This window comes from Frankia sp. AgPm24 (assembly GCF_023243055.1).
GTDB lineage: Bacteria > Actinomycetota > Actinomycetes > Frankiales > Frankiaceae > Frankia > Frankia umida.
On the sequence record NZ_JALKFW010000001.1, the window covers coordinates 1 to 89,069 of the forward strand.

Annotated in this window: 80 protein-coding genes; 31 read left to right on the forward strand and 49 right to left on the reverse strand. The window is 71.5% G+C overall.

The window, feature by feature from the left end; all coding sequences use genetic code 11:
* From MXD61_RS00005 to MXD61_RS28610, 3 genes are all read right to left on the reverse strand, one after another.
* The coding region (locus MXD61_RS00005) for a bifunctional diguanylate cyclase/phosphodiesterase (RefSeq protein ID WP_248810588.1) at window positions 1–2,021 on the reverse strand (2,021 nt) is incomplete at its 3' end.
* A gap of 581 nt (window positions 2,022–2,602) precedes the next feature.
* Entirely contained in the window at window positions 2,603–2,761 is a 159-nt protein-coding gene (locus MXD61_RS00010; protein WP_175087806.1) for a hypothetical protein, read from the reverse strand.
* Window positions 2,762–2,782: 21 nt separating this feature from the next.
* Complete coding sequence (locus MXD61_RS28610; protein WP_374628221.1) at window positions 2,783–3,472, reverse strand: class E sortase; 690 nt, start codon at window positions 3,470–3,472, stop codon at window positions 2,783–2,785.
* 406 nt (window positions 3,473–3,878) lie between these two features.
* Between MXD61_RS28610 and MXD61_RS00020 the strand changes: the two genes are divergently transcribed.
* A complete protein-coding gene (locus MXD61_RS00020; RefSeq protein WP_248810590.1) occupies window positions 3,879–4,757 on the forward strand; it encodes a glycosyltransferase family 2 protein in 879 nt (292 codons plus the stop codon).
* Window positions 4,758–4,812: 55 nt separating this feature from the next.
* On the opposite strand, the gene MXD61_RS00025 is transcribed toward MXD61_RS00020, so the two are convergent.
* Window positions 4,813–5,670 carry a class I SAM-dependent methyltransferase gene (locus tag MXD61_RS00025; RefSeq protein ID WP_248810591.1) on the reverse strand — a complete coding sequence of 286 codons (858 nt, stop codon included), beginning with the start codon at window positions 5,668–5,670 and terminating at the stop codon, window positions 4,813–4,815.
* Window positions 5,671–5,834: 164 nt separating this feature from the next.
* Between MXD61_RS00025 and MXD61_RS00030 the strand changes: the two genes are divergently transcribed.
* Genes MXD61_RS00030 through MXD61_RS00040 form a run of 3 tightly spaced genes read left to right on the forward strand, consistent with a single transcriptional unit; the run spans window position 5,835 to window position 9,619 of the window.
* Entirely contained in the window at window positions 5,835–7,223 is a 1,389-nt protein-coding gene (locus tag MXD61_RS00030) for an acyltransferase (protein WP_248810592.1), read from the forward strand.
* 15 nt (window positions 7,224–7,238) lie between these two features.
* Window positions 7,239–8,534: a glycosyltransferase family 4 protein gene (locus MXD61_RS00035; RefSeq protein WP_248810593.1), complete on the forward strand. Its 1,296-nt coding sequence runs from the start codon at window positions 7,239–7,241 to the stop codon at window positions 8,532–8,534.
* Window positions 8,535–8,539: 5 nt separating this feature from the next.
* Window positions 8,540–9,619 (forward strand): glycosyltransferase, encoded by a 1,080-nt coding sequence (locus tag MXD61_RS00040; protein WP_248810594.1) that lies wholly within the window; start codon window positions 8,540–8,542, stop codon window positions 9,617–9,619.
* Between the two features lie 115 nt (window positions 9,620–9,734).
* Here MXD61_RS00040 and MXD61_RS00045 read toward each other — a convergent pair whose 3' ends face one another.
* The 5 genes from MXD61_RS00045 to MXD61_RS00065 all read right to left on the reverse strand — a co-directional run bounded on the left by MXD61_RS00045 (window position 9,735) and on the right by MXD61_RS00065 (window position 16,048).
* Entirely contained in the window at window positions 9,735–10,796 is a 1,062-nt protein-coding gene (locus MXD61_RS00045; RefSeq protein WP_248810595.1) for a bifunctional 2-polyprenyl-6-hydroxyphenol methylase/3-demethylubiquinol 3-O-methyltransferase UbiG, read from the reverse strand.
* Window positions 10,797–10,989: 193 nt separating this feature from the next.
* Window positions 10,990–12,168, reverse strand: coding sequence for an RNA polymerase sigma factor (locus tag MXD61_RS00050; protein WP_101834813.1), 1,179 nt, complete (start codon window positions 12,166–12,168; stop codon window positions 10,990–10,992).
* 40 nt (window positions 12,169–12,208) lie between these two features.
* Complete coding sequence (dnaG, locus tag MXD61_RS00055; RefSeq protein WP_248810597.1) at window positions 12,209–14,254, reverse strand: DNA primase; 2,046 nt, start codon at window positions 14,252–14,254, stop codon at window positions 12,209–12,211.
* A 203-nt stretch (window positions 14,255–14,457) separates the two neighbouring features.
* Window positions 14,458–14,634, reverse strand: coding sequence for a hypothetical protein (locus MXD61_RS00060; protein ID WP_248810598.1), 177 nt, complete (start codon window positions 14,632–14,634; stop codon window positions 14,458–14,460).
* 151 nt (window positions 14,635–14,785) lie between these two features.
* Complete coding sequence (locus MXD61_RS00065; protein ID WP_248810600.1) at window positions 14,786–16,048, reverse strand: deoxyguanosinetriphosphate triphosphohydrolase; 1,263 nt, start codon at window positions 16,046–16,048, stop codon at window positions 14,786–14,788.
* Window positions 16,049–16,143: 95 nt separating this feature from the next.
* On the opposite strand from MXD61_RS00065, the gene MXD61_RS00070 reads away from it, so the two are divergent.
* Together MXD61_RS00070 and MXD61_RS00075 are read left to right on the forward strand one after the other, a co-directional pair.
* Window positions 16,144–16,299, forward strand: a complete 156-nt coding sequence (locus MXD61_RS00070; protein WP_175084481.1) for a hypothetical protein — start codon at window positions 16,144–16,146, stop codon at window positions 16,297–16,299.
* A gap of 124 nt (window positions 16,300–16,423) precedes the next feature.
* Window positions 16,424–16,963, forward strand: coding sequence for a PH domain-containing protein (locus MXD61_RS00075; protein ID WP_248810601.1), 540 nt, complete (start codon window positions 16,424–16,426; stop codon window positions 16,961–16,963).
* A gap of 320 nt (window positions 16,964–17,283) precedes the next feature.
* On the opposite strand, the gene MXD61_RS00080 is transcribed toward MXD61_RS00075, so the two are convergent.
* From MXD61_RS00080 to recO, 7 genes are all read right to left on the reverse strand, one after another.
* Window positions 17,284–19,158, reverse strand: coding sequence for a transketolase (locus MXD61_RS00080; RefSeq protein WP_248810602.1), 1,875 nt, complete (start codon window positions 19,156–19,158; stop codon window positions 17,284–17,286).
* Window positions 19,159–19,407: 249 nt separating this feature from the next.
* Complete coding sequence (locus MXD61_RS00085; protein ID WP_374628177.1) at window positions 19,408–20,004, reverse strand: YdcF family protein; 597 nt, start codon at window positions 20,002–20,004, stop codon at window positions 19,408–19,410.
* 245 nt (window positions 20,005–20,249) lie between these two features.
* Complete coding sequence (locus tag MXD61_RS00090) at window positions 20,250–23,261, reverse strand: glycine--tRNA ligase (protein WP_248810604.1); 3,012 nt, start codon at window positions 23,259–23,261, stop codon at window positions 20,250–20,252.
* Window positions 23,262–23,304: 43 nt separating this feature from the next.
* Entirely contained in the window at window positions 23,305–23,865 is a 561-nt protein-coding gene (locus tag MXD61_RS00095) for a peptidoglycan-binding protein (RefSeq protein WP_308222646.1), read from the reverse strand.
* Complete coding sequence (locus MXD61_RS00100; protein WP_163547852.1) at window positions 23,858–24,655, reverse strand: isoprenyl transferase; 798 nt, start codon at window positions 24,653–24,655, stop codon at window positions 23,858–23,860. The genes MXD61_RS00095 and MXD61_RS00100 overlap by 8 nt, the downstream gene beginning before the upstream one ends.
* Window positions 24,656–24,658: 3 nt before the next feature.
* Window positions 24,659–24,826: a hypothetical protein gene (locus MXD61_RS00105; protein WP_248810605.1), complete on the reverse strand. Its 168-nt coding sequence runs from the start codon at window positions 24,824–24,826 to the stop codon at window positions 24,659–24,661.
* A 121-nt stretch (window positions 24,827–24,947) separates the two neighbouring features.
* Window positions 24,948–25,679, reverse strand: a complete 732-nt coding sequence (gene recO / locus MXD61_RS00110) for a DNA repair protein RecO (RefSeq protein WP_248810606.1) — start codon at window positions 25,677–25,679, stop codon at window positions 24,948–24,950.
* A 247-nt stretch (window positions 25,680–25,926) separates the two neighbouring features.
* Between recO and MXD61_RS00115 the strand changes: the two genes are divergently transcribed.
* Window positions 25,927–26,619, forward strand: coding sequence for an NUDIX domain-containing protein (locus MXD61_RS00115; protein WP_248810607.1), 693 nt, complete (start codon window positions 25,927–25,929; stop codon window positions 26,617–26,619).
* 11 nt (window positions 26,620–26,630) lie between these two features.
* Here MXD61_RS00115 and era read toward each other — a convergent pair whose 3' ends face one another.
* The 9 genes from era to hemW all read right to left on the reverse strand — a co-directional run bounded on the left by era (window position 26,631) and on the right by hemW (window position 35,737).
* On the reverse strand, window positions 26,631–27,680 hold the full coding sequence (gene era, locus MXD61_RS00120) for a GTPase Era (protein ID WP_248810609.1): 1,050 nt from the start codon (window positions 27,678–27,680) through the stop codon (window positions 26,631–26,633).
* A gap of 1 nt (window position 27,681) precedes the next feature.
* Window positions 27,682–28,110 carry a cytidine deaminase gene (locus tag MXD61_RS00125; RefSeq protein WP_248810610.1) on the reverse strand — a complete coding sequence of 143 codons (429 nt, stop codon included), beginning with the start codon at window positions 28,108–28,110 and terminating at the stop codon, window positions 27,682–27,684.
* Complete coding sequence (locus MXD61_RS00130; protein ID WP_248810612.1) at window positions 28,107–29,504, reverse strand: hemolysin family protein; 1,398 nt, start codon at window positions 29,502–29,504, stop codon at window positions 28,107–28,109. Before MXD61_RS00130 ends, MXD61_RS00125 begins: the two co-directional genes overlap by 4 nt.
* A gap of 16 nt (window positions 29,505–29,520) precedes the next feature.
* Window positions 29,521–30,165, reverse strand: a complete 645-nt coding sequence (gene ybeY, locus MXD61_RS00135) for an rRNA maturation RNase YbeY (protein WP_374628181.1) — start codon at window positions 30,163–30,165, stop codon at window positions 29,521–29,523.
* 28 nt (window positions 30,166–30,193) lie between these two features.
* Window positions 30,194–31,258 (reverse strand): PhoH family protein, encoded by a 1,065-nt coding sequence (locus MXD61_RS00140; protein WP_248810613.1) that lies wholly within the window; start codon window positions 31,256–31,258, stop codon window positions 30,194–30,196.
* Window positions 31,259–31,336: 78 nt separating this feature from the next.
* Window positions 31,337–32,131 carry a 16S rRNA (uracil(1498)-N(3))-methyltransferase gene (locus MXD61_RS00145; RefSeq protein ID WP_374628222.1) on the reverse strand — a complete coding sequence of 265 codons (795 nt, stop codon included), beginning with the start codon at window positions 32,129–32,131 and terminating at the stop codon, window positions 31,337–31,339.
* A 16-nt stretch (window positions 32,132–32,147) separates the two neighbouring features.
* Window positions 32,148–33,287 carry a molecular chaperone DnaJ gene (gene dnaJ / locus MXD61_RS00150; RefSeq protein ID WP_248810614.1) on the reverse strand — a complete coding sequence of 380 codons (1,140 nt, stop codon included), beginning with the start codon at window positions 33,285–33,287 and terminating at the stop codon, window positions 32,148–32,150.
* Window positions 33,287–34,306: a heat-inducible transcriptional repressor HrcA gene (hrcA, locus tag MXD61_RS00155; RefSeq protein WP_248810615.1), complete on the reverse strand. Its 1,020-nt coding sequence runs from the start codon at window positions 34,304–34,306 to the stop codon at window positions 33,287–33,289. The genes dnaJ and hrcA overlap by 1 nt, the downstream gene beginning before the upstream one ends.
* 195 nt (window positions 34,307–34,501) lie before the next feature.
* Window positions 34,502–35,737 carry a radical SAM family heme chaperone HemW gene (gene hemW / locus MXD61_RS00160; protein ID WP_248810616.1) on the reverse strand — a complete coding sequence of 412 codons (1,236 nt, stop codon included), beginning with the start codon at window positions 35,735–35,737 and terminating at the stop codon, window positions 34,502–34,504.
* A gap of 222 nt (window positions 35,738–35,959) precedes the next feature.
* On the opposite strand from hemW, the gene MXD61_RS00165 reads away from it, so the two are divergent.
* Window positions 35,960–36,157 carry a hypothetical protein gene (locus MXD61_RS00165; protein ID WP_248810617.1) on the forward strand — a complete coding sequence of 66 codons (198 nt, stop codon included), beginning with the start codon at window positions 35,960–35,962 and terminating at the stop codon, window positions 36,155–36,157.
* 64 nt (window positions 36,158–36,221) lie between these two features.
* Here MXD61_RS00165 and lepA read toward each other — a convergent pair whose 3' ends face one another.
* Complete coding sequence (gene lepA, locus MXD61_RS00170) at window positions 36,222–38,072, reverse strand: translation elongation factor 4 (protein ID WP_308222647.1); 1,851 nt, start codon at window positions 38,070–38,072, stop codon at window positions 36,222–36,224.
* 257 nt (window positions 38,073–38,329) lie between these two features.
* On the opposite strand from lepA, the gene rpsT reads away from it, so the two are divergent.
* Complete coding sequence (gene rpsT / locus MXD61_RS00175; RefSeq protein WP_163547862.1) at window positions 38,330–38,599, forward strand: 30S ribosomal protein S20; 270 nt, start codon at window positions 38,330–38,332, stop codon at window positions 38,597–38,599.
* Window positions 38,600–38,609: 10 nt separating this feature from the next.
* On the opposite strand, the gene MXD61_RS00180 is transcribed toward rpsT, so the two are convergent.
* From MXD61_RS00180 to MXD61_RS00195, 4 genes are read right to left on the reverse strand one after another with little or no spacing between them, the layout of a single operon-like run.
* Window positions 38,610–38,879: a hypothetical protein gene (locus tag MXD61_RS00180; protein WP_248810618.1), complete on the reverse strand. Its 270-nt coding sequence runs from the start codon at window positions 38,877–38,879 to the stop codon at window positions 38,610–38,612.
* Window positions 38,880–38,881: 2 nt separating this feature from the next.
* Window positions 38,882–39,895, reverse strand: coding sequence for a DNA polymerase III subunit delta (holA, locus tag MXD61_RS00185; protein ID WP_248810620.1), 1,014 nt, complete (start codon window positions 39,893–39,895; stop codon window positions 38,882–38,884).
* A 12-nt stretch (window positions 39,896–39,907) separates the two neighbouring features.
* Window positions 39,908–42,361: a ComEC/Rec2 family competence protein gene (locus tag MXD61_RS00190; protein WP_248810621.1), complete on the reverse strand. Its 2,454-nt coding sequence runs from the start codon at window positions 42,359–42,361 to the stop codon at window positions 39,908–39,910.
* Between the two features lie 4 nt (window positions 42,362–42,365).
* Window positions 42,366–43,514 carry a ComEA family DNA-binding protein gene (locus MXD61_RS00195; protein ID WP_248810622.1) on the reverse strand — a complete coding sequence of 383 codons (1,149 nt, stop codon included), beginning with the start codon at window positions 43,512–43,514 and terminating at the stop codon, window positions 42,366–42,368.
* A 514-nt stretch (window positions 43,515–44,028) separates the two neighbouring features.
* Between MXD61_RS00195 and MXD61_RS00200 the strand changes: the two genes are divergently transcribed.
* Window positions 44,029–44,592, forward strand: a complete 564-nt coding sequence (locus tag MXD61_RS00200) for a YceI family protein (RefSeq protein WP_248810623.1) — start codon at window positions 44,029–44,031, stop codon at window positions 44,590–44,592.
* 125 nt (window positions 44,593–44,717) lie between these two features.
* Window positions 44,718–44,912 carry a ferredoxin gene (locus tag MXD61_RS00205; protein ID WP_248810624.1) on the forward strand — a complete coding sequence of 65 codons (195 nt, stop codon included), beginning with the start codon at window positions 44,718–44,720 and terminating at the stop codon, window positions 44,910–44,912.
* A 169-nt stretch (window positions 44,913–45,081) separates the two neighbouring features.
* Here MXD61_RS00205 and MXD61_RS00210 read toward each other — a convergent pair whose 3' ends face one another.
* On the reverse strand, window positions 45,082–45,903 hold the full coding sequence (locus tag MXD61_RS00210; RefSeq protein WP_248810626.1) for an SOS response-associated peptidase: 822 nt from the start codon (window positions 45,901–45,903) through the stop codon (window positions 45,082–45,084).
* Between the two features lie 60 nt (window positions 45,904–45,963).
* Window positions 45,964–46,665, reverse strand: a complete 702-nt coding sequence (locus tag MXD61_RS00215) for a M50 family metallopeptidase (protein WP_163549849.1) — start codon at window positions 46,663–46,665, stop codon at window positions 45,964–45,966.
* Window positions 46,666–46,891: 226 nt separating this feature from the next.
* Between MXD61_RS00215 and MXD61_RS00220 the strand changes: the two genes are divergently transcribed.
* A complete protein-coding gene (locus tag MXD61_RS00220; RefSeq protein WP_248810627.1) occupies window positions 46,892–47,617 on the forward strand; it encodes a 1-acyl-sn-glycerol-3-phosphate acyltransferase in 726 nt (241 codons plus the stop codon).
* 113 nt (window positions 47,618–47,730) lie between these two features.
* Window positions 47,731–48,345: a hypothetical protein gene (locus tag MXD61_RS00225; protein WP_248810629.1), complete on the forward strand. Its 615-nt coding sequence runs from the start codon at window positions 47,731–47,733 to the stop codon at window positions 48,343–48,345.
* On the opposite strand, the gene MXD61_RS00230 is transcribed toward MXD61_RS00225, so the two are convergent.
* Window positions 48,333–49,496: an alkane 1-monooxygenase gene (locus MXD61_RS00230; RefSeq protein ID WP_248810630.1), complete on the reverse strand. Its 1,164-nt coding sequence runs from the start codon at window positions 49,494–49,496 to the stop codon at window positions 48,333–48,335. The two genes, MXD61_RS00225 and MXD61_RS00230, sit on opposite strands and share 13 nt — an antisense overlap.
* Before the next feature lie 204 nt (window positions 49,497–49,700).
* On the opposite strand from MXD61_RS00230, the gene MXD61_RS00235 reads away from it, so the two are divergent.
* From MXD61_RS00235 to MXD61_RS00250, 4 genes are all read left to right on the forward strand, one after another.
* Window positions 49,701–49,940, forward strand: coding sequence for a hypothetical protein (locus tag MXD61_RS00235; protein WP_248810631.1), 240 nt, complete (start codon window positions 49,701–49,703; stop codon window positions 49,938–49,940).
* An 83-nt stretch (window positions 49,941–50,023) separates the two neighbouring features.
* Entirely contained in the window at window positions 50,024–50,926 is a 903-nt protein-coding gene (locus MXD61_RS00240; protein ID WP_248810632.1) for an AEC family transporter, read from the forward strand.
* 227 nt (window positions 50,927–51,153) lie between these two features.
* Complete coding sequence (locus tag MXD61_RS00245) at window positions 51,154–52,038, forward strand: 3-hydroxybutyryl-CoA dehydrogenase (protein WP_308222653.1); 885 nt, start codon at window positions 51,154–51,156, stop codon at window positions 52,036–52,038.
* An 84-nt stretch (window positions 52,039–52,122) separates the two neighbouring features.
* Window positions 52,123–53,286 carry an acyl-CoA dehydrogenase family protein gene (locus MXD61_RS00250; protein WP_248810633.1) on the forward strand — a complete coding sequence of 388 codons (1,164 nt, stop codon included), beginning with the start codon at window positions 52,123–52,125 and terminating at the stop codon, window positions 53,284–53,286.
* Window positions 53,287–53,711: 425 nt separating this feature from the next.
* Here MXD61_RS00250 and MXD61_RS00255 read toward each other — a convergent pair whose 3' ends face one another.
* Entirely contained in the window at window positions 53,712–54,005 is a 294-nt protein-coding gene (locus tag MXD61_RS00255; protein ID WP_248810634.1) for a hypothetical protein, read from the reverse strand.
* 52 nt (window positions 54,006–54,057) lie between these two features.
* Window positions 54,058–54,303: a hypothetical protein gene (locus MXD61_RS00260; RefSeq protein ID WP_248810635.1), complete on the reverse strand. Its 246-nt coding sequence runs from the start codon at window positions 54,301–54,303 to the stop codon at window positions 54,058–54,060.
* A 409-nt stretch (window positions 54,304–54,712) separates the two neighbouring features.
* Here MXD61_RS00260 and MXD61_RS28265 point away from each other — a divergent pair, with 409 nt between their 5' ends.
* The gene (locus MXD61_RS28265; RefSeq protein WP_248810636.1) at window positions 54,713–57,271 is read left to right on the forward strand and encodes a tetratricopeptide repeat protein; all 2,559 of its coding nucleotides are present in this window, start codon (window positions 54,713–54,715) and stop codon (window positions 57,269–57,271) included.
* On the opposite strand, the gene MXD61_RS00270 is transcribed toward MXD61_RS28265, so the two are convergent.
* The 4 genes from MXD61_RS00270 to MXD61_RS00285 form a co-directional block, all read right to left on the reverse strand.
* On the reverse strand, window positions 57,264–58,967 hold the full coding sequence (locus MXD61_RS00270; RefSeq protein ID WP_248810637.1) for an LCP family protein: 1,704 nt from the start codon (window positions 58,965–58,967) through the stop codon (window positions 57,264–57,266). The genes MXD61_RS28265 and MXD61_RS00270 overlap by 8 nt on opposite strands.
* 414 nt (window positions 58,968–59,381) lie before the next feature.
* Window positions 59,382–59,927: a hypothetical protein gene (locus tag MXD61_RS00275; protein ID WP_248810639.1), complete on the reverse strand. Its 546-nt coding sequence runs from the start codon at window positions 59,925–59,927 to the stop codon at window positions 59,382–59,384.
* 3 nt (window positions 59,928–59,930) lie between these two features.
* Complete coding sequence (locus tag MXD61_RS00280) at window positions 59,931–61,037, reverse strand: ImmA/IrrE family metallo-endopeptidase (protein ID WP_248810640.1); 1,107 nt, start codon at window positions 61,035–61,037, stop codon at window positions 59,931–59,933.
* Between the two features lie 60 nt (window positions 61,038–61,097).
* A complete protein-coding gene (locus MXD61_RS00285) occupies window positions 61,098–62,069 on the reverse strand; it encodes an NAD-dependent epimerase/dehydratase family protein (RefSeq protein WP_248810641.1) in 972 nt (323 codons plus the stop codon).
* 420 nt (window positions 62,070–62,489) lie between these two features.
* On the opposite strand from MXD61_RS00285, the gene MXD61_RS00290 reads away from it, so the two are divergent.
* Both MXD61_RS00290 and MXD61_RS00295 read left to right on the forward strand, forming a co-directional pair.
* Window positions 62,490–63,431, forward strand: a complete 942-nt coding sequence (locus MXD61_RS00290) for a PAC2 family protein (RefSeq protein ID WP_248810642.1) — start codon at window positions 62,490–62,492, stop codon at window positions 63,429–63,431.
* 485 nt (window positions 63,432–63,916) lie between these two features.
* Window positions 63,917–64,729 carry a hypothetical protein gene (locus MXD61_RS00295; RefSeq protein WP_248810643.1) on the forward strand — a complete coding sequence of 271 codons (813 nt, stop codon included), beginning with the start codon at window positions 63,917–63,919 and terminating at the stop codon, window positions 64,727–64,729.
* Window positions 64,730–64,837: 108 nt separating this feature from the next.
* On the opposite strand, the gene MXD61_RS00300 is transcribed toward MXD61_RS00295, so the two are convergent.
* On the reverse strand, window positions 64,838–65,188 hold the full coding sequence (locus MXD61_RS00300; protein WP_248810644.1) for a hypothetical protein: 351 nt from the start codon (window positions 65,186–65,188) through the stop codon (window positions 64,838–64,840).
* Between the two features lie 267 nt (window positions 65,189–65,455).
* Between MXD61_RS00300 and MXD61_RS00305 the strand changes: the two genes are divergently transcribed.
* Entirely contained in the window at window positions 65,456–66,628 is a 1,173-nt protein-coding gene (locus MXD61_RS00305; RefSeq protein ID WP_248810645.1) for a sensor histidine kinase, read from the forward strand.
* A 13-nt stretch (window positions 66,629–66,641) separates the two neighbouring features.
* On the opposite strand, the gene MXD61_RS00310 is transcribed toward MXD61_RS00305, so the two are convergent.
* Entirely contained in the window at window positions 66,642–68,183 is a 1,542-nt protein-coding gene (locus tag MXD61_RS00310; RefSeq protein WP_248810647.1) for an MDR family MFS transporter, read from the reverse strand.
* Between the two features lie 169 nt (window positions 68,184–68,352).
* Here MXD61_RS00310 and MXD61_RS00315 point away from each other — a divergent pair, with 169 nt between their 5' ends.
* The gene (locus MXD61_RS00315; RefSeq protein WP_248810648.1) at window positions 68,353–69,081 is read left to right on the forward strand and encodes a TetR/AcrR family transcriptional regulator; all 729 of its coding nucleotides are present in this window, start codon (window positions 68,353–68,355) and stop codon (window positions 69,079–69,081) included.
* Between the two features lie 66 nt (window positions 69,082–69,147).
* Here the strand turns inward: MXD61_RS00315 and MXD61_RS00320 are convergent, their stop codons facing one another.
* The 4 genes from MXD61_RS00320 to MXD61_RS00335 are packed head-to-tail and all read right to left on the reverse strand — an operon-like array spanning window position 69,148 to window position 72,105.
* A complete protein-coding gene (locus tag MXD61_RS00320; RefSeq protein WP_163548622.1) occupies window positions 69,148–69,567 on the reverse strand; it encodes a pyridoxamine 5'-phosphate oxidase family protein in 420 nt (139 codons plus the stop codon).
* Window positions 69,564–70,379, reverse strand: coding sequence for a carbon-nitrogen family hydrolase (locus MXD61_RS00325; RefSeq protein WP_248810649.1), 816 nt, complete (start codon window positions 70,377–70,379; stop codon window positions 69,564–69,566). The genes MXD61_RS00320 and MXD61_RS00325 overlap by 4 nt, the downstream gene beginning before the upstream one ends.
* Window positions 70,369–71,082, reverse strand: a complete 714-nt coding sequence (locus tag MXD61_RS00330) for an MBL fold metallo-hydrolase (protein WP_248810650.1) — start codon at window positions 71,080–71,082, stop codon at window positions 70,369–70,371. The genes MXD61_RS00325 and MXD61_RS00330 overlap by 11 nt, the downstream gene beginning before the upstream one ends.
* A 9-nt stretch (window positions 71,083–71,091) precedes the next feature.
* The gene (locus MXD61_RS00335) at window positions 71,092–72,105 is read right to left on the reverse strand and encodes a PHB depolymerase family esterase (protein WP_248810652.1); all 1,014 of its coding nucleotides are present in this window, start codon (window positions 72,103–72,105) and stop codon (window positions 71,092–71,094) included.
* Between the two features lie 286 nt (window positions 72,106–72,391).
* Here MXD61_RS00335 and MXD61_RS00340 point away from each other — a divergent pair, with 286 nt between their 5' ends.
* The gene (locus MXD61_RS00340; protein ID WP_248810654.1) at window positions 72,392–74,104 is read left to right on the forward strand and encodes an FAD-dependent oxidoreductase; all 1,713 of its coding nucleotides are present in this window, start codon (window positions 72,392–72,394) and stop codon (window positions 74,102–74,104) included.
* A gap of 60 nt (window positions 74,105–74,164) precedes the next feature.
* Window positions 74,165–75,691, forward strand: a complete 1,527-nt coding sequence (locus tag MXD61_RS00345) for an ATP-binding protein (protein ID WP_248810656.1) — start codon at window positions 74,165–74,167, stop codon at window positions 75,689–75,691.
* Here the strand turns inward: MXD61_RS00345 and MXD61_RS00350 are convergent.
* Window positions 75,675–76,454 carry an SDR family oxidoreductase gene (locus MXD61_RS00350; RefSeq protein WP_248810657.1) on the reverse strand — a complete coding sequence of 260 codons (780 nt, stop codon included), beginning with the start codon at window positions 76,452–76,454 and terminating at the stop codon, window positions 75,675–75,677. The genes MXD61_RS00345 and MXD61_RS00350 overlap by 17 nt on opposite strands.
* 280 nt (window positions 76,455–76,734) lie before the next feature.
* On the opposite strand from MXD61_RS00350, the gene MXD61_RS28270 reads away from it, so the two are divergent.
* The 3 genes from MXD61_RS28270 (at window position 76,735) to MXD61_RS00365 (ending at window position 81,331) form a co-directional block, all read left to right on the forward strand.
* On the forward strand, window positions 76,735–79,203 hold the full coding sequence (locus MXD61_RS28270) for a diguanylate cyclase domain-containing protein (protein ID WP_308222648.1): 2,469 nt from the start codon (window positions 76,735–76,737) through the stop codon (window positions 79,201–79,203).
* 218 nt (window positions 79,204–79,421) lie between these two features.
* Window positions 79,422–79,736, forward strand: a complete 315-nt coding sequence (locus MXD61_RS00360) for a hypothetical protein (RefSeq protein WP_163548611.1) — start codon at window positions 79,422–79,424, stop codon at window positions 79,734–79,736.
* Between the two features lie 95 nt (window positions 79,737–79,831).
* Complete coding sequence (locus tag MXD61_RS00365) at window positions 79,832–81,331, forward strand: class I adenylate-forming enzyme family protein (protein WP_248810660.1); 1,500 nt, start codon at window positions 79,832–79,834, stop codon at window positions 81,329–81,331.
* 299 nt (window positions 81,332–81,630) lie between these two features.
* Here MXD61_RS00365 and MXD61_RS00370 read toward each other — a convergent pair whose 3' ends face one another.
* Entirely contained in the window at window positions 81,631–81,945 is a 315-nt protein-coding gene (locus MXD61_RS00370; RefSeq protein ID WP_248810661.1) for a hypothetical protein, read from the reverse strand.
* Window positions 81,946–82,077: 132 nt separating this feature from the next.
* A complete protein-coding gene (locus MXD61_RS00375; RefSeq protein WP_248810662.1) occupies window positions 82,078–82,518 on the reverse strand; it encodes a hypothetical protein in 441 nt (146 codons plus the stop codon).
* Between the two features lie 210 nt (window positions 82,519–82,728).
* Here MXD61_RS00375 and MXD61_RS00380 point away from each other — a divergent pair, with 210 nt between their 5' ends.
* Complete coding sequence (locus MXD61_RS00380; RefSeq protein WP_248810664.1) at window positions 82,729–84,852, forward strand: MDR family MFS transporter; 2,124 nt, start codon at window positions 82,729–82,731, stop codon at window positions 84,850–84,852.
* 45 nt (window positions 84,853–84,897) lie between these two features.
* Here MXD61_RS00380 and MXD61_RS00385 read toward each other — a convergent pair whose 3' ends face one another.
* Window positions 84,898–85,494, reverse strand: coding sequence for a TetR/AcrR family transcriptional regulator (locus MXD61_RS00385; RefSeq protein ID WP_248810665.1), 597 nt, complete (start codon window positions 85,492–85,494; stop codon window positions 84,898–84,900).
* Between the two features lie 59 nt (window positions 85,495–85,553).
* On the opposite strand from MXD61_RS00385, the gene MXD61_RS00390 reads away from it, so the two are divergent.
* The 3 genes from MXD61_RS00390 to MXD61_RS00400 all read left to right on the forward strand — a co-directional run.
* A complete protein-coding gene (locus MXD61_RS00390; protein WP_248810666.1) occupies window positions 85,554–86,063 on the forward strand; it encodes a nuclear transport factor 2 family protein in 510 nt (169 codons plus the stop codon).
* A gap of 370 nt (window positions 86,064–86,433) precedes the next feature.
* Window positions 86,434–86,730 carry a trypco2 family protein gene (locus MXD61_RS27815; RefSeq protein ID WP_248810667.1) on the forward strand — a complete coding sequence of 99 codons (297 nt, stop codon included), beginning with the start codon at window positions 86,434–86,436 and terminating at the stop codon, window positions 86,728–86,730.
* A 25-nt stretch (window positions 86,731–86,755) separates the two neighbouring features.
* Window positions 86,756–89,069: hypothetical protein (locus tag MXD61_RS00400; RefSeq protein ID WP_374628195.1), on the forward strand; the 2,314-nt coding region annotated here is incomplete at its 3' end.

Consider the following 89,069-nt stretch of genomic DNA (forward strand, 5'->3'; position numbering starts at 1 on the left):
GGGGGCCCCCACCCGGGGGGGGCGCCGGCGGCGGCGGGGGCCCCGGGGGCGCCCGGGAACCGGGCGGCCCCCGGGGGCCCCCGGGGCGTCGCCGGCCCGACGGCCGCACGTCCCGCCGGGCCCGCGGCCGCCACCGACGGCGGTGCGCTCAGCGCGGGCCCGGTGGTGAGCGGCCGGGCGGAGAGCCGGGCGGCCCATTCCCCCAGCCAGATGACGATCCGGTCGCCGGCCATCGGACCGGCGATGAAGAAGCCCTGCACCTCGTCGCACTGCCAGTCTGCGAGGGTCTGCCAGGAGCGCTGCGTCTCGACCCCCTCGACGACGATGCGCATCCGCAGGGCGTGGGCGAGCCGGACGGTGGACCGCACGATCTCCGCGGCCGCCGGATCGGCGTCAAGATCACGCAGGAAGGTGCGGTCGAGCTTCACCTCGTCCGCGGGCAGTTCCCGCAGGTAGGTCAGCGAGCAGAAGCCGGTGCCGTAGTCGTCGAGGCTGACCCGCACCCCGTGGCGGCGCAGCCCCACCAGGGTGCGTCGCGCCGCGTCCCGGGCCTCGACCAGGGTGTCCTCGGTGAGCTCGATGACCAGCACCGAGGACGGCAGCCGGTGTCGGGCCAGCGCGATCCGCACGACATCGACGAACGAGGTCTCGACGATGACGGACGCGGGCACGTTCACCGAGACGGTGAGGAAGACCCCCCCGGCCCGCCACCGCGCGCAGTCGGCCAGCGCCTGGTCGAGCACGAACCGGGTGAGCCGCGGCATCAGCCCGGCCCGGTCGACCTCGGTGAGGAACGCCCCGGGCCCACGCAGGCCGTCGACCGGATGACGCCAACGCACCAGGGCCTCGACCCCGCTGATGCGGCCACTGCGCAGGTCCGCCTTGGGCTGGTAGGTCACCTCGATCTGGCCACGGTCGAACGCCTGGCGCACCTCGGCCCGCAGCAGCAGCCGCGCCCGGTTGACGGGTGCCTCGCCGGGCTGGCCGTCCCGGGTCCGTTTGTGCGCGTGCATCGCCTGCTCGGCGTGCCGCAGCAGTTCGTGCACGGTGCGGCCGTGCTGCGGGGACCGGGCGATGCCGATGCTCGCGTCCGGCCGGACCGGCGTGGCCGCCAGCATGACCGGTGGTTCGAGGGCGGCCCGCAGGTCCGCGGCGACCCGTTCGCAGCGGGCGGCGTCGATCCCGCGGAGCAGGACGGCGAACCCGTCCCCGTCGATCCGCGCCAACAGGGTGGACGCGGGCAGCGCGGCGCGCAGACGGCGACCGACCGTGGCGATCAGGCGATCGCCCTGCTCGTGGCCGAGCGCCAGGTTGACATCCCGCATCCCGTCCAGATCGAGCAGCAGCAGCCCGACCGGGGCGACCCCGCGGGAGCGGTGCCCTCCCCCGCCGAGCCAGCGCCCGGCGACGTCGAGCAGATGCCGCCGGTCAGGCAGCCCGGTCAGTTCGTCGCGCCCGGGTACGCGCCAGCCGGCCCCACCGCCACTCGCCGCCCGGCCACGCAGCCGGGTGAGACCGAAGGCGACCGCGGTCAGCAGAAAGGTGGCCAGGGAGGCCAGCAACGCCGACATCACGCTGGACGCGACCCGCGCCGCATCCGACGTGCCGGCCGGAGACGCCGCCGCGGAACGAAGGCCGACCTCCACCCCGCACACGAGCACGATCACCGCGAACAGGACGCTCGCGAACACGATCGCGCGGATCACCTGGCTGGTGGAGCCGGTCTGGCCCGGACGCCCGACCCGCTCGACCCGCTCGAGCTGCCCGACCCGCTCGACAACGGTCGCTATCCCGACCGCCGCCCACCCGGGTTCACGCGCCTGGGCGGGCAGCCGCCCGGCCCCGACGATCCGGCCCGCCACCCCTGCCGTGCCAGCTCCGCCAGTCTGCCCGGGACCGTCAACCAGGCCCGCACCCCCGGCCGGCCCGGTCACCACCTGCGGCCCGGCGTCCAACGCCGACCTGCAGGTGTCGACCGGCCCGGTGACAGACAGCTGTACCTGTGGTGCCCCCTTGCCCACGACGCACCCGTCGCGAGGAGAACGCCCATCCGGGTCCGGACCTGAACCCGCCGGGTCGCGGTCCGCCGGGTCGCGACCGCTCAGCCCGCCCCTCCCGGTGTGGGCGGCCGCGTGTCGGGAGGTTCGCATCTGGTGCGCCACTCGACGCCTGCCGTCGACGTGGACCGCTGACCAGCGCCCATTCTGATACCGCCATTTCATGGAATTCCCCCGAAGACGATCCCGCCACGGACCCACAACCACACGCGTCGACCACAGGGGCTCTGGCCTGTACACCACCGCCTCCATCAGGCGCGGCTGCCGCGATGCCGCAGGCACCGATGCCCACACTTTGCGAGCGTAACGCCGCCCATGGCGCAGGATATCCGATGACCGACTTTCCGCCGCCCCCAGACCGACCACCACGCCACGGTCCGCGGTGCCGAGATGGGCTCCCTGTCGACCAAAGCACAAAGGAACATCGAGGGCTTTCCCGCTCTGACGACGGGACCACGCCGTGTCCATTCCACCGAATCATCGGAAGCGCGGGCGGCCGTCGCCCCCCGTCCACCTCGGCCCACTGGTTGCGATTTACGACCCACTCAACTACCCATAGTTACCTGACCATTCGGCAGAACCGTCTCCACCGCAGGAAAGACCACAAACATCAGCAGGGCCACCACGCCCAGCAGCAGCAGTGCGGCTACCAACGGCCGCACGCGACCGGAGCCGGGGAGGTGGCGGTACAGCCAGGCGTACATCGTCGGCGCCTCCTCGCGCATTCACCCGACAGCCAGCGCCGGCGGCGGGCCGGCCGACTTCGCGGTGGTGTCCACCAGCTCGCCATACACGATCAGTCGATGACTGGCCGAATATTCAGGATGACAGGTTGTCAAGGTGATGAGGCTCTTCGCCGGAACCTCTCCCGCATGCTTTGGCACGGGATATGTAACATCTACCCGATTTGGGGTCACAACCTCGGAGCCAGAGACTCGGTACGTGTAGTAACGATCCTGAACCTCGACGACGATGGCGTCACCGGGCTTCAATTCATCCAAACGATTAAAAGGTTTTCCATAGGTGGTCCGATGCCCCGAGACCACGAAGTTCCCGATCTGACCGGGCATCGCCGTACCCGGGATATGCCCAGGTCCGCGACGCAGGTCCGCCGCCGAGACGCCCTGCACGACGACGGGTGCGTAATCCCGTCCGAGCCGCGGAACCCGAAGAATCGCGACACCGTCGCCGAGGGGCACCACCGGTGGGGGTGGTGCCACCCGAGGCGCGGACGGCGCCGGCACCCGCGGCGCCGGGCGGCTCCACGACTGCTCGAGCTCATGGTGCAGGCGGTCCTGGGTCCGGGCGGCGAACAGGTCCGTGACCCACAACTGGTAGACGAGGAACAGGACGACCAGCACCCCGGCGGTCATCAGCAGCTCGGACAGACCCCGCCCCAGCCGCCCCACCCACACCGGCCGCCCGCCACCACCGGGACCACCACCGCCGGGACCACCACCACGACCGCGGCGACCGCGACCGCGACGATCTCGCTGACCGCCCTCTGCCGCCAGCCAGCCGTCCGCGGGGGAACCGGCGCGCTGCGTCGGCGGGCCGGCGACCGAGCCGTCCGCCGCCTGCTCATCCGCACCCATGGGGATCGACGACGCATCAGCCACAGCCCGACTATGCCACCTGGTGACTACTCTGCGTGAGCATTGGGGCAAGGGTGTCGTGGCGCGAACCAGGAGACGCCGACACCGCCACCTTGCCTCACGGAGTGAGACGATTCTGTTACTCTCTGTTTCGATCCGGCGCGAGAGCACGAGAGCACGACTGCCGTGCGCTCCGTTCCCACCGCGCACCAGGCCAGGGGGCCCGATGAAGACCGTGGCCATCATCGTCCACTGGGGTCCCAGCGCTCCCACGGTGGACGTCGCCGAACGGCTCGAGGCCTGTCCGTCCATCGCGCAGGTCGTGGTGGTCGCCAACGACCAGAGCGCGCGTCCACCGGACCTGCCCGCGGCGTCCGCGTGGTTGATCCCCCCACGCAATCTCGGCTTCGGTGCGGGCTTCGCGTTCGCCTGCCGCGACCATCCGGGCGCCGAGGCGTTCCTGCTGGTGAACAACGACATCCGGATCGACGAGGCCACGATCACGGCCTGTCTGCACCTGCTGCGCGGCACGAACATCGGTGTCGTCGCCCCGACCCTGGTCAACGGGGACGGCCTGCAGTCCGGTGCCGCCCGGCTGAGTCCCGTCCTGGTGGCGCCGCGAGCCCGGCGTCCGCCGCAGGATCGGCCCTGCGAGGCCGACTGGGTCACCGGCGCGGTGATGTTCATCAAGATGGACGTGCTGCGGCGCATCCCCTTCGACGGCCGGTACTTCCTGGGCTTCGAGGATGTCGACTTCTGCTACCGCGTGCGCGACGCCGGCTGGAGCGTGGTGCTCAGTCCCGCCCGCGCGTGGCACACCGGAAGCACGACCATCTCGCGTGGCGGCTGGAGCTACTACGTCGTGCGCAACCGGTTGTGGTTCACCCGGCTGCGCGGATGGCGGCTGCGCACCACACTGGTCGCCGCGACTGCCGCCGCGGTCGTGCTGCCCCGATCCCTGCTGCTGGATCTGGCCCGCGGACGTGGGTTCGCCACGTCCGCACTGGTCCGCCATGGTCTTCTGGACGGTCTTGGACCGATTCCCCCGCTCGGCGAACCGCATGCCGACGAGCCCCGCGCCGCGCGATGGACCGCCTGGTCATGACCCCGCCATGACCGTCCCGAGCAGGGCGGGGCCACACCGATCCGGCTGGACGGACTCAACCGCCCGCGCGCGCCACCGGAGACCGGGTCGGGGCGGCGGCGGACGCGGCAGCGGTGGGCGCGGCAGCGGTGGGCGCGGCGGGCGCGGGCGCGGTGACAGTGGGCGCGGTGGCAGCCGGCTGTGCGGCATTACGCCGTGGCCGGGGCGCCGTGACGGGCCGGGTGCCGATGTCCGCGGGACGGGCGGCGGGCAACGGGCGCAGCGGCGCGGTCAGAAACAGCGACTGCCAGGCGTACAGGTTCGGCATCTGGCGCAGGACGAACCGGTCGGCGCCCCGCACCCAGCCCTCGGGCAGGAACTCCCGGCTGCGCCACCACGGCAGCCCACCGGTCGAGGCATCGGCCAGAATCCGCAGCCCGCCGGACACCAGCAGGCGCCGGGCCGAGGTCACGGTGAAAAAGCGCAGGTGGGTGGCATCCATCAGGCCGGTCTCGGTGTACTCGAAGTGTCCGAGCAGGAACTTCGCCCGCTGCCGGTAGTGCAGCACGTTCGGCAGCGCGACCAGAATCCGGCCGTCGGGCGCCAGCACCCGCCGGGCCTCGCGCACCAGCGGCGTCGGGTCGGCGAGGTGCTCGAGGATGTGCGAGAGCACGACGAGTTCGTAGGAGCCGTCCGGGGCGAAGGGCAGGCCGTCGGCGAGGTCGGCGAGTTCGATCCGGTCGCACTCACGCCCCGCGGCGGCCCGCTCGGACGGGTCGTTGGTCACGCCGGTCACCTGCCAGCCACGTTCTCGCAGCAGCCGGGCGTTGTCACCGGCGCCGCAGCCACAGTCCAGGGCCCGTCCCGGTCGGATGTCGACGAGGTCGAGCAGGTCGGGATTGCCACCGTTGCGATACCGCAGGTCGAGCTCCATGGACGACTCCTTGTCACCGTCGGTGCGGCACACGGCCGCGAGCCCACGGCCGTACGCGGATGTGCACTTAGAGTAACGCCAGCGTGACGCCGACAGGTTGAAGCAGTCGACACCACGACCGCCGCAACGGCTGCCGGGCTCATGCCAGTCACAAAGGAGCTCCCATGGAACCGGGCATCGAAGCGCCCAGGAATCCCCACGCCGACGGCGAGCCGGCGCGCGCACCATCACCCGACACGCTCACCGCGCCACCGCGCGCCCCGTCGGGCGTGGCGCGGCTCATCCCCCGCCCCCGCCGGGCCGACCAGGCCACGCAACCCGCGTCCACCAGCGTCGCTGGCCATCCCAGCGGCACCGCGCCCGGCGACAGCACCGGCGGCGAGACCCTCGCCCAGGTGTTCACCGGCCCGAACTGCCTGTCCGCGCAACGGCTGATGTTCGCCTGGGTCGTCCTGCTGCTGCACGGACTGGCGCTCAGCGGTCACCACACCCCGGCCCTGGGCAAGCACGAGTACGACGCGGTGGCCCTCGACGGTTTCTTCGCCATCAGCGGCCTGCTGGTGACACACAGCGCCCGGCGGCTACCACTGCGTCGGTTCATCCGGCACCGGGCGCTGCGCATCCTGCCGGGCTTCTGGGTCTGCCTGATCTTCGTCGCGTTCGTGATCGCCCCGCTGGGCTGGCTGCACGTCCATGGCACCCTGCACGGCTATCCGCTGACCGGACCGCACGGCGCGCTGCACTACGTCACCGACAACGCGCTGGTGCGGATGCGCTTCTACGACATCGGCGGCACCCCGACGGGCACCTTCTTCCCCGCGCCCGGCTCCACCGCGCCACTGGCCTGGGACGGCTCGATGTGGTCGCTGTGGTGGGAGGTGCAGTGCTACCTCGGGATCCTCGCGCTCGCCCTGGTCGGACTGCTGCGCCGCCGACCGGTCCTGGTGATCGGCGCGATCACCCTGGGGCTCGCCCTGGTCGAGGCCCTCGGTCCCGCCGGTATCCTGCCGGCCCGGCTGTCCCCGGACATGTTCCGGTTCGCGCTGAACTTCCTCGCCGGTTCGATCGTGTGCCTGTACGCCGACCGCATCCCGGTCTCGGGCCGAATCGCCGCCGTCGCCGGGGTGGTGTTCGTCGGTTCCCACTTCGTCCAGGACATGCCGCTGATCTCGGCGATGCCACTGGCCTACCTGTGCGCCTACCTGGGCATCCGGGTGCCGCTGCACCGCCTGGGCACCCGCCGGGACCTCTCCTACGGTCTGTACATCTACGGCTTTCCCATCCAGCAGCTGGCCACCGTGTACGGGCTGCACCGCCAGGGGATCCTCGTGTACCTGCCGGTGACGGTCGTGGTGACGGTGGTGCTCGCCGCGGCCAGCTGGTACCTCGTCGAAGCGCCGGCGCTTCGCCACAAGTCCCCCCGCCCCAGATCCCGACCCGGCGCCCACAGCACGCGCGCCATCCGCAGAACCATTGGCACTGTCGGCACTGATACGGCCACGTTGAGCTCCACTGACACGGGATGGCGCGCGAGACGACTACCAGAGGAATGATTACCATCACCTTCCGTGCAGCTACTTCGACGGATCTCTCCCCCAGCGCCGGATGCCGACCGCGCCGCCCGCGTCCTGCTCCTGACCCTCTCCAGCGGGCTCGGTGGCGGCATCGAGCGCTACCTCACGACGGTGGAGGAGACCCTGCGCGCGGGCGGCGCCGAACTGACCAGGGTTGACATGCTCGAACCCGGCGTCGAGGCGACCCCGGGCAACCGGGCCCGGTTCGTCCGCCGGGCGCTGAGCACCGCCCGACGCTTCGGCACCGCCGACAGTGTCGTGGTCGGTCACGCCAACCTGATCCCGGTCGGTGCGGCCGCGCTGCGCCTGACCCGGGCCCGGTTCGGCCCCGTGCTGTTCTACGGCACCGACATCTGGAGCATGCGCGCCGCCGACCGCGCCCTGCTGCGCGCCGACCCGCTGCTGCATCCGGTGACGATCAGCTCGTACAGCGCGGGTGCGCTGTCCACCGTCGGGGTGGCGCCGATCCTGCCGCCGGGGATCTCCCCGGCGTGGCGCACGACGCTGCTCGGCGAATCGAGCCGGCGCCGACCGTTGCCACCGGTGCCCACCATGCTCAGCGTGTTCCGGCTGGCCGACTGGTCCGGCAAGGGCGCCGCCGTGCTGCTGGCGGCGCTCGCCACCATCCGCGCCGAACTCGGCCCGGTGCGCCTCGTGCTCGCCGGGCAGGGTCCGGCGCCGGGCGCGCTGCACGAACTGGTGTCCGCGCATCCCGACACCGAGGTCGTCGAATCCCCCGCGGACGAGGAACTCGCCCGCCTCTACGCGACCGCGGACCTGTTCGTGCTCTGCACCCGCACCCACACCCCCACCCGCGGCCGCCCGGCCAGCGGGGAGGGTTACGGCATCGTCCTGCTGGAGGCGCAGCTCGCCGGCTGCGCGGTCGTCGGCCCCGCCTCCGGCGGCAGCCATGACGCCTACCAGGACGGTGTCACCGGCCAGACCCCGGTCGACGAGTCCGCGGCGGCCCTCACCGAGATCCTGCGCGGCATGCTCGCCGACCGGGCCCGCCTCGCCCGCACCGGACGGCGCGCCGCCGAATGGGCCGAGGCCGCCACCCGCCCCGACGACTACGCCCGGCTCGTCTTCACCGCCCTGACCGGACGCCCCGCCGCCCCCACCGAGCCCCCGGACCTGCCCACCCAACCCGCCGGCCGGCCGACTCCCACCCGCTCCACCCCACCGCCCGCCCGCCCCGCCCAGTCGGCCGGCCGCGTTCCCCCCTCCCCCGGCCGCCCCTCGCCGTCGGGACCCGGTTCCGCCTTCCCCCGGTCCAGGTCCACGCCATGAGCGCCATGAGCGCCCCGTCCGCGGCGTCCCTGCTCGTCGACTGCGCCGGTGCGCGGGTCGGGGGCGCGAAACGCCTGCTCAACGAGTTCGACCTCTATCTGCGCGACCGCGAGCTACCCGGCCTCCACACCATCGGACGCGACCGGTCCCTCGGCGCGACCTGGCTGCTGCGACGCGAACGGGAACAGACCCGCGGCATACGGTTCGACCGGTCGCTGGCACTGAACAACGTCTCGTTCGTGACCGCCGGGCGGGAACGGCACGTGCTCGTCCACGGCGCCCAGCACTTCCTGCGCCGCACGGAGATCCGCCAGCTCGGCCGCCGGATCAGCCCCGCGGTGCACGCCCAGGCGCCGATCGTCTGGGCGGCGCTGCACCGGGCCGACCGCATCTTCGTCCCGTCGACCAGCATGGCCGAGCGGGTCGCCACCTACGTCCCGTCCGTGCGCAACCGGCTGATCGTCGCCTTCAACCCGGTGACACCCCCCGACCCGGCGTCCGCGCCCACGTGGAAGGACCCCGCGGGCGCGACCGAGACGACCGGGGCGCGCGGACGCGACGGCGATCCGGTCGACTTCCTGTGCCCGGTCGTGATCCTGCCGCAGAAACTGCTGACCGGACGGCTACGCGCCGGACTCGCCGCACTCGACATCCTCGCCGGCCCACCGCACCGCACCGATGCCACCCTGAGCGTCACCGGTCGCGCCGATCAGCTCGAGGATCCGGCTGTGGCCCACCATCCCCGGCTACGCCTGGTCGGCGAGCATCCCGCCGAGGCCGTCATCGCCATGATGGCCCGCTGCGACGGCATCTTCTTCCCGCTGGAACTGGAGTCGTTCGGCTATCCGATGGCCGAGGGCCGCATGATGGGCGTGCCGGTGATCGCCCGCGACAGCGCCCACAACCGCGAGATCGCCGGCCCCGCCCTGGTCGGCTACCAGCGGGAGTCCGCCGAGGACATCGCCACCGCCCTGCACGCCGCCCAGGCGATGTCACGCTCGGCGACCCTGAAGCCCGACGAGGGCGGCCACTTCGACCGCGGCCGCTACTTCGACCAGCTCCTCGGCCTACCCCCCGCCCACTGACCGCGGATTCCCGACTCGCCGACCACAGCACCCCCGCCGGCCCGCCCACGCTGATCCGTGCCCGCTGATCCGTGCCCGCCGGCCTGCCCCCCGGTCAGCGATCCACGAGAAGCGCCTAGTGACCGAGCGGGTCGAGGTCCAGCCGTTCGAGGGAGTCGAGGTGGCCGGGCGGAGTGGACTGCGCCGGTACCGCCGCGGCGAGGCCCCGGTGCGGCGTGGCACCAGCCGTCGTACCAGCCTCGGCCGGCCCGCCGATCTCGTCGTACGCGCCGATCTCGTCGTACGCGCCGAACTCGTCGTACGCGCCGAACTCGTCGGACCTGTCGGACCCGGCGGACCCGGCGGACGGCCGGGGTGGAGTCAGGTCGAGACGACGGGCGACGACGAGGTGCTGGCCGGTGACGTCGTCGTCGACGTCGACCAGGGTGGACATCGGGATCAGTTCCAGTTCGCCGAAGCCGGCATCGGTGATCAGCCGGCGCACCTGGTCGGCGGACCGTCCGAAGCAGTTGAGTGCGAACCGCAGCCGCACCCGGCCGGCCAGGCCCCGCTCCGCGCGCCACTGCGCCTCGGTGCGCCAGGCCGGATCGTCGATCACCACGTGGAGCAGGAGGCGTCCACCGGGGCGTAGGGCGCCGTGCCAGTCACGCAGCGCCGCGGCGACCACCTCGTCGGTGAGGTGCTGCACGACGGCGATGCAGTAGACGACGTCGACGTCGCGTCCGCTGCGGTGGAAGTCCTCCGCGACGAGGTACTCCAGGTTGGGAGCCGGGTTCAGCACCCGCGCGCAGGCCAGCACACCGCGGGAGACGTCGACCGCGGTCAGGGCGTGGACCCGCGGGGCGACGGCGGCGGCGAGATAGCCCGGGCCGCACCCGACGTCAAGGACGTCGTCGTCCGGGAGCAGGTAGCGGCCGAGCAGATCACGGGCGAGGATGACGCGACTGCGCCGGTTGCGCTCGGCCGCGGCGTCGCGGTCATGCTCGTCCGGCTGGAAGTAGTGCGGGCTGAGCGAGAGCAACCGCAGGGCCATGCTTCGGCGGTACCGGGCTGGCGTCGTTGCCAGCAGTACCGGCACCCACCGGGCGCCCAGAAAGTTCTGCGTGCCGGCTGTGGCGAGGGCATAGCCCGCCAGGGAGCGAAACCGACCACCGAACGTGGCTGGACTGCCGGGCATGCTCGCCGTCCTCTCGGCCACCGGCGGCACCGGACGTGCCACCGCGCACCGGACCGACGAACATCGACGGCGACCACGGCCGTCAAAGATCATCAACCCCGACTATCGCCAAGAGTATTGATGCGAACACTCACGGTCAACAACCGTCGCGGCTCGGCCCGCTGGCCGAGATGCTCCGCTCCGGCGGAAAGGTCTATTCCAGGTAGTCGCGCAGCTTCTGGGAGCGCGACGGATGACGCAGCTTGGACAGCGTCTTGGACTCGATCTGGCGGATCCGCTCCCGGGTGACGCCGAACTCGCGTCCGACCTCCTCCAGCGTGCGCGGGTGACCGTCGGTAAGACCGAACCGCAGCTGGATGACCTTCTTCTCCCGGTCGGACAGGGTGTGCAGCACCGAGTCGAGCTGCTCCTGCAACAGGATGAAGCTGGCCGCGTCGACGGGGACGACCGCGTCGCAGTCCTCGATGAAGTCGCCGAGGTGGGAGTCCTCCTCCTCACCGATGGGCGTCTCCAGCGAGACCGGCTCCTGGGAGACCTTGAGGATCTCGCGGACCTTGTCCGGGGTGAGATCCATCTCCTTGGCGATCTCCTCCGGGCTCGGCTCACGGCCGAGGTCCTGGAGCAGCTGGCGCTGGATGCGGATCAGCTTGTTGATCGTCTCGACCATGTGCACCGGGATGCGGATGGTGCGGGCCTGGTCGGCGATGGCGCGCGTGATCGCCTGCCGAATCCACCAGGTGGCGTAGGTCGAGAACTTGTAGCCCTTGGTGTAGTCGAACTTCTCGACCGCCCGGATCAGACCGAGGTTGCCCTCCTGGATGAGGTCCAGGAACAGCATGCCGCGCCCGACGTAACGCTTGGCGATCGAGACCACCAGGCGCAGGTTCGCCTCGACCAGCTTGCGCTTGGCGATCTGACCGTCGCGCTCGATGGCCTCGAGATCCCGACGCATCTGCGGCGAGGTCTTCTTAGTCGCCACCGCGAGCTTCTCGGAGGCGAACAGACCGGCCTCGATCCGCTTGGCGAGGTCGACCTCCTCCTCCGCGGTGAGCAGCGGGACCTTGCCGATCTCCTTGAGGTACATGCGTACCGGGTCGGAGGTCGGGGCCTTGAGCGCGAGTTCCTCCTCCTCCCGGCGGCGCCGGGCGAGCAGGTCGGCCTCGTCGGGGTTCTCTCCCCCCGCCTCCAGCACCTCGATGCCCTCGTCATTGAGCACCTGCAGGACCGTCTCGGCCTGCTCCGGGGGGAGCTCCGCCGCCTGGATGGCGACCGAGACATCCTCGGTGGTGAGGAAACCGATCTCCTTGCCCCGGGTGATGAGGTCCTTGACCTCGTCCACCTGGGCTTCGCGGGGTAGGACGGTAGGACTCATGGGCGGAATCTCGTCACTTCCTTCTCGGGATCGACCCAGGTTACGCGGCACCTACGCCCCGTTCCCGGAGTTGACGCTTGTGCTGTTCCAAAGCGATCAGCTCACCGTAGGCACGGTTGAAGGCATCCGTGTCGGTCGCCGCGTTGAGCCGCTGCACCCGCGACTTCAGGTCGGCGATCCGACGTGTCACATGTAGCTCCTGTACGCGAGACATCTGCTCGTCGACATAGCGATCATCAACATCGCGGTCCCACAACAACCTCTCCACGGCCAGGGCGGTGACGACCCGCCGTAGTTCCTCCTCGGTCGCCGCCGCCGACAGTTCGGCGACCCAGGCGCCAACGCCGCCGGTTCTCGCCAGCCCCCCGTACACCCCGCCAAGCCGTGCGATGAGCTCACGGACGGCGCGATGCGCGGGAACGGTGAACATCTCCGGAGGCAGCGGGTCGAACATCGCCGCTGCGAACCCCGGGTACTGGATGGCGAGCTTGAGTGCCTCCCGCTCCACGACGGCGGCAGGGTCGGCGGAGTCGACCGTACCCGCCCGACGTGGGCCCACGGTGGAGGCGACCGCGGCGGATCCACCCGGCCCGCCGCGCGCGCCACCCGACGCACCCGCGGCGATCTCGCCCCGCGTGCCCCCGGCCATCGCGCCGACCCGAGCCCCGCCGGCCCCGCTCGCCCCAGCCCCGGCACGATCCGTGGCCGTGGCGCGCCCGCGGTGCTCGGCGACCCGGGAGGCGACGAACCGCTCGTCGAGGAAGCCAAGCCAACGGTCGAGATTGACCGCGTACCGATGTCGCAGGCCGGTGTCCTTGATCCGACCGACCAGCGGGGCGGCGGCGTCCAGCGCCGCGAGGCGACCCTCGGTGGTGTCGAGGTCGTAGCGCCCGATCACGCCGCGCAGCGCGAACTCCACCAGCGGCACCCGCCGGGCGACCAGTTCGCGTACCGCCGCGTCACCGCCGCGCACCCACAGCTCGCACGGATCAAGCCCGCTGGGCTCGACGGCCACGAACGTCTGGGTGGCGAAGCGCTCCTCGTGCTCGAAGGCCCGCATCGCCGCCTTCTGACCGGCGGCATCACCGTCGAAGGTGAAGACGACCTCGCCGCGGCGCTCGTCGGAGTCCATCAGCAGGCGACGGACCACTCCGACATGCTCCGCGCCGAACGCCGTGCCACAGGTCGCCACCGCCGTCGTGACCCCGGCCATATGACAGGCCATGACATCGGTGTAGCCTTCCACCACCACAACCTGATAGCGCCGGGCGATGTCGCGCCGGGCCATCTCCGCGCCGTACAGCAGGCTTCCCTTGCGAAAAAGTGGAGTCTCGGGCGTGTTGAGATACTTCGGGCCGGCATTGGCCGAGCCCTGCTTCGGCGTGGCGGCGTGCGAGATGTTGCCACCTTCGAGCAGCCGCCCGCCAAATCCCACGACATCACCCGCCAGATCGCGGATCGGCCACATCAGCCGGTGGTGGAAACGATCGATCAGGCCACCCCGGGAGCCCGGTTTGGACAGGCCGCCCAGCACCAGATCCTCACTGGTGAACCGGCGGGCCAGCAGGTGGCGGGTCAGCGTGTCCCACCCGGTGGGGGCGTAGCCGACTCCGAAGCGGTGCGCGGCCTGCGCGTCGAACCCACGGGCGGTGAGGAACTCCTGGCCGGCGCGGGCCGCGGGATGCGCGCCGAGCTGCTCCGCGTAGAACTCCGCGGCCACCCGGTGTGCCTCCAGCAGCCGCTGCCGCTGGCTGGACACGGTGCGGTCGGTGACACCGCCGCCCTCGTAGGTCAACGTGACCCCGGCCCGGCGGGCCAGCCGCTCGGCGGCCTCCCGGAAACTCAGCCCGTCGATCTCGCGGACGAAGGAGTACACGTCGCCGCCCTGCTGGCAGCCGAAGCAGTGGAACAGCCCGGTGGCGACGTTGACGTAGAAGGAGGGGGACTTCTCCTCGTGGAACGGGCACAGACCAGCCAGCTCGTTGCGGCCCCCCGGACGCAGTTGGACGTACTCGGAAACCACGTCCGCGATCGGCGAGCGCTCTCGGACGAGGGCCACATCGGCATCACGGATGCGTCCGGCCATCCGCGCCTCCCCTCGTCCCTGCCGGGCGGGGAACCCCGCCCGGGGCAGACCACCCACCAGACCTGTGCCCGGTTGTACCCAGTGAACCGATCTTCCGAACACGGATCGCGAGCCCCTGGCGGGGGCCGGCGACCGATCGCGCGCCGCCCCACACATCGGTCCTACCGGTGCGATGGTACGTGTCGTAGGCGCGACAGTACCGATCATGCCACGGGAATGTTGTGGATGACGTCCCCGACCAGCACCGCAGTCAACCGGGCGGCCTGCGTGACCGGATCGGGTGATCGCCGTGCGGGGAGGGCGCGCGCCTCCCCCACCCGGGGTACGGCGGCCACGGCCCGCCGATCCCACCTGTTCGCCATGTCGGGCACAACGTTCATCCAACCACCGCGAAGCGGTCATCGCCGGCCACCCGCCGCCAGCTGGACGCGGCTCACAACCCATGCTTGACAGGACGCGTGACGCCTACTAAGCGTTGCGCGAACAGCGCGCCCGGCATCACGGGGACTCCGCGCTCCGGCCGATCCGCCTTCACAGGACGCGGCGTTCGGGTCGACCACACAGCGCCGCGTGGCGCCGCACCGCGCTCGCGTCGGTCAGCCGCGCCACCTGGTCGATGATCACGCGCAGGCGGGCGGCGTCGTCCGCCGCGTCCTCGAAGGCCGGCCGCAGCGCCGGGTCAAGCGTGCGGGGCGCGCCCGCGTGCAGCAGGTCGACGAGTTCGCCGACCAGTTCACGCTGACGTGCCTGGCGGGCCCGCGCCCCGGGCCGCTCCATCACGTACCAGGCGGTGACACCCTTGAGTGCGGCGCACTCGGCGATCGTCGCCTCGTCCACGACCAGATCCGCCCGGTGCCGCGTCAGGGGCCCCTCGGGCTGGCGCGCCCGGGTCGCACGCACGGCCGCGCCGGAGAACCGGCCGATGAGCTCGCTCGTCATCGCCCGCAGCGCCGCCTGACCGCGGGTCGAGGTGATCTCCGAGCGCGGCCACCACGGCTGCGCCCGCAGGGTGTCCAGGGCCACCGCGACGGCCGCCGCCGAGGCCTCCGGGAAACGCTGTGCGGTCGCGGCGGCGAGTTCCCCGCGATGGCCGGGATCATCCAGGGCGGCCAGCTCGATGTGACCGGCGACGACGCCGTCCTCGAGGTCGTGCACCGAGTAGGCGACATCGTCGGCCCAGTTCATGATCTGTGCTTCGACACAGCGCCGGACCGGTGGCGCACCCTCGCGAAGCCAGTCCAGGACGGCCAGGTCGTCGGAGTAGGCACCGTACTTCGGCGTCCGCGGATCCGGCCCCGCGCCGCGTGCCCACGGGTACTTCGTCGCCGCGTCCAGGCTCGCCCGGGTGAGGTTGAGACCGGCGCTGCGGCCGCCCTCGTCGACGATCTTGGTTTCCAGTCTCGTCAGCTCGCGCAGGCTCTGGGCGTTGCCCTCGAAGCCACCACACGACGCGGCCGCGATGTCCAGCGCCAGCTCGCCATTATGCCCGAATGGGGGATGGCCCAGGTCATGCGCCAGGCAGGCGGTGTCGACGAGATCGGGGTCCGCGCCGAGCTGCTCGGCGAGCTCGCGACCGACCTGGGCTGTCTCCAGCGAGTGGGTCAGCCTGGTCCGCGGGAAGTCGTCGTCGAGCGGCCCCACGACCTGCGTTTTCCCTGCCAGACGGCGCAATGCGCTCGAATGGAGCACCCGGGCACGATCCCGGGCGAAGGGACTACGCGGCTGCGGTGTAGCCTTCGGGCGCTCCGCGACCCGACGGACTGTATCCAACCAGCCATACCACTCTGCGACCACGATCCTGAGGGTATCGGGCCGATCGGCGGACTCCGACGGATCGCTGCGACGATACTTTGTGCGCACCCCTCACCAAATCGGCCCGGAGGCCCGCCGTGGACAAACTCGTCAAGTACGCCGCGATCGCATTCCTCATCTTCTTCGTGGTGACTGCACCGAACAGTGCCGCAAGTATCATCGACCGCGTGTTCGGATGGCTGCAGTCATGGGCCAACGGGGTCTCCGAGTTCGTGAGCGACACCGCGCTGTGACCCCGGCGGCTCCCCCGGCCGTACCGGGGGTCCCCGACCGGACCGCGAGGCAGTTGACGCCTGCCGCGACGTCTCGGTGTGGGATCGGTGCCCAGCAAGCCACGATCTCTGGAAGACTGAGATCGTGGTGAGACTCCAACTGCCAGATCCGGCTCAGCGCGACACGAAGTACCTGGCCTCACAGGAGCGCCTGGTCATGATGGTCCGCCAGCACTGGGCGATCCTGCTCCCCGTCTTCCTGCAGACGGCGGGGTCGGTGCTGCTCGCTCTGGTGGCGAACGTCCTGTTCGCCGCGCAGGACGTCGACGCGGGCTTCATCACCATCCTGCTGTGGTACTTCGCGCTCTTCATGATCCTGCGCATGCTCTGGAAGCTCGCGGACTGGCAGTTCGACCACCTGATGATCACGGACAAGCGCCTGCTCAAGGTGTCCGGGATCTTCTTCCGCAAAGTCCAGACGATGCCACTTTCCAAGATCACGGACCTGACCTACAACCGCGACCCCATGGGGCGGCTGCTCGGCTACGGCGAGTTCGTGGTCGAGTCCGCCGGGCAGGACCAGGCGCTGTCGAACATCAAGTTCCTGCCACGCCCGGACCGGCTCTACCTCACCCTGGTCGACATGACCTTCGGTGGGGCGCCGTCGCCCGCGGGCGACGACTGAACCGTCGGCAGGCGGGCCGGCGGCCGCGACTGGGCCGGCGATCATGCCGGACGGTGGCAGCACATCCGCAGAACGAACGGGGCCGGGGGGATCGATCCCCCCCGGCCCCGGTTTAGTTCCGGGTCCGTCCCCGCTCGGCGGACGCCCCCGCGGTCGGCGGCGGCCCCCCCGCGCCCCCCCCGGCGGGGGCCCCCCCCCCCCCCCCCCCCCCCGGGGGGCGGGGGGCCCCCCCCCCCCCCGGCCCCGTTTTCGTTCCGGTTCCGTCACCGCTCGGCGGACGCCACCTCGTTCGGCGGCGGCCGCCGCTCAGCCCCGCGGGCTCAGCGCAGCAGGTCGCGCGCCGCGTCGACGATGTGCGGCGCCGAGATGCCGGCGGCGTCCAACAGTTCGACAGGCGTGCCCGAGCCGGGCAGCGACCGCACCGCGAGGTGGCGCACCGACAGCGGGAGGCCGCTGTCATCCAACGCCGCGAGCACCGCGCTCGCCAGACCACCCTCGGGGTAGTGGTCCTCGGTGATCACGATGCGCCCACCGGTGGCCCGCGCCGCCTCGAGCACCGTGGCGGCATCGATCGGCTTGACCGAGTAGAGGTCGATCACCCGGGCGCTGACACCCTCGGCGGCCAGTGTGTCGGCGGCCGCGAGCGATTCGTGCAGGGTCACACCGGCACCGATGAGTGTGACGGTGTCGGCATCCGTACGGCGCAGCACCTTCGAGCCACCTGGCGCGAACGGCTCGTCCGGGCCGTAGAGCACGGGGTAGGCCCCACGGGTCGTACGCAGGTAGCTGATGCCGGACAGATCGGCCATCACCTCGACCAGCTTCGCCGTGGACGTGGCGTCGCTGGGGTAGAGCACCGTCGAGCCGTGCACGGCCCGCAGCATCGCCAGGTCCTCCAGCGCCATCTGGGACGGACCGTCCGCGCCGATCTCGACGCCCGCGTGGCTACCGGCCAGTCGGATGTCGACCTGGGAGATCGCCGCCATCCGGATGAAGTCGTAGGCACGGGAGAAGAAGGCCGCGAACGTGGACGCGAACGCCACGTACCCGCGCACCGACAGGCCCACCGCTGTCGCCACGAGCTGCTGCTCGGCGATGAACATCTCGAAGAAACGCTCGGGGTGGACCTTGCCGAAGTCCTCGGCGTGGGTGGAGTTGCTGACCTCGGCGTCCAGTGCGACCACGTCGGTGCGCGCACCGATGGCGGCCAGCGCCTGGCCGTAGGCCTTGCGGCTGGCGACCTTGGTGCCGAGCTCGAAGGTCGGCAGGGTGATCCTGGGGCGCTGGACGGGGACCGGCCGGGGCAGCTCCGGTCCCGGAACCGGGCCGCGCACCCGCAGGTCACGCTCTCCGCCGAGCTCGACGATCGCGCGGGCCGCCATGTCCGCTGGCAGTGGCTTGCCGTGCCAGTTCTCCTTGTCTGCGATCTCGGAGAACCCCTCGCCCTTGCGGGTGCGGGCGAGGATGACCGTCGGGCGGCTCGCGTCCTCGGCGTCGGCGAGGGCCGCGTCGATCGCGTCGATGTCGTGCCCGTCGATGACGACGGCGCGGGCGCCGAACGCCTCCACCCGCTTGGCGTAACGGTCGAGGTCCCAGCCGATCTCGGTCGGGCCGCGCTGGCCGAGCCGGTTGACGTCCACGATCGCGACGAGGTTCGTCAGCTGGTAGTAGGCGGCCTTGTCCAGCGCCTCCCAGATCGACCCCTCGGCCATCTCGCTGTCGCCACAGAGCACCCAGACCCGGTAGGGGGACTTGTCGAGGTACTTGCCGGCGATCGCGACACCGACCGCGTCGGGCAGGCCCTGGCCCAGCGAGCCCGTGGCCACGTCGACCCAGGGCAGGATCGGGGTGGGGTGGCCCTGCAACCGCTCGCCGAAGCGGCGGTAGCCGTTCATCAGCTCATGGTCGGTGACCACGCCGACGGCCTTGTAGACCGAGTAGAGCAGCGGGGACGCGTGCCCCTTCGAGAAGATGAGGTGGTCGTTGGCCGGATCCTCGGGGTTGTCCCAGTCGTAACGCAGATGCCGGGCGACCAGCACGGCCAGCACATCCGCCGCGGACATCGACGAGGTGGGGTGCCCGGAGCCGGCGGAGGTGCTCGATCGCACCGAGTCGACCCGCAGCTGCTGTGCGAGTTCCCGGACCGTCTTCAGATCGGCCGTACCGACCGCGCCCTCGGTTACGGGAGTTGCCACACCAGTCTCCTTATTGTGATCCTCTACGGTGATCGTCAGGTGTCACACGCCGCGTGGCCCGCATTACTGCCTTGCGCCACTACTGTTCGTCGCACTACCCTTCCGCCCGGCGATCCGAACCGTACCAGCGCGGCTGACCACCGAAGGGGGCCGCACGAGCCGCTGGTAGGTCACATCGACGAACGGTCAGCGCCAACCGCAGCCCCACCTCGGAGGGCTCCGCAACCGCGAGCTGCCCCGGATGTCCGGTCACACCGCGCTGGACGTGGCCTCCGGCGGCGAGGCGCGGTGGAACAGCTGGTACCAACGGTAACCAATTCCCTCGCGCACGATGTAGTGGAACCTGGTGTCGATTCCATGAACGGACGGCCCGCTGGTGACCGGCGAGGTCTGCGCGGCCAGGCCCAGATCGCGGGCCATCGTGCGGGAACGCAGGCTGTGCCATGGATCGGTGACGATGACCGTGGAGCGCAGGTGCCGGGCGTTCATGACGCCGGCGACCGCCGTCAGTGACCCGAGTGTGTCCGATCCCTCGGGAATCACGATCACCTTTTCGGCCGGGACTCCGTGGCGACGCAGATACGCGGCGCCGGCCTCGGCCTCGGTGTACCGGTCGCCCGGTTGCTTGCCACCGATTGTGATCACCACTGGTGCGACGCCGGCGCGAAAGAGCACCGCGGCGTGGTCGAGGCGAGCGGCGAACACCGCGGAGGGACGTCCGTCGTACTGGGACGCCCCCAGCACGACCAGCGCGTCCGAGCGGGGATGGTGATCCTCTCGCCCGACCCACCACACCTGGACGACCGTCACCGCCGCCAGCACGACCGACCCGACGGTCAGCGTCACCGCGACCCGGATCGCCCACCGCCACCAGCGGACGCGATACCAGTCCGCACTGAACGGACGAAAAGCTCGAAATGGTCGGACGACTCGGCCAGGAACGGACAGACCCACTCGCAGGACGTTAGCCCCTCCCGTCCCCGCCCAGACGGCCCCGCCCACGGCAACCCGTCAAAACCGGCCACATAAGCCGTCAACTGGCCGGAAGGGGCCAGTTGACAGGCACAACGGACCGGTCCGTTCGGGCTGGGCTAACCGAGTGCCTCCCAGTCCAGGGTGCCCGCGGTGAGGTCGCGGATGCGCGCGAGCAGCCCCAGCCGGGCCGCGCGCACGGCCGGGTCGGGATCCATCACCATGAGCCCGTCGAAGAAGCCGTCGACAGCCGCCGGCAGTTCCACCGCCGTGGCCGCCGCCACGAGTTCGGCGAGCGGGACAGCCCCGGGCGCGGTGCCGGTGGGCGCGGTGCCGGTGGTGAGGCGGGCGGCCAGGTCGGTGACCGCGCCCAGCAGGCGGGCGGCGGCGGGTTCGGTGAGCCGGGCGGCATCGACCGTGGCGGGGGTGCCTGCGGGGACGATCCGGCGGACTCGTTGCAGCGCGGCGGTGAGGACCGCGAAACCGGGCTGTTCGAGCAGGGTGCGCAGGGTCGCCAGGGTGTCGGCGGCCCGCACGGGCGTGCCGGTGAGCGGCCCGACGGCCGTCACCAGCCGGTGGTCGACACCGCTGTCGAGCAGCTGCTGGGCGTACCGCCCGCGGACGAACACCTCGGCGGCCTGGAGTGCTTCGGCGCTGACCGGCACGGGGGTGCGCTGGGCGGCGCGGGCGAGCAGGTCGGCCACCGAGAGGCCGGCCAGGCGCGGCTGGCCGGCGAGGATCGCCGCCGCGCCGAGGGCAGCGCGGCGCAGGCCGAACGGATCGGAGCTTCCGGTGGGGGCCGCGTCCAGGGCGAACAGGCCGACGAGCAGGTCAAGGCGGTCGGCGAGGGCCAGCAGGGCGCCGGGCGTCGACGCGGGCAGCTCATCGCCGGCGCGTCGGGGCAGTTCCATCTCGAACAGGGCGAGGGCGACCGCCTCGGTCTCCCCGGCGCGCCGGGCGTACTCGCGGGCCATCGTGCCGGCCAGGCTGGACAGCTCGATCACCATCTGGGTGGCCAGGTCGAACTTGGCCAGGGCCGCGGCCCGGTCGAGGGTGACCCGCTCGTCGTCGACGAGGCCGATCTCGTCGGCGAGTGCGCGGGCGAGCGCGCCGATCCGGTCGGCCCGGTCGGCGACCGAACCGAGGCGCTGCTCGAAGGTGAGTCGGGCCAGATTCGCCCGGAACGTCTCGAGCCCGACCGTGACGTCGGCGTCGTAGAAGAACGCGGCGTCGGCGAACCGTGCGCGGATCACGTCCTCGTTGCCGGCGCGCACCAGCGCCTCGTCGACCTGCCCGTCGGGTACCGCGACGAACGCGGGCAGCAGCTGGCCGGAGGAGTCCCGCACCGGCAGGTAACGCTGGTGCTTGCGCATGACGGTGGTGAGGATCTCGGCGGGCAGCTCGAGGAAGCGGGCCTCGAAGGCGCCGAGCAGCGGCCGCGGATACTCCACCAGGTTCGTCACCTCCGCGAGTGTGCCGGCGTCGGCGACCGGGTCGATGTGCCCGCCCTGGTTGGCGGTGAGCTTCGCGGCCCGCTCGACGATCACCTCGCGGCGCTCCGCCGGGTCGAGCAGGATGCCGTGCGCCGCGAGCAGCTCGGGATACCCGGCGGCCTGGCTCACCTCGATCAGCGGGGAGCCCGCTCGCCGGTGGCCGCGGGTGGTCCGCCCGGCGGCGAGGCTGGCCACCGCCACCGGCACCACCGTCTCGCCGAGCAGCGCGACCAGCCAGCGCACCGGCCGGCTGAACGACAGCGCCGGGTCGTTCCACCGCATGTTGCGCTCGCCGCGCAGCCCCGCCACCACGTCACCGAGCAGCCCGGCCAGCACCTCAAGGGCGTCGCGGCCGGTGTCGGTCCGCACCAGCGCGACGTGCTCGACCCCGCGGTGGTCGACGGTCCGCAGGTCCGCCGCGTCAGCGCCCTGGCCGCGGGCGAAACCGAGGGCGGCCTTCGTGGGAGCACCGGCCGCGTCGTAGGCGGCCGACGCCCGCGGCCCGCGCACCACGCGTTCGACGTCCGGCTCGCGCGGGGCGACCTCGTCGACGACGGCGACGATGCGCCGCGGGGTGCCCGTCACCCGCACCTCGCCATGGGTGAGGCGGGTCGCGGCCAGCCGCTCGACCAGCCCCGCGCGCACGGCCGCGATCGTCCGGGTCACCTCGACGGCCGGCAGCTCCTCGGCGCCGATCTCGAACAGCAGCGTCGAGGGTGCCACCACCGGCGCGCCCCCCGTGGCCGCGACGGCCGGTGCCGGCGGCTCGGCGATGCCCAGCGGATGACCGAGTTCCTCGCGCCGTTCCCGCCACAGCGCCGCGACCTCACGGGACAGCCCGCGCATCTGCGCGAACGAGGTCGCCCGCTCGGTCGTGGACACCGCCCCCCGGGAGTCGAGGATGTTGAACGCGTGCGAGCACTTCAGGACATACGAGTGCGCCGGCACGGGAAGCCGTGCGTCGATCAGCCGGCGGGCCTCGCCGGCGTAGTCCGCGTACATCCGCCGGACGGTGTCGATGTCGGCGTCGTCGAGGTAGTACCGCGACATCTCGTATTCCGACTGGCCGAACACCTCCCCGTACGACACTCCCGGGGCATACGTGAGCTCACTGAAGTGACGCACCCCCTGCAGCGCCATGAGGATGCGCTCCATGCCGTAGGTGATCTCGACGCTGATCGCGTCCAGACTCTGCCCACCGGCCTGCTGGAAGTAGGTGAACTGGGTGATCTCCAACCCGTCGAGCCAGACCTCCCAGCCCAGGCCCCACGCGCCAAGCGCCGGGGACGCCCAGTTGTCCTCCACGAACCGGACGTCGTGGGCGGCGGTATCCACCCCGATCGCCGCGAGGCTACCCAGGTAGAGCTCCTGGGCGTTGCCGGGGTCGGGCTTGAGGATCACCTGGAACTGGGTGTGCGTCTGCAACCGGTTGGGGTTCTGCCCGTAGCGTGAGTCATCCGGACGCACCGAGGGCTCCACATACGCCACCCGCCACGGCTCGGGACCAAGTACCCGCAGCACCGTCGCCGGGTTGAGCGTACCGGCGCCGACCTCGGTGTTGAACGGCTGCATGATCATGCAGCCCCGGTCGGTCCAGTAGCGGGTCAGCGCCAGCAAAGCGTCCTGCATGGTCAACATCGGTCTGGCCTCGGCTCCTCGGCTCTGCACGGTCGCCTTGAGGCTACCGGTCGAGGCCGAGCCCGGGCGCCGCGACATCGGCATCGGCGGCCCGGTCGGAGCGGTAGACCCGCGACGACCTTCCCGGCGCGAGTCCGGCCGCCGCGGACGCCGCAACCTCGGCGGACGCCGTGACCTCGGCGAGCGCCGTGACCTCGGCGAGTACCTCGAAGGAGCCCGGGGCGTCCACTGCATGGACGAGCAGCGGCGTCAGCGTGCACCGCACGTCGAACGAGGACAGCGCCCGCCGCCAGGCGCCGGGGCCGTCCCATTCGGTGGTGAGCAGCCAGGTCCCGGGCGCGTCCAGGGCGCGGGCCAGTCGTCCGCTACGAAACCCGGCGCACCGCGCCAGCGCCGCCAGTGCCGCGCGTGCCGAGACGGCGAATCCAGCCCCCGCGACATCCGACACCGACTCAGCCAGCCCGGACCCGTCCACCCCAGGCCCGTCCAGCCCAGACCCCTCCGACCCGGGCCCCCCCAATGCGGGCCCGTCCACCGTCGGGTCGGGGGTGGCGGGGAGCCGGAAGATGATCTGCGCGAGCACCGGAGGCGCGGGGTCAGGCACGATGGGCGACGGTACCGCCGTAGCGACGGTCCCTGCGGGCGAACTCCTCGCAGGCGGACCACAGGTGGCGGCGGTCGAAATCGGGCCACAGGGTGTCGACGAAGGAGAGCTCGGCGTAGGCGGCCTGCCAGAGCAGGAAGTTGCTCAGACGCTTCTCCCCGGAGGTGCGGATGACCAGGTCCAGATCGGGCATGTCGGGCTCGTCCAGGTAGCGGCCAACCGTGGCCTCGTCGATCCGGTCCGGGCGCAGCCGGCCCTCCCGGACGTCCCGGGCGATCGCGGCGGCCGCGTCGGCGATCTCCGCACGACCGCCGTAGTTGACGCACATCACCAGGGTGAGCCGGTCGTTGTCCCGGGTGAGCTCCTCGGACGCCTCCAGACGGCGAATCACGTTGCCCCACAGCCGCGGTCGCCGTCCCGCCCAGCGGACCCGAACGCCGAGGGCATCCATGTCGTCGATGCGGCGGCCGAACACGCGGTCGGTGAAACGCATCAGGAAGGCGACCTCCTCCGGGGAGCGCTTCCAGTTCTCCGTCGAGAACGCGTACACCGACAACCAGCGGACACCGAGTTCGATCGCGCCCTCGACGCAGTCGAACAGCGCGTCCTCGCCGGCCTCGTGGCCCTTGGTCCGGGCGAGCCCGCGCACCTTCGCCCATCGGCCGTTGCCGTCCATCACGATGCCCACGTGCTTGGGGATCAGATTCGCCGGCAGCGCCGGGGGCCGGGCTCCGGACGGGTGCGGGTGCGGCTCCCGAAAGCGAGTCGCCAGGTCATTTCGAACAGTCACTGCCTACCTCCCGAGATCCGGCCGGGGCAGCGCCGAGCCGTCATCCGTCACACCGCCGGCCGTCACACCGCCGGCCGCCGCACCGCCGGCCCGCACACCGTCGCCCGTCACGCCACTGTCCGCCACGCCACTGTCCGCCACGCCCTTGTCCGCCACGCCGTCACCTGCCATCGCCACACCGTCCCCCTGCCGGCACCCTCCGGCTGACCGCCGTCGCCGCCGTTGTCGCCGTACACCTCACCATGTCCGCCTTCGCTCCCCTGCAGCGCGTCCCCCCACCCCGGCCATATCCTCACGCCCGTTCCAGATGCGGCAGCGCGCGCAGCCCTCGCTCGAGGTGCCACTGGAGGTAGGCCGCGACGATGCCGCCGGCCTCCCGCCGGGCCCGCAGGTCGCTGCGCAGCGCGCCGTCCCACTCGCCGCGCAGCAGATCGGTCAGCAACGCCACCGCCCCGGCCGACACCGACGCCGCGCCGTGCGGACGACACCGGGCACACACCATCCCGCCACCCGCGACGGACAGCGACAGATGCTCACCCGGCTCCCCGCACCGGGCGCAGTCGTCGAGCGCCATCCCGTACCCGGACACCGCCAGCGCACGCAGCACGAAGGCGTCCAGCACCAGCGGCGGGGGGCGCTCCCCGGCCGCGAGCGTGCGCAGGCCGCCGACGAGCAGCAGGAACAGTCGCAGCGCCGGCTGACGCTCCTCGCTGGTGAGCCGTTCGGCGGTCTCCAGCATCACCGCGGCCGCTGTGTGCCGGGCGTAGTCGGTGGCGATCGTCGTGCCGTAGGGCGCGATGATGTCGGCCTGGGTGACCGTGTCCAGCGCCCGCCCCTCGTGTAGCAGCAGGTCGACATACGTCCCCGGCTCCAGGCGGGAGCCGAAGCGGGAGGATGTCCTGCGCACTCCCTTGGCCACGGCCCGCACCCGCCCGGTGCGCCGGGTCAGCACTGTGATGATGCGATCGGCCTCGGCGAGCGGGGTCGTACGCAGCACCACCCCTTCATCGCGATACACCGGCACCCGCCCATGGTTGCACGAGCCCCCTGCGACAGGGTAAAGCGAGGTAGCCCGACGTCTCCGCGCCCGCGTCGACAGGACGTCCGGTGGCTCCCCGTTGCCCGGTGCCCGGCCCACCATGCGACCGCCCGCATCCGACCCTCCCGCATCCGAGAACTGCCGGTATGGACGGACTCACGCATCGTGTCCACCCCTACGGCGAGCCGGGACATCCCCGCACGGCACCCCGGTCATTGCGGATGATGGCTGGGTGCGGGTGGTGCGGGTGGTGCGGCGGGCGGCGCGGGCGATCCTGATCGACGACAGCGGACAGCTGATCCTGTTCCGCCGGACCCTGCCCAAGCGCAAGCCGTACTGGTCAACCCCGGGCGGCGGGGTGGACCCCGAGGACGCCTCGGTGGAGGCTGCTCTGCACCGCGAGCTCGCCGAGGAGCTCGGTGCGGTCGTCGACCGCGTCCAACCGGTGTTCTTCATGAGCCCACCCCGCAACGGTGGTCTCGCCGTGTCCCACTTCTTCGTCTGCCGACTGGTCTCGATGGACCTCTCGCTACGCACCGGGGAGGAGTTCTCCAACCCCGCCAAGGGCCGTTACGACGTCGAGCGCATCGACCTGTACAGCAAGAAGCTGGCTCGCTACGCCCTTCAACCCCCCGAGCTCAAGACCTTCATCCTCACCAACCGCCAGGCTCTCATCCTCGCCGCCCTCGACGACACCGCCCCCGCCCTGCACACCCCACCCGCACCGCTTCCCCCGACCGCACCGCTTCCCCCGACCGCACCCACCACGCCATCGGACGAGCCCGCCGCACCACCAGAGGCCCCTGCTCCGTCAGGAGGCGGATCAGGACCAGCGGCACCGCAGGACGCCGACACGTCGACCAGCACGAGCCCACAGCGGCCTCGACGAGGCTGGTGGCACCGGACGGGACGAGGCGACGCGTAGCGGCGGTCGGGTCAGAAGCCCAGACGACGCAGCTGGCGGGGGTCGCGTTGCCAGTCCTTGGCAACCTTGACGTGCAGGTCGAGGAAGACGGGGGTGCCGAGCAGCGCCTCGATCTGCGAGCGGGCCCGGGAACCGACGTCCTTGAGTCGGGAGCCGCCGGCGCCGATGACGATCGCCTTCTGGCTGGGGCGTTCCACGAAGACATGGACCCGCACGTCCAGCAGCGGACGATCGGCGGGGCGGTCCTCGCGGGGAATCATCTCCTCGACGACGACGGCCAGGGAGTGCGGCAGCTCGTCGCGAACGCCCTCCAACGCGGCTTCCCGGACGAGTTCGGCGACCATGACCTGCTCCGGCTCGTCGGTGAGTTCACCGTCGGGGTAGAGCGCGGGGCCGGTGGGCAGGTGCGAGACGAGCACGTCTGCGAGCACGTCCACCTGGAAGGAGCGCACGGCGCTGACGGGGACGATGTCATGGAAGTCGCCGAGTTTGGCGACCTCCAGCAGACGCGCGCCGACCCGGTCGTGGTCGGCGACCTTGTCGGTCTTGGTGAGGATCGCGATGATCGGGGTGCGCTTGGGCAGCCGGGCCAGTTCCTCGGCGATGAACCGGTCGCCGCGACCCAGCGGCTCGTCCGCGGGCATGCAGAACCCGACGAGATCCACCTCGGAGAGCGTGGCCCGCACGACGTCGTTGAGCCGTTGACCGAGCAGGGTCCGCGGCCGGTGCAGGCCGGGGGTGTCGACGAGGATGAGCTGGGCGTCGTCGCGGTGCACGATGCCGCGGATGGCGTGCCGGGTGGTCTGCGGCCGGCCGCTGGTGATGGCCACCTTGGACCCGACGAGGGCGTTGGTGAGCGTGGACTTGCCGGCGTTGGGCCGGCCCACGAAGCAGGCGAACCCGGCCCGGTAGCCGGGCGGGCTCTCGCCCACCGGCACCAGGTTGGACGACGCGGCGGCCAGCGGCCGGGAACCGCCGGCGGGACCCGAACCACCACTGGCACGGGAACCACCGGTGGCACGGGAACCGCCCGATGAGCGGGTGGAGCGGGAAGCGGCCATGTCAGCTGGTGGTCCTTGCGCGCAGAATGCCGTCGGGTCCGGCCACGAACACGGGAACGCCGGTGCCGAACTCGGCCAGGGTGGCCAGGTCGTCGGCGCTCGGGCCGGCCGCCAGGTCGGAGGTGGACTCGCCGGTGACGACGGCGGCGGCCTCGAAACGCCGGGCACCGCTGGACACGGCCGCGGCGATCGCCGCACGCAACGCCGAGATGGCGAGCTCCGGGCGGGCGAGGCCGAGGGTGGCGGCGTTGTAGGTGCGGCCGTCGGTGTCCCGCAACGCCGCGCCCTGGGCGACGGCTCCGGTGGGGACATAGGCGCGCAGGCGGGCGGAGCGAGCCAGCACGAGCAGTTTCGCGTCCTCGGCGGCAAGCTCCGGGCCAGGCCCGCCGACGGCCGCAACCGGGCCGGACACGGACGGATCGGTCGTCACGAGATCACCTTTCGCTGCTCTGCCGCGCTCTGCTTCGACGAACCGTTGGTGGCGGGTGCTTCGCCGGGCGCCGGGGCGGGTCGCCGGGCGACGACGATCGTGCCGATCTGGTTGCGGCGACCCGCCGCCCGCTCGGCCGTCAGCCGCAGGCCGGCGACGGTCGCGCTGGCACCCGGGATCGGGACCCGACCAAGGGCGGTCGCCAGCAGGCCGCCGACGGTGACCGAGTCATCCGCCCGGGGAAGCTCGTCGACGTCCAGATCGAACATCTCACCGAGATCGTCCACGTCGAGGCGGGCGGTTACCCGAGCGGTGTCGGCGTCGAGCCACTCCACCGGGGCCACCTCGTTGTCGTACTCGTCGGTGATCTCACCGACGATCTCCTCGAGGATGTCCTCGATGGTCACCAGGCCGGCTGTTCCACCGTACTCGTCGATGACGATCGCCATGTGGGTGCGGGAGGCCTGCATCTCACGCAGCAGGTCGTCGGCGGGCTTGCTCTCGGGCACCAGGGCCGGTGCCCGCATGATCTCCGCGACGGCGACCTCGTGCTCCGACACGACCGTGTCGCGTCCCGCGTCGGCGGTGTCGTGCGTCGGGGCGTCCTCGGCGCGCTCGTGGCGGACCATGTCCTTGAGGAAAGCGATCCCGACCACGTCGTCCACGCTGTCGCCGATGACCGGGACGCGGGAGAACCCGCTGCGCAGCGCCAGTGAGAGGGCCTGGCGCACCGACTTGGTCGACTCGATGAACACCATGTCCGGACGGGGCACCATCACCTCGCGTACCACGGTGTCGCCGAGCTCGAACACGGACGCGATCATGTCGCGTTCCTCGCGTTCGATGACCTCGTTCTCCTGCGCGAGGTCGACCAGGTCACGCAGTTCCGCCTCGGAGGCGAACGGCCCGTCGCGGTAGCCGGGGCCGGGGGTCACCGCGTTACCGAACGCGATGAGCAGCCGGGGCAGCGGGCCGAGGATACGGGCCAGCCGCACCGTGATCCCGGCGGTGGCCAGGGCCACCCCGGGTGCGTGCTGGCGGCCGACGGTCCGAAACATCACGCCGACGAGGATGTAGGCGATCAGTGTCGCCACCAGCGCGCCCAGTCCGACCGCGGCGAAGCCGGAGCCGTAGGCATGGACGAACAACACGGTCAGACAGGCCGCCGCCAGCATCTCGGCGGCGATCCGCAGCAACAGCAGCGGCGCCAGGTAACGGCCGGGGTCGGTGACGATCAGTGACAGGCTCGCCGCGCCGGCCCGACCCGCCCGGGCGAACGTGTCGACGGCGACCCGCGAGACCCGGGTCAGGGCCGCGTCCACGCAGCCGAAGCCGGCGGCGGCCAGGGAACCGACCACGGTCAGGAAGAGCAGTACCAGCGTGCCGGAGCTCATCGTCGACGATCTCCGGTCAGCGTTCGTCGGCCGGACCGGTCTCGCCAGTCCCGCCCGCCGCACCCGTGCCCTCACCCGCGTCGGATGTTCCGCCCGCGGCACCGGACGCGCCCGCCGCGTCCGCCGGCCCGTCCACCGTGGACGTGCCCCCGCGGGTGGCCTCGCCGGCCGTGGTGGCAGGCCGGGTGGGGGTGGCCTTCACCGCGGTGTCCCAGGCGGACAGCAGCCGATTCTGGATCTTCCACATCTCGCGTTCCTCGTCCGGCTCGGCGTGGTCGAACCCGAGCAGGTGCAGGATGCCGTGGGTGCACAGCAGGTGCAGCTCACGTTCGAACGCGTGCCCGGCCTGCTCGGCCTGGCGATGCGCGACCGACGGGCAGAGCACGACATCGCCGAGCAGCAGCGTCGGATCGTCGTCGCCGGACTCCGACCAGGAGGCGTCGAAGGCCTCGTCCTGCGCGAACGACAGGACGTCGGTGGGACCCTCCTCGCCCATGTACCGCACGTGCAGGTCGGTCATGGCCTTTTCCTCGACGAGCAGGACGGACAGCTCCGCGAGCGGGCTGACCTTCATCGCGTCCAGGACGAACCGGGCGAGCGCCGTCAGCAGCACCTCGTCGACGTCGGTGGCGCCGGACTCGTTCGCGACGAACACGGCCATCAGCGGTCCTCTCCGACCGCCGGAACGGTCACCGTCGGTCCCGACGGGCGGATCGGCCCGAAGCCGACGACGCACCCGCACCCGCACCCGCCGCACCCGCGTCCTCGGCGGCGTCCCAGCGGGCGTAGGCGTCGACGATCTCGCCGACCAGCCGGTGACGAACCACGTCGGCGCTGGTCAGCGACGCGAAGTGGACGTCGCCCAGCCCGTCGAGGATCTCGCGGACCACCCGCAGGCCACTGCGGGTGCCGCTGGGCAGGTCAACCTGGGTGATGTCGCCCGTGACGACGATCTTGGCACCGAAGCCGAGTCGGGTCAGGAACATCTTCATCTGCTCGGGCGAGGTGTTCTGCGCCTCGTCCAGGATGATGAACGCGTCGTTGAGGGTCCGGCCACGCATGTAGGCCAGTGGCGCGACCTCGATCGTGCCGCTCTGCATCAGCCGGGGAATCGAATCCGGATCGATCATGTCGTGCAGCGCGTCGTACAGCGGCCGCAGATACGGGTCGATCTTCTCGTACAGGGTGCCGGGCAGGAAGCCGAGCCGCTCCCCCGCCTCCACCGCCGGACGGGTCAGGATGATCCGGTTGACCTTCTTCGCCTGCAGCGCCTGCACGGCCTTCGCCATCGCCAGATAGGTCTTGCCAGTGCCGGCGGGACCGATACCGAACACGATGGTGTGGGTGTCGATCGCGTCGACGTAACGCTTCTGGTTGAGCGTCTTCGGCCGGATCGTGCGACCACGGTTCGACAGGATGTTGAGGGTGAGGACCTCGGCGGGGCGCTCCTGCGCTCCGCTGCGCAGCATCGCCAGACAATGGTCGACGTGCTGCGGGGTGAGTTCCGTACCGGCGTCGAGCAGTGCGATGAGCTCGACGAACAGTTTCCTGGCGAGCTCGTTGTCGGCCGGCGCACCGGTGATGGTGATCTCGTTGCCGCGGACGTGGATATCGGCGGCGACGGCCCCTTCGATGGTGCGCAGCAGCTCGTCCTGATGGCCGAGCAGGCTCACCATGCTGTGCGGTCCGGGAACGACGATGCGCGTCGTGACCGGGGCGGGCGACGCGACGGAAGGCGTGGCGGATTCGGGCATAGAGAGCGGCCGGTGACGGCCGCGGCACCTCTCGGCTGTGGGGTTACCTGCAGTGTCGAATATCCAGTCTAGCCAACCTCAGCCCGACCCGTCCCAACGACCGAGTTCGGCCAGCACGATCGACGCGGCGACCACTCCGGCGGTCGACGTCCGCAGCACGGTCGGCCCGAGCCGGGCCACCGCCGCACCCGCCGTGCGCAGGTCGTCCACCTCGGCGTCGGTGAGGCCGCCCTCGGGCCCGACGACGAGCAGGATCTCCCCCATCCCACCGTCGCCCGACCGCTCGTCGCTGCCCGACCGCTCGTCGCTGCCCGGTCGGTCGCGCAGCAGTCCGACCAGCCCGTGCGTGGCCTGCTCGTGCAGGGTGACGGCGACGGTGGTCACGATGGCGGCCCGGCGGGCGAGTTCGGCGAGGCTCGCCAGCGGCGCGACCGTCGGCCAGTGCAGGCGGTGGGACTGCTTGGCCGCCTCCTGCGCGGTGCGGACCCAGCGTTCCCGCGCCCGGGCACCGCGTTCACCCTCCCAGCGGACCACCGAGCGGGCCGCCGCGAACGGCACGATCTCGTCGACGCCGACCTCGGTGAGCATCTCCACGGCGCGTTCGCCGCGATCCCCCTTGGCCAGTGCCTGGGCGACGACCAGGCGCACACGGGGCGCCGCCGCCTCGACCCGCCGTCGCACGGCGCAGTCGATCTCGTCCCGGCGGACGGCGACGACCTCGCATTCCAGCGCCCGGCCGGCGCCGTCGGTGAGATCAACCGGCTCACCGGGGCGCAACCGGCGCACCGTGGCCGCGTGCCGGCCCTCGGGACCGGCCAGGGTGACGACCTCGCCCGTGGGCAGCGGGCGCAGGTGGAACAGGGCGTTGGTCAGCGGGGGTCCTCGGTCCTCAGCGCCCGCGCCGTGAACCTCGGCGGCGGAACAGCCCGCTGGCGCCACCACCGGTCGCCCCACCGACGATCACCGGGGCCTCTTCGTCGCGCAGCTTGGCGAGCTCGCGCAGCAACCGCTCCTGCTCGGCGTCGAGCTTCGTCGGCGTCTCCACGTTGATGTGGATGTGCAGGTGACCACGGCCCGCGGCGCGCAGGTGCGGCACTCCACGGCCGGCGAGGCGGATGACCTCGCCCGGCTGGGTGCCGGGCTTGACGGCGATCGTCTCGGTGCCGTCGAGCGTCTCCAGGGTGGCGGACGTGCCCAGCGCCGCCGAGGTCATCGGCAGGGGGAGCTCGCAGTGCAGGTCGTCGCCCTCCCGGGTGAACACCGCGTGCTGCCGCTCGGACACCTCGACGTACAGGTCACCGGAGGGCCCACCGCCCGGGCCGACCTCGCCCTCCCCGGAGAGCCGGATGCGCATCCCGTCCTCCACCCCGGAGGGGATCTTGACGGTGAGGGTGCGGCGCTTACGGACCCGGCCGTCACCGCCGCAGTCCCGACACGGGTGCTCGATCACCGTGCCGGTACCCGAACAGCGCGGGCACGGACGCGAGGTGACCATCTGCCCGAGGAAGGAGCGGGTGACCTGCTGGACCTCGCCGCGACCGGCGCAGGTGGAGCAGGTGGACGGGTGGGTGCCCGGCATCGCGCCGGCACCGGTGCAGGTCGTGCAGACCGAGGCGGTGTCGACGGTGATCTCGCGAGTGGCACCGAAGGCCGTCTCGGCGAGGTCGAGTTCGATGCGCAGCAGCGCGTCGTTGCCGCGGCGCACCCGCGAACGCGGGCCACGGCTGGAACCACCACCGAAGAACGCGTCCATGATGTCGCCGAGGCCACCGAAACCGGCGCCGAACGGCGAGGCACCGCCGCCCCCGCCGGGGGCCAGCGGGTCACCCCCGAGGTCGACGATCTGCCGCTTCTCCGGGTCGGACAGCACCTCGTAGGCGGCGGTCACGCTCCGGAAACGCTGCTGCGCCTCCTGGTCGGGGTTGACGTCGGGATGCAGTTCCCTGGCCAGTTTGCGGTAGGCCCGCTTGATCTCGTCGTTCGACGCGTCTCGACGCACGCCGAGAACAGCGTAGTAGTCCACGGCCATCAGTCGGCACCCAAGAGTTCACCCACGTATTTGGCGACGGCCCGCACGGCCGCCATCGTCCACGGATAGTCCATCCGCATCGGCCCGACCACGCCCATGCCGCCCAGCGCGAAAGGTCCGCGACCGTAGCCGGTGGCCACGACCGCCGTCGACCGCAGGGCGTCCACGTCCGTTTCTCGGCCAATGCGTACTGTTACAGTACCGGTCTCCCGCGCCGACCCGATGAGCTTCATCAACACGACCTGTTCCTCGAGCGCCTCGAGGATCGAGCGCAGCGAGTCGGCGAAGTCGACGGTGGCGCGGGTGAGGTTGGCCGTGCCGGCCATGGCGATCCGCTCCTCCTGCGGCTCCACCAGGGTCTCCAGCACCGCCCCGGCCATCGTCGCGACACACGGCCGCAGCTCGGGTCGGGTCAGGTCCGGCAGGACCGAGACGGCCTCGGGGGCATCGGTCAGGCGCTGCCCGGCGAGCGCGCAGTTGAGCGTGCGGCGCAGCTCGCCGACGATCTCCTCGTCCACCGGGGTCAGGCTCTCGATGATCCGCTGCTCGACCCGACCCGTGTCCGTGATGATCACCATGAGCAGCCGCCGTGGGCTGAGCAGCACGACCTCGATGTGGCGCAGACTGCTGCTGGACATCGTCGGGTACTGCACGACGGCGACCTGCCGGGTGAGCTGGGCGAGCAGCCGCACCGAGCGGTTGACCACGTCGTCGAGGTCGACCGCGCCCTCCAGGAAGCTCTGGATCGCCCGCCGCTCGGCCCGCGACAACGGTTTGACGCCGGAGAGCCGGTCGACGAACAGCCGGTAGCCCTTGTCGGTGGGAATCCGCCCGGCGCTGGTGTGGGGCTGCGTGATGTAGCCCTCTTCCTCCAACGCGGACATGTCGTTGCGCACGGTGGCGGGCGAGACACCGAGGCCGTGCCGCTCCGCCAGCGCCTTGGAACCCACCGGCTCATTGCTCAGGACGAAGTCCTCCACAATGGCACGAAGGACTTCCAGACGCCGATCCTCCAGCACGCGGTCGCACCCCCTTCGGCAGGCGTGACGTGACCGGTTGGCCGGACCTGCACCGACCGGTACCGGGCCTGGCACTCGGCTACTGCGAGTGCCAAGTGTAGCCCGCCGCCCCGACTCGAGGCACCCAACATAAGCCGTCACACAACAGACCGACGAGGTTCCTGGCAAGGTTCCCGCCGGATGTGGCGGGACGGCTCAGTCTGCGAGCAGGGCGCGTACCACCGTGTCGGTGAGCAGCCGGCCACGGCGGGTAAGACGCACGACGTCCGACTCCAGCCCGCCGGGTTCGACCAGACCCGAGCGGGCCAGGTCCCGCGCCGCGGCCCGGCCAGGCTCGTCCAGCTCGTCGAACGCGAGCCCCTCGGCGAGACGCACACCGAGCATGATCCGCTCGACCCGTCGGGTGTCGGGGTCAAGCTCCTCGCGGGCGGCCGCCGGACTGCGCCCCGCGCCGAGCCGGGCCGCGTACTCCGCCGGATGGCGCACGTTCCACCAGCGCACGCCGCCGACGTGGCTGTGGGCGCCGGGGCCGAACCCCCACCAGTTGTCCCCACGCCAGTAGCCGAGGTTGTGCTGGCAGCGGGCGGCGGGGTCACGCGCCCAGTTGCTGACCTCGTAGTTGGCCAGGCCGGCCGCGCCGAGCACCTCGTCGGCCAGCACGTACCGGTCGGCGAGCAGGTCGTCGTCGGGTTCGAGCAGTTCACCGCGGCGCACCCGGCGGGCGAGCTTCGTGCCGTCCTCGACGGTGAGCGCGTAGGCGCTGACATGATCCGGGCCGAGGTCGACGGCGGCCCGCAGGCTGGCCAGCCAGTCGGCATCCGACTCCCCCGGCGCACCGTAGATCAGGTCGAGGCTGACCTGCTCGAAACCGGCCTTGCGGGCCCACCGCATCACCTCGGACACCCGACCCGGGGTGTGCCGGCGGTCGAGCGCGGCGAGCACATGCGGACGATCACTCTGCATGCCGAACGAGATCCGGGTGTAGCCGGCGGCCCGCAGCTGCTCGAGCTGGGCGGGATCGACCGACTCCGGGTTCGCCTCGGTGGTGACCTCCGCGTCCGCGGCGAGCCCGAACTCGTCGGCGATCAGCCGCGGCAGGCGGGCGAGATCAGCGGGTGACAGCAGCGTGGGCGTGCCGCCACCCAGGAAGATCGTCGAAACCGGGCGCCCGACCTCACCCAGCACCCGGCGGGCCAGGCGGATCTCGGCACCGGCGATGTCGACGAAGGTCGTCAGACCCACCGACGAGACCAGGGCGCCGCCGAGATCGGCCGCCGTGTAGGTGTTGAAGTCACAATAGCCGCAGCGGGCCGCGCAGTACGGCACGTGTATGTAGACCCCGAACGGACGCTCGGCCAGTTCGGTCAGCGCGGCCGCGGGCAGCACGCCGTCGTCGGGGGGAGCTGCCCCGTCGGGAGGCTTTTGTGGCATGCCCCCAGTGTGCCCCCGACAGGTGGGTTTACGGCAACGCAATGTTCGTCCGATGTGCCGGACCGCCCGGGAGAGCTACGGGGGGACCACGCGCGGATACCCCGGAACGCGCGCCCGCGCACGCTCGGCGGGGGGTCACGTTTTGCCGTTGTTGTGGGCAGAACGGAGGATTATGGGCGGCGGGTCGTGGATCAGTGGCACCCGATACGAAAAGATCCAGTCATGGACGAGGACACCAGGCCTGTGCTGTCGGAGATCTCCGCACTGCTCCCACCCCGCACCACCGTGTATCGCTCCAGCGCCGCCGCGAGCGTCATGGGCCAACCCCACGTCCCGCTCGTCCCGGCGCTGGCGCACCCGTTCGTCGAGCCGGTGACCGAACCGATTCCCCTGCGCGCCGCGCCACTGCCCGCCGGGTGATCCGCGGGCCGGTGGACGGCGCCGCAGCCGGCACCGTCCACCGAAAGTCCCCGCGGCCGCGCCACTACCTGCCGGTGGGGCTGGCCTTTCCCGCATCGGTGGACAGCGCCGCGATGAAGGCCTCCTGCGGCACCTCGACCCGTCCGATGGTCTTCATCCGCTTCTTGCCCTCCTTCTGCTTCTCCAGCAGTTTGCGTTTGCGGGTGATGTCACCGCCATAGCACTTGGCCAACACATCCTTGCGGATCGCCCGGATGTTCTCCCGGGCGATGATCCGGCTGCCGATCGCCGCCTGGATCGGCACCTCGAACTGCTGACGTGGGATGAGTTCGCGCAGCCGGGAGGTCATCGACACGCCGTAGGCGTAGGCCTTCTCCCGGTGCACGATCGCGGAGAAGGCGTCAACCGCCTCCCCCTGCAGCAGAATGTCCACCTTGACCAGATCCGCGAGCTGCTCTCCGGCCGGCTCGTAGTCCAGGCTCGCGTACCCGCGGGTCCGGGACTTCAACGAGTCGAAGAAGTCGAAGATGATCTCGCCAAGCGGCAGCGTGTACTTCAGCTCCACCCGGTCGGCGGACAGGTAGTCCATCCCGCCCAGCACGCCGCGCCGGCCCTGGCACAGCTCCATGACCGCGCCGACGAAGTCGGTCGGCAGCAGCAGCATCGCCTGCACGATCGGCTCGTACACCTCGGCGATCTTGCCACCGGGCCAGTCGCTCGGGTTGGTGACGGTCAGCTCGGAGCGGTCCTCCATCACCACCCGGTAGACGACGTTCGGCGCGGTGGAGATGAGCGTGAGGTTGAACTCGCGCTCCAGTCGCTCCCGGACGATCTCCAGGTGCAGCAGGCCGAGGAAACCGCAGCGGAAACCGAAGCCCAGCGCCGCGGACGTCTCCGGCTCGTAGGTCAGGGCGGCGTCGTTGAGCTGCAGCTTGTCGAGGGCCTCCCGCAGCGCCGGGTACTCGCTGCCATCGATGGGATACAGCCCCGAGTAGACCATCGGCAGCGGGTCCCGGTAGCCGCCGAGCATCTGCGTGGCCGGCCGACGGGAGGTGGTGATCGTGTCGCCGACACGGGCCTGGCGGACGTCCTTCACCCCCGGGATGACGTACCCGACCTCACCGACCGACAGCGACCCGGTGGGGTGCGGGTCCGGGGAGATCACGCCGACCTCGAGCGTCTCGTGGCTCGCGCCCGTCGACATCATCAGGCAGCGGTCCCGGGTGGTCAGGGTCCCGTCCATCACCCGGACGTAGGTGATCACTCCACGGTAGATGTCGTACACGCTGTCGAAGATCATCGCTCGGGCCGGGCCGTCCGGGTCGCCGACCGGGGCCGGGATCTGGCGGACGATCTCGTTGAGCAGTTCGGGGACGCCCTGGCCGGTCTTGCCCGAGACCCGCAGCACGTCGTCCGGGTCGCAGCCGATGATGGCCGCGATCTCGGCACCGACCTTCTCCGGCTGCGCCGCCGGCAGGTCGATCTTGTTCAGCACCGGGATGATCGTCAGGTCGTTCTCGATCGCCAGGTACAGGTTGGCCAGCGTCTGCGCCTCGATGCCCTGCGCCGCGTCGACCAGCAGCACGGCGCCCTCGCAGGCGGCGAGCGAGCGGCTGACCTCGTAGCTGAAGTCCACATGCCCGGGCGTGTCGATGAGATGCAGGATGTAGTCACGGTCGTCGTCGGCCCGCCAGGGCAGCCGCACGTTCTGCGCCTTGATCGTGATTCCGCGCTCACGCTCGATGTCCATCCGGTCGAGGTACTGCGCACGCATGTTGCGCGCATCCACGACGCCGGTCACACCGAGCATGCGGTCGGCAAGGGTCGACTTGCCATGGTCGATGTGCGCGATGATGCAGAAGTTGCGAATCATCGCCGGATCGGCGCCGGGTGACAGGTGCGGGGCTGCGGACACGCGGAAGGTTCTCGTTTCGCTCGCGAGGGTCACGGGAGCGCCTCCCGTGCCGGGATTCTGGACGGCCTCACTGTTCATCGTGCCAGGAGCCGGCGACCTGCATCGTGCCAGGAGCCGACGCCGCCGCGCACCGGGCGACATCCGGTTTGATAATCTGCGCACGCGGCCGGTGGCCGTACGATGACTTCCGCACGATCCCGGCCGGGCACCCTCGCGGCCGGGCACCATCCCGACTCGACATTCAGAGGTTCCTCCGCGTGGCCAACATCAAGTCGCAGATCAAGCGCAACCTCACCAACGAGAAGCGGCGGCTGCGCAACAAGGCGGTCAAGTCCGAGCTCAAGACGCACGTCCGGCGCTTCCGTGAGGCTGTGGACGCCGGCGACGTCGAGCGTGCCGAGACCACGCTGCGTGCCGCCAACCGCAAGCTCGACAAGGCCGCGAGCAAGGGTGTCATCCACCTCAACCAGGCCGCGAACCGCAAGTCGGCGCTGGCCCGCGCCCACGCGAAGCTGACCGCCAGCTGACGTCGTCCGGTCAGGCCGGGGTGCCGTCGGCCCCCGGCTTTTCTGCGTACCCGATCGCACCCGCACCATCGTCACCCGCGCCCACCGTCTGCGGCCGCGGGCGCACCAGCCGTTCGAGTACCTCGTGGTAGCCGACGACAGCGGCGACGGCCATGGGCAGCACCAGTACGACCCAGGCGCTGGCCAGATCCCCGAGTGCGACGACCACGGTCAGCAGCCCGGTGATCGTGACCAGTGTGCCCCGGGCCCAGCCGGCCGGCAGCACCCGCAGCTCCGTCATTCTCACCCTCCTCGGTGGGATCGGTCCCGCGCGTGCGCACGGGCCACGGCGACCTCACGCAGCAGCTTCTCCAGGGCGTAGCCCGCGTCGACGGACGCCCCCTTGACACCGGCATCGGCCCGTGCGGCCGCGCGCAGGGCGTGCCCGAGCCCCGGATCGGACCAGGCCCGGGCGGCCCGGGCCGCCTTCTCGACCTTCCAGTCCGGCATCTTCAGCACCCGGGCGAGGTCGGCCTTGTTACCCCCGCCGGCGGCGGAGACCCGAGCGAGTTCCCGCAGTCCGCCGGTGATCGCGCTTGAGATCAGCACCGGTGCGGTCCCACCCTCCATCGCCTGACGCAGCAGTGTCAGCGCCCGCGGCAGGTCACCACCGATGATCGCGTCGGCGACCGCGAAGCCGGACGCCTCCGCCCGACCCCGGTGGAAGCGGGCCACCGCGACCTCGTCGAGCAGGCCGCCCTCGGTGTCGGCCACCAGCTGGTCGCACACCGCGGCCAGCTCACGCAGGTCACCGCCGACGGCGTCGAGCAGAGCCCGGGCGGCGCCCTCACTGATCCGCCCGCCGAGCCGGCGTACCTCCGCGACCACGAAGTCATGCCGATCCCGCGGCCGGGTGATCTTCGCCGCGGGCATGACCCGCGCACCGGCGGCCTTCATCGCGTCGGCCAGTCTGCGGTTGCGCACCCCGCCCGAGTGCACCAGGACGAGCACGACGTCGGACGGCATCCGGCCGATGTGGACGAGCAGGGCGTCGCGCAGTTCGTCGCCGAGGTCCTGCCCGCCGCGGACCACCACCACCCGGCCACCGCCGAACATCGACGTGGCGCTCAGGTCGACCAGATCCGCCTCGGTCAGCTCCCCCGCGGCCCGGTCGACGATCTCCACCTCGGGGTCCCGCGCCCGCGCGGCGTCGACCACGGTGCGCACCGCCCGCCCGACCAGGAGATCCTCATCGCCCTGGACGAGGACGAGGGATGCCGACGTGGCGGCGTCCGCGGAGCCGGCTGCGGGGGTCACGCGGCCAGCATGTCACGGTCCGTCCCGCGGGCCGCGGCGCACCACCGAGGCCGCCACCGAGGGTCCCCCGTCCGCGCCGGCGGGTGCCGTGACGGCCAGCGCGCCGTCGCGGTCGGTGCGACCGACGGCGACTCCGGCGGCGCGCAGTGCCCGCAGGGTGGCGGCCGCGGGATGGCCGTAGTCGTTGCCCACGCCCACGCTGATCAGGGCGTAGCGGGCCCGCACGGCCCGTAGGAAATCCGGGTCCTGGTCGGCGGAGCCGTGGTGCGCCACCTTGAGCACGTCGGCGCGCAGGGCCGCCGCCGCGCCCGGCGCCCCCAGCGCCGCCTGTTGGCCGACGGCCTCGACATCACCGGTGAGCAGCACCCGCACGCCGTGGACCCGCGCGAGGATGACCAGGCTGTCGTTGTTCGCGTCGCTGTCCGTACCGTGCAGCAGCGTGCGCGGGGCGAGCACCGTCCAGCGCAGGGCGCCGACGTGGCCCTGGCTGTCGGCCGTGATGGTGCGAACGGGTACGGCGGCCTGACCCGCCCACCGGCGCACCAGCCGCCACTGGCCGGCAGGTTCCCGCAACTCCCCGACGAGCACCTCACCCACCCGCCGTCGGCCCAGCACCCCGGGCAGACCGTTCACATGATCGGCATGCAGGTGACTGAGGATGATCGCCGGTAGTTCCCGTACGCCGAGGTCGTCCAGGCAGCGGGTCAGCCGGGCCGGGTCGGGCCCGGCGTCGACCAGGACCGCCTGCCCCGGCCCGGTCCGCAGGACCAGCGCGTCGCCCTGCCCGACCTCGCAGGCCACCACCTGCCAGTCCGGCGGCGGCCAGGCCGCGACGCGCTCGATCACCGTGCACCGGGCCGCCAGCAGCCCCGCCAGTGCCGCGGCCACGATCCGGCGGGCGCCCCGACGACGCAGCAGGGCCAGCGCGGCCACGGCGACGACGAGCGCCAGGCCAGCGCCGAGCAGCCCTTCGGGCCAGCGCACCGTGGCGGCGGGCAGGCCCGCGGCGGTGCGGGCCACCGTCACCAGCCACCAGCAGGGCAGATCGGCGGCGTGGGCGAGCAGGCGGGCCGGGGCCGGTGCCACCGCGGCGACCAGCAGGGTCAGCACCCCCAGCACCGTCGCCGCCGGGACGGCCGGGGCGGCCACCAGGTTCGCCGGGATGGCGATCAGGCTGATGCCACCACCGATCCAGGCGATCACCGGGGTGCAGGCGATCTGCGCGGCGGCCGCGACCGCGAGCGGCTCCGCGAGCCGCGGGTGCAGACGGCGGGCGAGACCGGCATGCCACCCGGGCGCCAGAATGATCATTCCAGCGGTGGCCTGGACGGACAGCGCGAACCCGACGGAGACGGCGAGCGTCGGCCAGACGAGCACGAGCACCGTCACGCTCGCCGCGAGGGCGGCCAGCGCCGCCCTGGGCCGTCCGCCGGCGAACGCGGCCAGGCCGATCAGGCCCATCACCCCGGCGCGCAGGACACTGGGCGACGGTCGCGCCAGCACCACGAAGGCGAGCAGGGTGCCGGCGGCGAGCACCGCCCGGCCCCGCGCCCCGCGCCCGGCCCGCCCGGCGACCAGCAGCGCCGTGGCGGTCACGACGGCCACGTTGCCGCCACTGACGGCCGTCAGATGGGTCAGACCGGCGGCCCGGAAGTCGTCGCGCAGGCCTTCGTCGAGGGCGCTGACATCACCGTCGACGAGGGCCGGCAGCAGGCCGCGGCGTGGCTGTGGCAGGCCCGAGGCCGCCGCGCGCAGGCCCGAGCGCAGCCGACCGGCCGTCCGTTGCGGCCAGCTCGGCTCGCCCCGCGGTCGGGGGGAGGCATCGCGGACCAGCATCGCCGCGGCGACGGTGGGATCGCGCCGTGGTGGGGAGAGCCGGCCCCGCACCTCGAGGTGCTGGCTGGGCAGCAGGTCGCCCCAGTGCGCGCCACGCACCAGCAGCACCACCCGGGCCTGCCCACGCAGGTGGACGAGGCCGGCGTCCACCCGTTCCAGCCGGGCCGGCACGGTGAAGGACGGCCCGCCTCGGTCACCCGGGCCGCCCGTCGCGGCGGCGAGCCGCCGTGGATCGTCGGTGACGACGACCCGTGCGGTGACCGTCGCCTGCCGGTCCACCAGATCGGACAGGGGCCCTCGGTCACCCGGCCGGGTCGCAAGACCGCCGGCGAGCAGGCCCGCGGCCAGAAACGACACCGCCACCACGGCGAGCGCCGGACCCGCGGCCAGCCGCACCGGGCTTCGACGACGCCGGCGGTGCCGGCGCCGGGCGGCCAGCGCAAGCGGCACGATGAGCACGACCGCGGCGGCGGCCAGCAGGACCGCGTCCGGCAGGGTCGTTCCCACCGCCAGGGCGGCACCGGCCCAGGCGGCCACAGCCGGCGTGATCAGGCGTGCGTCAAGGACCGGTGGCGTCGAGGACGGCCGTTGTGCCAGCGCGAGTCCCGTCTCCAGGCCGACGGAGACCACGCGCTCAGACCCTGATCAGGGGAAGCAGATCCGCGAGACGCTTGTCGCCGACCCCGGTGACCTCCCCCAGTTGCTGGGGCGAGCCGAAGTGGCCGTGTTCGACCCGCCACTGCACGATCCGCTGCGCGAGCACCGGACCGACCCCGGGCAGCGCGTCCAGCTGCTCGGCGGAGGCGCTGTTGAGATCCAGCGGACTGCCGCCGCCCCCGCCGCCGGCCCCCGCCGCGGTACCGGGGGCGGCGCCGGTACCGACGGGCGGCGCCTGCGATGGCGGCCCGGGCTGGCCGTCCACCAGCACCTGCTCGCCGTCGACGAGCAGCCGGGCGAGCGCGACGCCGGTGGTGTCGACGCCGGGCAGCGCCCCGCCGGCCCGCTCGAGCGCGTCGACGACACGTGAGCCCGCCGGCAGCCGGACGACTCCTGGATTGCGCACCCTGCCCGCGACATCGACCACCACCTCACCGGGCGGCGCGCCGGTGCCGCCAGCCGGGCGGGCCGCGGCGGACCCGGCGACGCCGGTGGTGGCGGCGCCCGAGTCCGTCACGCTCTCGGGGGCGGTGGCTCCGGGCGAGAGGGCCGCGATCACCGCCGAGGAGCTGGCCGGGGGTGCGCTCACCGGCACCGGGCGATGCTGCCAGGCGAGCCAGGTCGCCACGGCCGCCGCCCCGAGCGCGACCAGCGCCAGCACAAGCGCGGCGCTCGCCGCCGGTGCCACCACCGCCGAGCGCAGCGCCAGCGGGAGTCGGTCGGCGACCCGAGCCCGTATCAGCCGCGCACGACCCGCCGGGGGCGCACCGGACGCCGCGCCAGGCCGATCCTCGGGGTCAGCCGGACCACCGAAACCAGCCGGATCGCCGACATCATCGGGATCGAAACCCTCCTCGAGGTCAGCGCGGCCGGCGGCCAGGTCGCCTCGGCCCCGTGGACGCTCTCCCCCGAACACGGGAGGCCTCCGTCCGGCACCGGACGCGCCCTCGGCGGCGTCCCAGTCGGTGGACCAGTCGAGAAGCAGATCATCGCCCGCCCAGGCGTCCCGCTCCGGCTCGCCGGCGTCACCCGGATCGAATGATCGCTGTCGGCCTCGGTGCTCCCGACCATCGGCACGAAGCGGCTCGGTGGCGAACCTGCCCGCCCGCACCCGGCACGTGGGCACCAACGCCCCGGGCTCAGGGAGCGGTGGGACCGGCGTGGGAGGCAGCGTCGCAGCGGCGGACGGCACGGATACGGCGGGCGGCGGAAAGGGATCAGGCGGACGCGGACCGGGCGGGAGCGGATCAGGCGGGAGCGGAGCGGCCGGGGGCACCGGCGCGGTGGGCGCAGCCCGCGCGGCCACGGACCGGGGCCGGGGCCCGGACCGGGCCGGGGGGCGAGCGGCGGCTGGGCACCCGGGGCCGGGGGTGGCGATGACCATGGGCGAAACCGTAGATCGCACGGCGCCCGGCCGGCAGTCCCCGACCTCGGTCTGTGGACGGTCCAGCGTCGTCCACAGGCCGTACCGCTTGTCCTGCGGTGTTCATCCGCCCGACGGAATATGCGCCGGGAACACGCGTTGACCCAGGCTGTAAGTTGCATACGCAATCAAATTTGGCCGACAGCGACCGCCAGATCACGGTGACCGACCCACCTGTGGAAGGTCAGTCCGTTGACGGCACACCCAGGAGGACGCGATGACCGCCCCAGCTCCCACCGTGATCGACCTGACCGGCACCTGGACGCTCGACCCGGCCCACACCCGCATCGGGTTCTCCGCCCGCCACGCGATGGTCACCACCGTGCGCGGGCAGTTCAAGGAGGTCGAGGGCACCCTGCAGCTCGACGCGGTCGACCCGACCGCCTCCAGCGCGTCCGTGACGATCCAGACCGCCTCGTTCGACACCGGCGTGCCGGACCGGGACGGTCACGTGAAGTCGGCGGACCTGCTCGACGTGGCCACCTACCCGACGATCACCTTCGTCAGCACCGGCGCGACCGCCGGCAAGGGCGACGACGAGTACGTCCTGACCGGCCAGCTCACGATCCACGGCGTCACCAGCTCGGTCGACCTCGCCGTGACGTTCGAGGGCAGCTCCAGGGACCCGTTCGGCAACACCCGCGCGGGCTTCACCGCGACCACGTCGATCAGTCGCAAGGAGTTCGGTATCTCCTTCAACGCGGCCCTGGAGACCGGTGGCGTCCTGCTCAGCGACAAGATCAAGATCGAGCTGGACATCTCGGCGATCAAGAGCTCCTGACCTGCGCGGCGAAGCCGCCGTCCGGCTGCCGAGTCCAGAGCAGGCACGTCGCTGTTGCGTGGCGCACCTCAGCGGTATGGTCCACACGACCACGACATTCTGGAAGCAGTACGGGAGGTTCGCCGATGCGCGTGAACGTCGATTTCGACCGCTGTGCAAGCAGCGGCACGTGTGTCCGGCTCGTGCCGGACATCTTCGAGATCCGCGATGATGGCTACCTTTACCTGCTGAACGAGGAGCCGGACGACTCGCGGGCGGACGACCTTCAGGAGGCGGTCGAGTGCTGCCCGACCGAGGCCATCAGCATCTCCGCAAGCTGACCGCCCAGCGATCGTGACGCCTGCGGTGTGACGAAGGGCGGTACTCGCCCGAATCGCTTCGGGCGAGTACCGCCCTTCGCGTCCACCCGCTTCGCCACCGGAGCAGGCGAAGCGAGAAGACAGCGGACGCACCAGACCGGAGCGGACCGGTCCGCCGACGGAACGGCGATCAGCCTCCGATCACGACACCGGCCGAGAGCGCTGTGGCACGGGGGCCGCCGGACTCCTCGATCGCCTCGGCGACGGCCTCGTCGAGTTCCACCTGGTCGGTCAGTTCGGGGCCCTTGTTGCGCACGTTGCCGACCGCCGTACCGACGGGATGCGCGAGCAGCACGCCGGCCGGCGCGGGACGCAGCAGCGCGGTGAGGTCCGCCGGGTCGGTGGCCGGGTCGATCCAGCGATCCCAGGCGGCGACGGGCAGGATCACCGGGGACCGGTCGTGCAGGAACGAAAGCCCCTCGGCCGCGGTGGTGGTCAGGATCGTGAACGTCGCCAGGGGTTCGTCACCCTTGCGCCAGACCTCGTGGAGCCCGGCGAAGGCGAGGATGTCGCCGGTGGCCGGATGGCCGGCCGGGTACATGTAGAACGGCTGACCCCGGCGGGCTCCCCCACCTGGCCGGAACCACTCGTAGAAGCCGGTGGCGGGCACCAGGCAGCGCCGGGCGGCGTACGCCGCCCGGAACGCGGGTTTGACGGCCACCGTCTCCGCGCGGGCGTTGATCATCCGGGCGCCGATCGAACGGTCCTTCGCCCAGGACGGGACCAGCCCCCAGGTGGCCAGCCGCAGCACCCGCTCACCGACCGCAGCGGCGCCGGCTCCGGTGTCGGTGTCAGCTCCGGTGTCGGAGGGCTGCTCGGCGACGACGATCGGCATCGTGGAGGTGGGCGCGACGTTCGTGTTCTCCCGAATGGCTCCGCCGGTCTCGTCGCGCGCGGACATCGCCGCGACCAGATCGTCGGACTTCAGCTTCTGCGTATAACGACCGCACATGCTGTCCGAGTCTCCCAGGCACCTGTGACAGTTCCAGCCCGCCGGCCCCGCACCGTGCGCTCAGGACGGCCAGTCGAACAGCAGCGTGGCTCCCCCGGCGGCGCAGGCCAGCCCGCACAGGCCGAACAGAACGACCCAGAAGGCTCCGGGCAGCCTGGTCAGGCGGGCCAACTGGTCGGGGTCGGAGTCGGGTGCCCGCCGACGCCGACGCTGGCGCTGCAGTTCGACCAACGGACGCAACGCCCCGAGCAGCAGGAAACAGGCGATGTAGGTGGCGAAGCCGGCGCGGGCCGTCGCCGGCGCGAACCAGGAGATCACCAGGATCACCGCCGTGCTGACCACCAGCGACAGCACGCCGAACCCGTTGCGGATCACCACCAGCATCGTCAGCAGCAGCGCGACGCACAGCTGCAGCACCAGGCTCGACCGGCCGGCCGCCAACAGTCCGACCGCGCCCAGCCCGATCAGCGACGGCGCGGGATAACCCGCGGCCACCGTCGCGATGACCCCGGGCCCGGTCGGCCGCCCGGAGGAGACCGTGACGCCGGAGGTGTCGGAATGCAGCCGTACCCCGGCGAGGCGGCGACCGCTGAGCACCGCCACCAGCGCGTGTCCGCCTTCGTGGGCGATCGTGATGACATGACGGGCGACTGGCCACAGCCGGTTGCTCAGCACCGTCAGCGCCGCGAGGACGGCGGCCAGGACCAGCACCCAGCCGGGTGGATTCGGCTGCGCCTCGAAACTGCGCCGAAGGATCTCCATCCAGTTCGCCCCCTCCGACCCGAACGACGACACAACAGCCGGCGAAAGGCCATCATCTCTGGTGGATCGTCCGGTGGGTACGGGGGCCCCGCGTCGGTGCCGGGGTGGGCCGCGGCGGTCTGACTCCCCGCGCTGGCCACGACCGGACACGACGGTAGGGTCGCAGGCGGGCAGCGCAGCCCGGAGGGCGAAACCTGGCAGGGACTACCCAAGGAGAGGCCCGTCCGTGGCGGAATACGTCTACCGGCCGGTCGTCGGCGTGGCGAAGGGCCTGTTCGCGGGCCTGCGCCTGCGGATCGACATGCAGGGTGTCGAGCACATCCCGGCGTCCGGCGGTGCGATCGTGCTGATGAACCACGTGTCCTACCTCGACTTCGCCCTCGCCGGCCTGCCGTTCTGGGCGGCGGGACGCCGGCCGGTGCGGTTCATGGCGAAGAAGGCCGTGTTCGATCACCGGATCGGTGGCCCGCTGATGCGGGGGATGCATCACATCCCGGTCGACCGCAAGGCGGGGGCGGGGTCGCTGCGGGAGGCGTTGCAGGCGCTGCGGGCCGGTGAGCTGGTGGGTGTCTTCCCCGAGGCGACGATCAGCCCGAGTTTCTGCCTCGCCCCGTTCAAGTCGGGCGCCGCCCGGATGGCCGCGAGCGCGGGGGTGCCGGTCATCCCGATGGTGATCTGGGGTAGTCAGCGCGTCCTGACCAAGGGGCGGCCGTTGCGTCCGCGGGAGGCGATCGGCACGCCCATCACGATCACCGTGGGTGAGCCGGTACCCGCCGCGGAGCTCGCCGACCGGCAGGCCGGAACAGACCTGCTGTACAAGGTCATGACGAACCTGCTCGACACCGCCCAGCGGGGCTACCCACGTCCCGGCGCGGGCGAGCCGGACTGGTGGCTGCCCGCGCACCTGGGCGGATCGGCACCGCCGGTCGAGCCCGCCGACGACGCCGGCTGAACGGTCACGCCGGCTGCCCACTGGTGGCGGCCTGGCGCTTCGGCGCCGTCGCCCGCCGGTATCGTCCGCCACGGTGATCGCCTTGCGAGGTGGAGCGGCGGAGGTGGTCGAGCGTGCCCGTCGCGGGCTGGGTCCTGCTGGTGACCGTGGCCGTGGCGCTGATCGTCACGGCCGCGCTGGTCGACCGCCGTGGCGGTGGACGGGTCGCACTGCGCCGCCGGTTCGGCCCGGAGTACGACCGGGCGGTCGCCGAACTGGGCAGCCGTCGCGCGGCGCATCGCCATCTGCTGGCCGTCGCCGAACGGCGTGACACCCTCACCCTGGTCGCCCTCACCGAGGCGGAGCGGACCGCCTTCGTCCGCCGCTGGCAGGGGCTCCAAAGCCGCTTCGTGGACGACCCGGGCGGGATCACCCGCCAGGCCGACGAACTGGTCAGCGAGGTGATGCGGGCCCGCGGCTACCCGCAGGGCGATGTCCGCGAGCGCGCCGAACTCCTCGGCGTGGACCATCCCGAACTGGCGCAGGCCTACCGCCAGGCGCACACCGACGCCCAGGCCGGCGCCGACACCGAGAAACTGCGGCAGGCGCTGCTGCGGCTGCGTGACCTGTTCCACCGGCTGCTCGGCCCCGCCCCGACATCTCCCCCGGCCGCTCAGGCGGCGTCCTCACCCGAGCAGCCCAAGCCGTCCAGCGGTTCGGACGGCCCGAAGGACGCTCAGGCCCGGTAACGGTCGGCGAGGGCCCGCGCGCGGGACGGTTGGACGTGGGCCAGGGTCAGGTCGCCGCCGTAGTGGGCGAGGACCCGGTCGTCCATCAGGTGGAACCACAGTGGTGGCAGCCAGGCGGCCACCAGCAGGGTGGCGTAGCCCGCGGGCAGCTGCGGCGACTCGGGGAACGAACGCAGCGCCTGGTAACGCCGGGTCGGATGCGCATGATGATCACTGTGTCGTTGCAGCTGGTAGAGAGCCAGGTTGCTGACCACCGCGTCGCTGTTCCAGCTGTGCCGGGGGGTGACCGGTTCGTATCGTCCACCCGGCAGGCGGGCCCGGGCGAGACCGTAGTGCTCGATGTAGTTGACCCCTTCGAGCAGGCTCACCCCGACGAGGGCCTGGGCGACCAGGAAACCCAGCACCCCGACGCCGAAGATCGCGCTCAGGGTGCCGTACAGCGTCGCGGTGAGCAGCCAGCCGCGCAGCACCTCGTTGCGCGGCGACCAGACCCGCCGGCCACGCTGGCGCAGCCGGTCGGCCTCCAGCACCCAGGCCGACCGCAGTCCCCCGAACACCGTCCGCGGCCAGAACCGCCAGAAGCCCTCACCGAGGCGGGCGCTGGCCGGATCCCGCGGCGTCGCGACCCGCCGGTGATGGCCACGGTTGTGTTCGACGAGGAAATGGCCGTAGCCGGTGGCGGCCAGCATCAGCCGGGCCAGGACCCGCTCGAGCCGGTTCCGCCGGTGGCCCAGTTCGTGGGCGGTGGTGATGCCCACCCCGGTGACGCTGCCGACGGAGAGCACCGCACCGACCCGCGCCAGCACCGACAGGTGCCCCTGCCCCCAGGCGGCGGCACCCAGAACCAGCGCGATCCCGGCCAGCGGCAGGTACAGATAGGTGCAGCGCCGGTAGTACCGGTCCGCCTCGAGCTGTGCCCGCACGGCCTCCGGCGGATTGACCGTGTCCGGCGGTGACGTGAGATCGAGCAGCGGGACCAGGCCGAACACGAACAGCGGGGTGATCCACCAGTGCAACCCGACACCGGTGCGGTGCCACAACCCGTAGCCGACGATGGCCGTCAGCGGGACGACGGTGGCGGTGAGCCACATGTACCGCTTGCCGTCACGCCAGGCGGGACAGTCGGGGACGGTGAGCACAGGGGCGACCACAGGGACCTCCCATTCACCGGGCGCGCCGGCCCACAGCCGGACGCGCCGAGTCGGCCGCGGCGACCGACCCAGGACCACCGGGGGGCGCCGACGGGTCAATCTGCCAGCCCGATCGGTGCGCCGACAACAGGACCTCCACCACATGGCACCCAGGTGGTAGCCGACAGTGGTGGCACCACCGTGCCGCCGCGCAGGTCCCGGTCGATGACCGACTCACCGCCCTGGGTCGGCGGGGTGATGGTGGCCACGCTGATCCTGCCGATGCTGGTCCTGATCACCTACACCCTGCTTCCCCTGCCCGGCCAGGTACGGTTCGGCGCCGGGAACTACGTGCTCGCCGGTGCGCTGTTCGTCCTGAACATCGGCCTGCCCCGCCTGCTGCGCCGCATCCGCCGGCTACGCCGCCGCGGCGGCCAGCGAACCCAGCCCGGCCGGCGAACGTAGCCCGGCCAGCGCCGACCTCGGTGGGCGCGTAACAAGCGCCACGATGGGGCTGCCAGCCGACGGTGAGCTGCCACGATGACCAGGTGTCCGCGCTGGTCGTCCTGCTGGTGGGGCTGGTCGCGGGGATCTGCGTCCGACGCCGCTCGCACCCACCGCCTGCGGCCGCGGCGGTGGTGAACACCTGGCTGCTCGACATCGCGTTGCCCGCCCTGGTGCTGCACACGGTGCACCTCGTCGACTTCCCGGACCATCTCGCGCTCGTCGTGGCCGCCCCCTACCTGCTGTTCGCGATCTCCTGCGCGCTCTACCTGTTCGCGGGCCGGCTCCTGCGCCTGCCCCGCCAGACGGTGACCGCCCTGATCGCCGCGACCGCGGTGGCCAACACCAGCTTCGTCGGCTTTCCGATGGTGACCGCGTTCTACGGTGCCGATGATGTGGCGATCGCCGTGCTCGTCGACCAGCTCGGCTCGTTCCTGCTGGTGAACACCATCGTTCTGGTCACGGTGACGGTCGTCGCCGGGGCGGCGCTGCCCCGCGTGGAGCTGGCGCGCCGGGTCCTGACCTCGCCGGCGCTGCTGGCCCTGGTCGGCGCGCTGCTGCTGCGCCCGGTGACCTTCCCGTCCTGGCTGGACGAGGCGTTGGTGTCCCTCGGCGCCACCCTCACCCCGCTCGCGCTGTTCTCGATCGGGATGCAGCTGGAGGTCCCGGCGGCCCGCCGGTACCGGCGGGAGCTCGTCCTTGGCCTCGGGGTGAAGCTGGTCGTCGCGCCCGCCCTCGTCGTCGGCTGCTACGCGCTGGCCGGCGGCCTGGGCAACCACGGTGTGACCATCGCCCTGTTCGAGACGGCGATGCCGCCGATGGTCGCCGGTGCGCTGATCGCCACCCGCCATGACCTGGCCACCCCGCTGCCCAGCCTGCTGGTGGGTGTGGGTGTGCCGTTGAGCCTGCTCACCCTGCCGCTGTGGGCGCTGCTGCTCGGCTCCTGATCCACCCCGCTCGGACGGCTGTCCCGCGACCACCAGAGAAGATCTTGATCGGGGCGAATCTGGTGAGTCGGACAGGCCCACCGTCTAGGGTGGATGACAGGACGATCGCCGACGAATCCGTGGTGTCGGCGTCGCCTGCGTACCCGCGTTCGGGGCGTCGGCGTTGGCGTCCGAGAGGAGTGGGATCTTCGGTGAGTGCGGTGCAGACAGCGACGTTGGCCGACGGTGTGGCCGAGGCCACGACCGGTCCGGCCGGGTACACCCGGCTCGGGGTCATCGGCTGCGGCCTGATGGGGTCCGGCATCGCCGAGGTGGCCGCCCGCGCGGGGCTCGACGTGGCCGTCCGGGAGATCAACGAGGGTGCGCTCGAGGCCGGCCGTAAGCGCCTGACCTCCTCGTTCGACCGGGCGCTGCGCGGCGGCAAGATCAGCGAGTCGGATCGGGACGCGGCGCTGGCCCGGCTGACGTTCACCACCGAGCTCGAGGCGTTCGCCGACCGGGACGTCGTCGTCGAGGCGATCGCGGAGAACGAGCGGCTCAAGGCCGAGATCTTCGGCACCCTCGACAAGGTCGTCACCCGCCCCGACGCGATCTTCGCATCCAACACCTCGTCGATTCCGATCATGAAGCTGGGGGTGGCGACGTCCCGGCCCGAGCAGGTCGTCGGCATCCACTTCTTCAACCCGGTGCCGGTGCAGAAGCTCGTCGAGATCGTCCCGTCGCTGCTGACATCCGAGCGGACCGTGGCCGCCGCCGAGAGCTTCGCCGCCGAGGCGCTGGGCAAGCAGACCATCCGCTCCACCGACCGCGCCGGCTTCGTGGTCAACGCGCTGCTCGTGCCGTTCCTGCTCTCGGCGATCCGGATGCTCGAGGCGGGCCTCGCCGCCGCCGACGACATCGACAACGGCATGGTGCTCGGCTGCGCCCATCCGATGGGTCCGCTCAAGCTGTGCGACCTGATCGGCCTGGACACGATCAAGGGTGTGGCCGACTCGATGTACGCCGAGTTCAAGGAGCCGCTGTACGCCGCGCCGCCGCTGCTGCTGCGGATGGTCGACGCGGGCCTGCTCGGCCGTAAGAGCGGACGCGGGTTCCACACGTACACCCGATAGGACTCCGGCGCCGGGTGCCGGTCATCTGATGCCGGGTATCCGGGTCACATCGAGGATCTGACTGCGACCAGCGGGCGGGCTGCCATGAACGCGTCGTTCGACCTTTACCAGCTTCCCGAGGAGCACATCGCGCTGCGGGAGGCGGTGCGTGGCCTCGCCGACAAGGAGATCGCCCCGTACGCGGCGGACGCCGACGAGCACGAACGCTTCACCGTCGAGGCGTACGGCGCGCTCGCCCGCGCCGGCTTCGCCGCGGTGCACATCGACGAGGCCTACGGCGGGCAGGGGGCCGACTCGGTCGCCACCTGCATCCTGATCGAGGAGGTCGCCCGGGCCTGCGCGGCGAGTTCACTGATACCGGCGGTGAACAAGCTCGGCAGCCTGCCGATCATCCTGTCCGGGTCGGAGGCGCTCAAGCGGCTCGTGCTGCCGTCACTGGCCAGCGGCGAGGCGATGATCTCCTACGCGCTGTCCGAGCGGGAGGCCGGTTCGGACAACGCCTCGATGCGCACCCGGGCCCGCCTCGACGGTGACCACTGGGTGCTGGACGGCACCAAGGCGTGGATCACCGGTGCCGGCGAGTCGACCTGGTACACGGTGATGGCCGTCACCGACCCGAACGCCACCCGCCGGGTCGACGGCATCTCGGCGTTCGTCGTGCACCGCGACGACCCCGGCTTCGCGGTGGGCACCAAGGAACGCAAGCTCGGTATCAAGGGCTCCCCCACCGCCGAGATCCACTTCACCGGCTGCACCATCCCCGCGGACCGGATCATCGGCGAACCAGGCACCGGCCTGCGCACCGCGCTGGCCACTCTCGACCACACCCGCCCGACCATCGGCGCCCAGGCCGTCGGCATCGCCCAGGGCGCGCTGGACGCGGCGCTGGCCTACGTCCGCGAACGCCGCCAGTTCGGCCGGGCCATCGCCGACAACCAGGGTGTGCAGTTCATGCTCGCCGACATGGGCATGAAGATCGAGGCGGCCCGCCACCTGGTGTACGTCTCGGCGGCGCGGGCCGAGCGTGGGGAGAAGGGCCTCGGCTTCGTCTCCGCCGCCGCCAAGTGCTTCGCCTCCGACGTCGCCATGGAGGTCACCACCGACGCCGTCCAGCTCTTCGGCGGCGCCGGCTACACCCGCGACTTCCCGGTCGAACGCATGATGCGCGACGCCAAGATCACCCAGATCTACGAAGGTACCAACCAGATCCAGCGCGTCGTCATGTCCCGCGCCCTGCTCAGGGGCTAGGAACTCCGCGTTTCCCCTGGCAGCAAACATGATCCGAGCTAGCAGGCGTCGTCCAAGCACAGGGCCGCTCCGATCCGTCGGCGGGCTGCCTCGTCCTGACCGACGATGCACCGGGCGTAGGCGTGCAACAGCACCGCTACCGAGTGCCCGGCCCACTGCACGATCTGCGTCGGGGCGACTCCGGCGTTGAGCCACTCCGGGACCGCGGTGTGCCGAAGGTCGTAGGGACCGCAAGCAGCGCGTCCGGGTAGGAGATGGCCCCCGCCCCACAGCGGTAGCGGAGCTGGCCTTGGCGGTACCGGTGGTCGCTGGGGCCGGAACCCCTGAGCGGGTCTCGCAGGCCTCCAGGAGGTGGGGGGCCATCTCCTCGACGGGCCGGGGCTGGGAGGTCCACCGGCATTGCGGCGACGAGACAGTAGCAGCGGCTATCGACTCTTGTAGATGTCGTGAGTCCCAATCCGCAACCAGCGCACGTGGGGACCGTCCCGGCCTGGGACGGGGTCCCCGTACTCCCACAGAGCCCGGCCGTCCTTCGCCCAGCGCAGCTCGAACACGCCCGACTCCGAGCGGAATCCCTTCACGCCGAGGCTCGGGTGGAACTGGCCCGTCTCCAGGCCCTCACGGAACAGTGCGACCGCGCGGCGGAACGCCCATCGCTGTTCGGAGGTCAGCCGCGCGTACTCCGCCATGAAGCGGGCCACCTGCTCGTACGTGGGCACGTGGTCACGATAGTGCGGTGATCGCCTGCCCTGATGAGGAGGTCGCGGCTACTCAGCTTGCCTTGGGGTGCTCCTCGGCGGCCAACTGGTCGAGGAGCGCGTCGAACGCGGCATCGGACAGGCAGAGGACGGTACGGCCCGCCTCGACGTCCTCGTGGGCCTCGTCGATCGCGCGCTTGGTGTCAGCGTCAGGTTCATCAACCCACTCGTGTGGCTCAGGGTAGGGCCGCATCGCTGGGTCCATGGTCAGCCTCCCTACCGATGCGCGCCGCACCAACTCAACCTTAGCTTCATCCATGATGGCTGACCGTGGCAGCCTGGGCGACACAAGGGGCCAGCGCGCCCGCCCGGGCGCCAAGGGCGGTCCCCGGGGGCAGAGTTCGGGCCGAAATCGAGGCCCAAGATCACCCAGATCTACGAGGGCACCAGCCAGCTCCTGCGCGGCTGACGGACCAGCCGAAGCCTGACCACGCCACCACCGTCGCCCCGGGATCGCGGGCCGCTCTGGGCACGTCTGGGCGCCTACGGATAGTCCGGATCGACGGTGCAGGGCCGGTGGGCGCGGCGCCCAGGCAGCGCCGGAAGAACAGCGCGCCGTCAGCCGTACGACCGTGAAACTCGATGCCCGGCCGTGTTGTGATGTGATGTGATGTGATGATTCCGGCGCACACAGGTGTATCTGGCCGTGGCGGGTGACGGGGGTCCACGTGAACGAGCGGCGGCGCAGTCTGCAGGATCGGATCCGGGCCCGCCAGTCCGACGTCTTCGTCGGCCGGACCGAGCAGCTCCGCCAGTTCGAGGAGAACCTGGACCTGCCGTTCGACGACCCGCGCCAGCGATTTCTGTTCAGCGTCTTCGGCGACGCGGGAATCGGCAAGACATTCCTCGTGCGCCAACTCGCCCGCGTCGCGCGGGAGAAACAGTGGCAGACGGCAACCGTCGACCACACCGTCCTCGGCGTGCCGGAGACGATGGCCTCGATCATCAACCAGCTTGAGCAGGCCGGTGTCAAGGTCCGCCGCTTTACCGAACGCTACGCGGCCTACCAGGCTCGGCGCGGAGAACTCGCTACCGACCCTGATGCACCGGACGGGCTGTCCTCCCTGCTGACAAAGAGCTTTGTCCGCGTCGGCCTCCATGCAGCCGGAGATGTTCCGGTCGCCGGAGCTCTGACCGAGGCCATCGACGCGGACGCGGCGGCCGAGCAGGTCGACCGGCTGCGTCGCTTCCTCGCAGGCAAGTTTCGCAACCACGACGATCTGCGCCTCGTGATATCTCCGATCTCCGAACTGACACCGGCGTTCATCGCCGATATCATGCAGGCCTGCGAACGCGCCCCACTTGCGCTGTTCTTCGACACCTACGAGCGGACCAGCGTTTTCCTCGACAGCTGGCTGATGGATCTGCTCCATGGTCGATTCGGGGACCTGCCCGAAAATCTGATCCTTACCGTCGCCGGCCAACACCGCCTAGATCCGAACCGCTGGGCGGAGTTCTTCGGTCTGCGCGCCGACATTCCGCTACGGGTCTTCACCGATGAGGAGGCTCGCGAACTACTTACTACCCGTGGCGTCACCGACGGTCGGGTCATCGAGGTCATCCTGACCCTGTCCGGGCGCCTTCCCGTGCTCCTGGCGATGCTTGCCGAAGGCAGACCCACCACCACGGACGAACTCGGCGACCCCAGCGGCGATGCCGTCGAACGTTTCCTTCGCTGGGAGGAGGATGAGACGCGCCGACAGGCTGCACTGCTGGCCGCCCTCCCCCGGGCTGTCGACGCCGACCGGGTCGCCGCCGCGCTGGACAGCGACGAGGTGGTCGCGGCGGCGACATTTTCCTGGCTTCGTAGCCTTCCCTTCGTCTCCGTGCGCGCCGAGGGCTCCCACCAGTACCACGACGTCGTCCGTGACCCGATGCTGCGCCAGCTCCGCCGCGAAGCTCCGAACACCTGGCGCACCGCGCACCTGCGCCTGGCCGAGTTCCACCGCGCCCGTCGCGCCGCGATGGCCTTGGCGGACCACGACGGGGCGCTCAACGATGCCTGGCAGGCGGATGCTCTCGAGGAGATCTACCACCGGCTCAGCGCACACGAGCCCGCAGCGCTCACCAAGGCCATGCATCATCTGATTGACACCTGGTACTGGGCCGAGCCGGATACGACCCGCCGGGCCGCCGAGGCGATCGCCGCCGCCGGTCGAGAAGGTGCCCACCCGGAGGCCGCGAGGCGCGCAGCGGCGATCCTCGCTCCCTTCTCCACCGTGCCCACGGACCCGATCGCACTCCTCACGATCTTCCTCCAGGACACCACCTGCGATGCGATCCATCGGGCCCGCGCACTCACCGATCGCGCCAAGGCGCTGTATGAACGAGGTGAGACCGTACGTGCTTTCGCGGACCTCACCGAAGCGGTTGAGCGCGCTCCGACGCTGGCATACGCGTGGGGCAGCAGAGGAAAATTTCACCGTCTCGCCGACCGGTTCGATGCCGCACTCACCGACCTCAACCGGGCCCTCGAACTCACACCCGACTACGCCTGGGCCCTGGCCAGCCGCGGACAGACCTACCAGGCCCTCCAACGCTACGACGAAGCACTCACCGACTTCAACCGCGCCCTCGAACTCACACCCGACGACGCCTGGCTACTCGACAGCCGGGCCGAGACCTACCAGGCCCTCCAACGCTACGACGAAGCACTCACCGACCTCAACCGCGCCCTCGAACTCAAACCCGACTACGCCTGGGCCCTGGGCAGCCGCGGACAGACCTACCAGGCCCTCCAACGCTACGACGAAGCACTCACCGACCTCAACCGCGCCCTCGAACTCGAACCCGACGCAACCTGGCTACTCGACAGCCGGGCCGAGACCTACCAGGCCCTCCAACGCTACGACGAAGCACTCACCGATCTGGATCGCAGTGTAGAAACGGACGACCAGGATGGGTGGACTCATTACTTTATCGGCCTTGTGCGCCACGCCATGGGAGCCAGCGATAACGCAGAGGCCGCGATCACCCGCGCGCTGGCCGTTGATCTGGAATCCCTCGAAGCGGATCCGGGCAATGCGCGGCTGAGTTTCAATGTGGCTGTCTACCTGCGAGCCCTCGACCGCGAGGAAGAAGCCGAGGCGCGCGTGCTGGCCACGCTTGCCACGGATCCCGTGCCACCAGCCCTGGCCTGTATCGACGATCTCAAGCAGCTTCAGCGAACGACCGGTAAAGATGTCACGCGTCTACTCGCCCTGTTGGAACGACCACCGATCAGTTGATGCAGGCCGCGGCTGCGGTGGTGGTTGGGATGGCAGTCGGGCTGACCGAGGCGGTCGGTCCCGCCGCAGCGGAGCCGCGGCTCGGCGCGGTCGATGACGGCGTCACCGACGTGAGCTGTCTGGACTGCTCTGTGCCGGGTAGAGCCTTGCCTGCGATGACGACCGGGCCGGCGACTGACGCGGTTGCCTGGCTCGCCATGTCCGGGGTGGGCGTGGTTTCAAGGGCCGCGGACGAGTCCGCAGCCGGAGCGGTCTGGGGGCTGCCCGTGGGTGTCGGGGCCGGAGCAGTCGTTGCTGTACCCCCGCCCATCTGCTCGGCGAAGAAGGCGCGGACGGCGTTCGGGTCGTAGTAGAAGTAGAACGCCGGGGACGAGACCTCCCCGGTGATCGGGATGGTCGCGAAGCTCACCGAGCCGGTGCTCATGCCGCGCAGACGCTCGGCGAGCAGCCGCAGGTCCGTGATGCTGGTGCCCCCGTCGAGCACGGCGGCGTCGGTCAGCGCGTTCAGGAAGGACGTCAGCTTCCCGGGGCTCAGCAGTACGTCGGACGACGCCACCGTGCGGAACACCGCGGCCATGAACGCCTGCTGGCGGTGGATGCGGGACAGGTCGCCGTCCAGGAAGCCATGGCGTTGCCGGACGAACGCGAGCGCCTGCTCGCCGACCAGGTGGTTGGTGCCGGCGACGCCGGCGAAGCCGGAACTCGGGTCGTTCAGGTTCGTCGAGCGCACCCGGCGGCCGTTGTCCAGGGTGAGCGGCTCGACGTAGGGCGAGGCGACCAGGCAGACGTCGACCCCGCCGATCGCGGTGGTCATCCGCTGGAAGCCGCCGAAGTCGATCTCGGCGTAGTGGTCGATGCGGATGCCGGTGAGCTGTTCAAGGGTGGCCACCAGCAGGGCCGGGCCGCCGCTGTTGAAGGCGCTGTTCACCCGGTCGCGGCGGGCGCGGTGAGCGTCGCCGTCGGCGTCGGTGTACGACGGGATCGGCACGTACAGGTCCCGGGGGATGGACACGATCGAGGTGGTGCCGTCGGAGTCCAGGTGCGCGATCATCATCGTGTCGGAGCGGGCGCCGCCGACCTTCGCGGCATCGCTGCCGGTGCGCACGTCCGAGCCGACCAGCAGCCAGTTCTCGGTGCCCACCGGCACCGATGGCGGCCGGGTGACATCGGCGTGCGGCAGTGCGATGTCGGCCCGGTCGATCCGGCGGTCGTAGGCGGTGATGATCACCCAGCCGGCGACCGACGTGACCAGGATGACGAAGCTCACCAGCCCGGCGACCCCCAGCAGCAGTCGCGACCGCAGCCGTCGGCGTACCGGTGTGACCGGTGGCTCGTCGGGGGTGCCGGCCCTGGCCATGGTCACCATCGACAGCCCGCCGGCGGGCAGCGCCTCCTCGGGAAGCGTCCCGAACGTCGCCACGGCCCCCGCCCGCCTCGGCAGCTCCGCCGTCGGCACCTCGACCCGCCCGGCTCCCGCGGCGCTGCCACGCGAGATCGGCGTGGTCTCCGGGGCGGGCAGGACGGGTTCGGGGCCGCCCGCGCCGGCCGCGTCGATCACTCCGAGGTCGGTCGGGGCGGGACCGGAGCCGGCGGGATCGTCCACGCCACCGTCGGACCCGACGTGATCCGCTGCCCCGGTGCGCTGCCCGGTGACCGCCTGCTGTCCGGGAGCGCCCCGCCGCGGGGGATGCCCCACGCTCATCGTGCGTCGGCGAAGATCGGACGAAACGGACAAAAAGGCACACGGGTAATGCGGTGAGGCGACGCGATTACGTTCACCCGTCGCCTCTTCCACCCGATAGCCCTGATTAGCCCGTTAGATCTACCACCATAGGCAGCAGGACCGACCGGGTCGCGCACCGGCCGGCAGTTTGTGACAACTACCGCGATGAACAACCGAAATGTGCACTGGTGGCCGCGTCTCGACCACGGGAACACCATCCGCCGAGTCCGGATCGACGCCAGCCCCGCACGCTGCGCCACGCTCCCCCGCGCCAGCCCCCATCCCGACCGCGGACGCCGAGCCTCAGCGCCGAACGCGAAACGCCGACCGCCGACCGCCGGCCGCGAAGGAGCACCGGGTAAGAAGCTCCAGGTCAGAAGCGTCGAGTCAGGAGGCCAGCCAGGCGTCGAACGATGCCCGGCTCTCGGCGACGCCGACCGGAAGAGCTCGCGGATAGTCGCGCAAAGTAATGGTGTATCGCCAGAGCGTTTCCGCTTTGATCATGCCGCTGCGCACCGACGCCTTGAGGAGATGCCAGGTGGTGATCGCGGTGATGCCGCTGCGGGCGGCCAGTCGGGTGGCTGCCCGGTCGTCCGTGACGAACAGGCCTTTCACACGGCGCCGCGTCATGATGGCGAGCGTCTCGGCTTCACCGAGATGGTGATGCCGACTGTCACCGGGGCCGGCCAGGCCGTCGCGCATGATCATCGCATCCTGCAGCTCCGCGGCGTCAGGTAACCATGGGGCCCCGAAGATGCGCCGTGCACTGCCGAGCACATCGAGTCCAGGCACCCGCGCGGAGCGGCGACATTCCGATTCGACGGTGGCGCACCAGCGGCCGTTGCCCTTGACGAGCCGTTCCAGCAGATCCATCCGGTTGATGATCGCGAAATTGATGAGCACGGTGTTGTCGGGAAACAGCAGGACGGTCACGATTCAGTGGCCCAGCACCTCGACCAGATCATCGACGTTCACCTCGGGCACCGAGGGTGTGTCCACCTCGACCTCGTCCGGATCGACACCCAGCATCCAGGCAAGCGTCTCCTTACCGAGCGCGCCGGTGGCGATTCTCGCCAGATGCGCCTCGGTGAGCTCGAGGGGAAAGCGGCGGCGGGCGGCGGCCTGCATCCGCGTCGTGATCTCGTCATCGCCGGTGCGGGACGCCCAGTGCCGCCGCAGCAGTCGCTGCGTCGTCTGCCCGACCCATTCGTCGACCACGGCGGGCAACTCGCCGCACACCGCGTTCAACCGGCGGGCCAGCGCGTCGATGGACACCCCGCGCCGCCAGACCAGATCGGCGAGGCCGGCGGAATCCAGACTGACCCATTCGACGGCCTCGAGCAGATCTCGTGGCAGCAGCAACTCGGCGGCGAACGCGTTGGCGGCGGCCTCCCGCCGATTCCATTCGGCTTCGCAGGCACCATCCTCATGATGGCCGTGGACGAGATGACCGAGCTCATGGGCGAGCGACCAGTTCTCCCTGAACCAGTTGCCGGTACCCGGCAGAACGATCACCCGGTAGGCGCCGATCGCCAGTGAGTACGCGGTGGACAGCCCGGGCAGGCGCACGACCCCGATGCCGAGGTGAGCCTCCAGCCGTTCCGCGAAGGGGCGGACGAAATCTTCGCCCAACACCACGCGCATCTCCCCCGGACTCTGGGGCAGCGGCGGCGCAACCGGCGCCCGCGCCGCCTCGCCCGGCACGGGATAGGCCTGCCGGTAGGCCAGCGCGATGTCCTCCAGGAGGCGCTGGTCGGCCTCGCGGGCCGGCACGCCCCGGCGGCCGCTCGCATGATCGAAGGTGTGCCGGGCCGCCACCACCAGCCGGTGGGGATCGACCCGGCCGGTGATCATCCAGTGCAGGTCGGCGCCGAGCAGGTCGGCCAGGCGGGCCAGCTCGATCGAGGAGAAGGCGCGCCGGTCGTTCAGCGCACGCGAGAACGCGTCGGGCGTCATGTCGATCTCGCGGGCGATGTCCTGCTGGCGAGCATCGGGACGGGCCTGTCTGATCCGCTCCAGCACACGGTCGCCGATGCTGCGCATGCGATCATCCTACCAGCGGATTGGGATTTTCCCAATCGAGTGTGTGGTCGTGCCGCTCGGTCAGGACCGTGGCAGTGCCGCGAGGGTGTGCCGCAGGCCGTCCTCGAGCGGCGTCGGCTCCCAACCAAGCTCGGCGCGGGCCCGGCTGGCATCGGGTACCGCGTTCCACCGCAGGTAGTGCAGCTGGCCACGCGCGAGCGGCGGTGGGCGCCGGGTCAGCCGCGCCGCCGCCTCGCCACCGGTCGCGAGCAGCTCGGCCAGCGCTGCCGGCAGCGTGGCGGCCGGGGCCCGGCCACGCCCGCCCACGCTCACCACCGCGGCGGTGAGCGCACGCAGACTCAGGTGGGTGTCGGACAGGATGTACCGCGCCCCCGGCCGGCCCAGGCCAGCGGCGGCGAGCTGACCACGCCCCAACCCTTCGGTGAACACCAGACCGAACCCGCCTGGCGGCACCACCGGCAGCAGCCCACGCAGCGCCGGCCGGAACATCCGCAGCTCCATGGACGCCGGCCCGTAGGGGCCGAGGCCGTAGACCGTCGCCGGGTTCACCACCACCACCTCCAGCTCGCCCGCCGCGGCGAACACGGCCTGCTCGGCCCGCTGCTTCGACCGCTCGTACGGGGTGCCCTTCGGTCTGGACGCGAGACTCGTCTCGTCGAACCGGCCGCCGGGTGGCGCGTCGAACACGTCGATCGTGCTGGTGTGCACCAGGCGACGCACCCCGGCGGCCGCCGCGGCCCGGGCGAGCCGCGCCGACCCGGCGACGTTGACCTGGTCGAACCGGCCGGGATCGGCAAGCCACTGTTCGGGCACGCCCATCGCGTTGAACACGACCTCGACACCCTCGACGGCGGCGGGCAGCGTCGCGGGATCCGTCACATCCCCGACGACCACGTCAAGCCCCGCGGCTGGGAGCGCGCCGCTGCCCGGGTGGCCGCGGACCAGCACCCGCACCTCGTGCCCGGCGGCCAGTGCCGCCCGCACGACGGCACCGCCGACCTTCCCGGTCGCTCCGGTGACGAGGATGCGCACGCGGCGCAGCCTACGGCCGCGGGTCCGACCGCTCCAGCGCTGCCGCGTCCGCCCGATCCGGTGAGCTCACGCCGGAGGCGGACACGAGCGAGCGCGACCGATCACCCCGCGACCGCTGCTTCCAGGTAAAGGCGGCAATACACGGACATGCCGAATCCGTCCGTACCCGCGGCGACCACCACCGGGGGGATGCTCGGCACGTTCAGCGCGGCGCGCGACCGCGTCCGGGGCCTGCAAGCCGGTAAAATCATGACGAGGCAGGGATGGGCCTGGCCTGGCCAGCTCCTGACCACAGCCTCCTGACCACAGCGAGCGGTGCCCGGTTCCGGTCGGTCCCGGGTCGGTGGAATGCAACCGGCCTCGGCTGCGCTTCTTTTCAGGTGACGGAAGCGAGCGGTGGTGTAGAGGAGGACGTCGATCGTGCTTGATCCGCGAGAGCTCTACAGTCTCACCGAGGACGGGTCCGAGCAGCAGTCCGGTGAGCAGCACCGGCCGATCATGCTCGAGGTGATGACCGGCGTCGTCGACGCGGGAAACGCCGTCAGCCTGGCCGGCGAACACCTGCTCACAGCGCTCGAGCACCGGGTCGTGGCGACGTTCGATGTCGACCAGCTGCTCGACTACCGCTCCCGCCGCCCTCCCATGATCTTCTCGGAGGATCACTGGGAGAGCTATGCCGACCCGGTGCTGGCGCTCTACGAGCTTCGGGACGAGTCGGACGTGCCGTTCCTGCTTCTGACCGGACCCGAACCCGACCTGCAGTGGAAACGCTTCATCGCCGCGTTGCGCCAGATCGTCGATCAGTTCGGCGTCGCGCTGACCGTCGGGTTGAACGCCGTCCCCATGGCGGTGCCGCACACCCGTCCGGTCTCCGTGACCGCGCATGCCAGCCGCAAGGAGCTCATCGCCGGGTACGAACCCTGGCTGCGTCGGCTGCAGATTCCGGGCAGCGCCGGTCACCTGCTCGAATACGAACTCGGCCGCGACGGGCGGGACGCGATGGGTTTCGCGGTCCACGTCCCGCACTATCTGGCGCAGTCGACGTATCCCGCGGCCACCGAGGTGTTGTTGACCTCCGTGTCCAAGGCCACCGGTCTGATGCTGCCGCTGGATGGACTGCGCTCCGCGGCACTCGCCGTGAACGACGAGGTCAACAGCCAGCTCGCCGAAGGTGGCGAAGCCGCATCCCTGGTCCGGGCGTTGGAGGAGCAGTACGACGCCTATCAGCGGGGCCGGCGCGGGCCGAGCCTGCCGACGGTTGATGGTGAGCAGAAGCTGCCAACGGCCGACGAGCTGGGCGAGGCTCTGGAACGCTTCCTGGCCGAGCAGTCCGAGCCCGGCGGTCCGAACCCGCTGGGCTGAGCTGGCCGGAAAGCCCCGGTCCGGCCCCCTGCGCGAAACAGGCGGCCGGACCAGTCGGATTGCGATACCACACCAGGGGGTAGCTGTCCTGGTTTTCTCTGTCTTTTCCTGCCCCGGAGCCTTCCGGATGTTGCCATTTATCCGGATTCGCACTCGCGTAGGCTCACGCTTCGCCACGGTGGGTTGACGGCCCGCAGCGGCACAGGAGATCGCCCCGACCCGGTGGCGCATGACAGAGAGAACCAGAAATGACCTCGCCCCAGGGGCGGCCTCCTCGCGCGCCCCGCCGCAGGAGCAAGCCCGCGACCGATGCCGCGCCCACCGCTGTTTCCCCACCGCGATCTGACGTCGCCATTGATGCCGCCACCGAAAGTGGCATCGCCGAAGATGTCGCCACCGAGAATGGCACCGCCAAAGGTGTCGCCGCCGAAAGTGGCGGCGTCGACAGTCGCACTGCCGAAAGCGGCGCTGCCGCAGCAACCACGATGGTCGCACCAGAAGTCGCCCCCGATGCGAACGCCATCACAGCATCAGCCGACGCATCAGCCGGCTCCACGCCGAAGGCGACCGCGACAACCCTTCCCAGCTCGGCGGATTCCGCCGGACTGCCCTCCACTGCCGACATCACGGCCCAGCCCACGGGTAGCTCCGTCGAATCCAGGCCGGAAGCCGCCGGCGAGGCCGAGCCGGCCCCGCAACCAGGCCGGAAGAAGTCCGCGGGTGGCCCGGCGAAGCGCCCCCAGCTACGCAAGCCACTGCGGACGGCCCTGCTCACCCTGCACATCATCGTGAGTGTCGGCTGGAACGGCGTCGCGTTCTGCCAGCTGGTCCTCGCCAGCACCGCCGCGGTCGATCCGGATCTGCGACACGCGGCCTACGAACTGATGCACGTCATCGACCGGACGCTCAACATCCCGCTGGCGCTGCTCACCCTGATCACCGGTGTCGTGCTGTCGGTGAAGACCCGCTGGGGCCTGCTGCGGCACTGGTGGATCGTGGTGAAGCTGAGCATCACCGTGGTGGCCGTGATCAGCGGAGGGGCGGTGATCCGCACACTGATCGTCGCCTCCGCCAAGCACAGTGCCACCGCGGCGGCCGGCTATCCGGCCCAGACCGTGGCGCTGGTCGTCTGCGGCACGGTGATGAACCTGCTGTTCATCACCGCGACCGTGCTGTCGACCACGAAGCCATGGGGCCGCACCCCGCGTGGGCGCCGCGAGGCGGGGGCTCTCACGGCGACGCCACGGCCGCAGCCCGAACCCCCGCTCGCGTCCTCGGTGCTGCCAGCGGCGTCCTGACGGCCGCCGCGGCCAGGCCAGACCGACCCCAGCCCCGGCCAACGGGCAGCCGGGCAGCCGGGCAGCCGGGCAGCCGGGCAGCCGGGCAGCCGGGCAGCCGGGCGACGATCAGTGCCGACCGGGCACGCGGCCGATGTCGGCGTCGGACAGGGCGCGGATCGCGAGGCGGTCGACGAAACGCTCGATGATCGCCCCGACCGGCCAGCGCTCCACCTCGGCGATCAGGCGCGTGGCCTCCGCCTCCGCGTCGGCGGCCGGCCACCCCTGCGCGTCGAGACTGTGGCACAGCGCATCGCGATAGTCGTCTTCGGTGATTCCGGGCAGATGGCGCACCATGGCCGTGGTGGTGCCGTAGTACGAGCCAAGACCGACGAAGACCCGGCCGCACTCGCATCGCCCGTGCGGACGGTCCAGATGCAGATCGCAGAATGCACGCAGGGTGACGAGCTCGCCTTCCACCGCCCAGTGGAAATCGTCGACGCGCAGGCCCTGCCCGTACGCCGTGGCCGTGAGAAGTTTCATGACCGCAAGCTCCTCGTGGTCGCCCGACCGCTTCCGGATGGGAAGCGGATGCCCTGCGGGTCTACGAGAAGACAATCATCCCCCACCGACAAAGTCTCGAACTACCCACGATCGCGGTACTCTCGGGCCACCTCGTGAGCGGCCCTCCAGAGGACGGGCGGATAATAGCCCGGTTGAGCGGGAGCGACGGGAGGATCACTTTACGTGACCATCTCGCACCCCACCCCGAGAGTGCGTGAACGGGCCTGGCTCGTCGCCGACGCGGTGACCTGGCGTGGGCTGCTCCACCTGCTGCTGAACCTGCCGTTGTCGCTGGTCGGGTTCGTTGTCGTGACCGTGGTGATCTCCCTCGGTGTGGGCCTGGCCGTCACGGTTGTCGGTATTCCGGTGCTGGTCGCGGGGCTGCGGATCTGCCGGGCGTTCGGCTCGCTGGAGCGGGCCAGGGCACGCCGTCTGCTGGGCCTGCGCGTCCCTACCCCTTCCCACCCCCCGTCCCGGCGTCCCGGCCAGCGCGGGCCGGGGCTTGCCACGCTGGGCGACCCGGTCGCCTGGCGGGAGGCGCTGTTCCTGTTCATCCGGCTGCCGTGGGGCATCCTGAGTTTCGTGGCGGCGCTGCTGCTGCTCACGGTCGCCTGGGTGGTGCTGCCCGGGGCGACCCGGATGCTGGTGGCCGTCGACCGGGCGATGGTCACCGGTCTGCTCGCCCCGTCAGCGCGGGTGGAACAGCGGGTGCGCGAGGCCACGGCGAACCAGCGGGCGGCCCGGGACGCCGCCACCGACCTGCGGCGGATCGAACGCAACCTGCATGACGGGGCGCAGGCCCGGCTCGTCGCCCTGGCCATCGGCCTGGGCATGGCCAAGGAGATCCTCGCCGAGGATCCCCAGGCCGCGGCCGAGATGATCGCCGAGGCGCACGGCGAGGTGAAACTCGCCCTGGTCGAGCTGCGGGATCTGTCCCGCGGTATCAACCCGGCGATCCTCACCGACCGCGGCCTGCCCGCGGCGCTCGCCGCCCTCGCCGATCGCTGCACCGTCCCGACTCTGGTGACGGTGGAGCTGACCGCGAGGCCGGCCGCCGCGCTCGAGGGCATCATCTACTTCACCACCGCCGAGCTACTGACCAACATCAGCAAACACAGCCAGGCCACGGACGCCACTGTCGACCTGCACCGCGCCGAGGACGGCTCGCTGCGGCTGCGGATCGGTGACGACGGCATCGGCGGCGCGGATCCGCGCGGCGGCAGCGGCCTGACCGGCCTCGGTGAGCGCATCGCCGGGATCGGCGGGTCGATGACGGTCGACAGCCCCGCCGGCGGCCCGACAACGGTCACGGTCCGTTTCCCCTGGCAGGACGCCCCGGAGGAGCCGCCCCGCTGAGGGCCGACCCGGGCTACTTCCCGTCGGTGGCCGCGGCGACCCGCGCCGGGGGGCCGCTGCGCGGCTCCGGGGCGTCGACGTGCACGGGCCCGTCCGTTTCCCGCGCCACGGCAGAACGTTTCGGCAGCAGGAAGCCGAGCGGAACGGCGGCGATGCTGAAACCGAGGGTCCACCAGAAGGAAACCGCGTATCCGTGGGCGGTGGCCGCCGCGTCGAGCGGACGGCCGCCGCCGGTGGCATCGGGCAGCTGGCGGGCGAGCACCACGGCGAGCACGGCGGTGCCCAGGGACGCCCCGACCTGTTGGAAGATCCGCACCGCGGAGGTCGCCCGCGGGATCTCCGCGACGGAAAGCCCGATGTAGGCCGCGGACATCACCGGCACCATCGCCGCCGCGAGACCCAGACCCCGCACGACCAGGGACGCCCCGAGCAGCACCTCGCTGGTGTGTGCCGTCACCTGGGTGTAGGCCACCGAGCCCAGGACGCTGAGGGTCAGCCCGCCCAGGACCATCGCGCGCGGGCTGACCCGGTCGGCGATCCGGCTGAGCACGACCATTCCGATCATCATGCCCAGGCCCTGGGGAGCCAGGAGCAGACCCGCCTCGACCGGGCTGCGTCCACGCACCTGCTGTTCGTACAGCGGCAGCAGGAACAGCGCCCCGAACAGGGAGATACCGAACAGGAACATCAGGCTGGCGGCACCGCAGAACGACGTGGAGCGGAACAGTCGCAGATCGATCAGGGGCACGATCCGGGTGCGCAACGCGTACCCGACGAACACGAGGATCAGAACGACTCCGATGGCCAACGGAACAAGCACGGCCGCCTCGGTGAAACCGCCGTGGCGGCCCGCCTCGGCGAAACCGTAGACAACGGCGGCGAGCCCCGGGGAGAGCAGCGCGAAACCAATCCCGTCGAACCGCTGGGGCGCACGGGTGGACAGTTCCTGCGGCGGCATCGTCCGCCAGGCCAGCACCAGTGCGACGATGCAGACCGGCACGTTGATCAGGAAGATCCAACGCCAGCTGAGACTTTCGATGATCACGCCGCCGAGGACCGGGCCGAGGACCGGCGTCAGCAGGGCCGGAGCGGAGACCACGGCCATGAGCCGGCCAAGCCGTTGCGGCCCGGCCGCCTGCGCCATGATCGTCTGCATGAGGGGGAGCAGCAGCCCGCCACCCAGGCCCTGGATGACCCGGAAGGCGATGAGGCTTTCGATGGACCAGGCGATCCCGCACAGCACAGAGCCGGCCAGAAACAGCGCGAGTGCCAGCATCCACATGCGGCGGCCGCCGAACCGTTCGACCGACCAGCCCGTCACCGGGATCACCATGGCCAGCGCGAGCAGATACGCCGTGGTGACCCACTGCACCGTGGGGATGTCGACCTCGAAGGCACGGCCCAGCCGGTCCAGCGCGACGGACACGATCGTCGCGTCGAGCTGCACCACGACGACCCCGGCGAGCAGCACCAGGGCCAGCCGGATGAGAGCGGCGTCGATCTTCTCCGCTCCGGCCGCCGACCTGCCCGGCGAAGCGGGTTCCTGCACTGCCATGAGATCTCCCGATGTGGTCGTGCGCGGGGCGCCGTCCCGCCAGAAGATACACCGTATCGCATCACGATACGGTGTAGCGAAAGGATGGGTGGCGCCAGGAGCCGCGCACGCCGGGATGGTCCGTCAGACGGACACGCGGACATCCCCGTCACGCCCGTAACCTCAGGGGATGGGCGACCAGAACCCGGCGGCGACAACGCCCGACCGTGAGTCCGCCGTGCCGCCGTGGGCCCGCCCACGCGTCGCCGGTCGTCCCCCACTCACCCGCGAGGAGATCGTCGACGCCGCTGTCAGCCTCGCCGACGCCGAAGGTCTACCGGCCGTCTCGATCCGCCGGGTCGCCGCCGTCCTGTCCGCCCGGCCGATGAGCCTGTACTCGCATTTCGACCGCAAGGACGACCTGCTCGCACTCATGCACGACCGGGTGACCGCCGAGGTCCTGGTGCCGGAGCCGCTGCCGGCGGACTGGCGCGCGGCGCTGCGGGCCATCGCCCACCACACCCGCCAGACCTGCCTACGGCACCCCTGGCTGCTCCAGACACAGGCCGGGGCCACCCGTCTCGGTCCGAACGCGCTGCGGCACGCCGAACAGTCCGCCGCCGCCGTCGCCGGCCTGCCGCTGACGCCGGCCCGGCGCATCGCCCTGCTGTGCGCGGTGGACACCTACACGTTCGGTCAGGTCGGCATCGAACTGCGGGAGCGGCTGACCGAGCGTGACCAGGACCAGCTGACCGCCTACCTGGACTCCATGATCAACAGTGGGGAGTATCCGCATCTGGCCCGGCTGCCTCGCCAGGAGCTCCTCGCGCTCGGCTACCAGGCGGAGCAGAGTTTCGACGAGGGCCTGGGCTGGCTGCTGGCCGGCGTCGCGGCCAGCCTCGGCGTGGCCCGGTCCTGAACCGGGCCACGCCCGCCGGCATCGGGCTCGGGCTCGGACGGCGAGCTCCGGCGCCGGATCCCGCCGTCAGAGGCTGCCGAGTACCCGGGTGACCCGGATCTCCAGCACGACCCGCAGCGGGTTGACCCGCGGCTCGCGGTAACGCTGGGCGTAGCGGCGTTCGGCATCGGCGACGCTGTCCGGGTCGTCGCGCACGACGGCGAGCCCCTCCAGGGTCGACCACCGTCGTCCGTCGATCTGGCACAGTGCCACGACGGTGCCGGCCGCGGGACCATCCGCGATGATCCGGGCCTTGCGGCTCCGCCCGGAGGTGATCACCCGGGCGGTGGCCGTGGCCAGGTCAAGGGTCGCGCCGACCGCGACCACGTGCACCCCGCCGGCGGGACGCACGGTCGTCAGGCTGCACAGCTGCCGTTCCCGCCAGAACTCGGCGAACGCCGCGCCGCGGTCCGCCAGCACCCGTGGCCCGTCGAACCCGCCCGTCATCGCACGCCGACCGTCGGAGCGGCAAAGCCCAGGCGACGGTCGGTGAGCACCGGAAACGCGGCGCGCACCGTGGCCGGACCGTCCCGGTCGAGGGTGGCCACCACCGTCCCCGGTGCGGCGTCGCCCTCGGCGAGCACTGTTCCCCACGCGTCGATGACCAGGCTGGTACCCGCCAGCTCCCGGCCGGCGTGGCGGCCCGCCAGGTTGCAGGCGACGAGCTGCGTCTGGTTCTCGATCGCCCGGGCCCGGGCGAGGACCCGCCAGTGTTCGACGCGGGCCGCGGGCCACGCGGACACCACCGCGACCAGCTCGGCACCGTCGTCGGCCAACTGCCGGAAGAGTTCGGGGAAACGCAGGTCGTAGCAGGTGGCCAGACCGATCCGGCCGAGCTCGGTCGACACCGCGCGCACGTCCGTGCCCGGGGTCAGCAGCCGGGTCTCCGCCCCGTCATGGCCGAACAGATGAACCTTGCGATAGGTGTGCAGGATGTCCCCGCCGGGGCCGACGAGCACCGCGGTGTTGTGCAGTGCACCGTCGTCGGCCCGTTCGACCAGGCTGCCCGCGACCAGGTGGAAACCGCGTTCCCGGGCGACCTCGCGCAACGCGGTCAGCGTCGGGCCGGTCAGCGGCTCGGCCTGCGCGTCGTAGTCGGCGACGTGGAAGAACCCGGTGGCCCACAGCTCGGGCAGCACCACCAGGTCCGCCTCGACCCGGCGCAGCTCGGCGAGCACCCGGCGCACCCGGTCGGCGGCGCTCTCCTCGTCCGGGCAGGCCAGCTGCAGGCAGACGACCCGCACCGGGTCAGCCGACACCGAGCATGGCCTTCCACTGCTGGGCGCTGGACGGGCGGAACACGTGGTTCATCCGCTTGACGACCGGCAGGTCCTCGGACGACTTCGGCGAGTACTGGTGGCCGGGAAAGACCGTGGTGGCGTCGGGCAGCGCCGCGAGGCGACGCAGACTGTCGTACATCAGGCCGGCATCGCCACCGGGCAGGTCCATCCGGCCGCAGCCCTCCAGGAACAGGGTGTCGCCGGCGACGAGCCGGTTGTCGACCAGGAAGCACTGGCTGCCCGGGGTGTGCCCGGGGGTGTGCAGCAGGGTGATCGGAATGCGCCCGACCATGACCACGTCGGAGTCGTCATGGTCGACGAGGTCGGACGCGGCGACACCGGTGGACGTGCGGATCCATTCGGACTCGGCCCGGTTGACGTGGATCGGCACGTTCTGCTGGGCCAGCAGCGCCCGAATGCCCTCGATCTCCAGCCCGAAGGCGGAACCACCGACATGGTCGGCGTGATAATGGGTCACCAGCGCCCCGGTGAGCCGCATATCGTCAGCGGCCAGCACGTCAAGCAGGTCGTTCACCCGGTAGGCCGGGTCAACGACGATCGCCTCGCCCGTCTCCCGATCACCGACCAGATACACGAAGTTGACCATCTGGGTGCCGACCGGGTCGCCCACGGCGAAATCCCGGCCGGACAGCAACTGGCGGAAGTACAGGCGCTCGGTCATTGCCTCAGCCTACGAAGCGAGCCGGTGCGCGGCGAAGAAGTCCAGGATCGCGCCCGTGGCGTCGAAGGTGCGGCCCGCCTTGGACGTCGCCCGGTCGCGGCGCGCCTCGGGGCTCGACGGCCAGAAATGGGTGCCGCCGATCACCGTGTCCAGCCGGACCTCACCGCCCCCGGCACAGCCGGTGTAGCGCAGGGCGACGACACCGACGATCGGATGCGACGACTCGGGCCGCGGATCGCAGCGGTAGCGACCGGCATAGCCGCGGATGACGGCCAGTGCCGCGGGCACCGGCGCGGGGGCACCCACCACCCGGCCACCGGCGTAGGGAACCGACGGATCGGCGGTTCCGTGTACGGCCATCGTCGCCGGTGCCCGGCCGTCGGGGCAGACCACGGCGAAGGTGGACGACACCATCGCCACGGCGGCGAACCGGGGCGAGGCGCAGACCAGCGCCGCGGCGAACTCGGCGCCGTTGGAGTGCCCGGTGGCGTAGATCCGCGCCGCGTCCAGGCAGTAGTGCCCCGCGAGGTCGGTCAGCAGCGCATCGACGAAGCCGAAATCGTCCGCCGCGGTCGGACTCCCCGGGGTGTTCCAGCGCGACGGTGTGCCCAGCGCGTCCGGCGTCACCACGAAATACTCCCGGCCGGCGCCGATCGCACCCATTCTCGACCGCTGTTCCTCCAACCCGCTGTCGGCTTTGAAACCATGAAAGTCAACGACGACAGGATAGGTCTGACGAGCGTTGTAGAAATGCGGCGGCGACAGGACGTAGTGCCGCCGTGCCCCGTTGTGCACGAATATCCGCGACCCGCCGACCGGCGCTCGTTCGACCGCGGATGTGCAGGCTGGCGTACCCGACGGCCCGGGAAGCGCGGCGCTGACGGCATGGAGCAACCCGCTGTCGGGTGACAGTCGCGCCGCCCGCGCCCGGCCATGCACAACAAGTGTGACCGTCAGCAGCAGGACGACCGCGACGGCAAGTGCCATCACGCTCCAGCCGGCTACTGCCCGTCGAATGCGCACCGGTTCATATTAGAAGGCGGCGAAGCATAAAAGCCGGTTCTCGATGGACACCTGGCCGACACCGGCGGGCCCCGCCGGTTCCCGCTCGCCGAAGCGGCGCTCCGGTCGGCGCCCACCCACCCCGACCCGGAGACACCGCGTCGCGTCGCCACACACCGGCCAGGCCGACCGATACGCCCGATCAACCCGATTCATGCAGGTCGCACGGGCCGCGACGATGGCCGGCTCGTCCTAGACTTTCCCTGCGCAGGCGTACGGAACGTCCGACCCATCCCGAGGGGCACCCATGACGACCGCACCGGCCACGAGCACGACGGAGGCGAGCGCCGCCGAACGAGCGCGCAGCCGCCCGGCGATCCTCACCGTCGATGACGACGTGAGCGTCTCCCGGGCCGTGGCCCGCGACCTGCGCCGCCAGTACGGCGAGCGCTACCGGATCGTGCGGGCCGAATCGGGCGAGCAGGCGCTCGACGCGCTGCGCGAGATGAAACTGCGCGGTGACCGGGTCGCGGTGCTGCTCGCCGACTTCCGGATGCCGGGGATGAACGGCCTGGAGTTCCTCGAGCAGGCGATGGACCTGTTTCCCACGGCCCGCCGGGTGCTGCTGACCGCCTACGCCGACACGAACGCCGCGATCGACGCGATCAACGTCGTCGATCTCGACCACTACCTGCTCAAACCCTGGGACCCGCCGCAGGAGAAGCTGTACCCGGTCGTCGATGCTCTGCTGGAGGCCTGGGCGGCCACCGATCACAGTCCGGTCGCCGAGACCCGGGTCGTCGGGCACCGCTGGTCGGCGCGCTCCTACGAGGTGCGTGACTTCCTGGCCCGCAACCAGGTTCCCTACCGCTGGTACCTGTGCGACGAGCCGGAGGCCACCCGGCTGCTCGCCGCGGCGCGGGCCTCGACGGACACGCTGCCCGTCGTCATCACCCCGGACGGCACGGCGCTCACCGACCCGAGCGACGGCGAACTGGCCGACCGGGTGGGCCTGAGCACCACCCCGGCCGAGGACTTCTACGACGTCGTCGTGATCGGCGGCGGCCCGGCGGGCCTCGGCTCGGCGGTGTACGCCGCCTCCGAGGGGCTGCGCACGGTGCTCGTCGAGCGGATGGCCACCGGCGGTCAGGCCGGGCAGAGCTCACGGATCGAGAACTACCTCGGCTTTCCGGACGGTGTGTCCGGCTCCCAGCTCACCGACCGGGCCCGCCGGCAGGCCGTCAAGTTCGGCGCCGAGGTGCTCACCACGCGGGACGCGGTGGCGCTGGCCGTCGAGGGTCCCGCCCGCACGGTGCGCTTCGGCGACGGGCAGGAGATCTCCGCCCACACGGTCGTGCTCGCCACCGGGGTGTCCTACCGTCAGCTGACCGCCCCGGGTCTGGCGGAGTTCACCGGCCGCGGGGTGTTCTACGGCTCGGCGCTGACCGAGGCTCCCTCGTGTTCCGGGCAGGACGTCTACATCGTCGGCGGAGCGAACTCGGCCGGGCAGGCGGCGATGCACTTCGCCCGGCACGCCCGGCGGGTCACCCTGACGGTGCGCGGCCCGTCCCTGGAAGCGTCGATGTCGCACTACCTCATCCAGCAGATCGCCGCGGTGGACACGATCACGGTGCGCCCCTGTACCGAGGTGATCGCGGCCGAGGGCGACGGCCACCTCGAGCGGCTCACCCTGCGCGACAACGCCACCGGCGAGACCGAGACCGTCGACTCCCAGTGGCTGTTCGTGTTCATCGGTGCCGCGCCGCGCACCGACTGGCTGGACGGCGTCCTCGCCCGGGACGCGGGCGGCTTCCTGCTCACCGGTCCGGACCTGATGGTCGACGGCAGCCGCCCGGCCGGCTGGACGCTGCCGCGCGACCCGTACCACCTGGAGACGTCCGTGCCCGGCGTGTTCGTCGCCGGTGATGCCCGAGCCGAGTCGGTGAAACGGGTGGCCTCCGCCGTCGGCGAAGGCGCGATGGCCATCGCCCTCGTGCACCGCTACCTCGCCGGCCACTGACCCTCGCCGGCCACTGACCCCCGGGAGACATCGGTCCTCGGGAGAACGGGAGAACGGGTCGTGACGAAGGTCCGGTGCGGTAAGGACGAGCTGCGCACACTGTTCCTGTTCGAGAAGCTCGACGATGACCAGCTCGACTGGCTGTGCGACCGAGGACGGGTCGAGACGCTCGAACCGGGCCCGGTCTACGCCGAGGGTGAGCCGGCGACCTGCTTCTACGTGCTCGTCGAGGGTTCGGTGGTGCTGTCCACCCGGGTCGCCGGGGATGACGTGGAGGTGGTCCGCGCCGACCAGCCGGGGGTGTACGCCGGTGCCTGGCACGCCTACCTCGGCGACCGGATGCCGCAGCTGTACCAGAACTCGATGCGGGTCACCACGCCGAGCCGGCTGTTCGCCCTGGATGCCGCGGACGTCGCCGCGATGATGCGGGAGTGGTTCCCGATGGCCCTGCATCTGCTGGAGGGGCTGTTCTTCGGCATGCAGAGCACCCAGCAGGTCATCGGCCAGCGGGAGCGGCTGCTGGCGCTCGGGTCGCTGTCGGCGGGGCTGACCCATGAGCTGAACAACCCGGCCGCGGCCGCGGTGCGCGCGACGGCGGCGCTGCGCGAACGGGTCGCCGGGATGCGCCACAAGCTGGGGATGATCGCGGCCGGGCCGTGGGAACGTCCGGAGCTGGAGTCGCTGATCCGGTTGCAGGAGGAGGCCGTCGAACGGGTCGCGAAGGCCCCGACGCTGACCCCGATGCAGACCGCCGACCGGGAGGACATCCTCGGCGACTGGCTGGACGAGCACGGCATCGACGACGCGTGGGACATCGCGCCGATCTTCGTGCAGGCCGGACTCGAACCCGACTGGCTTGACCATGTGGCGGACTCGGTGCCACCGGGGGTGGTCGCCGGCGCGGTGCGGTGGCTGACCTACACCATCGAAAGCGAACTGCTCATGCGGGAGATCGAGGACTCGACCACCCGGATCTCCTCGCTGGTCACGGCCGCCAAGCAGTACTCGCAGATGGACCGGGCACCGTTCCAGACCGTCGACATCCACGAACTGCTCGAGAGCACACTCGTCATGCTCGGCCGCAAGATCGGCCCGGACGTGGACATCCGCCGCGACTACGACCGCTCGTTGCCCGCGCTCCCCGCCTACGCCGCCGAACTCAACCAGGTCTGGACGAACCTGATCGACAACGCGGCGTCGGCGATGGACCACCGGGGTGTCCTGACCGTGCGCACCTTCGCCGACCGGGACCGCGACCGCCTCGTCGTCGAGATCGGCGACTCGGGTCCCGGCATCGACCCGGCGATCCGGGGGCGGATCTTCGAGCCGTTCTTCACCACCAAACCCGTGGGCGAGGGCACCGGGCTGGGCCTGGACATCTCGTGGCGGATCGTGGTGAACAAGCACCACGGCGACATCACCGTCGAGTCGGTTCCGGGTGACACCCGGTTCCAGGTCAGCCTGCCGCTCACCGTCGCGCGGCCCGACCCCGGGCCCGTCCCGCCGACCGACTCCATCGCGCCGACCGACTCCATCGCGCCGACCGGGCCCGTCCCGCCGGCGGAGTCGGTCATGCCACCGGGCTGAGCCCGCCGTCGAAGTTGATCGCCGTGCCGGTGAGGTAGGCGGCGCGGGCGGAGACGAGGAAGGCCACCAGGTCGGCGAACTCCTCCGCGCGCCCCACCCGGCCCAGCGGGATGTCGGAGTTGTGCCCCATCCGATGGTAGAGGTCCTCCACCCCGATCTTCTCCCGGGCGGCGGCCCGCTCCCACTGACCACTGCGCACCAGGCCGACGAGCACCGCGTTGACCCGCACGCCGTCCGGGCCGAACTCCTTCGACAGCGCCTTGGTCAGCGCGAGGCCGGCGGCCCGGGTCACCGACGTGGGTGTGGACCCGGCGCCAGGGGCCCGGGCGCCGATCGCCAGTGAGTTCACGATCGCACCGCCGCCGGCTTCGCGCAGCAGCGGCAGCACCAGCCGGCAGGCCCGGATCGCCGCGTACAGCTTGAGGTCCAGGTCGGCCTGCCACACCTCGTCCGCATGCTTCTCGAACGGTCCGGTGCTGCTGGCACCGGCGTTGTTGACCAGCGCGTGCACCGCGCCGAAGCGGTCGGTGGCCGCGGTGACGAACCCGGCCAGTGCCTGCGGGTCGCGCACGTCGGCGACCCGCCCGAACGCCTCCCCGGGGCCCCCGACGACCTGCTCCGCGACGGCGTGCAGGCGCGCCTCGTCACGTCCGCAGAAGGCCACCCGGGCGCCCTCGGCGACCAGGGTGCGCACGAGCGCCGCTCCCAGTCCGTCCGAACCGCCGGTCACCAACACCACGCGCCCTGTCAGCTGCAGGTCCATCGCTGTTCGCCGTCCCTCATCGTCGTGCCGTCACCATCGTCGTGCCGTCACCATCGTCGTGCCGTCACCATCGTCGTGCCGTCACCATGCCGTGCCGTCACCATGCCGTGCCGTCCGCACCGGCAGGCTGTCGCGCCAGGACACCACCCCATCACACCTGTGCCCAGTCCAACGGCTGATGCCCAGCTCGGCGGCTGGTCACCGGCGGCGGCCCGCATGTGCCCGAGCCTGCCCGGGTATGCAGATGTGGCGGTCCCGCGATCGGGGTTGGTGACGGGATGTGACTGAGGATCGGGTAGATCTCTTCGAACGCCTGAACATCGCAGTGGTGGCGACCGATCCACGGACCGGTCACATCCGACGTGCCAACCGAGCCGCCTGCGCCCTGCTCGGCCGGTCCGAGTCGAATCTTGTCGGCCTGCACTGGCAGGAGGTGACCGCGTCCGGCCAGGACGAGATCTGGCGCGTCGGCGATCATCTGCCTCCGATGCCGGAGCTGAGCCTGCGATGGGTGGGCCGGCTGGTGCGCCCGGATCGCGGGGTGGTGCACGTGCTGGCCACCTACGCCCTGGTCCGGGGTGAGGATGGCGAGACCGAGCTGATCAGCCAGCTCCAGGACATCTCCCAGGAGATCGCCGCGAACAGTCGGCTACGGCTGATCCTCGACCACAGTCCGGTGTCGCTGCTGCTCGTCGACCGCGACGGGATCGTGCATGCCAGCGAGGGCCTGATCGACGCGATGCCGCCGAATCCGCGGCACGGCCCCGGGGCGTCGGCGTTCGCACTGTTCGCCGAGCTGCCGGACGCCGTCGATCTGCTGCGGACCGCCCTCGCCGGTCAGCCGGCGCACGGCCTGGTGCGGGCTCCGGGGGGCGTCGTCGATCTGCACGCCATGCCGGTGTTCGAGCCGGACGGCGCCGTCGGCTATGTGACCTGTGTGGCCACCGACGTCACCAGGCACCAGCAGGCTCTCTCCGCGTTGCGGGTCCGGTCGGCGGAGCAGTCGCTGATCGCCGATCTCGGCCAGCAGGCCCTGGAGTCGCTGGACGCGACGTCGATCTGGCCGCACACCGCGCGCATGCTCGCCGACCATCTACGGGCCGACTCCGTGGGCATCTACGAACTCGACGAGCTCGGACGCCGCCTGAGCCCCCTGGCCACCGCCACCGCCACCACGACCACGACCACCACCACGACCACCGCCACGGCCGCGCCGGATGCCGGCCTCGAGCCCTCGACCATGATCGGCGATGATCCCCTGCCCGGGCATCGGCACAGTCTGACCGTCGTGGTCGGGCGGGGGGATCGGCCGCTGGCGGTCATCGAGATCGATCGCCGGCCGGACGCGCCACCGTTCTCCGCCCATGACCGGGAGTTCGTCCGCTCGTCCGGCTCGGTCCTCGGCGCCGCGGCGATGCGGCTGCGGATGGAGGCGGAGATCCGGCGGCGTTCGCTGCACGATCCGCTCACCGGGCTGCCCAACCGCGCCGCGCTTCTCGACCGGCTCGGCCGCGCGTTGCACCGCGCCCAGACCGACGGGACCAGCATCGGGGTGCTGTTCATCGACCTGGACGGTTTCAAGGCCGTCAACGACACGCTGGGTCATCAGGCGGGTGACGAGCTGCTGACGCTGACCGCCGCCCGACTCGTCCAGGCGGTGCGGCCCGCCGATGTCGTCGGTCGCCTCTCCGGCGACGAGTTCGCCGTGCTGTGTGAACGGGTCGGATCGACCGCGGAGCTCGAGGCGATCGGGGATCGGCTGCTGACCGCGCTCGGTCGGCCCTGCGCGCTGCACGACCGGATGGTCACGGTGTCGGCGAGTGTCGGGATCGCGCTGTCCGGACCGGGCACGGTGGACGGCGACGATCTGCTCGGCGCGGCCGACCTCGCGATGTACACGGCGAAGCGGCTGGGTCCGGGACGCCGGCTGACTTTCGACGAGTCGATGCGGGCCCGGCGCACGACCAGGATCGACGAGGATGACGAGCTGCGCCGCGCCCTGGGCGCCAACGAGCTGACCCTGCGTTACGAGCCGATCCAGGGTCGCGACGAACGGGTGGCGGGTGCCGTGGCCCTGCCGTTCTGGCGTCATCCCCGGCGCGGCCTGCTCGCGCCGACGGACTTTCGCCCTGATCCCGAGCGGCACGGCCTGCGCGTCCCGCTGGACCGCTGGACCATCGGCCGGGCCTGCCGGGCCGCCGCCCGCTGGGACGCCACGTCCCGCGCCGCCGGCCCACCCGTGCTGCTCACCGCGGTGTCCACCCGGGTGCTGCTGGAGCCGGAGTTCCTGGTGGAGCTGGCCGAGCTGCTCGCCACCACGGGCGCACCGGGCCGCTACCGCCTGTGTCTGGAGGTGTGCGAGCGACAGCTCGTCAACGACGGGGTGGCGGTGATGGCGATCCACGAGGGGCTGGCGCGCCTCGGGGTGGCGCTCAGCATCGCCGAGGGTGGGATGACCCAGGCGGTCGTCCTGTCCGCGGCCCGGTTCCCCGCCGACTACCTGCGGATCAGCCGGGCCTTCGTGGACGGGATCGAGGCCAGCCCGGTGGGCCGTGCGGCGCTCGCCGCGATCATCCATTTCGCCCACGAGCTTGACGTCGGCGCGATGGTGGCCGATGTGATGACACCGGGGCAGCTCGCCGCGCTGCGGACGCTGAGCTGCGATCTGATGGCCGGCCCCGCGGTGGGCCCACCCGCCGCCCGATTACCGCGGCTGCCGGCGCCCACCCCACCAGGCCCATTCGGGTAGCAATAATGGCACATTAGGTTACATTTTTCACCGAAGTGAGCTCATCTACTACGATGGGGTCATCACTGCGCACCCAGCGCGCCTCGCCCCGCACGGCCCGGGAGCCGTCGTGTTGCGGCCACCGCAGCCGGTGGCACGTGCTCTGCCCCTGGCAGTAGAAACAGGGGAGCGTAGCTCCGCACCTGCCGGGGAACGCGCAACAAGGAGGTTGGAGAAACGTGAGTCTTGTCACCAAGCCGGGAGGCCGGTATCGCTCGGTCGTCGACGCGACCGAGATCATCGTGGTGAAGGCCGCCAAGAGCCCGATCGATCTGCGCTGTGGTGGCCACCCGGTCGTCGCGGTCGGCGACGAGGTACCCGGCGACCTCACCCTGGACTCGTCGTTCGCGACCGGCACCCCGCTGGGCAAGCGGTTCGCCGACCCGGATTCGGGCCTGGAGCTGCTGTGCACCAAGGCCGGCGAGGGCTCGCTGTCCATCGGGACGACCCCGCTGCCCCTCAAGGACGCCAAGCCTCTTCCGTCCTCGGACTGACCCCGGTCCCCGCTCGACCCGCACGCGGATCGCCCTGACCTCTGACCGACCCTGACCTCTGACCGACCCTGACCTCTGACCGACGGAGTCGTCGCATGCACCTCGGGATGCTGCTCGAAATGGCCGCCGACGGGATGGCCGACCGGGTCGCCCTCGGCCCGAAGGCCTCTGGTGTCACCTTCGCCGAGCTGGCCCACCGGGCACGCCGCCTGGGTGCCGTGCTCGAGGCCGCGCCGGGCGAGCGGGTCGGCCTGATCGACCTGAACTCCCCGGCCGTTCCCCTGACCCTGTTCGGCGCGGCGATCGCGGGAAAGCCGTTCGTGCCGATCAACTACCGCCTGGCGGACCCCCAGCTGCGGGCCATCGTCGCCCGCACCGCCCCGGCCACGATCATCGTCGGTGACGGTGTCGCCGAACGGATCGGGCCGGTCGAGGGCATCGAGTACCTGAACCGGGCGGACGCGCTGGCCCTGGCCGAGAACCCGCAGGGCAAGGAGTCCGACGGTTGGGGCGGCGACGCCGACGACATCGCCGTTCTGCTGTTCACCAGCGGCACGACCGGCGAGCCCAAGGCCGCCGTCCTGCGCCACAGCAACCTGACCGAGTACATCATCACCACGGTCGAGTACTCCGGTTCCGGTGAGGACGAGGCCGCGATCGTCAGCGTGCCGCCGTACCACATCGCCGGTATCTCCGCGGTGCTGTCGTCGACCTACTCGGGGCGTCGGGTCTACCAGCTCGAGGCCTTCGAGCCGCGGGCCTGGGTCGAGGTGGTCCGCGCCGAGTCGATCACCCACGCGATGGTCGTCCCGACGATGCTCGGCCGCATCCTCGACATCATCGAGGCGGACGGTCAGGGCCTGCCCTCGATGCGCGCCCTGTCCTACGGCGGTGGGCCGATGCCGCTGCCGGTGATCGAGCGGGCCGTGGGCCTGCTGCCCAACGTCGGTTTCGTCAACGCCTACGGCCTGACCGAGACGTCCAGCACGATCGCGGTGCTCGGCCCGGACGACCACTCCGCCGCCTTCGCCAGCGACGATCCGGCGGTGCGGGCGCGGCTCGCCTCCGTCGGCCGGCCGTTGCCGTCGCTGGAGGTCTCGATCCGCGACGCGGTCGGCGAGGCGGTGGCCCCCGGTGAGCGCGGTGAGATCTACGTGCGCGGTGGGCAGGTCTCCGGCGAGTACCTCGGCCGCGGCACCAGCCTCGACGCCGAGGGCTGGTTCCCCACCCGGGACGAGGGTCACCTCGACGAGGGCGGTTACCTGTTCGTCCACGGCCGACTCGACGACGTGATCGTGCGCGGCGGGGAGAACCTGTCCCCCGGTGAGATCGAGGCCGTCCTGCTCGAGCATCCCGCCGTGCGGGAGGCGGCCGTGGTCGGCATCCCCAGCAAGGAATGGGGTGAGGGGGTCGCCGCCGCCGTCATCGTCTCCGGCGACGTCACCGAGGACGAACTCAAGGCGCATGTGCGTGCCCGGCTGCGCTCCAGCCGGACCCCCGACCGCATCCAGTTCCGCGAGGAACTCCCGTTCAACGAGAGCGGCAAGCTCCTGCGCCGGGTCCTGCGCACCGAACTGTCGGACGCCTTCGCCTGACCCGCGGCCAGCTGCCACACGGGTCACCGTGGGATGTCCGGGTTCTTCTCCCCCACGGCGACCCGTGTGGCGCTGGTCGGCTCGAAGCCGGCGCCGAAGGCGAGCGTCGGTGACCGCGAGCGTCGGTGACCGCGAGCGTCAGGTGCAGGTGCAGGTGCACCGCCGCTCCCCTGGCACCCGTGAGGCACGGCCACGGCAGGCACGGGTGAGAAGATGACGGACGCGGCGGTGCGGCGTGGCCAGGGTGGCTCCCGGATCCCGTGCGGACGCCCCCCATCGGCCAGCGCCCGCTGTCAGAACTATCTTCCCCGGCTGCCGCCCCCCACCCGCGCGATGGGCGCCGTCCGCGTCTCCGGGGCGTCTTCCACGGTCTTTCCCGTGGCGCTTTCCGCCTTGCGCGGCTCCGGTTGGGAAACAGAGAACGGCATGGCCAGGCCCTCTCGGTAGGCCTGACCATCCGGAGCATAACGGACGGGACGGGACGTGGCGTCCGGCCCGAATCTGCGTAGGTCGCGCCGCTGATCCCGCCAGACGACAATGACGGGTACCAGAAACATCGTCACCAGAATCAGGATGGCATAAAGAATTCTGCCCCAGGCAAATTCCGTGTTCATGGGCTGGTCCTTTGGTCCGGGTGGGTTCGTCCGGCGGACGGGGAGCTGAACTGGCCCGGGACGCACACAGCGCCCTGGGAACTCCAGCGCGCGCGGAGCGGATCGAACCTGCCGGCGCCGGCCGGCGTCAGCTCAGCCGAACGAAGGCGACAGCACCGACCGGCGCGCGCGGTACCCGACCGGCGGACCACGGGCCGCCCAGCCGCCCACCACGACGCGCCGGCGACCCGCCACCCACGACCGCCGCCGCGACCGGCGCGACAACGCGAGCGCCAACCCCGCCACCGCGGCGGCCAGCGCGTATCCGACCGGCTGCCCCGCCGGCCACGGGGTCGCGGCGCGACCCCGCGCGTCCAGGCGCACCGCGGTCGCCTCCACCGACCGCACGGCCCCGGCCACCGCGCCCACATCGGCACCGCCCCGCTGCGTGCCGGGCGCCGCCGCGACGCGCTCGCCGAAGCCAGGAGCCTGCTGCCGCGCGCCGGTGCCAGGCGGACCGCCCAGCAGGCCGATCAGGAGCAGAACGAAGGCCATCCCGATCGCGCCAGGGCGCCGATCGGTGCGGATGGGCATACCCGCAGGCTACCCAGGGCCCTCGGCGGCCATTCGGTCACCACGGGATCGGCCGGGGCCCACGGCGATGGTCGGCGCTCGACGGTCGGCGCCCAGCGGGTCGAACCGCACCGCTTGCGACGGGACAGGTTCATCGCCATGCTCCGGCGGTGGGTTCCGCGGAACCGCGATCCCTGTGGACACCCCGTGGACAGGACGGAGGCCAGCGCCATGGCAGCAGGAGCGCGGGCGTCAACGGCCGACCCGGCCGGACCGGTGGCCGGCGAGGACGAGTCGCGGCCGGTCCTGCCCCGCGCCCAGATCAACCTGATCTTCGGCACGATCATGCTGGGGATGCTGCTGGCGGCGCTCGACCAGACGATCGTCTCCACGGCGCTGCCGACGATCGTGGGCGATCTCGGCGGCGCCGGCCACATGAGCTGGGTGGTCACCTCCTACCTGTTGGCCGAGACGATCGCGACCGTCCTGTCCGGCAAGTTCGGGGACCAGTTCGGCCGCAAACGGGTGTTCCAGCTCAGCGTCGTGGTCTTCATCGTCGGATCGTTCTTCTGCGGCCTGGCGCACAACATGACCGTCCTGATCGTGGCCCGCTCGGTGCAGGGGCTGGGCGCCGGCGGCATCACCGTGACCGCCACCGCGCTGATCGGCGATGTGATCCCGCTGCGGGAACGCGGCAGGTACCAGGGCGCCCTCGGCGCGGTCTTCGGTGTCACCACGGTGATCGGGCCGCTGCTCGGCGGTCTGTTCACCGATCATCTGTCGTGGCGTTGGGCGTTCTACGTGAACGTGCCGCTGGCGATCGTCGTGGTGGCGCTGGCCGCCCGCACGATCCCCGGCCGGGCCGCGGCGGCCCTGGGCCGCCGGGCACAGGTGGACTACCTGGGCGTGCTGTTCGTCGCGCTCGGCGCCAGCGGGCTGACGCTGGCCACCTCCTGGGGTGGGACGCAGTACCCCTGGGGCTCCGCGACGATCATCGGACTGTTCGCCGGATCCGTCGTGGCGCTGGCCCTCTTCGTCGTGGTGGAGAGCCGGGCCGCGGAGCCGATCCTGCCGCTGCACCTGTTCCGCAGCCGGGTCTTCTCGACCGCGTCGGTGCTCAGTTTCATCGTCGGGTTCGCGATGTTCGGGTCGCTGACCTTCCTGCCGTCCTACCTGCAGTACGTGACCGGCGCGTCGGCGACGATGTCCGGGGTGCGGACCCTGCCGATGGTGCTCGGTCTGCTGGCCACCGCCGTCGGCTCCGGCCAGGTGGTGGGAACCACCGGCCGTTACCGGCCGTTCCCGATCGTCGGGATGGCGGTGACGGCGGTCGCGCTGTGGTTGCTGTCCCGGATGGACGAGCACACCTCGATCCTCGTGCAGTCCCTGTCGATGCTGCTGCTCGGTGCCGGTATCGGCCTGGTCATGCAGATCCTGACGATCGTCGTGCAGAGCACGGTGGACTATCACGATCTGGGTGCGGCGACGTCCGGTGTGACGTTCTTCCGGTCGCTGGGTGGCTCGTTCGGCGCGTCCATCATGGGCGCGGTCTACACCAACACACTGGCGGACGTCCTGCCCGGGGCGCTGGCGCGGGCGAAGGTGTCACCGTCTGCGGTGACGAACCCGACCGGCGTGCACAGCCTGCCGGCCGCCGCCCGCGCACCGGTGATCGACGCCTACGCGCAGTCGGTGCACACGGTGTTCCTGTGGGCGGTACCGGTCGCCGTCGTCGGCCTGCTGGTCGCCCTCGCCCTCCCCCAGGTGGCCCTGCGCGGGACGGCCCGCGCCACCGTGCGCGGCACCGGCGAGGGCTTCGCCATGCCGGCGAACCGAACGTCCGACGCCGAACTGGAAACGCGGGTCGCCACCCTGCTCCGCCAGCGGGACCGGGCCGCGGGCCGCGAGGTCATCGCCCGTTCCGGCGTCACTGTCGATCTCCCGACCCTGTGGGCGCTGCTGGGCGTGCACCTGCGTGACCGCCTGCTCGACCAGCCGACCAGCCCCGCCACCATCGAGGACAACCACCGACTCCCGCACGGCGTGCTGCGCTCCTTCTACGACGAGGTGATCGCCGGCGGCCATCTCGCCCGCGACGGCGAACGTCTGTACCTGACCGACCGCGGGCACACCGTCGTCACCGCCCTGGGCGACGCCTGGACCGCGTGGCTGCTCGAGCAGCTGGCCGACGACGAGGCCGACCGCGCCCAGCTCGACCCCCGCATCCGCCCCGTCCTCGCCCGGATCTCCCGCCGGCTCCTGCTCGAACAGCAGTCCGACCTCTCCCCGACCACCGCCGCCCCCGCCAGCCTGACCCCCGCTGGCAGCGGCGACGGCGGCTCCGACCCGAGCTGAGGGGGCCAGCGGAAGCATCCGGTCGCTGGTCGCGAAACGTGCTGGTCAGGCTGTGAGCCCGGCCAGCACGACAGCCGTGGCGCGCCGCAGGGTCTCCGGTGCGGGTGGCGCCGTCGCGCAGGCCTGGGAAAGCCCGCGGATCAGCAGGTACACCTCGTCGACGCTCACCTCCGAGCGGACCACACCCGCCGATATCGCCCGGTCCAGCAGGTCGGCGACCGTCGCGCGCAGTCGGCCCGCCGCCGCGTCGACCTCCGGGCCGATCTCGCCGGCGGGCAGCCTCGACGCGAGGGTCAGCTTGGTCGCCCCCGACTCGATCATCGTCCGAAGCAACTCCCGCAATGCCTCGCCCGGTTCCTTCGCGGTCGCGAGAGCCGCCGCCTGCTCCGCGAGACGCTCGAAGTGACAGACCAGGGCCGCCTCGATCAGCGCGTCCTTCGTCGGAAAATGCCGAAAGACGGTGGCGATACCCACGTCGGCCCGCCGGGCGACCTCCTCGGTCGAGCCGGTCGCACCCTGCTCACCGAACACCGCCTGGGCCGCGGCCAGGATGCGCTCCCGGTTCGCGGCGGCGTTCCTACGCACCATGCCCTCCCGCATCTCCGGCCCTCCCGGGCCGTCGACCAGCTCCGCGGCCGCCATTGCAAACGGAGTCGAGACTTCGCTACGGTAACGGAGTCGCCACTTCGCCAGGAGGTCCGATGGTACTGAAGTCCGCCGATCCAGCCGGCGTTGTCCAGGCGGTGACCGCCGGCGTGGTTCGGCTGGTCACCGGGAACCTGACGCCCCAGGAACGGGAGCGCACGCTCGACGCACTCGCCGACCTGTACGCGGAGCAGACCCACGTTCGGCATCCACTCGCCCCACTCGGTGATCAACCGATGCGTTCTCGGGCCGAGCTGCGGGCGCACTTCGCGGCAGCGCCGAGCCAGGAAGCCGGCATTCGCTCGTTCGCGTCCACGGACATGGTCGTGCACCGCACGGCCGACCCGGAGATCGTCATCGCCGAGTTCGCCTATGCTGTCGGCACTGACCGTGGGGCGTTCACGGTCCCGTGCATCTTCGTGGTCCGCGTTCACGACGGTCGCATTGTCGAATCCCGCGACTACGCCGACTCCCTCACCTTCGCCCGCGCCCTGGGTCAACTCCCCGCCCTCGCCGACGCTCTCACCGCAGAGAATTCCCCACCCACCGCCGAAACTCGGTCCTAACCTCGCCCCCACGGGTTTCGACCCGCCCGGATGCCATTTACCAACACCCGCGCCATCACGATTGCGCCACCATCCCCGAAACCGCCCCGAAGAAGTTCCACCACACGGGCCCGTCCCTGGGCGCCTTCTTCGTGGTTCCAGGGACCGACTTGCGGCCAAGGCCCGAAGTGCGGTCGCGGGGCTCGGGGGCTGACAGCCCCGCGTTCGCATAGGTCGCCGACCTGGTCTTTCGTGTAATCGGCCGATGTCTGAGGGGTCGAGGGGTGGAGGGTCGGGTGGCGGGTGGGTGGGGGTTCCTGGTTGGTTTGTGGCATGTTCCGGTTACTGTGGGCACTATCCGGGTGGTGCTACTGATCGGGGGATCGTTGTGGTGGATGAGCCGTGGGTGGGGTTGGCGGACGCGATCGGTGCGGTGCGGGCGGAGTTGACCGTGGCGATGGCCGCGGGGGTGGGTGCTCCGGTTCGGTTCACGGTGGAGCCGGTGGAGTTGGAGCTGAATGTGGAGGTTCGTGCCGGTGGTAGGGCGGAGGGTGGGGTGCGGATCGGGGTGGTGTCGATCGGCGCGTCGGGTGAACGTTCCTCGACTTCTACTCATCGGTTGACCGTTCGTCTGCAGCCTGTCGATCCGGCGACGGGCCGTTCGCCGTTGATCGGCGACGACGAGTAGTCCGATCAACGTGGTGGGGTCGGGGGTGGGTGTGGCGGGTCCGGTGCCCCCGGGGCAGGTCGTGGAGATCCGCGTGGTGCGGGCGGATGGGCGCACGCGGGTGGGGTCGGGTCTGTTGATCACCGGCCGGCTGGTCCTGACCGCCGCGCATGTCGTGTTCCCCGAGGGGCCGGTGGCGTCGTCGCGGGTGGGGTTGACGGTCGGGGTGGGTGAGACCGGCCGGGCGGGCACATCGGGTCGGGTGGTGTGGCCTGAGCGCTGGGACGGTCCCGGCGACACCGCGCCCGACGCGGCGCTGATCCGCATTGATGATCCGGGGTGGATACCGCCGCGGGTGGACCGGTTGCGCTGGGGTGCGCTGACCGGCCGTGCCGGCGGGATCGCCGGTGAGGCGGCCGGTTTCCCCCGGGTGCTGCGTGGCGCGGGCGGGGCGCGGGAGACGAACCATCTGACCGGGCAGGTGAACCCGCTGGGTGGGCTGGTCACCGGCCGCTACGACATCAACGTCAAGGACCATCCGCCGCTGGCACCTACCGCGGACGACGAACCGCTGCCCTGGTCCGGTATGTCCGGGGCGGTGCTCTACGCGTGCGCCGACCCGACCGGCCCCGCGCCAGTGTGGCTCGCAATCGCCGTGATCGTGGTGGACACCCCCGGGTTCGATGAGGGCAGGCTGAGTGCGGTGCCGGTCCGCCGGCTGTTGGACGATCCGGGGTTGCGGGACCTGATCCGGGCCGAGGGTGGGCCGGTCGACTGGGAATCGGTCGAACTCGCCGGACTGATCAGCCCGCTGACGGTCACCGTGCCCCGCACGCCGGCGCAGTTCCTGCGGGCCGACGCGGAAATCGTCGACCTCCACGGCCGGGAAGCGCTCCTGAGCGAGTTCACCGACTGGTGTGCTGGGGCGGCGGACAGTGCGGTGCGGCTGCTGGTCGGTCCGGGTGGGCAGGGCAAGACCCGTTTCGCCCGCGCCCTGAGCGCACGCCTGCGCGAGGCGGGCTGGCTGGCCGGACTCGTCCGCCCCGAGGGTGTGGGGCTGGTGGGGCGACTCGCCGGGCAGACCCGGCCAGTGCTGCTGGTGGTGGACTACGCCGAAACCCACACCGATCTCACCAGCACCCTCCTGGGCATCCTGGAAGAACGATCCAGCCGCATCCGGGTGCGGCTGCTGCTGGTCGCCCGCGGGGGCGGGGACTGGTGGGACGATCTCACCGGCCGCCATCCCCTCGCCGACGACGGACAGACCCTCACCCTGGCGGCGGTGGAGAGCAGCGGACCCGACCGGACACGCCTGTTCACCGACGCGGCCGGCACGTTCGCCCACCGGCTCACAGATCTTGATCCCACGGTGGACTGGACCGCACGGGCAGAGCACGTCCACCGCGGGATACCGGACCTGTCCGATCCCGGGTTCGGGCTGGTCCTGGCCGTACACATGGCCGCGTTGACCGCGCTCCTCGACCAGCCCGACACCCGCCCAGGTGGATCACCGGCCGAGGTCGCGGACCGGCTTCTGCGCCACGAGAAGACCTACTGGACCGACACCGCCCGCACCGGGGGCATCACCCGGTCCGCGGACAGTCTGGAACAGGCCATCGCTACCGCGACCCTGTGCAGCGCCCAGGACCTGAGCGAGGCCACCGCGACCCTCGCTCGTCTTCCAGGTTTCGCGGGTGACGACGGCGAAGCCCACGATCTACGGGGACGGGTGGTGCGGTGGCTGGCCGGGCTCTACCCGCCGCCACCCGAGCAGGCCGGGCAGGTGTGGGGTGGGATCAGCCCGGACCGGCTCGCGGAACACTTCCTCGCCCGCCACCTCACCAACCCCACCGACACCCCCGGTGTTGCCTTCCGGGTTCTCACCGGTGCTTCCCGGGCGCAGATCTACCAGGCGTTGACCGTGCTCAACCGGGCCGCACCCGCACATCCCCGCCTGACTGGTCTGCTGCCCGCGCTCCTCGCCGCTGATCCTGCCGCCCGCGCCCCGGTCGCACTCCAGGTCACCATCGAAGCGGCCGACCACACCCCCACCGCCGACGCCCTGACCGCCCTGGCGCCGCGACTGGATCTACCCACCCTCACCACCATGACCAACAGTCTCCCCCAGTACAGTCACCGGCTGCTGGACCTGGCGGCTGTCGTGCAGCAGGCCCACACCACCCGTCTACGCGATCACACCCCGGGCCTGCCCCCAGCCCGCCGCTGGGTCTTACCCCGACGACGCACCATCCCCCCCGACACCTACCTCCCCGACCTCGCCATGTCGCTGAACAACCAGTCGGTGCGGTTGGGGGATCTGGGGCGCCCGGAACAGGCCCTGGCCGCGATCGAAGAAGCCG

What these genes read in the sequence shown, in the direction of transcription:
- MXD61_RS00165 (WP_248810617.1), top strand. Translation starts at nt 35,960, where the DNA reads ATGGACGAGGACACCAGGCCTGTGCTGTCGGAGATCTCCGCACTGCTC.
- dnaJ (WP_248810614.1), bottom strand. Translation starts at nt 33,287, where the DNA reads ATGGCCGTGGACTACTACGCTGTTCTCGGCGTGCGTCGAGACGCGTCG.
- MXD61_RS00340 (WP_248810654.1), top strand. Translation starts at nt 72,392, where the DNA reads ATGACGACCGCACCGGCCACGAGCACGACGGAGGCGAGCGCCGCCGAA.
- MXD61_RS00295 (WP_248810643.1), top strand. Translation starts at nt 63,917, where the DNA reads ATGGTCGCACCAGAAGTCGCCCCCGATGCGAACGCCATCACAGCATCA.
- MXD61_RS00235 (WP_248810631.1), top strand. Translation starts at nt 49,701, where the DNA reads ATGACCGACTCACCGCCCTGGGTCGGCGGGGTGATGGTGGCCACGCTG.
- MXD61_RS00045 (WP_248810595.1), bottom strand. Translation starts at nt 10,796, where the DNA reads ATGCCCGGCAGTCCAGCCACGTTCGGTGGTCGGTTTCGCTCCCTGGCG.
- MXD61_RS00380 (WP_248810664.1), top strand. Translation starts at nt 82,729, where the DNA reads ATGGCAGCAGGAGCGCGGGCGTCAACGGCCGACCCGGCCGGACCGGTG.
- MXD61_RS00200 (WP_248810623.1), top strand. Translation starts at nt 44,029, where the DNA reads ATGACCGCCCCAGCTCCCACCGTGATCGACCTGACCGGCACCTGGACG.
- dnaG (WP_248810597.1), bottom strand. Translation starts at nt 14,254, where the DNA reads ATGGCCGGACGCATCCGTGATGCCGATGTGGCCCTCGTCCGAGAGCGC.
- MXD61_RS00350 (WP_248810657.1), bottom strand. Translation starts at nt 76,454, where the DNA reads ATGGACCTGCAGCTGACAGGGCGCGTGGTGTTGGTGACCGGCGGTTCG.
- MXD61_RS00370 (WP_248810661.1), bottom strand. Translation starts at nt 81,945, where the DNA reads ATGAACACGGAATTTGCCTGGGGCAGAATTCTTTATGCCATCCTGATT.
- MXD61_RS00205 (WP_248810624.1), top strand. Translation starts at nt 44,718, where the DNA reads ATGCGCGTGAACGTCGATTTCGACCGCTGTGCAAGCAGCGGCACGTGT.
- MXD61_RS00010 (WP_175087806.1), bottom strand. Translation starts at nt 2,761, where the DNA reads ATGTACGCCTGGCTGTACCGCCACCTCCCCGGCTCCGGTCGCGTGCGG.
- MXD61_RS00060 (WP_248810598.1), bottom strand. Translation starts at nt 14,634, where the DNA reads ATGAACGTTGTGCCCGACATGGCGAACAGGTGGGATCGGCGGGCCGTG.
- MXD61_RS00385 (WP_248810665.1), bottom strand. Translation starts at nt 85,494, where the DNA reads ATGGCGGCCGCGGAGCTGGTCGACGGCCCGGGAGGGCCGGAGATGCGG.
- MXD61_RS00315 (WP_248810648.1), top strand. Translation starts at nt 68,353, where the DNA reads ATGGGCGACCAGAACCCGGCGGCGACAACGCCCGACCGTGAGTCCGCC.
- MXD61_RS00140 (WP_248810613.1), bottom strand. Translation starts at nt 31,258, where the DNA reads ATGCCCGAATCCGCCACGCCTTCCGTCGCGTCGCCCGCCCCGGTCACG.
- MXD61_RS00390 (WP_248810666.1), top strand. Translation starts at nt 85,554, where the DNA reads ATGGTACTGAAGTCCGCCGATCCAGCCGGCGTTGTCCAGGCGGTGACC.
- MXD61_RS00020 (WP_248810590.1), top strand. Translation starts at nt 3,879, where the DNA reads ATGAAGACCGTGGCCATCATCGTCCACTGGGGTCCCAGCGCTCCCACG.
- MXD61_RS00320 (WP_163548622.1), bottom strand. Translation starts at nt 69,567, where the DNA reads ATGACGGGCGGGTTCGACGGGCCACGGGTGCTGGCGGACCGCGGCGCG.
- MXD61_RS00090 (WP_248810604.1), bottom strand. Translation starts at nt 23,261, where the DNA reads ATGTTGACCATGCAGGACGCTTTGCTGGCGCTGACCCGCTACTGGACC.
- MXD61_RS00105 (WP_248810605.1), bottom strand. Translation starts at nt 24,826, where the DNA reads ATGGCAGGTGACGGCGTGGCGGACAAGGGCGTGGCGGACAGTGGCGTG.
- MXD61_RS00330 (WP_248810650.1), bottom strand. Translation starts at nt 71,082, where the DNA reads ATGACCGAGCGCCTGTACTTCCGCCAGTTGCTGTCCGGCCGGGATTTC.
- MXD61_RS00280 (WP_248810640.1), bottom strand. Translation starts at nt 61,037, where the DNA reads ATGCGCAGCATCGGCGACCGTGTGCTGGAGCGGATCAGACAGGCCCGT.
- MXD61_RS00310 (WP_248810647.1), bottom strand. Translation starts at nt 68,183, where the DNA reads ATGGCAGTGCAGGAACCCGCTTCGCCGGGCAGGTCGGCGGCCGGAGCG.
- MXD61_RS00250 (WP_248810633.1), top strand. Translation starts at nt 52,123, where the DNA reads ATGAACGCGTCGTTCGACCTTTACCAGCTTCCCGAGGAGCACATCGCG.
- MXD61_RS00050 (WP_101834813.1), bottom strand. Translation starts at nt 12,168, where the DNA reads ATGAGTCCTACCGTCCTACCCCGCGAAGCCCAGGTGGACGAGGTCAAG.
- MXD61_RS00375 (WP_248810662.1), bottom strand. Translation starts at nt 82,518, where the DNA reads ATGCCCATCCGCACCGATCGGCGCCCTGGCGCGATCGGGATGGCCTTC.
- MXD61_RS00030 (WP_248810592.1), top strand. Translation starts at nt 5,835, where the DNA reads ATGGAACCGGGCATCGAAGCGCCCAGGAATCCCCACGCCGACGGCGAG.
- era (WP_248810609.1), bottom strand. Translation starts at nt 27,680, where the DNA reads ATGGCCGCTTCCCGCTCCACCCGCTCATCGGGCGGTTCCCGTGCCACC.
- MXD61_RS00130 (WP_248810612.1), bottom strand. Translation starts at nt 29,504, where the DNA reads ATGAGCTCCGGCACGCTGGTACTGCTCTTCCTGACCGTGGTCGGTTCC.
- MXD61_RS00180 (WP_248810618.1), bottom strand. Translation starts at nt 38,879, where the DNA reads ATGACGGAGCTGCGGGTGCTGCCGGCCGGCTGGGCCCGGGGCACACTG.
- ybeY (WP_374628181.1), bottom strand. Translation starts at nt 30,165, where the DNA reads ATGGCCGTGTTCGTCGCGAACGAGTCCGGCGCCACCGACGTCGACGAG.
- MXD61_RS00040 (WP_248810594.1), top strand. Translation starts at nt 8,540, where the DNA reads ATGAGCGCCCCGTCCGCGGCGTCCCTGCTCGTCGACTGCGCCGGTGCG.
- MXD61_RS00210 (WP_248810626.1), bottom strand. Translation starts at nt 45,903, where the DNA reads ATGTGCGGTCGTTATACGCAGAAGCTGAAGTCCGACGATCTGGTCGCG.
- MXD61_RS00260 (WP_248810635.1), bottom strand. Translation starts at nt 54,303, where the DNA reads ATGGATGAAGCTAAGGTTGAGTTGGTGCGGCGCGCATCGGTAGGGAGG.
- hemW (WP_248810616.1), bottom strand. Translation starts at nt 35,737, where the DNA reads ATGCCACAAAAGCCTCCCGACGGGGCAGCTCCCCCCGACGACGGCGTG.
- MXD61_RS00025 (WP_248810591.1), bottom strand. Translation starts at nt 5,670, where the DNA reads ATGGAGCTCGACCTGCGGTATCGCAACGGTGGCAATCCCGACCTGCTC.
- MXD61_RS00365 (WP_248810660.1), top strand. Translation starts at nt 79,832, where the DNA reads ATGCACCTCGGGATGCTGCTCGAAATGGCCGCCGACGGGATGGCCGAC.
- MXD61_RS00215 (WP_163549849.1), bottom strand. Translation starts at nt 46,665, where the DNA reads ATGGAGATCCTTCGGCGCAGTTTCGAGGCGCAGCCGAATCCACCCGGC.